The organism is Polaromonas sp. CG_23.6, from assembly GCF_029892315.1.
Lineage (GTDB): Bacteria > Pseudomonadota > Gammaproteobacteria > Burkholderiales > Burkholderiaceae_C > Polaromonas.
The window spans coordinates 12,501-126,252 of the sequence record NZ_JARXUY010000001.1 but is presented as its reverse complement, the minus strand read 5'-3'; the positions used below and the strand labels follow the sequence as shown (position 1 = coordinate 126,252).

Sequence of the window (113,752 nt, the reverse complement as noted above, 5' to 3'; positions counted from 1 at the left end):
GGCAGATCTTTGGCCGTACAGACATTGGACTCATGGGCGCCGCCCTGCAAGGCCTGGGGATTGACTACAGCTACACAGGCAACGCCACACACGCCTGGCTTACGGTGCTGTTAATGGATGTCTGGCATTGGACGCCACTGGTGGCCTTGTTGGGCTATGCGGGCTTGCGGTCAATCCCGGATGCTTATTACCAGGCTGCCAGCATCGACGGTGCGAGCAAGCTTGATGTTTTTCGCTATGTGCAATTGCCAAAAATGCGCGGTGTGCTGATGATTGCTGTACTGCTGCGCTTCATGGACAGTTTCATGATCTACACCGAACCGTTTGTGCTCACGGGCGGGGGGCCTGGCAACTCGACGACCTTCCTGTCGCAATTTTTGACGCAAAAAGCAGTGGGTCAGTTCGACCTTGGACCTGCTGCCGCTTTCTCATTGATCTACTTCCTGATCATCTTGCTGATGTGTTTTATTTTGTACAACTGGATGCAGCGCGTGGGCACCCAGGAAAAGGAGGGTGGTCATGAATAAGCCTAAGTTTCAAAAGAGGACGCTGTTCCTTATTGCCTACATCGTGTTTGCCTTGCTGCCCATCTACTGGATGGTCAACATGTCGTTCAAGACCAACAATGAAATCGTCGCAGGGTTCTCGCTGTTCCCAGACCAGTTCACCTGGAACAACTACAAAACCATTCTGACGGACCCGGCCTGGTACTCCGGGTACATCAACAGCATGATCTATGTGGCGATCAACACGGTGATTTCGTTGACTGTGGCGCTGCCGGCGGCCTATGCGTTTTCCCGGTACAGCTTCCTGGGCGACAAGCATGTTTTCTTCTGGCTGCTGACCAATCGCATGACCCCGCCTGCCGTATTTTTGCTGCCGTTTTTTCAACTCTACAGCTCAGTCGGTCTGATGGACACCCATTTGGCTGTCGCCTTGGCGCACCTGTTGTTCAACGTGCCTCTGGCGGTCTGGATTCTTGAAGGTTTTATGAGTGGCATCCCAAGGGAAATCGATGAAACGGCCTACATCGACGGCTACTCTTTCCCCCGGTTTTTCATCCGGATCTTTCTGCCCTTGATCAAAGCCGGCGTGGGCGTTGCTGCGTTCTTTTGCTTCATGTTCAGCTGGGTGGAATTGCTGCTGGCGCGCACCCTGACCAGTGTCAATGCGAAACCGATTGCCGCCACGATGACGCGAACCATTTCGGCGTCGGGCATGGACTGGGCTACCTTGGCTGCTGCCGGAGTTCTCACCATCGTGCCGGGCGCGATTGTGATTTGGTTTGTTCGAAATTACATCGCGAAAGGTTTCGCGATGGGCCGCGTCTAACAGGAGGTCGCAATGTACCAATGGATGGCATGGACCACACCCGTGGCCGTATTTTTTATCTGTATCGGGCTGATGCTGGCAGGCATGACGGTTTGGGAAATCAAATCCCCAACAATGTTGCGCAAGGGCTTTTTGCCCATGCAGACCACGCGTGGTGACCGCTTGTTCATCGGCTTGTTGGCGGCTGCTTATACCAACCTGGCTTTTGTCGGCCTGAGCGGCTGGATGGCGGAGTTTTTGCGTTTGGAGACAGACCCCTCCATCTGGATCAGCTTTATTATTTCAATGGGCCTGCTCGCACTCATCATGCGCAAGGGGTAGCCTTTGGCCCCCGCAGCAAGCACTCAAAAGTAAAGCAACGGTTTGTTTAGCCCCTGGAGCCGTTGTTGCCTTCTAAACAGGGGTTCTTTGATTTGAGGAGACTGGCAATGAAATTGAAATATTCCGTGTTGGCTGTGGCCATGGCATGCGCCGCAGCGGGTCCAGGTTGGGCCGACGAAGCGGCGGCTAAAAAATGGATTGACAGTGAATTCCAGCCGTCAACCCTGTCCAAGACACAGCAAGCGACCGAAATGAAGTGGTTCATTGATGCGGCCAAAAAGCTGCAGGCCAAGGGAGTCAAGGAGATTTCTGTTGTTTCCGAAACGCTTACTACGCATGAATACGAGTCCAAAACACTGGCAAAAGCATTTGAAGAAATTACCGGCATCAAAGTCATCCATGACCTGATCGGAGAGGGCGATGTGGTTGAAAAACTGCAAACGTCTATGCAGTCAGGCAAGTCGATTTACGACGGCTGGATCACGGACTCTGACTTGATCGGTACACATTACCGCTACGGCAAGATCATGAATTTGACCGATTACATGGCGGGCAGCGGCAAAGAGTGGACCAATCCTGGACTGGATTTGAAGGATTTTATCGGCACCAGTTTTACAACCGCCCCCGATGGCAAGCTGTACCAGTTGCCTGATCAGCAGTTCGCCAACTTGTACTGGTTTCGCGCCGATTTGTTCGAAAAGCCCGAGTTAAAAGCAAAGTTCAAAGCGAAATATGGCTATGACCTGGGTGTGCCACTGAACTGGAGCGCCTACGAGGACATCGCCGCGTTCTTTACCAACGATGTGAAAAAGATCGATGGCAAAGCCATTTATGGCCATATGGATTACGGCAAGAAGGACCCGTCACTGGGTTGGCGCTTCACCGATGCCTGGCTGTCCATGGCGGGAGCTGCCGATATTGGCATTCCAAACGGCAAACCTGTCGATGAATGGGGCATCCGCGCGTCGGCAGACGGCTGTACGCCGCAGGGCGCCTCCGTCTCGCGTGGTGGTGCAACCAACTCGCCAGCGGCGGTGTTTGCGCTAACCAAGTACGTCGACTGGATGAAGCAATATGCGCCCAAAGAAGCCATGGGCATGACCTTTGGTGAATCAGGTCCGGTACCGGCGCAGGGCGAAATCGCACAGCAAATTTTCTGGTACACCGCCTTCACGGCAGACATGATCAAACCTGGATTGCCGGTGGTGAATGCAGACGGCACGCCAAAGTGGCGCATGGCACCTGGCCCGAATGGGCCTTACTGGAAACAGGGCATGCAAAACGGGTACCAGGACGTCGGCTCCTGGACGTTTTTCAAGAACCATGACGCCAACAAAGTCGCTGCAGCCTGGTTATATGCACAGTTCGTGACCGCAAAGACAACCTCCTTGAAAAAGACGGTGGTCGGCTTGACACCAATTCGCGAGTCGGACATCCGGTCGCAGGCGATGACCGACATGGCGCCGAAATTGGGCGGCCTGGTTGAGTTCTACCGCAGCCCGGCCCGCGTGGCGTGGACACCTACCGGCACGAACGTTCCTGACTATCCAAAACTGGCTCAGCTGTGGTGGAAAAACGTGGCTGTTGCCGTAACAGGTGAAAAAACTCCACAAGCGGCAATGGACAACCTTGCGGAAGAAATGGATTCCATCATGGCGCGCCTGGAGCGGGCAGGCATGGCAAACTGCCCACCCAAGCTAAATCCCAAGAGCAATGCCAATAAATGGCTGAGCGACAAAAACGCACCTTGGAAAAAGCTTGCCAACGAGAAGCCAAAGGGTGAAACCATTGCCTACGACACCCTGCTAACAGCCTGGAAAAACGGCAAAGTCCGCTAGCACGCCGTTTGGCGAAAAACTGAGCGAAAAGGCCGTGCAAGTGTGACTTCCACGGCCTTTTCCACCAGCGACTGAGGGTAGCTCTCGCCTCTGGCTGGCAGCTCTTTGAACTTCAAATCGAATGTCTTTAACTATGTCAACTGATACATCACCCTTACCAACCGTACGGAGGGAGCTTCTTTCCCGGCTCGCCAAGCCGCATCACTACGACATCGCCATCGTGGGAGGCGGCGCCACCGGGTTGGGTGTGGCGCTGGATGCAGCGGCAAGGGGCTTCAGCGTGGTGCTCGTCGAGTCCAATGATTTTGCCAAAGGCACGTCCTCGCGATCTACCAAGCTGGTGCACGGCGGCGTGCGCTATCTGGCGCAGGGCAACGTCACACTGGTGCGTGAAGCTTTGCGGGAACGCACCACGCTGCTGGCGAATGCGCCACATCTGGCGCAGCCGTTGCCGTTTGTGATGCCTTCCTACAAATTCTGGGAAGCGCCCTTCTACGGTATCGGGTTGAAGATCTATGACGCACTGGCTGGCAAGGCGGGGCTGGGTCCGACGGCCTTTCTAAACCGGCGCGAAACCCTGGAGAGCTTGCCCACACTTGAATCCCGAGGACTGAAGGGGGGAGTGCAGTACTGGGACGGCCAGTTTGACGACGCGCGACTGGCGCTGGCATTGGCCCGCACAGCGGCACGTCAGGGCGCTCTGCTGGTCAACTATTGCGCTGTCACCCAATTGATCCACGAAGACGGCAAGGTCACCGGCTTGTGGGTGAAGGACCGTGAAACAGGCCACGTCCATGAACTGCACGCAGGCTGCGTGGTCAATGCCACCGGTGTGTGGGTGGACCGCTTGCGCTTGCAAGATGGTCAGGCGACAGGCCGGGATGCCAAGCCAATGGTCGCACCGAGCCAGGGCGTGCACATCGTGGTGGACCGAGAGTTTCTTCCGACCGACCACGCTTTGTTGATTCCCAAGACCGCTGATGGCCGTGTGCTGTTTGCCGTGCCATGGCTGGGCAAGACCATTCTGGGCACCACCGACACACCGCGCCGCGACTTGGCGCGCGAACCGCTGCCGTTTCGAGAAGAAATCGATTTTATTTTGCGCGAGTCAGCCCGTTACCTGAGCCGCGCGCCAAGCCTGTCTGACATCAAGAGCATCTGGGTCGGCCTGCGACCGCTGGTCAAGCCGGCCGATGACGATGCCGAGCGCACCAAGTCACTGTCGCGTGAGCACACTGTATTGGTCAGCAAAAGTGGTCTGGTCACCGTCACTGGCGGCAAATGGACGACCTACCGCGCCATGGCCGGCGATGTGCTGGAAAAATGCTTTGCTGCGGGATTGCTGCCTACCCGCGCCGGACTGTCGACCGACCATCTGAGGCTGGTCGGGGCGCAAGCCTCCAGCGTGCCGATCAGCAGCGCCCCTGGGTTGCATCTTTACGGCAGTGAGGCCGGCGCACTCCAGGCCATGCGCGGCGCTGACAATGATCTGGGTGGCGGTCTGAGCGAAGCCATGGTGCGCTTTGCGGCGCGCTACGAGTACGCCCGGACGGTGGAAGATGTGCTGGCACGGCGATCCCGCCTGCTGTTTCTGGATGCGGCACTGGCGCGTACCCTGGCGCCGGAAGTGGCCGGGTTGCTCCAGCAGGAGAATGGAATCGACGCACAATTGCCCTCTTTTTTAACGCTGTGCGATCAGTATTTGACAGTGCCTGCTGTTTAAATATTCTTGAAGTTGGTTAAATGCGACAGTAAACCCTGAACCCTGAACCCTGAACCCTGAACCCTGAACCTTGAATGGCGTTGTGGTGTCTGATTGCTATATTTTAAATAGCTGCTTTTCCTTGCTGACATTGCGCGAATAGCTAATTTACTTAATATTATTCATATTGCTCCCGATGCTGGCATGGTTGTTTTGTCACCCGGAGTTCAACGGCATAGATTGGTTAGGCGTCACACACAATTGCCAGGAATATTTTTACAACCACGGTTGACACTGGCTTTTACTTTGGTCATAATCGTGGGCTTCGCTCTAATAGGCGAGGAACTTCTGCCCAGCGGAAGCATTGCAAGTGGTTTGCGATGTGGACGACGGGCCCAAGACTGATTGGCAGGTGGTTTGCATTAAGCAAGCCACCAATGCTGGTGCAAGTTGGGAACCAATTTAAATGATTCAAACGCAATCCAAACTCGATGTTGCTGACAACACGGGTGCCAAGTCCGTGATGTGCATCAAGGTGCTCGGCGGATCCAAGCGCCGGTACGCCAGCGTTGGTGATGTTATCAAGGTCAGTATCAAAGAAGCCGCTCCGCGTGGCCGCGTCAAAAAAGGCGAGGTTTACAGTGCGGTGGTCGTTCGTACTGCCAAGGGCATTCGCCGCGGCGACGGCTCGCTTGTCAAATTCGACGGCAATGCAGCAGTGCTGCTCAATGCCAAGCTCGAGCCTATCGGCACCCGTATCTTTGGACCAGTGACGCGAGAGTTGCGCACTGAAAAGTTCATGAAGATCGTGTCGCTGGCTCCTGAAGTTCTGTAAGGACCCTAGGCAATGAACAAAATTCGTAAAGGCGACGAGATCATCGTGATCACGGGTCGCGACAAGGGCAAGCGCGGCACGATCACGCAGCGCGTCGATGACAGCTATGTGCTGGTGAACGGGATCAACCTGGTGAAAAAACACACCAAGCCCAATCCGCTCAAGGGCACCACAGGTGGCATTGTTGAAAAAAGCATGCCGATTCACCAGTCCAATGTCGCTATTTTCAATGCGGCTTCGGGCAAGGCGGATCGTGTTGGTATCAAGTTGTTGGCTGACGGCAAGAAAACTCGCGTCTTCAAGTCCAGCGGCGAAGAAATTAAGGCTGCATAAACATGGCACGCTTGCAAGATCAATTCCGCGAAAAAATCGCACCAGCCCTGATTGAAAAATTCGGCTACAAGACACCCATGCAGGTGCCGCGCATCACCAAGATCACGCTCAACATGGGTGTGAGCGAGGCGGTTGCCGACAAGAAAGTCATGGACAATGCTGTGGCTGACATGGCCAAGATTGCAGGCCAAAAGCCTGTGGTCACCAAGGCCAAGAAGGCCATCGCGGGTTTCAAGATCCGCGAAGACCTGCCGATTGGCTGCATGGTCACGCTGCGTGGCGTGCAGATGTATGAATTCCTCGACCGTTTCGTGACCGTGGCATTGCCGCGTGTACGTGACTTCCGTGGTATTTCTGGTCGTGCCTTCGATGGCCGCGGCAACTACAACATCGGCGTCAAAGAGCAGATTATTTTCCCTGAAATCGAGTACGACAAGGTCGATGCCTTGCGCGGACTCAATATCAGCATCACCACAACGGCCAAGACCGATGAAGAGTGCAAAGCCCTCCTCACCGCCTTCCGTTTTCCGTTCAAGAACTGAAGGCGCAAGATGGCAAAACAAGCCCTACTGCAACGTGAACTGAAGCGCGACAAGCTCGTCGCCAAGTTTGCCAAGAAGCACGCTGAACTCAAGGCAATCGCCAATGATTTCAAGCGTACCGACGATGAGCGCCATCTGGCCCGTCAGGAATTGCAAAAGTTGCCGCGCAACGCAAATCCGACGCGTCAACGCAACCGCTGTGCCATCACCGGTCGTCCCCGTGGTACGTTCCGTCAATTCGGCCTGGCTCGCGCCAAGATCCGCGAGTTGGCTTTCGCTGGTGATATCCCTGGTATCACCAAGGCTAGCTGGTAAGCAATAGGAGAACCCCAGATGAGTATGAGTGATCCTATCGCCGACATGCTGACACGCATCCGCAATGCACAAATGGTTGAAAAAGCTGTTGTGCTGGTGCCTTCGTCAAAAGTCAAAGTCGCCATTGCACAAGTTTTGAAGGATGAGGGCTACATTGATGGCTTCTCCGTCAAGGCCAACGAAGGCAAGCCCCAGTTGGAAATCGCCCTGAAGTACTACGCAGGCAAGCCCGTGATTGAGCGCATTGAGCGCGTCAGCCGCCCTGGCCTGCGTGTGTACAAAGGCCATGGCGCCATTCCCCAGGTCATGAACGGCTTGGGCGTGGCAATTGTCACAACGCCTCAGGGTGTCATGACTGATCGCAAAGCACGCGCTACCGGCATCGGTGGTGAAGTGTTGTGCTACGTGGCCTAACGGCGGCATTGAGGAGTAACTGAAATGTCTCGTGTAGCAAAAATGCCGGTTTCCATCCCCCAGGGTGTGGACGTCGCAATCAAAGAAAACCAGATCAATGTCAAGGGTGCCTTGGGCTCCCTTGCGCTGACACAAAACGCCCATGTCGTCGTCAAGAGCGAAGACGGCAAGCTGACTTTTGTGCCGGCCAATGATTCTCGTGAAGCCAATGCCATGAGCGGTACGATCCGCCAGCTGGTGAACAACATGGTCGTGGGAGTTACGACCGGTTTTCAGAAAAAGCTGAACCTGGTCGGCGTGGGTTTCAAGGCCCAGGCGCAAGGTGACAAGCTGAACCTCACCGTGGGCTATTCCCACCCTGTGGTCATGGCAATGCCTGCGGGCATCACGGTCACCACCCCGACGCCAACCGAAGTGGTCATCAAGGGTTCTGATCGCCAACGTGTAGGCCAGATTGCAGCCGAAGTGCGTGCAGTCCGTCCTCCCGAGCCCTACAAAGGCAAGGGCATCCGTTATTCGGATGAAAAAATCACAATCAAAGAAACCAAGAAGAAATAAGGAGCTGCATCATGTTGACCAAAAAAGCGCAGCGCCTTCGCCGTTCACGCCAGACGCGTATCCGCATTGCCAATCAAGGCGTTGCCCGTCTGTCCGTAAACCGTACCAATCTGCATATTTACGCCAGTGTTATTTCTGGCGACGGCACCAAAGTTCTGGCGTCCGCTTCCACGGCTGAAGTGGAAGTGCGCAATGAAATTGGCGGCTCAGGCAAGGGTGGAAATGTTGCTGCTGCGCAAGCCATTGGCAAGCGCATTGCTGAAAAAGCAAAAGCAGCGGGTGTAGAAAAAGTGGCGTTCGATCGCGCCGGTTTTGCGTACCATGGCCGCGTCAAAGCGCTGGCTGATGCGGCTCGCGAAGCTGGTTTGCAGTTCTAAGCAGACTGGAATCAAGTATGGCTAAGTTTCAAGCTAAATCGCAAAACGACGCTCCAGACGATGGTCTGAAGGAAAAAATGATCGCGATCAACCGCGTGACCAAAGTAGTGAAGGGTGGCCGTATTCTCGGTTTTGCCGCACTGACCGTGGTCGGTGACGGTGATGGTCGCGTTGGCATGGGTAAAGGCAAGTCGAAAGAAGTGCCGGCAGCCGTGCAAAAAGCCATGGAAGAAGCGCGCCGCAACATGACGAAGGTGTCATTGAAAAACGGTACCTTGCACCACAATGTATTCGGTCACCACGGTGCCGCCAACGTCATGATGGCGCCGGCTCCCAAGGGTACCGGTATCATTGCTGGCGGTCCGATGCGCGCAGTGTTCGAAGTCATGGGTATTACCGATATCGTGGCCAAAAGCCATGGCTCGAGCAACCCGTACAACATGGTGCGCGCCACCATGGACGCACTGAAAAATTCCACCACGGCCTCCGATATCGCGGCCAAGCGTGGCAAATCAGTCGAAGAAATCTTCGGCTAAGGCGGACAGTTAAATGACCCAAGAAACCAAAGTTAAAGTCAAACTGGTTCGCAGCCCGATTGGCACCCAGGAGTCCCATCGCGCCACCGTGCGCGGACTGGGCCTGCGCGGTGTCAACAGCGTCAGCGAATTACAGGACACGCCCGCAGTGCGCGGCATGATCAACAAGATCAGCTATCTGGTCAAAATTATTTGAGGCTTTGAGAGACAGGACTGGCTGCATAGTGGCCAGGTTCTTTCTCCAACGGCTTAAGGACTCATCATGGAATTGAACACAATCAAGCCCAGCGAAGGCGCTAAACATGCTAAACGGCGTGTTGGTCGCGGTATTGGCTCTGGCTTGGGCAAGACAGCTGGTCGTGGCCACAAGGGACAAAAATCCCGTTCTGGCGGTTACCACAAGGTCGGCTTTGAAGGCGGTCAAATGCCTATGCAGCGTCGCTTGCCAAAGCGCGGTTTCAAATCGCATTTGCTGAAATTCAATGCCGAGGTCACTCTCACGGCGCTGGAGCAGCTCGGCTTGGCGGAAGTTGATTTGTTGACGTTGAAGCAGTCGGGTCTTGTCGGCCAGATCGCCAAGAACGTTAAGGTGATCAACACAGGTTCGCTGTCACTTGCTGTCAAGCTCACCGGTATTTCTGCCTCGGCAAGCGCCAAAACCCTGATCGAAGCCGCTGGCGGCTCAATCGCTTAATACTTGACGGAACCAACCAGTGGCAACCAACTCAGCGCAAATTGCAAAAACCGGCAAGTTCGGCGACTTGCGCAACAGGCTTGTGTTTTTGCTGCTGGCGCTGGTCGTGTACCGTGTCGGTGCGCACATTCCGGTTCCAGGAATTGACCCCGGTCAATTGAAAGAACTATTCAAGGGCCAACAGGGTGGAATATTGAACTTGTTCAATATGTTCTCTGGTGGCGCCCTGTCAAGATTTACCGTGTTTGCCTTAGGCATCATGCCGTACATCTCGGCTTCCATCATCATGCAATTGCTCACCTATGTGGTTCCCACATTCGAGCAGATGAAAAAGGAAGGCGAAGCTGGAAGGCGAAAGATCACGCAATACACACGTTATGGAACGCTCGGGCTTGCTCTGTTCCAGTCGATGGGTATAGCCGTGGCGCTTGAAAGCTCTCCTGGTTTGGTATTGGATCCTGGTTTCGGCTTTCGCATGACAGCGGTGTTTAGCCTGACAGCTGGAACTATGTTCCTGATGTGGTTGGGAGAACAAATCACAGAGCGCGGTTTGGGCAATGGCATTTCGATTCTGATTTTTGCAGGCATTGCTGCTGGCTTGCCCAGTGCGTTGGGTGGTTTGCTTGAATTGGTTCGCACCGGTGCAATGAGCATTTTGATCGCGATTGTTATCGTGGCAGTTGTGGTGGCAGTCACCTACTTTGTGGTGTTTGTCGAGCGGGGGCAGCGCAAGATTCTTGTAAACTACGCGCGCCGGCAGGTTGGCAATAAGGTGTATGGTGGGCAGTCGTCGCATCTGCCGCTGAAGCTGAATATGGCGGGCGTGATCCCTCCAATTTTTGCCTCTTCGATTATTCTGTTACCGGCAACGGTGGTGGGCTGGTTCAGCACTGGCGAAAGCATGCGCTGGTTGAGAGACATAGCCAGTACGTTGACGCCAGGGCAACCAATTTATGTGTTGCTATATGCCAGTGCAATTATCTTTTTCTGCTTTTTTTACACGGCCTTGGTGTTTAACAGCCGAGAAACCGCGGATAACCTGAAAAAGAGTGGTGCCTTTATCCCTGGGATTCGTCCCGGCGACCAGACTGCTCGATACATAGACAAAATCTTGGTCCGACTCACACTGGCCGGTGCGGTTTACATCACATTTGTTTGTTTGCTGCCAGAGTTTTTAATTTTGAAGTACAACGTACCGTTTTATTTCGGTGGAACATCGTTGATGATTATTGTTGTAGTCACCATGGATTTCATGGCCCAGGTTCAGAACTACATGATGTCGCAGCAGTACGAGTCGTTGTTGAAAAAGGCGAATTTCAAGACGTGATGTTTTGAATCGTCCTGACGATTCACCGCGAGCACATGATGTGTTTCGTTCCAAGTAAGCACAGAGTAAAAGTTTAGGAGAAGAAAATGAGAGTTTCAGCTTCGGTCAAGAAAATTTGCCGCAACTGCAAGGTCATCCGTCGCAAGGGCGTTGTCCGTGTGATCTGTACAGATCCACGTCACAAACAGCGCCAAGGCTGATTTTTAAGAGATTTAGAGGACGCACATGGCACGTATCGCTGGTATCAACATTCCGCCGCAGAAGCACGCCGAAATCGGCTTGACTGCAATCTTTGGCATCGGCCGCACCCGCGCTCGCAAAATTTGCGAAGCGTGCGAGATCGACTACGCCAAGAAAATCAAAGACTTGACTGATGGCGACCTGGAAAAAATCCGGGACCACATTGCTCAGTTCACCATCGAAGGTGATTTGCGTCGTGAAACCACGATGAATATCAAACGCCTGATGGACATCGGCTGCTACCGAGGTTTCCGTCATCGTCGTGGGTTGCCCATGCGCGGTCAGCGTACCCGGACAAATGCCCGCACTCGCAAGGGTCCGCGCAAGGCCGCCCAGTCTTTGAAGAAATAATTGAGAGATCGTTATGGCAAAATCACCCAATAACAGCGCATCACAGCGCGTACGCAAGAAAGTTCGCAAGAACGTTGCCGATGGCATCGCTCATGTTCACGCATCTTTCAACAATACCATCATCACGATCACTGATCGCCAAGGCAACGCCTTGTCGTGGGCATCGTCAGGTGGACAGGGCTTCAAAGGTTCGCGTAAATCGACACCTTTCGCTGCTCAGGTAGCTTCTGAAGTCGCTGGCCGGGCTGCTATCGAACAAGGTATCAAGAACCTTGATGTTGAAATCAAGGGGCCTGGCCCCGGTCGTGAATCTTCTGTTCGTGCTCTGGGCGCACTTGGTATTCGAATCAATTCGATTGCCGATGTCACCCCAGTTCCACATAACGGCTGCCGTCCTCAAAAACGCCGTCGTATCTAATTTGTGCTGTTTCGCCCGGTCGCTTGCTCAGCAAACGGCCGGGCGTCAGCATTTTCACCAAGCCCACCGCCATCAGAGTTATTAACTGTGGCTCCTGCAGAAATTGCAGCAGATGACAAAAGGATATTCAAGTGGCACGTTACCTCGGCCCCAAGGCCAAACTTTCCCGCCGTGAAGGCACCGACCTTTTCCTGAAGAGTGCCCGTCGCTCTATCAGCGACAAGGCGAAATTCGATTCCAAGCCTGGTCAGCACGGTCGTACCTCCGGTACCCGTACTTCCGACTACGGCCTGCAATTGCGTGAAAAGCAGAAAGTCAAGCGCATGTACGGCGTGCTGGAAAAGCAGTTCCGCCGCTATTTTGAAGAAGCTGACCGTCGCCGTGGCAACACTGGCGCCAACTTGCTGTCGGTATTGGAATCGCGTCTGGACAATGTGGTTTATCGCATGGGCTTTGGCTCGACACGCGCCGAAGCGCGCCAATTGGTTTCCCATAAAGCCATGACGGTCAATGGTCAATCGGTGAACATTCCGTCCTATATGGTTAAGGCCGGCGACGTCATAGCTGTGCGTGACAAGTCCAAAAAACAGACCCGTATTGCCGAGGCGCTCGAACTGGCTAAGCAAGTTGGTCTGCCAGCCTGGGTTGATGTTAATGCTGACAAGGGTGAAGGCACCTTCAAGAAAGTGCCTGACCGTGACGAATTTGCTGCCGATGTCAACGAATCGTTGATCGTCGAGCTGTATTCACGTTAATTTCCGTTCCTGGCGACACGCTTGCCGTGCTGCCAGGTGTGCTTCGCCAGCCTTATCGGTGTAACGAGCCGAGGGTATTGAGAGGAAGACTGCATGCAGACAAATTTGTTAAAACCCAAAACTATTAATGTTGAGCAACTTGGTGCCAACCGTGCCAAGGTGACACTGGAGCCTTTTGAGCGCGGGTATGGCCACACTCTCGGCAACGCCCTGCGTCGTGTGCTGTTGTCTTCCATGGTAGGCCATGCCGCAACCGAGGTGACCATCGCTGGCGTCCTGCATGAGTACTCTTCAATTGACGGTGTCCAAGAAGACGTCGTCAACATTTTGTTGAATCTCAAGGGTGTGGTGTTCAAGCTTCACAACCGCGATGAAGTGACTTTAAGCCTCCGTAAGGACGGCGAAGGTCCAATCACTGCTGCCGATATCCAGACGCCGCATGACGTGGAAATTGTCAACCCTGACCATGTAATCATGAATCTGTCGCATGGCGGCAAGATTGATATGCAAATCAAGGTCGAGAATGGACGCGGTTATGTTCCTGGAAATGTTCGTCGTTATGGTGATGAGTCGCCTAAGTCGATCGGCCGAATTGTGCTTGATGCTTCCTTTTCTCCGGTGAAGCGAGTCAGCTACACCGTTGAAAGTGCTCGCGTTGAGCAGCGTACCGACTTGGACAAGCTGGTTCTGGAAATCGAAACCAACGGTGCTGTTTCTGCAGAAGATGCGGTGCGTGCATCGGCTAAGATTTTGGTCGAACAGCTGGCGGTATTTGCGCAACTTGAAGGCAACGAACTTGGCGCTATCATCAATGATCCTGCACCTCGAAATTCGCAACAGTTTGACCCGATTCTGCTGCGTCCAGTCGATGAGCTGGAGCTCACGGTGCGTTCGGCCAACTGCCTGAAGGCCGAAAATATCTACTATATTGGCGATCTGATCCAGCGCACCGAAAATGAGCTGTTGAAGACGCCTAATCTGGGCCGGAAATCTTTGAACGAGATTAAGGAAGTGCTGGCCTCTCGCGGCCTGACATTAGGAATGCGTCTGGAAAGCTGGCCACCTGCCGGGCTTGACAAACGTTAATTTATTTAAATCTCATCTATTGATGAGAAAGTGCACGGGCAGTACCTGATACGGCTGCTTCGATATTACATAAAGGAAGCACTATGCGACACGGACATGGACTACGTAAACTAAACCGCACCAGCGAGCACCGCCTCGCCATGTTGCGCAACATGATGAACTCGCTGCTCCAGCACGAAGCCATCAAAACGACATTGCCAAAAGCCAAAGAGCTTCGCCGCGTTGTCGAACCCATGATCACTTTGGCAAAAACTCCAACCTTGGCAAACAAGCGCTTGGCATTCGACCGTCTTCGTGATCGTGATATGGTGGTCAAGCTGTTTGCTGAACTGGGCCCACGTTACCAGACCCGTCCAGGCGGTTACACCCGTATTTTGAAGATGGGTTTTCGCGTCGGTGACAATGCCCCTATGGCTTTGGTTGAACTCGTTGATCGCCCTGATGTTTCGGAAGAAATAAAAGCTGAAGCAGCGGCAAAGTAAGCTATAATAACTACATACCGCGCGGTGGAGCAGCCTGGTAGCTCGTTGGGCTCATAACCCAAAGGTCGTAAGTTCAAATCTTGCCCGCGCAACCAAAATATGGTTCTTTTAACCATTTCAAAAAGCCTACCTTGAGTAGGCTTTTTGTTGTCCAGCTTTTATTCCCTTTACTTTTTGCGTTGTTGCCTTTTGATGGTTTTTCGTGATTCATAGTGCTGCATTAACGGCGTTACTGAAATGCCATGAATGATGATGGACGCGACAACCACCGCCAAGGTGATCGACAGGAGGCGTTCGGCAAGCGCCGGCTGAATGTTATGGTTGATGGCATAGAGCAGGTAATACAGCGAACCAATGCCGCGTATGCCAAACCAGCTCATCAAATTGCGTTGTGAGCCACTGACCTGTGTCCCGATCAATCCGCCGTAAACCGCCAGCGGCCGTACCATCAGGAAAAGTACAGGTACAAACCACAGAACGTCACTTTCAAATTCAACGGATGCCAGCAATACACCAACGGCAAGAACAATGGCGACTTCAACAAAGCTTTCCAGCTGGCTGTTAAAGCGCTGAACGGCATTCATCATATTGGTGGGCGCTTCGGCACCTGCCGCGGCTTGCTCTTCAGGACTCAGTTCAAATCCAGCCTTTTGTGTTTCTGCCTGCAACGCGGAGGTGGCAGAAGCCCCTTCGTCGATGCGACGCAATGCCAGTCCGGCCGCAAATACCGCCAGAAAACCGTAGGTGTGGCAAAGCAGTGCGGCGCCGTAAGTGAGTGCAATCAGGCCGAGCGCAATAAATTCATCAGACCGCAAGGCTTCACGATGGCGCATGCGCAAGTAAATAATGGCACGGCCAACCAGTGTTCCAAGCAGATAGCCCAATCCCAGTCCACCCGATATCGCCCAAACCACATCCACCGTCCACCAGCGCCAGGCGGCTTCGCCCAGCTCGTGTACCCCCAGGAGGCCCAGGCCCAGCATGACAAAAGGAAAGGCCGTGCCGTCGTTCAGCCCGCCTTCTCCGGTCAGGCCAAAGCGCAAACGGTCGCGGTCACCACGATTGGACACTTGTACATCCGAAGCCAGTACCGGATCAGTGGGCGCAAGGATGGCGCCCAGCAGTATCGCGGCACCTGGCGAAAGGCCAAGACCATATACGCCGATTGCTGCCACCACCACCACGGTCACGATCATGGACACCGTGGCGAGTTGCAATGGAATTCTCCAGCGCCGGTCACGCAAGGGCAGTTCGAGCTTCATGCCTGCGGTGAACAGCGAGATAAGCACGGCGATTTCTGTTAATCGCTCCAGCATCACCGTATTTTCCAGTGCATCAAGCCGAAGCAAATCCAGCCCCATGGGGCCGACCGCCACACCGACGCCCAGGTAAAGCATGGCTGCATTCAAAGGCAAGCGGGACAGGAAGGAGCTGCCCATGGTCATGACAACCAGCAGCAGGCCAATGATGAGGGCACCCAGCGCAAAGGGGTCCAATTCAAGCATGGTGCGACCACGGTGAGCCAGTTGGCCACCTTGAAGAGAGAGTAATCATCTCTCAAGCTTAAGGTACTCAGCGCTTGCCTACGCTGCAGTGGCTTGCCGGGCTTTAGCGAGTTTTGAGATCCGAGCCCAAGCGAATTTTTATGAAAAAAAGGTCAATTACGCAATACGGTAAATACTTATTTGCTATAAAAAATATAGCTTACAAGGAATTTTCAGGCGCGTTTTTACCAATCAACCAGGCTCAAGCCCACGCTCAGAACATTGCGCCGTTTGTTGTAGTCCAGGAGGCTGTCCCCGTAACCGCTGAACAGTTGTACGTGGTATCGCAGGCCGGTGTAATTCGGCGATGAAGTCGGGGCCATCAACCAGTCCACACGGGTGGACCCGCGCGCTTTACTGCGCAGCGAGTGGCGCAGCGTGACGCCCACGGTGTTTGCCTTGTTGATCTGCCAGCTGCCCGTGAGTTCGGCACGGCCAACGAAATCTTCTATTCCTGGGTTGTTGTCATCGACCGCCGCTTCGTTTATGCGCTTCCAGATGCGGCCTTGCAGACGCAGGCTAGAGTCAGGCCCCAGCTCTTTTTCTGCAGCGCCCATCAAGTAAGTGCGGTTCCAGCTGCGTGACAGCGGATCGGACTGGCCGTTGGACTGGTGCACCAGCCCCAGACCCGAGAGCCGGTAATTCCAGCCGCCGGGCAGCGCAATCTGGTGCGGGTAAACATAAACCAGCTCGGGTTCATGGTCGGTGGTGCGGAACGGCCGCGAAATATTGCCGCTGAACAGCTGCCAATAACTTTGCTGGGTGTAGCCAAACCAGAGCGAATCCTGGTCGTCTCCATCGGCTTCGCCGCTTTTTAGCAAGCCTTTGGCTACTTTGGTGCGCACCGACAGCTGAATCTTGGTTTCGGCATGCTTGTAGTCAGGTGGCGTTCCTGCGCCTATCAGCGGTGGTGAACTGACGCCGCCAGACATGACAACGGCGACCGAAATTGGCCGGTAGCCACGAATCGCAAAGGTGTCGCAATCGGTGCCGCGTTGCAGTTCCCAGAACCTGGACAGCTCGGAATACTGGGTGTTGCGGCAGCCGATAGGCTTGCCGTCTGGCGCTTCGGTATTGAGCGACGGCAGCAGCAGGATTTCAGTTGCCGGCTTGCCGGTGGCCAGGTTGGCCGGTACGGTGGTGAGGGCTGCCGGCGGCGTGTTGGGCGGCAACTGCGAATCAGCCCATTGCTGGTAACAGCTCAGCTGTGCATCGGTGTCGTTCTTGATGGCCTGGCAGACCTGCCAACCGAGGCTGGTGGGTCGGTTGGCCGGCATGTTGACAACCCGTGGTTCCGTCTGCGCTTGCGCCATGCTGCCTGCCAGCAGCCCGGAGGCAAGAAAAATTCGGCTTAAAGAAGAAAGTTGAAGGGACATGGGATGGTTCAGTGAACAGGCTTTAAATCAAACCTGGGGGTGGGGCCAAATTCAGGGTGAGGGCAGTAGTCGGGTCAGCGTGAAAGGAACGTCGGCGCCATCGGGTGCGGCGCTGGCGCTGGTGTCTTTCCAGTGGCCCTGGTAAACCTGGCCGCAGGAACCCGGCTGCATTTCACCGTTCCAGGTGCCGGTGATACTGATCTTGTCAGAGGATTCGTCCAGCAGCAGCATGCCTTCGTCCAAGTCGCCGGCCAGTGCGGCTTCGGAGGTATGCCCTGCAATGGCGGGTGTGCCGGCCGCCTGTCCCAAGTCACGACTGACCGTGCCGGCCAGGCTTTCCGAGAATTCGGCGTGACGTTGGAGCAGCATGGTGGCCCGATCGGGAAGTCCGGCGGGTGGATGGTCGAAACGAACGGCCCAGCGCCCATACAGCTGCTCAGCCTTCATGTTAAGCGCTGCTGAGCATGCCGTTTCAGGCTTGTTATTGGCATTTGCGCATGCTGCTATTGCATTAATTGCTATTAAAAAAATAGCAATTCGAAAAATTCTGGAGTGCATGGGTCGGTGATTGCCTGGTCGGTTTCGTGATGACGGTCAGTTGAAAAAAACGTCGTTTGGTGGCGGCTGCTGTAAATCACGGGCGGGCCATGTTAGCTGAAACCGTATTTTGGAGTTGACACCCTGGCTGAACGCATGCACTCGTGACGCTCGCCAACCCACTGATGCTGGATGGCCCGTCAATTTCAATAATCGCCTGCATTCCGGTGCGCCCGCCTGCCAAGCCTGCTTACCGGGCATCGTAGGCCGCCTTGGAAGCGGCTGCCGCCGCCACACCATCGGCCGCTTTCCTGGCGAATTCGGCGCGCAGGGCCTTGAGTTTTTCGCGCGGGTCTTCCTTGATGGTGGCCTTGTCCAGCGCCATTTCGGCAATGAAGCGGCTCGGCACGCCCGCAATCGTGTCACGGTTTTTCTTGCGTCGGCGCAGCCAGTTCACCGCCAGCGTGCGCTGGGCGCGGGTGATGCCAACGTACATCAGGCGGCGTTCTTCCTGCAGACGCAAGGCGATGCTGTCGGTGTTGATGCCGTCGTCGTCATCGAGCTTGAAGGGCAGCAAGCCTTCGTTGACGCCGGCCAGCACCACATGCGGCCATTCCAGCCCCTTGGAGGCATGCAGCGTGGACAGCGTGACGACGTTCTGGTCGCCCTCGCGTTCGCTGATGGTCGACAGCAGCGCAATCGTCTGCACCACCTCAAGCATGGTCTTGGTGGGTTTTTCGACCGTGGCGCCGGAGGCGTCGTCAATCTGCCCGCCGCAGCGCTGCGCCATCCAGTCGCAAAAATCCATCACATTGCTCCAGCGCGCAGCCGCCACTTTTTCGCTGTCCTCGCCGTCGTAGAGATGCTTTTCGTAATCGATTTCCTTCAACCAGTCGGCCAGGAAAACCCGTGCGTCCTCGGCGCCCACAGTGCGTTTGGCGCGGTATTCGAGGTCGTTCAGGTAACGGCCGAACTCCTGCAGCGAGCCGACCGCCTTGGCTGGCAACACCGAGTCCAGCGAATGGCTGAACAGCGACTCGAACAGGCTGAGCTTGTAGGTGTCGCCAAAGGTGGCCAGCGCGCCCAGCGTGGTGTGGCCGATGCCGCGCTTGGGCGTCTTGATGGCGCGGATGAAGGCCGCGTTATTGTCGTTGTTGACCATCAACACCATCCAGCTGCACAGGTCCTTGATTTCCGCGCGGTCAAAAAAGCTTTGTCCGCCCGACACCTTGTACGGAATGCTCGCCTTGCGAAAGGCCTTTTCAAATGGCTTGGCCATGTGGTTGGCCCGGTACAGCACGCAAAAGTCTTTCCATTCGCGGTACTGCTGGCCTTCGGTTTGCAGGCTGCCTTCGGCGCGCAGGCTCTGGATTCGCGCCACCACGCGCTCGGCTTCGTGTTCTTCGCTGTCGCAATCAACCACCCGCACCGGCTCGCCTTCGCCGAGTTCGCTGAACAGCGTCTTGGGAAACAGCTTGGGGTTCGGGCCGATGACGTTGTTGGCGGCGCGCAATATCGCGCTGGTCGAGCGGTAGTTCTGCTCCAGCTTGACGACTTTCAGCGTCGGGAAATCCTGCGGCAGTTTTTTCAGGTTGTCCAGCGTCGCGCCGCGCCAGCCGTAGATCGACTGGTCGTCGTCACCCACCGCCGTGAAGCGGCCGCGCGCGCCGACCAGCAGTTTGAGCACCTCGTATTGCGTGGCGTTGGTGTCCTGGTATTCATCGACCAGCACATGGCCAAGCGCCGCCTGCCACTTGCTGCGCACTTCTTCGTGCTGCTGCAGCAGTTTCAGCGGCAGGCCGATCAGGTCGTCGAAATCGACACTCTGGTAGGCAGCCAGCCTTTCTTCGTAGTTGGCCATGACGCGCGCCACCAGCCGTTCCTCGTCGCTGCTGGCCTGCGCTTCGGCCTGCGCGGCGTTCAGTCCGGCGCTTTTCCAGGCGCTGATGGTCCACTGCCACTGGCGCGCCGTGGCCACATCGGTGCTGCCTCCGGCGTCTTTCAAAATGCTGGTCACGTCATCGCTGTCAAGGATGGAAAACTGCGGCTTCAGGCCCAGCGCCGCGCCGTCTTGCCGCAGCATGCGCACGCCCAGCGCGTGAAAGGTGCAGATCAGCACGCCCTTGGCCGGCTTGCCGATCAGGCTCTTGGCGCGCTCGCGCATTTCAGCGGCGGCCTTGTTGGTGAAGGTGATGGCGGCAATCTGCTCGGGCCGCATGCCGGTCTGGATCAACCGGCCGATCTTGTGCGTGATGACGCGCGTCTTGCCCGAACCGGCACCGGCCAGCACCAGGCAGGGGCCGTGCATATAGTTGACGGCTTCCTGCTGGGCAAGGTTCAGGCCGTGGGCGATGGCGGGGGTGGGCGGGAGTAAGGACATGCGGGCAGATACCGAAGAGGGGCGCAAAAAGCGCGCTGAATTCAAGGTGCCAAAGGCAGCGGCCATCATAGCCACTCGCGGCGAATGACCCTCGCAGGCGTGCTGATCGCCGTGCTTGATGGGCTCTGGCACAGGTGCGGAGCGTCGGCCTGATGGCGGTCAGTGCAGGCCGGCGGCGTACAGACTGGACGGTTTCAACTTCAGCGCGGCGCGGTGCTTTTCAATCGCCGCGTGCGCCCAGCCACAGCAGGCGCGGCGAGCAGGGTGGGCGGCGACACGTACAGCGCAGGCGCAGTCACTGCCGCACCACCCGCGCCGCCACCGGGCCTTTGCGCTTGGTGGCCCGGACGGCCGCAAAGTCGGCCATGACTTGCCGATTCACCTGATCGACGCTCACCCGCGCCGCCGGCAAGGCCGGTGCGCTTGGCGTCTTACTGTTCTCTTTTAAACTCAATACAGTTATGGGTGCAGATTCTGCGGGGGGCAGCGTCGAAAGTTTCGGGGGTAGCCCATCGAAATCTGCGGAGGGCGGTGCAAATCCTGCGCAGGTTGGGGCTACGGCGATGGCATCAAGCGCAGCGTGGTTTGCAGGCGCACAAGGAAAAATCTGCCACGCCGGGGCCGCGCAGGGCAGGTGGCCGCAGCCCGTCCACGCAATCGCATAGCGCATAGCGCGGCCCGTTCGACGCAGCCGGGCAACGATAATGCCCGCGCGCTCCAGCGCCCTGATGTGTTTTTGCACCATGCGTACGCCCATGCCGCACAGCCGCGTCACGCGGGCCAACGTTCTGTATCGGTCCAGGCTTGCCAGGCTGTCTTTGGAAGGTGCCTCCGGCGGCCTGGCAGGGGTCTGATTGAAAAATCCCACAACCACAAACCCTCAAACAGTTTCAGTTTCAATGCTCGGGGAAATTACAGAACGAATGTTGCACTACCTGAATCTGCCTCGCAACCCGTGCGCCCTGACGCGCTCGGCACACACACCGCGAGGCGAGGCTCGCCGCATCATTTCCATGAGCTACGCCAATGAAGGCGAAATTGCCAGACACGCCCAAATCCTGGGTGGACTCCGACGATGCCCCCAAACTGGACGAGGCGTTTTTTTGCCACGCCACACCTTTGATTGACGACAAGCCGGCGTCTCGCGCGCAGTACGCCAAAGCGGTGCGCCATGGACGTCCCGTGGGCAGCATCGGGTTCAGGCCCTTCTGAACGGCCTGAACAATTGATTTCTTAAGCCTTTCAGGCCTCTGGCGCACGCTGCACCTGCGCAAGCAGCTATAAATTCAGTAGCAATTCATCCGGCAGTCAAAAAACCGCACGCTCAGGCGTTCGCAGCCCGCTGGCGGGGAATGGCGTAGGTGCCGACGACATGGGCCACGGGGTCGTCGCTGCCTTCGGAGTACAGGCTGACTTCGCCGACCGCCAGCAATTTGCCCACGCGCATGAGTTTGCACACGCCGATGATGGCGCGGTCGGCTGACGGTTTGCGCAGAAAGTTGATGCTCAGGCTGCTGGTGACGGCCAGCGGAACGATGCCGATTTCGCCCAGGATGGCGACATACAGCGCCACATCGGCGACCGCCATCAGCACCGGCCCGGCCACGGTGCCGCCGGGACGCAGTTCATGAATGCCAATCGGGTGCCGGATGGTGGCGGATTGGTTGCCTACCGCCTCCACGGAGCATTTGGTCTGGGGGAATTCTTGCGCCAGGAATTGAGCGATTTCTGAGTGGGTGACCATGGTTTCCTTGGATTTCTGGGGGTTTTTGTTTTTCGGCAAAGAGTGAAGCGTAGCGCCGCGCCGGTATGCCGTGACCGGAAAACCCCGGGCGGGCACAACATGGCAGCGCAAGGCAAGTTGAAAATGCTACGAAAAATATAGCTGTCGGCGTATGCAGGATGTGCGCAAAAGGCACTTTTGGCCTGAAAACAGCAACTACTCAGCTTGCCAGTGAACCATGACACCGAGTCCGTATGACCCCGTCGCGCCATGGGGAACGGTGGGGACGGAGGGCCAGCGGGCGGGCGTGCTGCCAAAAATCGCCATCTGGGAGCCCTCACCGTTTCCATCTCCCAGAGGGAGAGGGCGCAAGAAGGTCACGTTCGATACGCTCAGCAGTTACTGAAAACCGGCGGCTTGTTCGGCTTGCCAGCGCATCTGGCCTGCAACAATACGCCCGTGCTCAATATTCTTGCCGTCACCTTTCCCTTCTTTGCGCTGGTGTTGTGCGGCTATGTCGCCACGCGGCGGGCGCTGCTGCCGCAAGCCGCCATTCCGGGGCTCAACACCTTCGTGCTGTATTTCGCGCTGCCGTGCATGCTGTACCGCTTTGGCGCCAGCACGCCGATTGCGCAGTTGCTCGATTTCAGCCTGGGCGCGGTTTATTTGTTGTGCGCGCTGCTAATGGTGGGGCTGACCATCGCCCTGACGCGCAAAGGACCGATCGGCTGGAACGATGCTTCATTCGGCGCGCTGGTCGCCGCTTTTCCCAACACCGGCTTCATGGGCGTGCCGCTGCTGGTGGCGCTGCTCGGCGCGCAGGCGGCCGGTCCGGCGATTATTACCATCGCCATCGACATGCTGGTCACCTCGTCACTGTGCATTGCGCTGTCGCGGCTGGATGGCGCGGACGAGCATGGTGCGGCACGGGCCGCCAGGCTGGCGCTGCGGGGCGTGGTGGTCAACCCCCTGCCGTGGTCAATTGCGCTGGGCGCGCTGGCATCATCCGCCGGTTTTGCACTGCCCAAACCGATCATGGGAACCGTCAGCCTGCTGGCCGATGCGGCTTCGCCGGTCGCGTTGTTCACCATTGGCGCGGTTCTGGCGCGCTCCCAAATGAATAGCACGTTACGCATGCCCGCCGTGCGCTATGTGCCTGTAGCGCTTATAAAGCTGGTGGTTCACCCCTTGCTGGTCGGCGGCGTGGGCTTGGGCGCCATGGCGTTGGGTATGCCGCTGGAGCGCTCTAGCCTGACCGTGCTGGTGCTGGTGGCGGCCCTGCCCAGCGCCAGCAACGTGGCCATGCTGGCCGAACGCTTTGGCGCTGACAACGGGCGCATTGCGCGCATCATTTTGCTGTCAACGGTGCTGGCGTTTTTTACCTTTTCAGCGGCCGTGGCCCTGCTGGTGTGAGCCGGCTTACTGCAGCATTTCAAGCAGGGCACGCGCCACGACCTTGGTGGCGCGGCGCAGGTCTTCGAGCACCAGATGCTCGTCTGAACGCTTGGCGTTGCTTTCAAACACGGTGCGCGGACCGGCGCCATAGATGGCTGATGGCACACCGGCCGCGCCGAACAAGCGCACATCGGTGTACAGCGGCGTGCCGCATGTCGGAACCGGCTCGCCCATCACCTGCTCGCCGTGCTTTTGCAGCGCTTGCACCAGTTCGGCATTGCGTGTGTCAGGCTTCCATGCCTCGGCCATCAGCAGGCGCTTGATGTCGACCGTGATGCCGGGCAGGGTGGCGGCGGCCTCGGCAATCACGCGGCGCACGGTGGCTTCGACTTCAGCCGGGCTCTCCTCGGGAATCATGCGGCGGTCCAGCTTGATGACGACCTTGCCGGGCACCACGTTGGTGTTCGTGCCGCCTTCGATGCGGCCGACATTAAGGTAAGGGTGCTCGATGCCCTCGAAGCCTGAGGTGACCGACTGGTACAGCTGGTTTTGCCGGTACAGCGCGTTGAGGATGGCCGTGGCGCCCTGCAGCGCGTCAATGCCGGTGTGCGGAATGGCGGCATGCGCCATCTTGCCGTGCACCGTGACCTCCATTTGCAGGCAGCCGTTGTGGGCCGTGATGACTTCGTAGGCAAAGCCGGCGGCAATCAGGAAGTCGGGTTGCGTCAGCTTGTTGCGCAGCAACCAGCCCGGGCCGAGTTCGCCGCCAAATTCCTCGTCGTAGGTGAACAGCAGCTCGACGCCGCCCTTGAGCGGCAGGCCCAGCGCCTCGAGGGCGCGAACCGCAAAGGTGTAGGTGGCAAAGTCGCTTTTGCTGACCGCCGCGGCGCGGCCGTAGAGCTTGCCATCGACGATTTCAGCGCCATACGGGTCGTGCGTCCAGCCGTCGCCAGGCGGCACCACGTCGCCATGCGCGTTCAGCGCGATGGTTCGGCCTTCGCCATATTGGCGCCGAACGACCAGGTTGGTGATCGACTCCATGCCGTAGTCCCTGACCTCCTGGGCCGGGACCGGATGCTTTTCAACTACAAAGCCGAAACTCTGGAGCAGCTCGGCGGTGCGCTCGGCGTGCGGTGCATTGTTGCCGGGCGGCGTGTCGGTGGGCACGCGCACCAGTTGCTGCAGGAACTGCACTTCTTCGTCAAAGTGCGCGTCGATCCAGGCGTCAAGCGCGGTGTCGTGGTGGGTGTGGTTCATGGTCATTCGGTGGCAAGTTGTTCAAGCAGGTTCTGGAAGGCGCGCACGCACAGTTCGGTGTCGTCGTTGGTGATGGATTCCAGCGGGTTGTGGCTGATGCCGGCGTTCAGGCCGCGCACAAACAGCATCGCCTGCGGCATGATTTCGTGCAACTTCATGGCGTCGTGGCCGGCGCCGCTGGGCATGCGGAACACCGGCAGGCCCAGCGTCTCGACGGCGCGTTCCCAGCGCTCCTGCCATTCGGGCGCGCTGGGGGCCGCAGCGGCGCGCATGGTCTCTTCCAGCGTGTAGTGCACGCCGCGCCGCTCGCAGATGTCTTTGAGCGCGTGGCAAATGTCGGCGGCGCAGGCGTCGCGCACCTCATTGGTGGTTGCGCGGATGTCCAGGCTGAATTTGCAGCGGCCCGGCACGACGTTGATCGAGCCGCTGGGCACTTCCAGCATGCCGACGGTCGCCACCAGGTGCGGCACGCTGGCGCCGCGCTTTTCGACATACAGCGCCAGTTCGGCAGCGGCGGTGGCCGCATCCCGGCGCCGGTCCATGGGTGTGGTGCCGGCATGGCTGGCCATGCCGATGATTTCGCCCACATAGCGCACACTGCCGTTGATCGAGGTCACGATGCCCAGCGGCAAATCGATTTCATTCAGAACCGGGCCTTGCTCGATGTGCACCTCGACAAAGCCGAGGTAATGGGCCGGGTCGCGCTGCAGCTTGGCAATGTCGTCAATGCACAGGCCGGCATGCGCCATCGCTTCGCGCATGGTGATGCCGTCGGCGTCCTTTTGTTCCAGCCAGGCCATGTTGAAGTGGCCGGTCAGTGCGCCCGAGCCAAGAAATGTCGCTTTGTAGCGCTGGCCTTCCTCTTCTGCAAAACCGACGACTTCGAAACCGAACGGCAGGCGGCGCCCTTGGCGGTGCAGCTCGCGCACGCAGGCCATGGGTGCCAGGATGCCCAGGCGGCCGTCGTACTTGCCGCCATTGCGCACCGTGTCGTAGTGCGAGCCGGTCAGCAGCCGTTTGGACTTGGGGTCGCTGCCGTGGTAAATGCCCACCACGTTGCCGACCGCGTCAATCGACACGTCGTCAAAGCCGCAGTCTTCGCGCATCCAGTGGGCCAGGCGCTGGGCACAGGCCCGGTGCGCATCGGTCAGGTAGGTCACCGTCAGCTCGCCGCGCTCGGCATAGCCGGGGTCGCTGTGGATGCTCAGGCGCTCGTGCCAGTCCCAGACGCTATTGCCAATCTCCGGCGAATGGCCAAATTTGTCGTTCAAGCGGATTTCGGCAATGCGGTGGATGTTGCGCAGGCACTCTGCCAGTTCAAAGTCGGGGTGGTTTTCCAGCCGGCGGGCAAAGGTCGCGATGATCTCGGCTTTGGGCAGGCCCAGGCCGCGTGGACCGCGCACCGCCAGGGTGAACGGGAAGCCGAATCGGGCGTTGTAGTCGGTATTGAGCTGCTGGATTTGCGCGAATTCTTCGGGCGTGCAGTCGGTCAGGCCGGCCTTGCCCTGCTCGTTGGTTGACTCGGCTGTCAGCGTTTGGCTGACCATGGCCTTGCCGGCCAGTTCGGGGTGTGCGCGAACCAGTGCAAGCTGGGGCGCGCGTCCGGCGTGGCGCACCACCTGGACCAGCGCCAGCTTGAGCTGGTCCAGGTTGAGGAAAGGACGCTCGGCCCAGGCTTGCTCTGCGATCCAGGGGGAGTGTTCGTAAGTGCCTTCGAGCAGCTGGACGAATTCGGCTTGCGAGGCGGCGTTGAGTTGATTCAAGGTGATCATTGGGCGGGCCAGACGAAGGCCGTGTCAGGGTTAAAGGGATGCGCCGCTTTCCAGTGGCGCGCGATGTCGATGCGCCGCGCCACCCAGACGCGGTCGTGCTGCCCGATGTGGTCGAGAAAGCGTTGCAATGCCCGCATCCGGCCCGGGCGGCCCAGGATGCGGCAGTGCATGCCAATGCTCAGCATGGCGGGCCGCTCGTCGCCTTCGGCATAGAGCACGTCAAAGCTGTCGCGCAGGTAGGTGAAGAAATCATCGCCCTGCGAAAACCCCTGCGGCAGCGCAAAGCGCATGTCGTTGGTGTCCAGCGTGTAGGGCACCACCAGCTGCGGCGCCAGCGTGCCGTCGGTTTTTTCCACCTGCAGCCAGAACGGCAGGTCGTCGCCGTAGTAGTCGCTGTCGTATTCAAAGCCGCCGAAGTCGGCCACCAGGCGGCGTGTGCGCGGGCTGTCGCGGCCGGTGTACCAGCCCCGTGGCCGCGTGCCGGTCAGGCGCTCGATGGCGGCCATGCCTTGCGCCATGTGTTCGCGCTCGACGCTTTCGTCAATGCCTTGGTAGTTGATCCAGCGCCAGCCGTGGCAGGCGATTTCATGGCCGAGTTCGCAAAAAGCCGCTGTCACCTCGGGGCAGCGCTCCAGCGCCATGCCAATGCCAAACACGGTCAGCGGCAAGCCGCGCTTTTCAAACTCGCGCAGCAAGCGCCACACGCCGGCGCGCGCGCCGTATTCGTAGATGCCTTCTATGCTCAAGTGGCGCTCGGGGTAGGCCGGCGGGCTGGCCATTTCGGACAGGAACTGCTCGCTGCCGGCGTCGCCGTGCAGCACCGAGTTTTCGCCGCCTTCCTCGAAGTTCAGCACGAACTGCAGCGCAATGCGGGCACGGCCGGGCCAGTTGGCATGCGGCGGGTTGCGGCCGTAGCCTTTCAGATCACGCGGGTAGCCGCGAAGGAGGGGGGTGTCAACATTCATGCGAGAGTCCGTCAAAAGGGCCGAAGTGCGTCGGCAAGGTCGGTGGAATTGGGGTTGAGCCGAAGGTTGCGTTCGACATTGGCAATGTGGTGCTCCATCAGCCGGATCGCCGTACGGGCATCGCGCTTTTCGAGCGCATCCACGATATGCACGTGCTCGTCCTGGGAATGCACGGCCGAATGGGCTGACTGGTACATCAGCGAGATCAGGGACGAGCGGCTGAGCAGATCGGCCAGCAACTGGGCCAGCACCTCGTTGCCCAGCAGGCGCGCGAGCAGCACGTGAAAGTCTGCCAGCAACCGCGTGCGGCCCGGAACATCAGTGCGCCTGACGGCTTCTTGCTCGTCACGCAGGTGCGCCCGGAGTTGCACGATGTGCGCATCGGTGATTTGCGCGCAGAGCTGGCGCACCATCGCGGATTCGACCATGGCGCGCACTTCAAACACCTGGCGGGCCTCTTCGATGCTGGGCATGGCGACGGATGCGCCGCGCGCCGGCTCCAGCACGACCAAATGCTCGCGGCTGAGCTGGTTCAAGGCCTGACGCACGATGGTGCGTGAGACATCAAAAATGTCAGCGATCTTTTGCTCGGTGAGCTTGGTGCCCGGCATCAGCCGGCGCTCAACGATGGCGGCGGTGATCGACTCCACAATGCGTTGTGTCGAGCCCGGTGGCGCCGCCTGTTCCCTGGCCCCGACAACCTGAAGATGGTTAAGTTGTTTCATGAATGTTTGTGATCAGGTGTTCATTTTGATTTTCAAAGTGTATACAATTTATTTCAGTAAAACAAGTTTCCATCATGTTCAGACTCTGAGGTTTGGGATGCATGTCAGTTTCATTGTGTTTTAAAAAGGAGAATTTTTATGGGTCATCTCAGTACCCACGTGCTCGATACCATGAACGGTTGCCCCGCTGCCGGCATGAAGGTGACATTGCAGCGCGTCAAAGGCGAAAGCTTCGAAACCCTCAAAACCCTCACCCTGAATGCCGATGGCCGCAACGAGGGCGGGCCGCTGCTGGACGCCGGCAGCATGGCTGTCGGGCGTTATCGGCTGCTGTTCGAGGTCGCTGCTTACTTCCGTGCCCGTGGCGCCGTGCTGCCCGAGCCGGCATTTGTCGATGTGGTGCCGATTGACTTTGGCATCGCCGATGCGCAAGGCCATTACCACGTGCCCTTGCTGGTCACACCCTGGACCTATTCGACTTACCGGGGCTCTTGAGCGTTGGCTGGTTGGCCGGGTTCTTGCATGATGTTCAGCAATGTAAAATTTTTACACGATAACGGGAAAACCCTGTGAATCCGTGCTGTGAAAACTGTATACATTAATTCCACGTCGCCGCGGAGCCCGAGTCCGCCAGCCCATTTAAGGCTGGTTTGCCCGGTTGCGATGTCCACTCCTTAGAGAGCCCGCAGTGGTAAGGGGAAAGCGCAGCGCATGGCGGCTGTGCATTCCTTGAATTGCGAGCGTGCAAATGGATACCGCATACCTTCTCGACTGGGCCAACCTGCTGCTGCGCTGGGCCCACGTCATCACGGCGATTGCATGGATCGGCTCGTCGTTTTACTTCGTCTTTCTCGACAGCAGCCTGACCCAACCCGAAGACCCTGAACTGGTCAAAAAAGGCGTGGACGGCGAACTCTGGGCCGTGCACGGCGGGGGTTTTTACCACCCGCAAAAATACCTGGTCGCGCCCCGGCAGATGCCGCAAAACCTGCACTGGTTCTACTGGGAGAGTTACTCCACCTGGCTGACCGGCTTTGCGCTGTTCACGGTGCTCTACCTGTTCAACGCGGCCACCTTCCTGGTCGATAAAAGCGTTTACGACTGGTCTGCCGGCGCGGCCATTGGTGCCTCGCTGGGCTTTCTGGTGGTCTTCTGGTTTGTCTATGACACCATCTGCCGCACGCTGGGGCGCAAGAAAAACGGTGATCTGATCGTGGGCGTCTGCATTCTTGCCTTTGTCATGTTCGCTGCCTGGCTGGCCTGTCAGCTGTTCGCCGGGCGGGCGGCCTTTTTGCTGGTCGGCGCCATGCTGGCCACCGCCATGAGCGCCAATGTGTTTGTCTGGATCATTCCCGGCCAGCGCAAGGTGGTGGCCCAGCTCAAGGCCGGCCTGCCGGTTGACCCGGTGTATGGCTGGCGTGCCAAGCAGCGCAGCGTGCACAACACCTATTTCACGCTGCCGGTGCTGATTGCCATGCTGTCCAACCATTACGGCTGGCTGTATTCGGCCAAGGGCAACTGGCTGGTGCTGGTGGCCCTGATGCTGGCCGGTGCCCTGATCCGCCACAGCTTCGTGGCCCGCCACAAGGCCGGTGTGCAGGGCAAGCGTGCGCCTTGGGAGTATGCGGGCCTGGGCGTGGCCCTGCTGGTCGGGCTGGTGGTGTGGATGGCGCCACCGCCGCCATCGGCCGCTGCCATCGCGGCGGCGGGCAAGCCGGTCAATTTTGCTGAAGTCAAGATGGTTATCGACCAGCGCTGCGTGCTGTGCCACAACGCGCAGCTGCAAAGCAAGGGCGTGGCCCTGCACACCCCCGAACTCATCAAGCAGCATGCCCAGGCGCTGTACCAGCAGGCGGTCGTGCTCAAGATCATGCCGATGAACAACGCCACGCAGATCACCGATGACGAACGCGCCGTGCTCAAGCGCTGGTTTGAAGCGGGCGCGCCGGTCAACTAGACCGGCCGGCGCACCGCATCCGGCACTGCGCACCAGGCAGGCATCGCCCCGGCCCGTGGCGTGAACGGGCTTTTTTCCCCGCACCCAAAACGACCCCCAAGGAGACAAGCATGACCCCTGCGACCGTGCATCCGGTAGATGAAAAGCTGCCCATCGGAAAACTCACCGCGCTGGGCCTGCAGCACGTGATGGTGATGTACGCCGGCGCCATCGCCGTGCCGCTGATCGTCGGCCGCGCGCTGAAGCTCTCGCCCGATCAGGTGGCCCTCTTGATCTCGGCCGACCTGTTCGCCTGCGGCATCGTGACGCTAATCCAGTCGCTCGGCTTTGGCCGCTACTTCGGCATCCGACTGCCGGTGATGATGGGCGTGACGTTTGCGGCCGTCGGGCCGATGGTGGCCTTCGCCAATGCCATGCCCGGTGTCGAGGGGGCGCGCGCCATCTTTGGCGCCATCATCGGCGCGGGCGTGCTGTCGATGCTCATCGCGCCCCTGATCAGCCGGCTGCTGCGCTTTTTTCCGCCGGTGGTCACCGGCACCATCATTGCCATCATCGGCATCAGCCTGATGCGGGTCGGCGTGGGCTGGGCCGTGGGCGGGCCGGCGCAACTGGCGCAAACGGTCGATGTGCCCAAGCTGGTGGCCATGGTCGACAGCGCCAAGGCCGCGGCAAGCGCAGCTGCAGCGGCTGCTCCGGCAGGCGCGGCGCTGCCGGCCATGAAGCTGCCCGGGCCGATCCCGATGCTCGACAACCTGGCCTACGGCGCGCTGGACAACCTGGCAATTGCCGCCTTTGTGCTGGTGGTCATCTTGCTGCTGGTCAAGTTCATGCGCGGCTTTGTGGCCAACATTTCGGTACTGCTGGGCATGGCTGCCGGCTGCGTGCTGGCCATCTCGCTGGGCAAGATGAACTTCGACAAGGTCGGCAAGGCGCACTGGTTTGACGTGGTCACGCCGTTTGCCTTTGGCCCGCCAACCTTTGACATCGTGATGATCCTGACCATGACGCTGGTCATGGTCGTGGTGATGATCGAGTCGGTCGGCATGTTCCTGGCGCTGTCGGACCTGACGGGCAAGAAGATCAGCCAGGCCGAGATGGCCGCCGGCCTGCGCACCGACGGACTGGGCACGCTGATCGGCGGCATTTTCAACACCTTTCCGTACACCAGCTTTTCGCAAAACGTCGGCCTGGTCGGCGTCACCGGTGTGAAGAGCCGCTGGGTCTGCGTGGCCGGCGGCGTCATCATGATCATCCTGGGCATGCTGCCCAAGATGGCGGCTTTCGTCGAGTCGATTCCGATCTTCGTGCTGGGCGGCGCCGGGCTGGTGATGTTCGGCATGGTCGCGGCCACCGGCATCCGCATCCTGTCCACGGTGGATTACAAGGGCAACCGCAACAACCTCTACATCGTCGCGCTGGCCATCGGGTTCGGTTTGATTCCGCTGGTCGCGCCGCGCTGGATGCAGCAGATGGCGCACAGCCTGCACCCGCTGCTTGAATCGGGCATCTTGCTGACCGCCGTGTCGGCGGTGCTGCTGAACCTGTTCTTCAACGGCGCCAAGGCCGACGTGGGCAGTTCCATCGAGGCGGCCAAACTGGCCGAGGCGCATTGAGGCACCCGCTGCCCTTTTTCCGTTGCTTTCCCTTTTTTCGTCCTTCCTTCCTGCTCATTGCTTCAAGCCACACCATAATGAAACCACTCCTGCGATCGCTCTCCCTGGCCTGCCTGGCCGCCACGGCATTTGGCGCCCAGGCGCAAAGCTCGGTCACCCTGTTCGGCCTGGTTGACATGAGCATTGGCTCAAGCAAGGCACCGGGTGGGCTGCGCCAGACCGGCGTGGACAGCGGCAAGCTGACCACCAGTTACTTCGGCATGCGGGGCGCCGAGGATCTGGGCGGCGGCCTGTCCGCCGTGTTCAGGCTTGAGAGTTTTTTGCAAGCCGACACGGGCGCTTCGGGCCGCTTTCCTGGCGACACGCTGTTTTCGCGCAGCGCATCGGTGGGCTTGTCGAGTAAAAGCCTGGGCACCTTCACGCTGGGGCGCAACACCACGCCTCTGTTTATTTCCACCATATCGTTTAATCCCTTTGGCGACTCTTACGGCTATGCGCCCAGCGTCCGCCACTACTTCACCAGCGGCACGGTCACCGGCGACTCGGCCTGGAACAACTCGGCGCTTTACACCAGCCCTGAGTTTGGCGGCTTCAGGTTCGGTTTGATCGGCGCAGTGGCTGCGCCCAAGACGAGTGGTGCGGGTTCGAGCAATGGCACGAACTGGGGCGCCAACGTCGGCTATGCCGGCGGCCCGTTGTCTGCCGCGCTGGTCTACCAGTCGGCCAGAAAAGACGAAACCAGGCCCGTGCCGGCGGCAGTGCAGGCCGACACGCGGACCTGGCAGCTCAATGGCGCTTACGACTTCACGGTCGCCAAGGCCTTCGCGCAGTACGGCGAAGTCAAGAACACGACGATCGCCAATACATACCGCATCGCCGAACTCGGCGCCCGGGTGCCGGTCGGTGCGGGCGCCGTGCTGGCGGCATGGGGACGCGTGGCACCCAAGACAGGACCTGACCGCAACACGGTTTCCCTTGGTTACGACTACAGCCTGTCCAGGCGCACCGATATCTACGCCGTTGCGATGCGCGACAAGGTCGAGAACCTGTCGAATGGCAGCAGCTACTCGGTGGGTGTGCGCCACCGGTTCTGACGGGCCGTCGAAGCCGTTTGGAGGGACTGTATGCTATTAATTAAATAGCATTAAGTGCATGCTAGATAAGCGGAAAAGACCTGAAAAGCATAAAAATTAAGCTGCTCAGCTACTTCAAAGTGCGTCACATCGCCTGACGCCACCAGTCGCCCGCCAGCGCTTGCTGCAAAAATCCGCTGAAGCTCGTCACCTTCAGCGGCACCAGCTTGGGCGAGGGAAACACGGCATGCACTTCCTGCTCGGGCAGCCCGTGGTCGGCCAGCACCGGCAAGACCGCACCATCGGCCAACGACTCGCGTGCGACGTACCAGGGCAGCACGGCCAGCCCCATGCCGGCGCGCGTGGCCGCCAGCACTGCCGACAGGTTGTTCGAGCGCAGCAGGCCTTTTACCGGTACCGACAGTTTCTGGCCCGCCGGGCTGACCAGGCTCCAGCGGTCGTCGCCCTGCACGCTGCTGTACACCACGCAGTCGTGCGCGGCCAGGTCGGCCGCGCTGCCCGGCGAGCCGCGCGCCAGCAAATAGGACGGCGCCGCCACCATCAGCCACGGATTGGTGCCCAGGTAGCGCGCGCCCAGTGTCGAGTCGGCCATCGGCCCCATCCGGATGGCCAGGTCAACGCCTTGCTCGACCAGGTTCACGTAGCGGTCGTCAAAGCTCAAGTCCAGCGTGATGTCGGGGTGCTGCTGCCTGTAGCGCAGCACCAGCGGGGTCAGCACGCGCCGGCCAAATGCCACCGAGGTGCTGATGCGCAGGTGGCCGCCGACCTTGCTTTGCAGCAGCGTGGCCAGGTTGTCGGCTTCCTCGATCTCGCGGGCAATCAATTTGCATTTTTCGTAGTAGAGCGTGCCCACCTCGGTCAGCGTCACGCCGCGTGTCGAGCGGTGCAGCAGCCGCGCGCCCAGGCGCTGCTCCATCGCGGCCACCGCCTTGGTGGCCGTGGGCTGGGTGATGCCGGTCTCTGCGGCAGCCTTGCTGAAGCTGCCGGTCTCGACGACGCGGATAAAAAGTGCAATGCCGGTGACGCGATCCATGGCGTTGACTGTAAACCCGCTTTGCCTATTTATTCCACATTGGAATAGGTCTTATCGATGCAATGGGATTCACAGCCGAACACGTCAAAGGAATGATGGAGCCATCTCAACAAGGAGCAAGCAATGGCAAAAATGAAGGCCGCAATGGCCGCCGTTCTGGTGATGGAAAAAGAAGGCGTGACGCAGGCCTTCGGCGTGCCGGGCGCGGCCATCAACCCGCTGTATGCGGCCATGCGCGAGCGCCAGTCGATCGCCCATATCCTGGCGCGGCATGTCGAAGGCGCCTCGCACATGGCCGAGGGCTACACCCGCGCCAAGGCCGGCAACATCGGCGTGTGCATCGGCACCTCCGGCCCCGGCGGCACCGACATGGTCACTGGCCTGTACTCGGCCAGCGCCGACAGCAGCCCGATCCTGTGCATCACCGGGCAGGCGCCGCGCGCCCGGCTGTACAAGGAAGACTTCCAGGCGGTCGACATCGAAAGCATTTCCAAGCCGCTGACCAAATGGTCCTACATCGTGCGCGAACCCGGCCAGCTGCCCCGCGCCTTCCAGCAGGCCTTTCACCTGATGCGCTCGGGCCGGCCCGGCCCGGTGCTGCTCGACTTGCCGTTCGACGTGCAAATGGCCGAGATCGAGTTCGACATCGACACCTACGAGCCGCTGCCGGTGTACAAGCCGTTTGCCACGCGCAAGCAGATCGACAAGGCGCTGGACATGCTGGCTGCTGCCGAGCTGCCCTTGATCGTCGCCGGCGGCGGCATCATCAATGCCGATGCGTCTGACTTGCTGGTCGAGTTTGCCGAGCTGACCGGCGTGCCGGTGATTCCGACGCTGATGGGCTGGGGCACGATACCCGACGACCATCCGCTGATGGCCGGCATGGTCGGCCTGCAGACCAGCCACCGCTACGGCAATGCGACGATGCTGGCCAGCGACTTTGTGCTGGGCATCGGCAACCGCTGGGCCAACCGCCACACCGGCTCGACCGAGGTGTACTGCAAGGGCCGCACCTTCGTGCATGTGGACATCGAGCCGACGCAGATCGGCCGCGTCTTCACGCCCGAGCTGGGCATCGTCTCGGACGCCAAGGCGGCCCTGCAGCTGTTCGTCGAGGTCGCCCGGGAACGCAAAGCAGCGGGCCAGATGGCCAGCCGCGCCGACTGGGCCGCCCGCTGCGCCGAACGCAAGCGGCTGATGCACCGCAAGACCCATTACGACAACATTCCGATCAAGCCGCAGCGCGTGTACGAGGAAATGAACAAGGTCTTCCCGCGCGACACGGTGTATGTCAGCAACATCGGCCTGAGCCAGATTGCGGCCGGCCAGTTCCTGAACATCTTCGGCCCGCGCCAGTGGATCAACTGCGGCCAGGCCGGCCCGCTGGGCTGGTCGATGCCGGCAGCGCTTGGCGTGGTGGCGGCCGACCCGACGCGCACGGTGGTGGCCATCACCGGCGACTACGACTTCCAGTTCCTGCTCGAAGAGCTCGCCGTCGGCGCGCAGTTCAAGCTGCCCTATGTGCATGTGCTGGTCAACAACTCCTACCTGGGCTTGATCCGCCAGAGCCAGCGCGGCTTTGACATGGACTTTTGCGTGCAGCTGGCGTTTGACAACATCAATGTGCCCGACTCGGACGACAAGCTGCGCAGCTACGGCGTGGACCATGTGGCCGTGGTCGAAGGCCTGGGCTGCAAGGCGCTGCGCGTCAAGGACCCGGCCCACATCGAGGCAGCGCTGCGGCAGGCGCGGGTGATGGCCGCCGAGCACCGGGTGCCGGTGGTGGTCGAGATCATCCTGGAGAAAGTCACCAACATCGCCATGGGCACCGAGATCAACAACGTCAACGAGTTCGAGGACATCGACTGCCGCCATCCCGAAGGGCTCAAGGGCCTGGAATTGGCCGGCTTGCTTGAATAGTCGCGGTGCCACCCCGCACACCCATAACTTCAAGGAAACAGACATGCCGCGTTTTGCTGCCAACCTCACCATGCTCTTCACGGAAGTGCCGTTTCTGGAACGCTTTGACAAAGCTGCCCAAGCAGGCTTCAAAGCCGTGGAATTTTTGTTTCCGTATGCCTGGCCGGCCGAAGAAATCCGCCAGCGCCTGGAGGCCCATCACTTGACACTGGTGTTGCACAACCTGCCCGCCGGTGACTGGGAAGCCGGCGAGCGCGGCATCGCCTGCCTGCCTGAGCGGGTGGCGGAATTCCGCGAAGGCGTGGCCAAGGCCATCCTCTACGCCCAGGCGCTGGGCGTGAAGCAGCTCAATTGCCTGGTCGGCAAGGCCCCGGCCGGCGTTGCCGACGACGTGCTGCGCCAGACGGTGGTCGAGAACCTGCGCTTTGCCGCCGCAGAATTGAAGAAGGCCGGCCTGCGCCTGTTGATCGAGCCGGTCAACACCTTCGACATCCCGGGCTTCTACCTGTGCCGCACGGCGCAGGCGGTGGCGATCCTGGAAGAGGTCGGCGCCGACAACGCCTTTGTTCAGTACGACATTTACCACGCCCAGCGCATGGAGGGCGAGCTGGCCGCGACGATGCACACGCATTTGCCGCGCATCGGCCACATCCAGCTGGCCGACAACCCGGGGCGCCACGAGCCGGGCACGGGCGAGATCAACTACGCCTTCCTGTTCGCGCACCTGGACCGCATCGGCTACGACGGCTGGATCGGCTGCGAATACAAGCCCGCCACCACCACCGAGGCGGGTCTGGACTGGCGCCAGCGGCTGGCGCTGTAAGCCCCTGAATAGTTTAAAAAACCAGGAAAACTCCTCATGACTTCACACCCCCTGAAAATCGGTTTCGTCGGCCTGGGCATCATGGGCGCGCCCATGGCCAGCCAACTGATCCAGGCCGGCCACCAGCTGTTTGTCTACACACGCGGCAAAACGCCGGGATCGATCGCCAGCAGCAGCGCCACCCAGTGCCTGAGCGCGCGCGGCGTGGCCGAGAGGGCTGACGTCATCATCCTGATGGTGCCCGACACGCCCGATGTGGAGGCTGCGCTGTTCTCCGAAAAAGGCATCGCCGCCGGGCTGACAGCCGGCAAGGTGGTGGTGGACATGAGCTCCATCTCGCCCATTGCCACCAAGACGTTTGCCCAAAAAATCAACGTGCTGGGCTGCGACTACCTCGACGCCCCGGTGTCGGGCGGCGAAGTCGGCGCCAGGAACGCCACGCTGTCGATCATGGTCGGCGGCCCGGAAGCGACGTTCGAGCGCATCAAGCCGCTGTTCGAGCTGATGGGCAAGAACATCACGCTCGTCGGCGGCAACGGCGACGGCCAGACCGCCAAGGTGGCCAACCAGATCATCGTCGCGCTGAACATCGAGGCGGTGGCCGAGGCGCTGCTGTTTGCGGCCAAGGCGGGTGCCGACCCGGCGCGGGTGCGCCAGGCGCTGATGGGCGGATTTGCTTCCTCGAAAATTCTGGAAGTGCATGGCGAGCGCATGGTCAAGCGCACCTTCGATCCGGGCTTTCGCATCGAGCTGCACCATAAGGATTTGAACCTGGCGCTGTCCAGTGCCCGCGCGCTGGGGGTGGCCCTGCCCAACACCGCGATGGCGCAAGAGCTGTTCAATTCCTGCGTCGCCCATGGCGGCAAGGCCTGGGACCATTCGGCCATGGTCAGGGCGCTGGAGATGATGGCCAATTTCGAGATCGGCCAGAAAGCGGCTTGAGCTTTGCGGGAAGGGTGACGACGCAGGTTGATGTTTTACTCATGAATTGATAGCTGAAAACGCAATGCATTCGTGCGCAATCGGTATTTTTCATTAAAAAAATTATCGTGAGCCGGTTGGCGCCGCAGGCGAGGCAAAGCCACAGCCCCTGGTCAGCCTTTTCCCGGCGCCTGCGGCATCGGCCCGGCGCGCTTATGCTGGCAGGCCTGCACCGGGCCGGGCGCCCGGCCATCCACCGTACCGGAGTTTTATCGACATGCGTTACAACCCCCTGGGCCGCACCGGCCTTTTCGTTTCCGAACTGTGCCTGGGCACCATGACCTTTGGTGGCTCAGAAGGCATGTGGCGCCAGATCGGCGCGCTGCAACAAAACGACGCTGAAGCGCTGATTGGCCAGGCGGTCGATGCCGGAATCAATTTCATCGACACCGCTGATGTGTATTCGGAAGGTGTCTCCGAAGAGATCACCGGCCAGGCGCTGAAAAACCTCAAGATTCCGCGTGACAACGTGGTGGTGGCGACCAAGGTGTTTGGCCAGACCGGCGAAGGGCCGAATGGCCGGGGTCTCACCCGCAGCCACATCCTCGACGGCGTCAAGGCCAGCCTCAAGCGTCTGCAGCTCGACCACATCGACCTCTACCAGGTTCACGGCTTCGACCCTGCGACGCCGATGGATGAAACCCTGCGCGCCCTGGACCAGCTGGTGCGCCACGGCCATGTGCGCTACATCGGCGTGTCCAACTGGGCCGCCTGGCAGATCATGAAGGCGCTGGGCATATCGGAGCGCCTGGGGCTGGCACGCTTTGAATCGCTGCAGGCGTATTACAGCGTGGCCGGACGCGACCTGGAGCGCGAACTCGTCCCGATGCTCAAAAGCGAAGGCGTCGGGCTGATGGTCTGGAGCCCGCTGGCGGGCGGTTTTTTAAGCGGCAAGTACAGCCGCGATTCGCCGGGCCAGCAAGGCCAGGCCGAGGAAGGCAGCCGCCGCATCGCCTTTGACTTTCCGCCGGTCAACAAGGCCAAGGCCTGGGACTGCATCGACGCCATGCGTCCGATCGCCGAAGCCAAAGGCGTGTCGGTGGCCCGCGTGGCGCTGGCCTGGCTGCTGCACCAGCCGCAGGTCACCAGCGTCATCGTCGGCGCCAAGCGGCCCGAGCAGCTGGCCGACAACCTTGCTGCCACCGATGTGATGCTTGGCCCGGACGAGTTGCGCCTGATAGGCGATGCCAGCGCGCTGGCGGCCGAGTACCCCGGGTGGATGCTGGAGCGCCAGGGCGAATACCGGCGCAAGCAGATGATGTCAGCGCTGCAAGAAAATACCTGAGCGCTGCGCGGAGCCGAAGGCGGTTCTTTTGGACCGACTGTCAATTCCGTTTGTGGCGGGTGGTCAGGGCGGCGGCAATGCCTTGCCCCACATGCGCTGCCACAGCCAGGGCAGCGCCGTGGCCAGGTCGGGTCGCTGGCTTTCCAGCGTCGGTGCGGTGCCGCCCGCTGCCAGGTCAGCGGGCTTGCCCAGGTTGAAATTGAAGGTGTAGGCCGGTTCCTGGCCCATGCGCAGGTCCGTCACAAACAGGTTGCCGCCGGACTCCGAAAGGCGGTAAAACCCGTGGCTGAAGTCTGCCATGCGGGCGACCGATGGTTCCTGGCCATAGCGCTCCATGAGCGCTGCGCCCCGGTCATGCGCGCTCCAGCGGATGCGCGGTGAATCGTCCAGCAGCGAATAATGGCCTTCGAAATACTGCGTGGGCGTGGTCGCCACCAGCCGCCAGAGCAGCGTGTTGAACGGCGCGGGCGTGACCAGCAGCCCGCTGGCGGCAATGCCTTCGGCCTGAAGCGAAGTGCGCGCGACCTGCGTGGCCTGCTGCTGCGCCCCGATGCTCCAGCCCAGATACAGCGTGCTCACCACCAGGCCGGCCATGTTCCCGCGCAGGCCGCGCCGGCTTTTCAGGCGCAAGGCCGCCACCACGCCGACGATCAGCGGCACGGTGTAAAGCGGGTCGATGATGAAAATGCTGCCTACTGCAAACGGATAGTCGCTGAAGGGCTGGAGCAACTGCGTGCCATACACCGTCAGGGTGTCGAGCAGCGGATGCGTGAACAGCGCCAGCCACAGCGCCAGACACCAGCGCCTGAACAATGCCGTCTCGCCGTGCAGCCGGCTGACACCCCAGGCCAGCAGCGGCGCTGCCAGCGTCAAAAACAGCAGCGAGTGGCTTTCGGCGCGGTGGCGCGTCATGTTCAAAACAGCATTGCCCTGGTCGATAAAGGCGTCCAGGTCGGGCAAGGTGCCGGCCACGGCACCCCAGAGCGCAGCCTTCCAGACGGCAGTGCGCCGCCCCATGACGGCGACACTCAAGGCCGAACCGAGTGCTATTTGAGTCAGTGAATCCATGGCGCGCAGCTTAGCGCACGCGTGCCAAGCCCGCCCGGCAGCCCGCCGCATGGGCGGTGTCGGGGCGGGACTTCAGGCCTGCACGATGATCGGAAAGTGCGCCCTCAAGCCATCGGCCCCGGGCACAAAGGGCACGGTCAGCGCGGCACGATCTTGCGCATTCAGCCGCCGCCAGAGAAAGTCCCGTTCATTGCCCGCGTCGTCTGCCACATAGAGTTGTGTGGTCAGCAGTTCGCGCCGCTCCAGCCGCACCTTGACATGGATATGCGGCGTGCGCCCGCTGTACGCTGCCGGACGCAGCGTTCGAAAGCGGTAACGCCCGTCGCTGTCTACCGTCACGCGGCCAAAGCCCTGGAACGCCGGGTCGGCCCGGCCGCCGTCGCCGGGGTGGTGGTAGTGGCCTGCCTGGTCGCACTGCCAGATTTCCACCATTGCGCCGGATACCGGCCTGCCCGCCGTGTCCAGCACTGTGCCTTCCACCCAGGCCGCCTGGCCGCGCGAGTAGCTGGCTTTTCCGTTGCGCAGCAGGTCAAAGTCGGTGTCAGCGGGCAGTGCCACCGGGTAGAACGGTCCTTCGGTCTGGCCCGGCGTCGGCTGCAACTGGCGACTCTGCGCCAAGCCAAAGCCGGTGGGCGCCATCGCCGCCGCCAGAGCGGCGGCACCCGTGACGATCAAGGTTCGGCGATTTCCCGACGGATGGGCATCGCGCGCGGTAAGGGGGCGGGGCATGACGGTTTCCCTTCGGTGGTCAGAGCTGTCATTCAACTGCCGGCACTTGGTCTGCTCAGCCAGGCAACTTGTTGAAATTCGGAGTTTTTCCAGATGTGTGCACGCTTGTGACCCAGAGTTTCACACGAAGCGCAATGCCCCACAATACTTTATGTCAGGTCCGATACAAGCCCGCAAGCCGTTTGAGCCCTGCCTGTGCATCCGTAGGTTGCGCAACACAGCAACCAAGGAAACCGCGTGAGTATTGCAGGCAGCGAACTGATTCAACTGACAGGCGAGGTACATGCACCCGCCGGCGGCCAGCTTGCATCGAGCGCTTCAGCCCAGGGCGACTCAGCGTTTCGACTGCTGGCAGATGCCTTGCCCCAGATAGTCTGGATGATGCAGCCTGACGGCCAGCACACCTATTTCAACCAGCGCTGGCTCGACTATTCCGGCGTGTCCCTGCAAGACAGTCTGGTCCACGGGTGGAGCCGGTCCATCCATCCTGATGATTGCGCGCCGGTCGCTGCTCAATGGACCCAGGCGCTTGTCAGCCACGAAGCCTTCGAGGCGGAGTGCCGGCTGCGCCGGGTTGACGGCATCTACCGCTGGATGCTCGGCCGCGCGGTCCCGCAGCGCGACGCGGCCGGCCGTCCCGTCGGCTGGGTGGGCACACTGACCGATATTGACGACCTCAGGCAGCACGCCGAGTTGCTGGACAAAAATCTCTACATGGGCCGGGTTGCCGGCAGGGTGGCGCGCCTGGGCGGATGGACCATTGACCTGCCGGAGCGCACGCTGACCTGGTCGGACGAGAACTGCCTGATCCACGATGTCGCACCGGGCTACACGCCCACGCTGGACGAGGGCATCGGTTACTTTTTCCCCGAGCATCAGCTGCTGGTGACACGCCATGTGAAAAACTGTGCTGAAAACGGCATTCCCTATGAATTTGTATTGCCCAAGCGCACGGCCACGGGTCGGCGCATCTGGGTGCGTTCGATGGGCGAAGCGGTACGCGATGCCAGCGGAACAATCGTTCGCCTTCAGGGCGCGTTCCAGGACATTTCGCAGCAAAAGGAGGCCGAGGCGCGCGCGCTTTCCCTGGAGGCGCAGCTCACCGCCACACTGGAAAGCATCACCGATGGCTTTTGCCTGCTCGACAAGGACTGGAAGGTCACCTTTTTCAATGGCCAGGCCGAGCGCATGCTTCAACGCCGGCGCGAAGATATCTTGGGAAAAATCCTATGGCAGGAGTTTCCCGAATCCCTGGGCACATGCACGGAGCGCGAATGCCGCCTGGCCCTGCAGAATCAGCGTACAACGCGCTTCGAAGCCTTTTACGCGCCGCTGAACCTGTTCATCCGGTTTCACGTCTACCCCACCCAGGACGGGCTGGCGATTTATTTTCAGGACATCACCCAGCAGCGCGCAGAACAGTCGCAACTGCGGCTGCTGCAGACGGCGGTGTCGCGCCTGAACGACATCGTCATCATCACCGAAGCCGTCCCTTTGGAAAAAGGCGGCCGGCGCATCGTGTTTGTCAACGACGCCTTCGAGCGCCAGACTGGCTACAGCAACGCTGAAATGCACGGCCATGCCTCCGGGCTGCTGTGGGGGACCGACACCCAGCGGCCCGAGATGGACCGCATTCGCGCCGCCATGGCCCGGTGGGAGCCGGTCCGCGCCGAAATCATCATCTGCACCAAGGACGGCAGCGAGCGCTGGCTGGAAACCGACATCACGCCCATTGCCGACAAGTCCGGCAAGTTCACCCATTGGGTGGCGGTCGGGCGCGACATCACCGAGCGCCGGCAGCAGCAGCAAGAAATCCTCAGCCTGAACACCGGGCTCGAAGCGCGGGTGCTGCTGCGCACCTTCGAGCTGGAGCGGGCAAACCACGAACTCGAATCCTTTGCTTATTCGGTCTCGCATGACCTGCGCACGCCCCTGAGCAGCATCCATGCCTTCAGCCAGCTGGTGGTGAAAATCGATGGCGACCAGGTAAGCGCCAAAGGCCGGCATTACCTGGAGCGTATCGGGGTGGGCGTCAAGCACATGGGCGATCTGATTGAAGGCTTGCTGACCCTGGCCCAGCTATCGCGCAAACCGATCGAGTCAGCGCATGTCGATCTTTCGGAAATTGCCCGGCGCATCGGACGCGACCACCACGAGCGGGAGCCAGGGCGCCAGGCAGCGCTGCAAATTCAGGACGGCCTGAGCGCGCAGGGCGACGCAAGATTGCTGTCGGTTGTTTTTGAAAACCTGCTGGGCAACGCCTGGAAGTTCACATCCCGGGAACCACTGGCACGCATCGAAGTCGGCGGCGTGCCGGATTTCGACGGCAACCTCGTCTTTTTTGTCAAAGACAACGGCGCGGGATTCGACATGGCTTTCGCCCCCAAGCTGTTCGGTACCTTCGAGCGCTTGCATTCGCCGGAGGAATTCCCGGGAACGGGCATTGGTCTGGCCACCGTCAAACGCATCATTGAGCGCCACGAAGGCCGTGTGTGGGCCGAAAGCACGTTGAACGAAGGGGCGGCGTTCTTTTTTACGCTGGGACCAGGGCGAGTGCCGAACGCATGAAGGTTGCCCTGTGCGGCTACCCCCGCCATGAGCAGTGGTGTCGGCCATCAGATCAGGGGGATGTTCTCGTGCTGGGCGACCATTTCCAGTGCGCGCTCGAAAAGCGCGCGGGCAGAGCCTGAAATGGCATGCAGATGGGCATGCAGATGTGCGTCTTCCTCGTTCTTGTTCAGGCACTCCTGGCTGTACTGCTCAAAGCTTGCCAGTTGGGCGATCAGCTCGGCGACGTGCCTGGGGCACTCGCACAGCATATTGCTTGAAATGCCTGCCACCCGCGACAGCGTGTCGTCGGAGTATTTGCGGGGCGGAATCAGCGGGTCGCTGTGAATGACGCCCAGGCTTTTGGCCGTGTCGACCAGCAGCACCGAACTGATCAGGTCCGACAACTCAAAGTCCGAGACTGGCCCGCGCCGTACCAGCGTGCCGGCTGCCCGCATCGATTGCACCACCGCTTCCTGCGCAAAGCCATAGATCACCAGCGTATGCGCCACGCCTTGGTTCAGGGCCAGTTCCTGGATTTGGCTGCGAACACTGTCGTGCAGGGTGTTGACCCTGACCAGCAGGATCTGGGGTGGTTCCCGAAAACCGGCAGTGTCTGCCTGCGCCAAGTCGGTAAAACTGTCGCTCACCCGCAGGCGGCTGCCCAAAAAGGGCCGCATGAACTTTCCGGACGTCACGCGGTTGGCAAGCCCGGCGCCAATCACTGCCAGTGACACCGTGCCGGCCGCCTGCCCTGGGGCTTCAGGCGGGGCAATCGGCGCTTCTTGCGACTGCTGCAGCTTTTCCAGTGCCGTCACCTGCAACGGTGCAATCGTGCTGATGGCATGTCCCTGACGGCTGAGTTGTTTCAGCAGGCTTGCCTTGTGCACATCCATCTGGCTGTAGAGCCGGTGCTTGCCCGTGGTTTTCGACGGTGAAAAGGCATGGTGCCTGACTTCCCAGATGCGAAGGGTGGAAACGGGAATGCCCGTCGCTTTTGCAACTGCACCAATGCGAAAAAGCGTGTTGATCAGTTCTATATCGTTTTGAGTAGGTTTTTGCATAGGTATTGCGTAGATTTAACTGTTTATAACTTAAAAATTCGATTTGTTTCTGTTGTTTTCTAATAATTTTGTTTTATTTGTATAGATTTGGCGTTAAGCTAGTCGCTAATATCTACTCAAAACCGAAAGATTCATCATGCTGATTCCCAAAAGAACGCGGGTTGCCGTCGAATCACTGGTCTATATTGCTGCCAAAGGGGCGCGCCAGCCGATTCCTGCCCGGGAAGTGGCGCAGGCCCTGAGCGTGTCGCTGGCTGGACTGGAAAGCATTTTGCGGGTACTGCGCGAACACCGCTTAGTCAGCTCGTTTAAAGGCCCAGGAGGCGGTTACCAAGTGGAGGGCGATCTGAAAAAATTCACGGTTTTGGACGTGGTGAAGTTTTTCGAAACTTCCCCGCCCAAGGCCAGCAGCGCGTCTGCCTGCGACGATTTTGCCGTTGACTTCCATGAAGCCTGCAAAAAAGCCTTTAATTCAGAAAATCTGCACGACCTGGTGAGTGCCGCAACCTCCAGTGACCTCGCGCTTCCCGTAGCCAAGCCGCGCTTTGCCTTCAGGCCGTTGCCGTTGCCAGTCTGCCCGCGTGGCCCGAACTCGGTATTCCAGCTGCATTCGTGCGACTTTGCCATGCGCAAAAGCGCCGCCTGAGGGGTATATCCCGGTGGGCCTTTGCGGAGCAAAGCGCGGCCATGCCATACCCAGCCCCTCGCTCCGCTGACTTGTTTTTTACCAAAGGACGCGGCCCATGCTGACGCACCTCAGCGACCTGATCGTCGCAGCCAATGTAGGCATCATGCTGTTTTTCACCGTGGCGGTGGCGCCCACCATTTTTGTCGTGCTGCCCCAGGAATGGGCGAGCGCTTACGTGCGATCGTTTTTCCCCAAGTACTATTTGTTTCTGGGTCTGAGCACAGCCGGCGCTGCGGCACTGGCCGGCGTGGCACTGGTGCAGGGCAGCCTGGTTGCGGTGGCGCTTGTCTTTTTCCTGAGCCGTTTCTGGCTGACGCCGCTGGTGAACCGGGCTCGCGACAACCACCAAGGCCGGCTTTTCAAACAGCTGCACACCCTGAGCGTGGTGCTCAACATGCTGCAACTGGCGGTGCTGGTCTGGATTCTGGTCAAAAGTATGGGTGCGGCATGACCCTGCCCACCCCGCCCGAGGGCAATCAGCCCTTGCCTTGCGAGTCGCTCACGGTGTTGTTCGACGGCGCTTGCCCCCTGTGCCGGCGTGAAGTCGGCGTTTATCAATCGCTCAAACCCGCGCGACCGGTGGCCTGGACGGACGTCAGCAAGGCATCGGTCCCGCTCGCGCCTGATGACCGTGCCCGTTACCTGGCGCGCTTTCATGTGCGCCGGGAAGACGGGTCCTTGCTGAGCGGAGCGGCCGCGTTTGTGGCGCTTTGGCAGGTCATGCCGGGCTGGCGCTGGCTGGCGCGTCTGGCCGCACTGCCCGGTGTGACCCCGATTCTTGAGCAGCTGTACCGTGGATTTTTGCGCATCCGGCCCGGTATCCAGTGGCTGGCGCGGGCCTGCGACACATCGCATCTGCCGGCGGGTTTGGTGGCCGACCTGCGTTCCAACCATGCTGGCGAAACCGGCGCTGTCTGGATTTACCGGGGCATGCTGTGCGTGACGCGCGACAAAACCGTGCGGACGTTTGCCAAAAACCACCTGCACACCGAGTTGCAGCACCTCCAGAAAATGTCAGCCCTGCTGCCGCCGCTGCGCCGCAGCTGGTTGCTGGTGGCCTGGCGCATGGCCGGCTTCGTCACGGGCGCCCTGCCGGCTGTCTTTGGGCGCCGGGCGGTATTTGCCACGGTGGCCTCCGTCGAGACGTTTGTCGTGCAGCACTACGCGCATCAAATTGAGGCCCTCACGGCGCAAGCCGGGCACGCCGCCCTGCGGCAGACCCTGGTCGACTGTCAGCGCGATGAAGCCGCCCACCGCATCGAAGCCGAGGCGCATCTCACACATCCCCCCGGTGCACTGCTGGCTGGCTGGTGCAGGGCCGTTGGCCGGGGTTCTGCGCTGGCCGTGACGCTGGCGCGCAGGGTTTGACCTTGGCACGCGCATCGGCATGACCCGAAGAAACTCGCCCAATGACTTCAAGGTGGCCGACGACCTGAGCCGGCTGTCGGAAATCGTGGTCGACAAGCGCAATAGCAAGCGCGCACAAGCCAAGGCCGGGCGCCGCAACCGCCACTATCAAAAGCAGTTTCTGGACAGTGCTGTCAAAACCGGCCTGTATCGCCAAACCAGCGACTAGCGCCGTGCCGGGAGCCTGCGTTAAATCGCCAGCGGGTCCACATCAATCGCCCAGCGCACCAGGCTTTTGAATTCAGCCTGCCGGCGCGTTTCGAACAGCACCGGCTGCCACGCGGCCAGAAACCCCTGCAGCGCCTTGCGCGACGGGCTTTCGACCAGCATCTGGGCGCGTTCGACATTGGCGACGCGCTGGATGGTCATCGGCACGGCCGGGTAGGGCGTGACGTGTTCGTGGCCGGGCAACTGCTGCGCCTGGGCCGCCTGCGCAGCGGCATTCAGGAAGCCCTGGGCGACATCCTGCGTCTTCGCGTCCGCCCGTATGAGCGCTGAAAAACCGAAGGGCGCCAGTCCGGCAGCCTGCCGCTCTTCCAGTTCGCGGGTGGCAAAGGCCGGGTAGTCGTGCCGCTTCAGCGCTTCAAACAGCGGGTGGTCAGGGTGAAAGGTCTGCACCCACATCTCGCTGGCGGCGCTGTGCCGGGCATCGCGGCCGGCGCGGCCCGCTGCCTGCATCATCAAACTGAACAAGCGCTCGGGCGCGCGAAAGTCGCTGGAAAACAGCGCGCTGTCGGTGTTGACGGCGGCCACCAGCGTGATGTGCCTGAAGTCGTGGCCCTTGGCAATCATCTGCGTGCCGACCAGCACATCGACCTCGCCGGCATGCACGCGGGCCAGCTGCGATTCGAGCGAGCCCTTGAGCCGCGTGCTGTCGGCGTCGATGCGGGCAATGCGCACCGGCTCGCCGTCGGGCCGGGTCACGCTGGCCAGCAATTCGGCCAGGTGTTCTTCCAGCCGTTCGGTGCCGCGCCCGACCGGCGCAATGTCGATGTTGCCGCAGCTCGGGCAGGCGTGCGGCACGCGCTCGGTGAAGCCGCAGTGGTGGCAGCGCAGCGTGCGGTCGATCTTGTGGAACACGCGGTAGGCGCTGCAGTGCGGGCAGTCGCTTTTCCAGTCGCAGTCGAGGCAGGCCAGCACTGGTGCATAGCCGCGCCGGTTCAGGAAAATCATCGACTGTTCGCCGCGTGCCACCCGCTGGCAGATAGCCGCCAGCAGCGGCGGGGCGATGACACAGTGCCGGGGCTGGTGGTTCATGTCCACCCGCCGGACGGTGGGCAAGCCATTGTTTGCCAGGTTGACCGCTTCGCCCGATGGCTGGCCAGCGCCAATTCGTTCTTCCATATCGAGGCGCTGGTAACGGCCCGCAATCGTCGCCTGCCAGCTTTCCAGCGACGGCGTGGCTGAACCGAGCAACACCCTGCATGTCCTGGTCCCCACGCTTGCCACTTCGTGTGCTGCGCTGCCCTCCGAGGAGGGCGCTGCGCCGGTGGCCGGGCAAAGCCGGTTCTCCGGCCCCTGCTGGTGCAGATCGCCTGTGGCCGTTTCTACCACCGGTCCAGCGCTGACCACTTCTTGTCTGGCGATGGTTTCCAGCCGGGCGCGGTACACCGCCAAATCGCGGGCCGAATAGCGTGCGCCTTCCTGCTGCTTGTAGCTCGGGTCGTGTTCTTCATCGACAACGATCAGGCGCAGGTTCGGCATCGAGGCAAACACCGCCATGCGCGTGCCCAGCACCAGCCGCGCCTGGCCCGAATGCGCGGCCAGCCAGCCCTTGAGCCGCTGGGCCGGCGTGAGCCCGCTGTGCATCGGCACGACGCGTTCGCGGCCCAGATGGGCAAAACGCGCTTCAAACCGGGCTTGCAGCTGCGGCGTGAGGTTGATCTCGGGCACCATCACCAGCACCTGCGCGGTGGGGTCTTGCGCCAGCACTTGGGCAGCAGCGCGCAGGTAAACCTCGGTCTTGCCGCTGCCTGTGGCGCCAAACAGCAATGTGGGCCGCTGCTTTGCGCTGGTTTCAGCATCAAATTGGGCTATGGCGCATGCCTGCTGTGCGCTAAGTGCTATTAATTCGGTAGTATCAGGCCGGCTTTCGACTTGACTTTCCGGCCGCTTGAGCCGGCGCGCCAGTTGCACGCTGGTCAGGTCGCGCAACTGCGGCGGCAGCGCTGCCAGCGCCACTTCGCCCAGCGAGCGCTGGTAATAGCCGGCGGTGAAGGCCACCAGCTTGCGCCAGGTGACCGGCAGCGGGTCCAGCCCGTCGAGCGCGCCGGCAATGTCGCGGATGGTTTCTTCTGCCATGTCGCCGCAGTCCGGCAGCACGTCCCACACCACGCCCAGCACCTCGCGCCGGCCAAAGGGAACGCGCACCAGCGTGCCGGCAACCAGCGGCACGGCGCTGCGGTAGGTCAGTGGTCCGGCGATGGCGCTGTGCGCCGGCGTGGCCACGACGATCTCCAGCCAGTGGCTCATAGCCAGTGCCCTGAAGTGCGGGCGTTGGCAGCAACTCGACCATGGAAATCGCTAAGTCGTTGATTTTTCACTGTTTTGAAGTTGTCCAGATTTTCTGTGGATAACTTTGTTGATAGCTTGTTGCAAGCCGCCGCAGAGCCTTGTAAATCAAGGCTTTCCTTAAATTGCCCGGCAAAAAGGCAATTTAAATTTTCTATATAAATCAACAACTTATGAATGCTATGAGTTTGATAGTACAGTGCCCTGCCAAAGCTGGACCTTGAAAAGCTGTACCACAGGATTTGTGCATAAGTCTTGGGATACATGCTATTTTTTTGTGGTAAAGGGCGCGGGCAGTCCCTTTTTCAGCCCGTTCGCCAGGCTTTCAGCCCTGGCTGGCGCGCAGTCTTCGCGATTGCGAATGCACCGCACGAACCAGCACGTCGACGTTTTCTGGTGGTGTGAACTGGCTGATGCCGTGGCCGAGGTTGAAAATCTGCGCCGGTCCGGTTTGCGTCAAATCGGTGTGCGGCGCGCCGAAGCTGCCCAGCACGGCGGCCACTTCGGCTTCGATCTGTGCCGGGTTGGCAAACAGCACGTTCGGGTCGAGGTTGCCCTGCAGCGCTTTGGCGTTCGGTCCGTTTTCACCGACCAGCGCCCGCGCCCGCGCCAGGTTCACGGTCCAGTCCAGGCCCAGCACTTCGCAGTCGAGTTGCTTCATGGCTTCAAGCCACTGGCCGCCGCCCTTGGTGAACACCAGGCGCGGAATGACAACGCCGTTGTGCTCGCGCTTGAGCTGCGCCAGCACGCGCGCGGTGTACGCCAGGCTGAAGGTGTGAAAAGCCGCATCGGCCAGCACCCCGCCCCAGCTGTCAAAAATCATCACCGCCTGCGCGCCTGCCTCGATTTGCGCATTCAGGTACTGTGCGACCGAATCGGCGTTGATCGCCAGCATCTTGTGCATCAGGTCGGGGCGCTGGTACAGCATGGTCTTGACCAGCCGGTAGTCGCTGGAGCCGGCGCCCTCGACCATGTAGCAGGCCAGGGTCCAGGGGCTGCCCGAAAAGCCGATCAGCGGCACCCGGCCGTTCAGCGCCTTGCGGATCGACGTGACGGCGTCGAACACATAGCGCAGCTTGTTCATGTCGGGCACTTCAAGCTTGTTGACCGCCGCTTCGTCGCGGACCGGCGTGGCGAACTTCGGGCCTTCGCCGAGCTGGAACGACAGGCCCAGGCCCATCGCGTCGGGCACCGTCAGGATGTCGCTGAACAAAATGGCGGCATCCAGCGGGAAGCGCTCCAGCGGCTGCAGCGTGACTTCGGTGGCGTAGTCGGTGTTGGTCGCCAGCCCCATGAAGCTGCCGGCTTTTGCGCGGGTTGCCTTGTATTCCGGCAGGTAGCGGCCCGCCTGGCGCATCAGCCAGACCGGGGTGTGGGGAGTCGCCTGACGCAGGCAGGCACGCAGAAAAGTGTCGTTTTGAAGGGGTGCAAACATCGGGGGATTGTCTCAGGTGTCGGGTTGATGGGGCTGGCTGAGTGGCTGGTTCAGATTTACGGTGGCGTGAAGAATTGGTTTTTTCCCGCAAAGCAAGCGCATCATGCAAATAAGTGACCAAGAATATTTTCGCAGCTGCATCGCCCGCGAGCGCCACCTGGGGCGGCTGCTCGGCCATCAGCACATCGAGGAATGCCATGAAAGCGCCGGAACGCTCTGGGCGGGCAACCAGGCGCTACCAAAGTGGACGCGCGACTGGCGCGCCTGCGGCCCCTTGATGTCCGAGCATGGCCTGGGCATCCGCTACGCCCACGGGCCGGGGCCGGACGGCGTGGCGCGCATCGGCAGCACCACGGTGCATTTCGCCGACCCCCGACGCGTGACCGGGCGGTGATGTACGGCATCGTCAAGGAACTGATCTTCCTGCTGGGGCATGGCAACAAGCTCGCCCGGCCGCTCCCAGGCTTCGTAGACGTAGCAACGTAGCCACGGCGGAACCGATGCGAAGGCCGGCATTTCGATGAAATGGCTGGCTACCACCATGCTGTCGATGCAGAGGTTTCCAGTTCTGCCTTGCATGAGGCAAAAGCCGGACACTTCCAGGTTTTAACGCACAACGCTGTGGTCAATTGATTTTTATTCCTGCATAGACCCCCTGTGTAACCGGAAATTCAGCCGGATTTGACGATAACAGTCAGTTTCTGGGATCCCCCTAGCTGTAAACGCGACTTCGTCGCACCGCGCGCGCGCTTCACCGGCTCAAAAATTCACAGGAGATTTCTTAGCTGAATCAACTGCTGCAATCACCGCAGAAAGGCCCTCTGTGACTACAAACTTTCCCCTGCGAAAACCTGGCTGGCGCGCCGCGTTGGCAAGCGTGCTGGCAGCCTTTTGGCTGACCGCGTGTGGTGGGGGCGACTCTGCGCCCGTAGCCACCGCGCTGGCAACTTCCTCATCCTCGGGGCAGGCTGCCGCGCAACTGCCGGTCGCAGGACAGGCACCGACGGCTGTTCCTGCACAGATGATTGCTCCAGCGCAGGGACAAGTTCAAGAGCCGGCGACAGCGCCCGGCGGCGCGGAATTCAGGGTCAACACGACAATGCTGGGGATAGATCAAAATTCCAGCATCGCCCGGCTAAAGAGTGGCGGCCATGTGGTTGCATGGATTTCCAATACAGAACTGTTCCCCGGCGTAGTCGTGCCACCAAGCGCGCGGGGTGTGTGCACGCAGCGCTACGGCGTCGATGGACAAGCGCTTGGCCAGGAGACCTGCATTGCGCCGGATGCGGTGTTCGTGAACAAACCGGCGCTTGCCGCACTGGAGGACGGGGGCTATTTGCTGGTGTGGCCGGTACGCCAAGCCAATGGCGGCGGCGAGGACCACAACCTCCTTGCGCAGCGCTTCGATGCCAATGGCATTGCGGTTCGCGCCGTGCAGCAAATCAACAGCATCACCTTGAGCAGCAAGCTTTTCTCCAGCGTTGCCGCGGCAGGTTTGGCTGACGGGGGCTATGTAGTGACCTGGAGAGCGCCGCGCACCGCCGATACAAGCCTGGACATCTATGCGCGGCGCTTTGACGCTCAGGGCGTGGCCTGCCCGTGCGGTGCTGAAAAGCGGGTGAACACCTTTACCGACTTGCTCGACCTGGCCTTTCGCACCACAGCGGTTGCAGCGCTGGCCGATGGAGGATATTTGGTCACCTGGGACAGCTCCGGGCCAAGCGGCTTGGCGGGCTCCGCCATTTATACACAGCGTTATGGCGCCAATAATTCACCCATTGGTTCGCCTACCCTGATCACGCCAGACGCATTTGGCGATCAGCTCGGTGCCAGCTTTCCCGCCGTTTCTGGCTTGGCGGGCGGCGGGTATGCCGTGACTTATGTCCTGGCCCTGCGCGAGACGGATCCCGTGATCGCGGTTCAGTCTTTCCACGCCGATGGCTCTGCACTGGCCGCTCCCAGCTTGGTAAATCCCGTGCTCGGGCCACGGCCCACCTGTACGAGACAAGGAAGATTTTTTCCATGCCCACGTCCCGTGGCCTCTCCAGCGGTGGCCGCACTTGACGACGGCGGATTTGTGGTTGCCTGGTCTGAAGGATCAAGCCCTGGTCCTACTCCTGCCATTTTCGTCTCCGAGTCCCAGGCCCGACGCTACGGCGCTGACGGTGCGCCCGCTGGCGCCCCGGGCAGGGTCGCAGCAAGTGGTGTCCGGCCCGCCGTGAGTGCGACATCGCTGGGCGGATTCGTAGTTGTGTTTTCCCAAGTGCGTTTTGGGGGTAGCAGCAACGACGGAATTTTTGCGCGCTATTTCGACGCCCAGGCCTTTCGCGGCAGTGCGGCGCCTTGATCCAGGCGCTTTGCCTGGCCCAGGCGTTGATAGCGCTTGGCGGCCCGGCCGCCATTGCTTCATTATTAATAGCTTGAAACGACCGCTGCTATTGCGCAAGAGCGCTTAAACGCTTGCAGTCGCGTCAGGATGCCTGAGCAGCAGGCGCTCCAGCGCATTGAGCGTGTCGTAGGACTCGGCAAAGTCGGCAAACAGCGCGGCATTGTCGGGTGCGGCCGCCTGGCCCTGCCAGCCCGCGCGAAACTGGTCAAAAATCTCGCCAAAGCTTTTTTCCCCGTCGATCAGGCGCAGGATGTTCGCGCCGTACTTGCCCGGGTTGACGGTGACCGAAACGCCCGAATGCTGGTGCGTGAGCCGGAAGGGCTGACCCTTGTTGCTGCCAAACACCTGCGCCGCGATGTCGCCGGTCAGCGGCTCATGGTAGAAAAATGGAATGTAGGCGGCGTCGCCGTAGGGCGCGGTGCAGGCCGCGTCCGGCGTCAGGTAAAGCGAATGGGTGATGAGGTTGCCGATCATCAACTCGGCCATCTCGTACTGCTGGCGCCGGGGCAGGCGGCGCAATTCGGCGGCCATGGCGGGCGGCTTGCTGCCCAGCACCATGTGCGGCAGATAAGGCGAGCGGCCGCGCTGCACGTCGCTGAAGTTCAGGTGCTTGCCATGCTGCCCTTCCAGCCAGTCGAACAACTCGCCCACGCTGTAGGCGCGGTCCTGTGAATGCAGCAGCAAATCGTAGATGCCGGCGTCGCCAGCCTTGTGGTCATTGAACAGCGATTCGCTGGCCTTGAACCAGTTGCTGGCCGGCAGGCTGCCCAGCAGGTCACGGGTATTGGCAATCTTGTGCGGGTCATCGGCTTCCTGGCCGGTGCCATCCCGGTTGACCATGCGCATCAGCGCCTGCATCTGGTAGACCCCCGTGCGGCCGGTGGTGCCGTAGACCATCAAGCCGATGGCCCCGCCGGGCTTGAGCGCGCTCAGCAGCACCCGCAGGCCCAGGTCGGGATCGGCCAGGTGGTGCAGCACGCCGCTGCAGTTGATGTAGTCGAACTTGCCCAGGCCCAGCGCCGGCAGGCTCAGCAGCGAGTAATGCACCCAGGTGATATTGGTGAGGCCGCGAATTTTCGCCCGCTCCTGCGCCAGCACGATGCTGGCGTGGCTCATGTCGAGGTGCACGATCTCGGCATCCGTGCCGCGCAGCTGCTCGGCCAGGAAGATCGTCGCGTCGCCCGTGCCGCCGCCGGCCACCAGCGCCCGGAAACCGTTGCTGAACGACTGTTTGCCGGCAAAGCAGTAGTGGTTGATCATCGGCAGGTCTTCCAGCCAGGTCATCACCAGGCGCGTTTTGTCGTCCTGCGGATTGCAGGGCGGATAAGGCATGGCTTCGTACTGGCTTTTGACCTTGGGCAGGTGGTTCTGGGGCATGGGTGTGTTGAAGGAGTTGGGGGCTGGAAATATGCTTATTGTCGGCGCGCCGGCTGGCTGGTGGCGGCAAGGCGGTTGGCGGCCATTGCGCTTGCTTTTTGCAAGCTGGCAAAGCTGCCACCTGTGGCTGAATTCACGACATGCAGGGATTTTTCCTTTGCGGGGTTGGCGGGGCAACGTGATTCAGCCCTACCATCGGGAACAGTGAATCCACCGCGTTTGTCCGGGAATCAGCCTGAACCTGTGGTCAAGCAGTTGCTGCAAATTGCGGGGTTTTCTGCTATTTTTAATGTAGCTAACTATTGAGCAGCGAAAAAGGTAAATGGCAGTTTTTGTAGTTAAAGCTGCCACGTTATGCCGCAGTACCCTGCGGTATACATCACGTTAAAGGGCACATGCGCAAGAAGCCAACCACGATCGCGGATGAATTCTGGTACCGGGGTGCATTGGGCTTACTTGGCGCACTTCTCGGTGGCTTCGCCGGAGTGCTGTTTGCCCTTCCGCTGATGTACTTCGCTGTGGTGTCCACCTCCCTCGCTAAGGCAGTCCTTGCGGGATCACTGGCCGGAGCAATCGTTGGAGCACTTGCGCCAAGTACGCTGATATATGGAGTGCAGGCGTTCATGTACTTCGTGCTTGGTTTCTTTGGTGCTATGGCGGGTGGGATCGGCTTCGATCCGCCTACACCTAGTCCCAAATGGTTGTGGGCGGCATTCGCCTTTGGCTTCGCCTATTTCGCCGCCTTGGTAATCCTGTGAGAATGCCCTTTAGCATGTCGGCCAACACGGAACCACAACTGCAGGAGGCGGCTTCGCCGCAAGGGTTGTGGTCCGGTTGCCTCCAACGTTAGGCGTCAAATTTAGGTCGGATCTCCAACCCGAAGCATTTAGGAACTCCAATGCACTCGACCCCAGAAGACAATCGTCGCAACGCGATGGCGTTCTACGACATGATGTTCAATGAATGTAAGCCACGTGAGGCGGTCGAGCAGTACGTTGGCGCGACCTACACGCAGCACAATCCGCACGTCGCTGACGGCAAGAACTTCTTCATCGAGTACTTCGAGAAAATGGCGCGCGAATATCCTGGCAAGAACGTCAGCTTCAAACGTTCAATAGCCGAAGGTAACTTCGTCGTACTCCACTGCCATCAGGTTTGGCCGACCGATACGAACAAGGACTGGGCAGGCATCGACATCTTCCGCTTCGATGAATTAGGGAAGATCGTTGAGCATTGGGACGTTCTGCAGGTCGTACCAGCCGAGGCCCAACACAGCAATGGCATGTTTTAGCCAAGCGTCAAAAACTCCTCGAACTTGTGTGTCCGTTGACGCCTAACCCTTCCATCGAGGGGGTGCCCAAAAGGCTGCGCCTTTTGGGCACCCCTCATGTCAAACGTTAGGCGTCGCAGAACCAGACTAATCGTCCTCCAGCATCCATGAAACTCCGCACAGCCCTGCTTCTTATTGCCTCTCACGTCACCGTTGCGGCTATCGGTTTTGCGGGTGGGATTTTCACCTTGCCCATACTGACCGCCCCCGCAGCGCCCACAACTGCCGAGTTGAAAGCGGCCACGGCGCAAGCTCAATTCAGTGGTCATTTCAAACGAGACTTGAAGGACAGCGATGCGCTGCACTGGGGTGAGGGAATCGTGTCCGTATCGGCAAATGCCGTCTCACTGGCGGGAAAGCTGTCCCCGGGCCCGGACTATAAGCTCTACCTGTCGCCAGAGTTTGTCGAGACCGAAGCGGATTTCAAACGACTTAAGGCGCGTATGGTCCGAGTCGGAGATGTCAAGACCTTCGAAAATTTCGTGGTGCCTATTCCGGCAGGTATTGAGCCCGCCAATTACTCGACCGTCATCGTGTGGTGCGAGACTTTCAGTCAGTTCATCTCGGCTGCAAAGTACAGGTAGTGGCCTGGCATCCTGCTGTTGGCGCCCGCTTAGCTCGAACATTAAAAAACTGACATCCCCCTCACCGCACCGGCAAGAACTGCAAAAACGTCCCGCCGACAAAGTTCTGCACATAGCTGATCACCGCGCGGCGGTATTTTTCGGTTGCCACCTCGGCCAGCAGGTCGAGCCGGCCGATGATCTTACCGAATTCGCGCTCGAAGCTCAGGTTGCGCTCCAGGCCGGAGATGTCGTCGGCCAGCAGCAGCGGCTGGCCTGCGGCGTTGCGCCGGCTTGACAGCAGCCAGACGGCAATCTCGACGTTGCGCGCGGCGTTGTAAACATGCTGGTTGTCCAGGCTGTCCACCAGGTACAGGCGTGTCCGGCCGCCATGCGCGGTCACCAGCATGTCGGCGCTGGCCGCCACAAAGGCCGCCACCCGGTCACCGGCAAAGTCAGGGTGCAGCGCCAGCGACAGCGCGGCAATGTCGCGCTTGCCCTGCAGTTCGGGCCACGGCTCCGGGCTTTCCAGCGACAGGCGAAGCTGCGCCATGGCGGCCTCGCGGCTGGGCACGCCGGTTTTTTTCCATTCGGACGGATTGCGCCGGTACAGCTTGTCGGCAATGCGCAGCATGCTGTCCAGGTTGTCGCGCATGGCCAGTGTGGCCATGCGGTTCACGTCCGACTGGGCCAGTTCCGTCGGCCGCATGGGCGCCACAAGGGTTTCGCCGCGCTCAATGGGCGCCGGGCCGGCGCAGCCCGCCAGCGCCAGCATCAGCGTGGCGGGCAGCACGGCCAGAAAATGCGCAGCGCGGCACGGCGCCACCCTGCGCGCCCGGTCAGCCGGGCTCAGGGAGACGGCCTTTCAGGCGGCGCCTGGGGGTCCAGCAGGCCGCTGGACAGCAGCACCCGGTGGTCAATCTTGATGCAATGGTCTTGCACCACCATCAGGCCGGCAGCCTCGGCCGTGGCGGCGGCTTGGGCATTTGCCACACCAAGCTGCATCCATACCGCGCGCGCGCCGATGGCGATGGCATCGGCGACCACGGGCGGAATGTCTTCACTGTTCCTGAAGCAGTTCACCAGATCGATTTTTTCGTGCAGTGCTGCTTCCCGCAGCGTGGCATAGGCCTTTTCGCCGAGCACTTCGGTGGCGTTCGGGTTGATCGGAATGATGCGGTAGCCGGCGGCCTGCATGTAGCGCGACACGTCAAAACTGGCCCGGTGCGGCTTGGGTGACAGGCCGACGACGGCAATGGTGCGGCAGTCATTGAGGAGGTGCGCAATGCGTTCGGGGGCACGGGACTTCATGGATGGGCTCCTGGTTGCTGGGGCGTGCCGGGCTTTTAAGGGGGGCTGGACAGGCAGGAATTGATCAAAGTCTGGCCAACTCCGCCCGAACATCGCTCACGGACAAGATTTCAGACAATACCACCGGCGCGCGGCCGGGCTTGTAAAGAACGTAAACCGGCACGCCGCTGCGGCCAAGTTCTGCCAGTGCAGCGGTCACGGCCGGGTCGCGGCGCGTCCAGTCGGCACGCAGAAGGGCGACATTTTTGGCGTCCATATCGGCCATCACGTCGGCGTTGGCCAGCGTGGTCTTCTTGTTGTACTGGCAGGTCACGCACCAGGCGGCGGTGAAATCGACAAACACGCTTTGGCCCTGCGCCGTCAGCTGCTCGACGCGGCCGGGTTGCCAGTCTTGCCAGCGCGCGGATGCAGCCGCCAAAGGCGTGCCGACCGGCTTGACGATGTTCGGGCCGATGGCCCACAGGCCGGCCGCGACCAGCGCGACTGAAAACGCGGCGATGGCGTGGCGCGCCGTGCCGCGCAGGGTGAACGACCAGACGGCCAGCGCCATCAGCACCAGCAGCGCCAGCAGCGCGCCTGCGCCGTCGATGCCGCTTTGCTGGCCCAGCACCCACACCAGCCAGGCCACGGTGGCAAACATCGGAAAGGCCATCAGTTGCTTGAACGTCACCATCCACGCGCCGGGGCGGGGCAGCACGCGGGCCACGGCCGGCACCGCGCTGGCCGCCAGGTAGGGCAGCGCCATGCCGATGCCAATGGCGCCAAACACCGCCAGCGCCTGCACCGCCGGCAGGCCGACGGCATACCCCAGCGACGCGCCCATGAACGGCGCGGTGCAGGGCGAGGCAATCGCCGTGGCCATCACGCCCGACAAAAATGAATTCACGCCGGGATTTTTGGCCTGCAAATTAACGACACGGCTGGGCAGGATGCTGCCAAAGTCAAACACACCCGCCAGGTTCAGCCCCAGCAGCGTGAACAGCGCCGCCAAGCCGGCCACCACCGCCGGGCTTTGCAGCTGAAAGCCCCAGCCCAGTTGCTCGCCTGCCGCCCGCAGGCCCAGCAGCAGCGCGCCCAGCGCCAGGAACGACAGCACCACGCCGGCGGTGTAGGCCAGGCCGCCGCTCAGGCGCCGCGCCTGGTTTTTTTCGTTCACAAAGCCGACCATCTTGATGGCCAGCACCGGAAATACGCAGGGCATCAGGTTCAGGATCAGCCCGCCCAGCAGTGCTCCCAGCAAGGCCAACAGCAGGCCCGGCGAAGCCTTGCCTGCGCCCGGCGCCGCAGCCGGGGCCGCCGCATTGGCCCTGAGCGCCGCCTGCAAGGCTGGCGACAACCCGACCGGCGCCGCCACCGCAGGCCATTCGCCGGTCACCGGTGCCTCAATGCGGTAAGCCGCGTCGTTGTACGCCACCACCAGCGGCATGTTCAGCGGGCTTGCCGTGCGCTGGCCCGAGATGGGCAGTTGCGCTGTCCAGAGCGCGCCTTGCCACGCCTGTTCCCAGGCGCCGGCCGGCTCGATCACGCTGCCGGTTTCCGGAAACAGCGCCAGCGTCTGGCCCTGCAGCGCGGCGGGCAGGCCGGCGAGCGACACTTTAAGCACCTTGCCGCTGACTTCCAGTTGGCTGCCGCCGGTGGGCAGATCCCGGGGCGCGGCGTCGAAAGCCGCCTGAAAGGCCATGCTGCTCGCCGCCGTCGAGCCCCTGGCGGGCAGGCTCAGGCTGAATTCGCCCTCTTGCGGAATGCATTCCTTGCGGCAGATCAGCCAGCTGGCCTTCAGCTTCACGTCAAGCTGCGACGCATTGAAACCGGGCGCGATGGTCAGCGGCACCGGCAGCAGCACGGTGTTTTCGTAGCCATAGTTCGCCAATGTGCCAATGAGAATTTTTTTAGGGGTTGGCCAGGCGATGTCGCCTGCCGTGATGCCCGCTGGCAGTTGCCATTCCAGCAGGGTCGGCAGGCCCGAGTCGCCGGAATTTTTCCAGTAGGTGTGCCACTCGGGCTGGTGCGCCAGTTGCAGGCCCAGCCACACCGGTTTGCCCGCCTCAACGCCCTCGGGCGCCCAGGCCAGCAGTTCGGCGCGTACCTGTTCGGTGGTGACCACCGGGCTGCCCAGCGCCGGCTTTATCAAGCCATATTGGGCATTTGCGCTTACTGGTAATGCGCAAGCAGCTATCAAAAAAATAGCAGATAGGAGGCGGTTCAAATTCATGGTGAGGGTCTGACAGGCGGCGTAGTCGTTAGTTCCGGGGGCAGGCCCGGCAAGCCCGATTGTGCGTCAGCCGCCGCGTTGCCTTATGCCGAGCCCGGCTGTACCAGGGGCGGGACAAACACCGCTGGCAGCTTTTTCGGCGCCCGGATGCGCAACTGCTTGTTGACGTTCTCGCGCCCGAACACCACCTCGATGTCCGCCACCGCCACGCCAAACAGCGGCGCCAGAAAGCGCACCATGTGGTCTGTCGCCTTGCCGCCCCTGGGCTTGGCCGTCACGCTGACCTTGAGCTGCGTGCCCTTGGGTTTGCCAATGGCGTCTTGGCTGGCGCTGGGCTTGCCCAGGATGTTGACCACCAGCACATCGCCGTCCCAGGCAAAGAAGGCGTCGCCGGTGGCATTGCGGATTGGGCCCCGGCTCATGCGGATGAATTTCCTGGCCGCACCCTCATCGTTGCACCCAGCCCCCGCACACCGGAAAGACCTGCCCGACAAAACAATTGGCGTGTTCACCGCAAAGGTAAGCCGCAAACTCGGCATCTTCCGTTGCGCCCACCAGTCGACCCAGCGGGACTTCTCGCTTCAACCGTTCCTGGAATCGAGGGTTGGCCTGCACTTCCGAGGGAAAGTAGGTGGGGTTGTCGACGAAGTTCTGCGCAATGGCATTGACCTGAACATTGTGGCTGGCCACTTCAACACCGACCGCCTGAACGTAAGCCAGTTGCGCGCCGCGCGCCGCGCTGTAGGTGGACGTTCGCTTCATGCCACGCAGTGCCGAGGCGCTGCCCATGACAAGAATCTTGCCGGCGCGCCGTTTGATCATTGCGGGCAACACGGCCCTGAACAAGCGAGGCAGCGGATTCACGAGTGCTGCAAATGTGTCGAGCCACTCTTCATCCAGCACATCCGTCACAGCGGTTGTCGGGGCGGGAACGGCAAGATTGACGACCAGCACATCGATGTGGCCGGCGGCGGCGACCACGCGGGCAGGCGAGTCCGGGCTCAGCAGGGTGTCCGTGCTTTCAATGACTGTTGCACCGTGCTCGGCAAACACCCTGCACAGCACCGGACCCATGAATACATCCGCGTTGGTGACGAGCACCCGTTTGCCCATCAGGCTCATGTCCGGCATAGTTTCTCCTTGGGAAGGGGCAGAAATTTCGTATCGTACTGTGATGCCAAAGACGGATCGGCTGCCCGATGCCCTGTTGGGCACTTTTTTTTCAATGCCCGCTCCCCAACCGCTGCGTGAATTCGCCTGGCTAAATTGTGTTTTGGCTATCGGTGCATGGCAGCCGTGCAGCCCCACTTCACATGATTTTCCTGCAGCCTTTCGCAGACAAAAAACCAGTGCCCTCGACGGTGTTCCTGGCTTCGATAGCCTCAAGTCGGCGCTGCATGGGAAATCATTAGATGCTATTAATTTGATAGTTGATTATGCTTGCGCAGCATGCGCTAAAGCTGGTTTTGCTCAAACAATTAGAGCCATGCCGATTCTACTCTTTGGTCGCCAGCATCGCGTTTCAAGCCTTTTCAGTCAAAGCACCCAGCATAGACCAGCGGGCGCCTTGACCGCCAACGCGAAAGAACCGCCACATCACCTCCAAGGTGGGAATGCTTGTCACTGCAGCGGTTAGCGAAAGGGTTGCGACTAGATGTAAAAAAGTAGAGGTCGGCACAGAAATTTAGGCATGCTGAGGCCGCGTCATCAACTGATGCTCGGGAACAACTCTCGTCAGCCTTTCCTTGATTTGACAACCTTATTGGCTTGCTTAGGAGCATGTGATGAACAAAACAGTTTTAGCGGCTTCGCTCGCTTTGGCCCTTATGGTTAATGTGGTCGGCAAGACAGCCCATGCCCAGCAATCAGTGACTTCTGCAACGGGCCAAGGCATGTCCAGCGTGAATGTTTCGACTGAGCGCGCGACGCTCGTACCGCAGCCACCTACGCGGGTCAATACCACGACTGCTGATTACCAGGATTTGAAGACTTCCAGTGCGCTCGCTGATGGCGGCTACTTGTTGGTGTGGGACACCACCACCATGAATCCGGCACAGGATGGATCGCGCTTTTTCCTCCAGCGATTCGACAGCGAAGGCAACAGGGTAGGCGGTGAAACCCGACTGCAGCTCACTGTTCAAGATGGCTCCATTGCCGTGCTAAATAACGGCGACATCGTCGTCGCGTACAAGGGTGCACGGGATGCGCAGGGCAAAGCAATCACCTCGCCTAACGCCGCGTCTGGTGCGTTTATTCAGAAGTTCAATGCCAGCGGCGCTCAAATCATGCCGGAAACCGCTGTAGTGGCAACCTTCGGAACTTCTACCACCTATGGCTTTGTAACGATCGTGCCATTGGCAAACGGGGGCTTCGTCGTCAGCTGGACATCGCGAGACGAGTCCTCAGGCACCGTAAGGAACAGTTTTTCCGCTCAGAGTTATGACAGTTCGGGCCAACGCAGCGGCAGCCCTGTCGTGCTGTCAGCCGACAGCTTTCCCCCTTCGAGGCCCATCGATTACGAGATTCAGGCGTCTCCGGATGGCGGCTACCTGGTTTACAAACGCATGATTGACACGGCGAACTCCTCAGGATGCTTCGGTGCTATGAGTGAGCCAACGATTACGTCAGTCTCTTATTACGACAAGAACCTGGTTCCCAAGCAAATACTCGCGCCGACGCACTGCGGTATTTTGATACCGCTGCAAGGCGATCAGTACATGATGTTCGGCGCCAATGCCACGGGGCCCTACAGTCAATTGATTGATGGCAATGGCAGTTTGGTCGGTCCGCAAAAACCGATAGCAGCCAGAAGTGATTTCAGAAGCCCGGAGCTTACGATCTTCACCGCAAGGACCGTGCTGGTCGATGGGAGCTATTTGTTGTTCTGGTACTCAGGTGCGAGCGGCAACAAGGGTCAAAGGTACACCAGCAAGGGCGACCCGATTGGGGATGTCTTTACCATTGCCGCGTCGCCCAAGAACATCTTGCCACTGACTGGCGGCAGCGTCATATTGGCTTGGTCTGCATCCAATGAGATCGCCAATAATCTGCTCGATGTCTATATGCAGCGCTTAAACAAGCCCGAGGCGGCTGGCTGCGCAGCGTCGGCTGCCTGGGTCAGGGGCCAGCAGTATGCCGCCGGCGCCCGCGTTACCTATAGCGATGGCCTCACCTACGTCGCCAAGTTCGCCAATCCGGGTTACAACCCCACCATAAGCACCTTCTTCTGGGCCCCGGTTGCTTGCTGCACCAAGCCGGCTGCCTGGGTCATGGGCCAGCAGTACGCGGCCGGCGCCCTCGTCTCCTACGCCGATGGCCTGTCCTATGTCGCCAAGCTCGCCAACCCGGGCTACGACCCCACCATCAGCACCTTCTTCTGGGCTCCTGTTGCCTGCACCAAGCCGGCTGCCTGGGTCTCTGGCCAGCAGTACGCCGCCGGCGCCCTCGCCACCTACTCCAATGGCCTGACCTATGTCGCCAAGTTCGACAACCCGGGCTACGACCCCACCATCAGCACCTTCTTCTGGACCCTTGTGGGCTACTGATCCGCTTGCTTGCTGAAGTTTCATAGCCGCGCGCCTTGTGCGTGGGGCAGCGCGGTGCATGCTGGAGCGGGCGCGCCATGAAAATCATGCCAGATGAAAGCAACCGCGCCCAGCCGGTCGGCATTTCTTGCAGCGGTGCCGGATGTGTGGTGACCGAGCGCTTTAGCCACCGCCCCTTCCAGACGCGCTGTCTGTTCCTGCACTGATCATTCGGGCCGGACGACACTGGCTCCGACCATGGCCCCGACTGGGCCATGCTTCAGCTTGACGCCGGCGCGCGGTTAATCATCAAACGCTTGAAGCAGACGAAGACCATTGGCCCCGGACAGGGACCCGGCGCACCCTCGACGAGGCAAACGCCGGCGAAGGGGCTGTGCCGTCAAACACCGACCTCTTTGAAAAGACGGCGAATCGACGGATTTTGAATGCCAATGACAGCACAACAGGTATTTTTGACTGCCTGGGAGGTCGGCATAAATCCAGAAGTCGATATGCGAATCAGATTTCCTTGTGGATCTGACCGTAGGCAAGCATCGCAAACAAACCGGTTCCACCCAATATGTTGCCGATCAGAATCGGAAGAATATGACTTGCAAACGCAGTGAGGATATTCATCTCGCCGATCAGCACCAGATTGAAAATTTCGTTTGATCCTGCGACGACGTGGGTAAAGCCACCCGCTGCAATAAGCCAGGTAAACAGCATGATGACGACAACTTCGGAGCCTTTTGCCGAAGGCAGCATCCACACCAATGCGGCAATGAAAAACCCCGCCGGAATGCCCCTGGACAGCGAAGTAGCCGGCGACAGTTCTGCGACGTGACGCGATATTTCGAGAATCGAGGAAAGGATTTCGTCTGGCAGGATATTGCCATGAACAGCAAGTGCCGCCGTGAAAAACGTGCCAAAGATGTTTGCCGCAAACACGATCGCCCACAGCCGCGCAGTGCTGTAAAACCGATTCCGGTTTGGACTGGCCAGGACTGGAAGCACGACAGTGATGGTGTTTTCAGTGAACAGCTGGAGCCTGCACATGATCACCAGCACAAACCCCAATGTGTAGCCCAAACTTTCGATGACCGAAAGATAGGGGGATTCCGCCGCCACTGCGGTGCGGATGATGCCTTCGGCCAGAACAGAGGTCGAAATTCCGATCCCCGCTGCCACACCTGACCACCAAAGCGACGTTTTGGGACGGCGCAATTCTTCTTCGCCTTCACGCAGAATGATGGAATAAACGGTCAGCGCCGACAGCTTGCCGTTGTCGGCGACGACTTCACGTTCTTCCTGGGTCAGCGATTTTTCTATCTCTGTTGGCGACTTTTCACTCGCTTCCCGCTCCGCCACTTTCTTGCGGGTGTCATCGGTTCGCTCCTTGGCATCCGAAGACGCATCAGACAGTGAATGGCGATCTTCACTTTCGTCGACCATGCTGCGTCCTTTTTGTGCAAGACTTTGACCAACTTATTGGTGGTCATTGTCGATTCTGTATTCGCGAATTCGCCATTGCCCATGCTGCATGAAAAAAAACAGGGACGCCAGGTCTGATTCGAACGTCTTCGTTCTTGCTGGCATCCAAAAACTGGCATGTCAACATCGACAATTCGCGCACAAACACCGAACAGCTTGGCAATGCCCTGAGCCTTGGCCAATAAGCTGGATCTAACAAACAAACGGGCCAGGTTCGGCTCAGGCACCACATCCATGATTTGTTGCCACGGTGTTCCGATGTGCAAAACCAACTGCAACAGCAAAGTCTCGTCCGTTCGCTGGGGATCATCGCAAAGTCGTTTGCCTGCAATGTTGCAACTTTGTTATCCACTCTCGTTTGGTTAGCCCCTTGAAATGAGCTGGGCTGACAGTCGCCTGGCCTCGGAATTGCTGGAATTTTCAGCCATGGCGTTGACAGGTTTGATGAACTGGAGCATCAGGTTTGACGCTGCAACAAGCAACCAGTGCAGCTGGATATCGCAACGCTTGAGCAGACTTTTGCCAAAAGTTACCTCTGCCTCGAGCGCCCTCACAGCAGTTGTGATTCGTCATTGAAAAAAGCGTGTGCAACATGCGACCATGCGCCTCGTGAGAGCCGATCCCGCAGATCGGACGCCGGCATGGCCAGAAGGCTGTATGGTCATGCCGACCAGTGCGGGCGAGAGCGTGCGACCGGCGCCACCGATTCAACGCTCAGGGCGCGACGACACCAGGCTTTGCCTGCACTTCGGTGGCGCCAGTGTCCGCGATCGCCAGTTGTTTGCCGTGGATGGTCATATCGCTGATGAAGTGAAACCGATCGCCATCACCAGCAGCACCGGCAAGTGCGAGGTCGGTGCCCGCGCCCTGGACGATGAAGCGCCAGGCCCAGCTTTTGCAACCGACCAGACAGCGGCGATATGTGCAGGCCAGCTGTGACAGCAGTCACCGCACCACGTGCATTCCGTTGCGCTGACGCAGTAGCCTTGGGTTACCCGGTTGATCAGGCCGGCGCGTTCCGTTTCGCTCAACAACGCGTGGCCACGCGTTTGCGCCCAGATCGAAAGTGTTCCGGTGGTGTCGCACGGCGGGTCGACGATGGTGCGCAGCGCTGGAATGCGCGCCGGTGTCACGCGACCACTCGCCGAACTGTTCATCGAGCGGCTGCAGCAGCGAGCCGCAATCCGGAGGGTCAACCAGGTCATCGATCACTCACAGCGATGCCTAGCCCAGGCCCGAATGCTGCAGAAGTGGGTCTTCGGGGCCGTGCATCCGGTGCTTCAGCCGGCCCCAGGTCGCTCGGAAGACGTGTTCCGTCGGCATTGCCGGCGCGGTGTAGCCGCTAAGCGCCATCAGTTCGGGAAGGTTCACGGCATTCTTTGCATCGTTGATTTAGGCGGGTCCGGCACAGGGCTATTTCGCCTGCTGTTGAACCGTTCCGGCAAAGCCCTTCCTGCTGCAGAGCTCGATAATGCCGCCATGCCTTCCCTTCCAGTCACCGACTCCTCCGCCATTGTCCTGGCCACCCTGAACGCCAAGTACATCCACGCCTCGCTCGGCCTGCGTTGCCTGCTTGCCAATATGGACCTGCATGGCGGTGCCGGCCTGCGCGAGCGCACGCAACTTCGCGAATTCACCATTGGGCAGCGGCCGGTGCAGATCGTCGAAAGCCTGCTGGCGCTCAATCCGCAAATCATCGGTCTGGGCATCTATATCTGGAACGTGGTCGAAACCACGCAGGTCGTGCGCCTGCTGAAAACCCTGCGGCCCGACATCAAGATCGTGCTGGGCGGGCCGGAGGTCAGCTTTGAAACCGGCGAACAGGAAATTTGCCGGCTGGCCGACCATGTCATCACCGGCTGGGGCGACGTGAGTTTCCCCAAGCTGTGCCGCGCGTTGCTGGATGGCCCGAAGCCGTTGATGAAAGTCGTCATCGGCGAACAGCCGGCGCTGGAAGCACTGGCCTTGCCCTACAACGAGTACACGGCAGAAGACCTGGCCAAGCGCCTGCTCTACGTCGAAGCGTCACGCGGCTGCCCGTTCAAGTGCGAGTTTTGCCTGAGTTCGCTCGACAAGACGGCCTGGGCGTTTGAGCTGGACCGCTTCATGGCCGAGATGGACACGCTGTTTCAGCGCGGCGCGCGCAACTTCAAGTTCGTGGACCGCACCTTCAATTTGAAGGTCGATTTTTCGGTGCTCATCTTGCAGTTCTTTTTGGACCGTATGGCGCCTGACTTGTTCGTGCATTTTGAAGTCGTGCCTGACAGCCTGCCGGACCGGCTGAAAGCGCTGATCGTGCAGTTTCCGGCGGGGTCGCTGCAGTTTGAAGTCGATCAGCCTATTACCTGTAGTCAACCATACAAACAAGTGAGTGAGTGCATTTCTAAGAGTGAAAAGTACGAGTTTTCATAACTATGAAACTATGGATGCTAGGCTTCGCTGATTTTTAGGAGACCAACTTGGCATGTTAAAGAGTTCCGTCCAAAAGGCACGAATGCGGAGGCAGTGAAGTCTGAAATTCGCTGCGCCAAAGTTAGATCTGAATCTGATAAGAAGCCACAATTGATCCTACTTTTCGTAACAATACATAGACTTTTATGCAGGACCGTATGAGCTTTCGCCACCCGGCTTGTCCGAGCGGTCAGCAACCCAGACCCCAGCAATAAACGCTATGCCTAAGGGGCCGATTCACCTCTATGAGCAGTTATCATGGAGGGTTAAGCTCGAGCCAGGAATGCACCCAATCTTAGGAGTCACTCACCCTGCTGTGTTGACCCAGGCACGAATCACATAGGGATACGATGGACTACGAACAACTGCCGCGTTCGGCATTGATCCGCATGCTGCAAGAGCAGGAGGCTGCGATGCGCGACGCAGGCAAGGATGGCATTGTGATGAACTACACCGGGCGCACGGCCCCGTGGCAGATCATTCGCATGGTCAAACCCAAACTCAACAAGATCGTCAAGAAGCTGTCCGCAGGCGACGAAGTTTGCCAAGCGGAAAACGAAGTGTGGGATGGCGAAAACCTTTCGACCATGGTCACACTTTACAAATTTCGCGGCCAGGTCGATCTGATTGTTACAGACCCACCCTACAACACGGGCGAAGACTTTCGCTACAACGACAAGTGGGATAAGGACCCCAACGACCCGGACCTCGGCGATCTTGTCCCCAAGGACGATGGATCACGCCACAGCAAGTGGCTGAAATTCATGACACCGCGCATCTGGATGATGCGAGAAATGCTTAAACCGGGCGGAGTGATCGCGATCTGCATTGACCACAGGGAGCTGTATCGGCTCGGTATGCTGATGGATGAGATATTCAAGGAAGAAAATCGCATCGGCATCATTAATTGGCAAAAGGCCTACTCCCCAAAGAATGATACGGGCGGAAAACGCGGCGGGTTGTCATCTGCGACTGAATACGTCTTGGTATATGCCAAGGATGGCGATAAAGCGAAAACCGGTTTGCTCGCTCGCACTGAAGCAATGAACGCCAGATACGTCAATGGCGATGAAGACCCGGATGGCGATTGGGCCTCCTCAGACGCTGCGGCTCCGGAATACCGCAAAACCGGCACGTTCGCCATCCAATCGCCTTTTACTGGAAAACTTTTTTATCCAAGCAACAATCCAGCTACAAACCACTGGCGCATCGAAGCTAAAGAGGTGAAAAAACTTCTCGAAGGCTGGGGCAGCACTTACGTTTACAGGCAATTGCATGACGACTGTGACGCAAAGGCGATCGTACTAAAAGGATGTAAATTTATCGGAAATGAGCCAGACGTTAAGTCCCCGGCTGTCACTGCAGCTCGCAAAAAGGCGCAATCGAGGATGTCGGAAAAGAACTGGCCCCAGTTAATTTTCACCGACTCTGGTGAAGGTGGCCCGCGTCTAAAAAAGCATTTGAACAAGATTAAAAATGGCAAGATGCCTTTGACTTATTGGGCCAATGAGGACTACGAAACTCCCCTTGACATTGAAAGCCAGTCATGGGATCACGAGGATTCCGGCCACAGCCAAGCTGGCATCAATGAGCTCGACGCCGTTGTCGGTAAGGGGCATGATTTCAAAACGGTCAAGCCGCTGCGACTTATCAAAAAGGTCATCCAGATTTGGTGCAAGCCGGATGGCATTGTGATGGACCCTTTCGCAGGGTCAGGAACCACGGGCCATGCTGTGTTGGCGCTCAATGCTGAAACTTCGGCTAAACGTCGTTTTATTCTCATTGAACAGGGCAACACCGAAAAAGGCGACCATTACGCAAAGACCCTCACAGCTGATCGACTCAAGCGCGTGATTACGGGCGATTGGGCGAGCGGAAAGCGAGAACCCTTGGTCAGTGGCTTTAGATTCATCGAATTGAAGCGTGAAAAGATTGATGCTGAGGGAGTCAACACCCTCGCTCGCGAGGAGATGATCGACCTGCTCTTGACCAGCTATTGGGACAAAAACGAAAAGGCGAAATCCTACCTGCGGCGCCTGCCAGCGGGTACGCATCGGCACTTGTTTGCAGTAAACCCCAAGAATGAAGGTTTTTTCCTCATTTGGGATGCACCGGACCAGCCTTCCAGTCTCAACCGCGAAGCGTTCAAGCGGATCGTTCAGGAGGCGAAAACAGCGATGCTAGGCCCGCGCTATCACGTCTATGCCGCGCTGGCGCCCTACACGGGCACTGACATCGAGTTTTACAAGATTCCCGATTCGGTCTTGGAGCACATTGGCTTCAATCCCCGGTCCGACGCCTACAACAACGAAAATGAGGAAGAGGCATTGGATGCTTGAGCTTAAAGTCTTTCAGTCTGAGGCCGCTAAGTCGATTGCCGAACGTTACTCCTTTTTTGCCAATCATCCCGATAGACCAAGCAAGGGCAAAAACAAACCTTGCGCGTTTTTTCAAGCTCTCTCAGCATTGACTGGGGCAGGAAAAACACCAATTCTCGCGCAGTCTGTGGCACTCATGCGAGCTCACTTTTCGTCAGAGCCTATCGTGTTTTGGATGTCGAAGGCCAAATCGGTTGTCGCTCAGACTTATACGAACTTTTCAGGCGGTGGCAAATACAGTGAGATCGTCGATGGCTTCCGTGTCATCAATGTCGCGCAACTGAGCCCAGCCTTGATCTCAGATGCATCCACCCCCTTGATGATCATGGCAACCACGGGCTTGTTCAATAACAAAGACCAGTCTGCTGGCGCCCTCAATATCTACAAACGCGACGAGGATCAATTCGGCAAGCAGTCACCCTGGGAGCGGCTCATTGAGCGGTCCGATAATGGCCTGCGCCGCCCGCTGTTGATTGTTTACGACGAAGGCCATAACCTATCAGAGCAGCAAACGGAGCTTTTGGCCGAGCTCCAGCCCGATGGGTATCTGCTGGCATCGGCTACCTTAAAACTACCGGAGAGTTTCAATAAATCGGTTATTCAGTACATCAAACTATGGGTAGATGACGCCAAAGCCGAATCAGACGCCTTCAACTCTCTGGATGCCGTTGACGAGCAGGGTAAGCCCGACGTGAAGAAATTCATCACAACTGCAGTCAAAAGCGACAAGGTCGTTGATGCGCAATTGGTCAAGAGGGCCATTCAATTTGATGGCACGACAGCGCCGATGGAGCGCTGCCTCGACGATCTCACAACCCGGCTTCAAACATTGCAAAGCGAGATTGACATGCGAGGCCTGGGTTTCAAGCCCAAGGCCATCTATGTCTGCAAGACCAACATGGCCGACGATGGGGAGAAGGACGACCACACCAAACCCTTTGCCCACCGCAAGGCGCCGCCCATTCGTATTTGGCGTTACCTGGTGGAAGAGAAAGGTGTCGATCCGAAATCCATTGCCATCTACGCCAATTTGTCTTTTATTGAAGGCAACAAGCCTGAGGAGGTCAGACTCTTCTCAAAAGGCGAGAACGATTTCGACGATTTTACGGCGGGCGACTACCAACATATCATCTTCAACCTCTCACTCCAAGAGGGGTGGGACGACCCTGCCTGCTACCTTGCCTACATCGACAAGAGCATGGGCTCATCGATCCAAGTGGAGCAGATTATTGGCCGCGCATTGCGCCAATACAAAGCAACTCACTACGATAACCCGCTGCTCAACTCTGCCCATTTCTTTTTAAGGGTGGACAGCCAAAGCGTTTTTGTCGATGCCATTGCTGCTGTTAAAGCCAAGCTGCAAGCCGAAGGTGCCCCCATCGAGATTGTGGGAAATTTTGGAGGTTCCGGTTCCGGGTCAGATGAGTTAAAACCCAAGGAGGATGTGGCGGCCCCACTTTGCCACATCAACGTGGATGCCGAAACAGCGTGCGAGCGCATCGCCGAGATTGTGGCCGAGTTCCCCACGTTCGCCGATGGCAGTGTTGATACGATTAGCCAAGCCCATGCGGCATCTCAAGTGGTGGATCTGAAAAACTTGAGTGCCGACGGAGGCGTACCCAATTGGACTGCCGAGGGGCATACCAATCCTGTGCGACTGCGGTGGCTGGTCAACACGGCCCTTCGGTCACGCTCTAATCGAGCACTGGCTGTCACGGATTTCAAGGATGTAAAGTTCGACGTGCGCGTGCAGGTGCAAAGCAACGCGAACAAGGCAGCTGAAAAAGTGGCTAAAGAGATTGTCGATGCCTACTACCAGCAAGCTGATTTGGTTTATGAGAGCTTGCGTCCGTTTTCCTTTGGAGCGATGCGGGTGCCCAAGAACGCCCCATCTTTCACCAATGGCGTGTATGAACGCTACTCGGGCTTCAACAAGTTCGAGTTGGACTTCGCTCAGGCATTGGACAAGCCGGGCCTGACCTGGCATCGCAACCCAAGTGCTGGCGGATTCTATATTCCTTTGTTGTCTGAGGGCGACACAGCCTCGTTTTACCCGGACTTCATCGTGTGGAAAGGCGGTTTAGTCTATTGTTTGGACACGAAAGGTGGGCACCTGCTGTCCGATGCAGTGGCTCGCAAGCTCTTTGACATCCAAGAGGATGGTAAAACTAAGGTCCACGTGCGATTTATCAGTGAAGGCAAGCAGTCGGAATTGCGAGGCAAGGCAATTAAAGGTGGTTTTACAGTGTGGAAGATGAAGGCTGGCAACCCGACGCCTGTCCATGTGGACACATTGGAAAAGGCGACTAAGGAGTGTTTAAGGTAGGTGGAAAGTCAGTTTGTGTTAATCACATCCAGCACACAACTGCACGTAAAGTCCAGTTGTTGACCTTGCCGGTCAGCGCGGTAGTGCCCAATAAACTGCCATTAAAATTCTATCTTTGAGTGCTCAAGTTGACTGGAAGACACTGATATTACTTAATCCTCTTTGTGGATTGCTGCACGTCATCTCCCAGTGTGAGCGGTCGTGCGGTCGGCTTGCCCAGCACTTGTTGTATGGCAGTCACGTAGCCGGGATCGTACATAAACACACCATTTTTCTTTCGCACCTCGCCATCTTCACCAATCGTCCAATCCATAAGGCGCATAATTTCAGGCGAAATGGCAGCCTCCAGCGCTTTTCGCTGCGAGTCTGTTAGTCGTGCACCAACTTCAATCACTGCAACCTGAGAGCCTTTCTCCAGCGTGGTGCCCATGGGCCTCATATCTATCTGCAGGGTTGTTACTGACTTGATCGTGTCAAGCGCTGCCTTGAGTTTGTCTCTTTCCGCCAGCGCCATGAGTGTGAGTGTTCGTGCTGCTGGGTCTTCAATCTTTTGCACCCAGTCATATTTATCACGTAGTTTGTCTTTTTTCACATTGACTGGCATTGCAACGGGTCCGCCATAAGCTGACCACGCCTTTATGAGCGCGCAGTAGTCTGCGGACTGCGCGTTGTAAAGCGACTTGGCTTTCAAAATACCGTTATTTTCCGCCGACCTGGCCATATTGGCCACACTGAGGTCTCGCGTCGCCAGACTTCTTCCGTATTCATGTTTGCACAGCTCATGCAACTGCTTCAACTTCTTGACTTTGTCACTGCGGGGATTTTTATCAAGCAGTCCTTGCAAAATCAAGTCCGGATGGATCAGACTATTGTTCATTTGTACATACCTTTTCCACTCGCAACCAAAGGCCGTCATCGGCTTGGTTATTTTTAGGGAGAAATTTGTTGAGGTGCCCACCGAGTAATCGACTAAGACCTTCACCTGTATCAATCATTTTCACCACATCACGACGCGCAAGTAAAGGGTGGCCAGGATTGACCTGACGCTCCAGCGCTTGCATGAATGCATTTCCGTAAATCAGTTGTTCTCCTTCTGTCAGCCGCGCAAAGTAGGGTGGCTGGCCCTCACGTTCAAGCGCCTTATCCAACAAGTGAGATCGCTCAAATACAGCAACCCCTGGATCCAGTTCAGGAAAGAACTGAACATCCTCGCAAATGTTGGAGAGCACCAACAATTCGGAGTCAACTTCTTCCAACGCTTGCTGCATTGTCAGAAGGTCACCATGCGCCGCCAATGCCAAAGTCCCATCCGTGTGGCTAGGCAAAGCAGCGATACGCTCGATGGTGCGGTGAAGGCGGGCGACGTCAACCGCCAAGACAGACATTCTGACCATGGCTTGCTCATGCACTTTTTCCGCGTTCTTAAGGGACCTCATTTTTTCAAAAACCTGGTGTCCCGCCTCTGCCCGAGCTTTTTCCTGCTTGAGTGATTGCAGCAGCCTGTGCCCCACAAGTGCCTTTTCTCCAGCCTTGTGGAGGTGGTAAAAGCGGTTGTTCAGGGTCGCCTGCACACCGTAACCATGTTCTTTTCCAGCACATTTCCAGCGGCACTGCGGGCAGTTTCGAGTACCCCCTGGCACAGGTCCATACTCATTCGTTGCGGCCCTTATCAATATTCCCCCGTTGTGGCAGCCGGGTACTTGTCCATTGCCATCCAGCGGCCCGGTATTGCCGCCGGCCAGGCAGATCCCGTCGTGCATGTGTAGCCAGCCGACCGGGCTGCGATCTGTGGGGTTGACTGCTACCACGGTGCGCCAGTCGTCGGCATTGAACACCACCTGGTCCCTGAGCTGCTCGCCCTGCATGTTTTTAAGGGCCGTAGTAAGGCGCGCTTCCTTTTCGGCATCGAGCTTGAGATGGGCATTGGTAAGCGCATCGCGGAGCTCGGACATACCGGGCTTGGTGTAATAAATCGTCATGATCATCCGGGCATGACCAACGATTTTCATCATCAGCTCCGGCTGCATGTCCCCGTGCATGATGAAGTGCGTAATCAGGCTCACGCGCATGCCGTGCAGCGAAGTGATAGCACGGCCGTTCTTGTCCAGCAGCTCGATCCGGGAACCGTCCGCGTGGACTTGAGCCTCTGTGGCAAGGCTTTCTTCAAACGCGGCCAGCAACTTCTGCCATGCGGCATCCATCATTCCGTTGGACAACGGAAACTGCGCCTCCTGCGGGGTTTCCGGGGTGCGAAACAAAAAGCAGGCATCGGGGTACTGCGCTTTCTGGAGGTCGTGCTTGACGCCCAGGCTTCTAGCATCCGGGATGTCCCTCCACGAGGTTCGCACGCTGATTGGGTTGTACTCTTCCTGCCAGTTGCGCAGTTTTTCCAGCCAGTAGTAAGGGTCCGCTGTGATGTCCTCGGAGTGCATCCAAGGGCAGTCCATACCCATGTCTTTCCCGCGCTTTCCCTTGTCAGCAGTTTTGTTGGAGTTGAAGTAAAGAATGGGCTGGTCAGGGGCACCCTGTTCCAGCATCTGGCGCAGCACACCCTGCCGCCAAAGTTGGCGTAGGCCTGCTTCCCACTGTTTGTCGTTCAACACCCACTTACCATTGCGCCACACTTTGGTGTCCGACTCGCCACTGTCCGCCATCCGCCATTGCCCGGTGCGCCCAGGGGTCAGCAGCTTCATGAGAATGCCCACCCATCTAACGGGACTCCACATCTCAAAAACGGCTTTTTGTCCATTGATAAAGGTTCGACGCTGCCAAACGCAGTCTGGGTCATTTTTGTTTATGTGGTCCTCTGGTACGGCGAACCATTCGGTGCTGAGAGTTGTGCCATCCAGCACCGCCTTGCCGCTCAGCGATCGAACCCAAGACCAGTCGGAAAAGTTGGCGCCGCCCACCATTTTCGAGCGCAGTTGCACAATCAAGGCGTAAGGAAGGACCGTTTTGTCGGACTGTGATCGCCTGGGTTCTCCGGAGGCTTCGCACTGCGCGATGGGGTTGCGATATGCAGGAGAGGTGTTGCGCTCACCTTCTTCTTCTTCTTCTTCTTCACTGAACTCATCGGTTTTAAGCACGTATTGAAGAAAGTCGCGTGCCCTGTTGTTAATGGCTACTCCAGAGTTGCTCTGTGGGCATGCCACTGCATAGAAGTCCGGCAGCTGCTTTGATGCTTTGCTCAACAGCGCGCTTGGCTCCGTTGGAAGCTGGTGGGCGACAAGGTACTTTTCTATGAACACGGCTATGGCACGTATAGATACTGCCAACCCAGAGGTTTCCCCCTTCAGCCATTCGCTGGCATAAACACGCCACCGCTCCATATCTGAACCAGGGTGATCCCGGTTGATCCAACTGCAGGATGTATCAACTTTCTTGCTAATTCGAATCGGGGCCGCTTGTGCGCTTCCATCCACCACTGCACCCCTGTGCCACGTTGTCACAGTGGTCTCAGATACCCTATACGTTCTGGCAACCTCGGCTGCCGTGGCACCGCCCTCGATCGCCTTGATCGCTGCTTGCCTGACGTCGTCGCTGTATGTTTTGTATTCAATGCCCAACGCCAGATTGACGGTTCGTTTCGCAATTTGTAGATCTGCTGCAATCTGGGCCACCGTCTTGTTTTGTGCTTGTGCTGCGATGATGGCTTGCAGTTGTTCTTCAGTAGCCTCCGACGCGGCGGCGATTGCTAAACGATCAACGACGCCTCGCTTGACGCCGATATCGCGCGCCAGCAAAGATGTACGCTCTCCCTTGCCTAGCCTTTGGAGTACCGTCGCTTTAAGTTCAGGCGTCCAGCTGAATGTTTCTTTCGGTAAATGCATTGTCCATTTGCCAACAGTGCTTTTGTCGCAGTTCAGCGACGCTGCAACGTCAGCTCTGGATTCGCCAGATTCAACCCTTGCAATAGCCGCTGTGTGCTCCTCTGGCGTGAAGTGGCGAAAGCCTGTGGGTACAGCCTTCGCCAAAATGGAGTAAGACACACCCATCTCTTTAGCCAAAGCCGCTCTCGTTTCGCCCGCCTCAACACGACTTATGAGGTATTCCATCTGTTCTGGCGTGAATGTTTTTTTCTTTTTCATTTTCATCCCTTTACTTAATACGCAGTATCGACAGGTCCGGCACAGCTGCGATGTGTTTATCCCTAAGGGTCTGCGCACTGACTTTGAGTGCGGCTTGCGCCTCGTGCAATTCGGGTTGGGTGTAAACCAATTGGCTGTCCGGGGAGCAGTGGTGCATCACGCGCTGGATGATCACTTGGTGAACATCCGAACGCGCTAGTCGTCGGCCATAGGCGTGCCGGTGGCCATGCGGTGTCGTGCCGCTGGCCTTGGATGGCTCAAGCCCGATCCGGCGCACGGCGGCGGCATGCGCCGCCAAATATTGGGAGATGGTGTACATGCCACCTATCTCGCCCCGGTCAAGGTTAATAAATGCAAAGGGATGATTCCGTTCAATCGAATGAATCTGTTCAAGATATTTTTGCCAGATTTCCAAAAACAAGCGCCCGTACTCGGCCTCCGGGAACCACCACGCTTGCATGTAGTTTTTAGCATCCAGAGCCGGGTGTTTCCAACCGGCCCTTTTTTTGTTAGTCATGTGCGTACGAGGTGTCAGTGCGTACTGCTCTCCCAAGTACTGCGCCCTCGTTCCGGCGCGTCCCGTTTGGTTGCGCCATTGAGCCGGGGCAACCCCCTGCGAAGGGTGGTGGATGGCAACAAACGCCATGGAAGAGTCCTCCCAGTGAGGCTGTATATCCGCCATGTAAAGGTGAAACGGCTCGGACTCCCGAAAGCCTGCGCCGTGAAGCAGCGTCGTGATCGCCATGCCGCGCCAGTCATACTGGCCATTGACCCTGAAGCCCTTGAACAACAACTCCTCGAATCGATCTTGGGGGAACTGTGGCTCGCTGCCTTTGGAAATCTTGATCGGGCGCTCCCCTCGGGTCAACCGCCCCGTATGCCCCAGTTTTTGTTCCCTGGTGTTATCCGACCAATGCTTTCCGAGATGGCCCAAAAACGCCTTGTTTTTTCTGTACATGTAAGCTTTTTCGTCTATTCGCTGATCGTAAGAGCCACCTGTCGATCTTGGATTGAACTTGCCAGCCTCAGTTTTTCTTTGCTTGTCATCCCCGCTTTGCGTTTCACCGATCCAGTTAAAGAATTCGCTGAGCAACACCAAGTAGTAGTCCACATCCGGACCCTGGAATGGCCGCCAAAACAATCCGCTTGGGTCATGGCCGGTTTCGCGATCAATGGTGCCGAGACGAAGCGCATTGGCAAAGTTGCGAAACTGTTTCCATTCCTGCTCAGGTTGATCGGAGTTAGCTTCCAGATAATCAAGGAACAGGGCGACAGCGCGCAGGAGCTTGTTGATCCACGACAAGCTACGGTTTTTGGACAAGCAGTATTCGATCAAGGGTAGCAGCGGGCCATTGGGGGTCAGCAACACAGGCATCTCCCGAGAGACCCCGGTGTTGTCAGTGAAAATCTTGGCTCGAACAATGGGAAATGACATCAGGGAGTCCATATTGGCGCAGTGGAATAGTGTTTCAGCAGCGACGTCAGTGTCACATGTCGCAGGGTGGCAAAGGCGGATGCCTTGATGGCACGAACAGCCGATGCCTTGTCCCCACGAATACGACTTGATCGACGCCCCTCGTCACAGCCGTGTAAATGAGGGCTTGATTGAGCATGCGGTTGGCGCGAGTAGGTACAATCACGCAGTCGAATTGACTGCCCTGAAATTTGTGCACGGTGATGGCAAACGCCTAACTCAGGGACCCAACGTGGTTAGATGCCAGCTTTTATTCAGTGCCCTCAAAGTCGGTCAGGCAGCAAACGGCCTCTTGATTGGATTTGAGCCTGTAACGCGCCCTTGATATTTTCGTCATTTCCGTTTTCTTTGTCTGAATTGAACAACCCAGCAAGGGATGCCTGAGCCGAAGTGGAGTCATTGCAACCAGCCATGAACTTGAAGACCTGACGTTCGTGGATTCGACCAGACAAGCCAGAGCGGTCATTCAATTTGAGAAATCAGATTTCCCATTCGGCGGTCAGCACTGCAGCGGGAACCGACGGCCATCAATACGTAAGCGTCCGACGAATACCATTCTTGCGCGAGGTTGATGGGCCGGGCAGTATCCGGGGAGTTGCACGCCATCATGGTGTGCACTCAACCCGGACAAGTGCACACCGTCATGGAACCTCCCAAAGATCCCCTCAAGGCCACCAAGCGCAGACACAGCGCAGCCTTCAAACGCAAGCTCGTCAAGCTGACCGAGCAGGCCGGCGCCTCGGTCGCGGCCATCGCGCTGGCGCACGGCATCAATGCCAATTTGCTGTTCAAGTGGCGGCGCGCACAATCTGGCCGCCCGGCGCGGCTCAAGCCCGTCACGCAGGCCGTACTGCTGCCGGTCACGATGGATCCCTTGCCACCGGCAAGCGCGGTCATCGATTTGCCAGCGCCAACGGTGCGGGCACCGGCGGCCGGCGTCATCGAGATTGAAGTGGGCGGCGCGCGCGTGCGACTGCGCGGCAGCGTCGATCCGGCCAGTGTGCGCTGCGTGCTCCAGGCCCTGCGGGACGCGCCGTGATCGGCCTGCCGGCGGGCACGCGCGTGTGGCTGGCCGCTGGCCTGACGGACATGCGCCGAGGCTTTGACGGCCTGGCCGCCTTGGCGCAAGGCGCGCTGGCGCAAGATCCCTTCTCGGGCCATGTGTTTGTCTTTCGGGGCCGGCGCGGTGACATCGTCAAACTGCTGTGGTGGGACGGCCAGGGCATGTGCCTGTTTGCCAAGCGCCTGGAGAGGGGCCGCTTCGTCTGGCCGCAGGCCGACGCCGGGGCGGTCTCGCTGAGCCCGGCGCAGTTGTCCATGCTGCTCGAAGGCATCGACTGGCGCATGCCGGTGCGCACCTGGCAGCCCACGCTCGCTGCCTGAGTTCATGAACGGATGACCTGCTCTGCCGAAGGGGCGCGCACGGGGAGCCGGGTGGAGGTAACACCACATGCGGGGGCTACCCGCAACCGTGAAACCCCTTCTTTTGGCGTGCCGGTTTTGCTGGCAAAGTGGCGCCCATGAGTTCACACGCGCTGCTGCAACAAATCGATGCCTTGAAGCAAGGCGTCGCGCAGCGTGACGAGCAGATCGGCGCGCTGCGCCTGGCCATCGACAAACTCACGCTGGAGCTGTTCCATCTCAGGCGCATGCGCTACGGGCGCTCGAGCGAGAAGGTGGACAGCGCCCAGTCACAAGTGCAGGCGCCTGGCGTGGCACTCGTGCCAGCGGGTGACGCGGGGGAGGCCTTGCAAGGCGCCCCCGTCGCCGACCTTGAGGACGCCCGCAAAAAGCGCCAGGCCGCTTCCCGCCGCACCGCCCCCCGCCAACTGCCCGGGCATCTGCCGCGCCAGGAGATGATTCACCTCGCATCAAGCGACTGCACTTGCCCGGGGTGCGGCACCGAACTGCGCCAAATTGGCCAGGACACCTCCGAAGTGCTGGAGTACCAGCCTGGCAGCTTCCGGGTCGTGCGCCACGTGCGCCCCAGACTCGCCTGTGTCCGCTGTCACACGATCGTGCAGGCTTCCGCGCCGAGCCGTCCCATTGATCGTGGCCTGGCAGGCGCCGGACTCATCACGCAGGTGTTGGTGGGCAAGTTCTGCGACCACCTGCCGCTGTACCGCCAGAGCCAGATCTACGCCCGCCAGGGCGTGGTGCTTGAGCGCTCCACGCTGGCGGACTGGGTGGCCGGCGCGGCGCGGCTGCTCCAGCCTTTGGCCGATGCCGTGCGCCGCTACGTCCTGCGGGCGGGCAAGATCCACACCGATGACACGCCCGTGCCGGTGCTCAGCCCGGGCCGTGGCACGACCCGCACGGCCCGGCTGTGGGTGTACGCGCGCGATGACAGGCCAAGCGGCGATGCGTCGCCGCCAGCGGTGTGGTTTCAGTATTCCCCGGACCGCAAAGGCGAGCATCCCAGGGGCCACCTCGCGGGCTTTGCCGGCACCTTGCAGGCCGACGCGTTCGCGGGCTACGACGCCCTGTTTGCCGATGGCCAGGTCGTCGAAGCGGCTTGCTGGGCTCATGCCCGGAGAAAGTACTATGAAATCCACAAGGGACAGGACGAGATGCCCGGCACGCTGGCCCATCAGGCGCTGCTGCGCATCGGGGTGCTGTACGCCATCGAGAAAGACATTCGGGGCAAGCCCGCAGAGGAACGCCGGCGCCAGCGGCAAAGCCGCGCCAAACCCCTGGTCGAGGCGATGCACGGCTGGCTCCATGACGCCCTTGGCCAGCTCTCGGCCAAGTCGTCCATGGCGCAGGCCATTGGTTACTCGCTGAACCATTGGCAGGCGCTCACGCGTTTCGTGGACGACGGGCACATCGAGATGGACAACAACGCGGCCGAGCGGGCGCTGCGCGCAGTCGTCCTCGGGCGTAAGAATTACCTGCACTTTGGCTCAGACGCCGGCGGCGAGCGCGCCGCCGTGATTTACACCCTGATCGGCTCGTGCAAGCTCAATGGCATTGATCCCCAGGCCTACCTGCACCATGTGCTGGAGCGCATTGCCGACCATCCGATCAACCGGATTGACGAGTTGCTGCCCTGGCGGGTGGCCGAGCGGCTCCGGCCTGCGTGGCCAGCAGCCCAGCAAACGCAGGACATGGCGCGCGCAGCCTGATGCGGGCCACGGCCTGTCCACCGATTTCGCTACAGTAGCCAAACATGACTGCCAAGCTGCACCGACTGCCAGGAGGCGCGAAGAAACCCGGGGCCAAAACCGCAGCCAATGCAAATGGCGAACTGCGGGCGTACCAACTCCATGTCGAGCTTGAATGGGTGTACCCCAAGGTCTGGCGCCGCCTCTTGGTGCCCACCACGATCGACCTCTCGCGCCTGCATGTCGCGCTCCTGTGGGGCACGGGCTGGCAAGGCGGGCATCTGCATGAGTTCGTCTTTGCCGATGCTAATTACGGCCCGTTGGAGCCGGATTGGGACTTGCCTGAAGGCGTGATCGATGAGGCCAGCGTCACGCTTGAAGAGGCGCTGTGCGCGCGCAGGACGTTCCTCTACGTCTACGACTTCGGGGACAACTGGCGCCACAAGGTCAAGGTGGAAAAAACCGTCACGCTTGACGCGCCGCTGTCGCTGGCGTTGTGCCTGGCCGGAGAAAACGCCTGTCCGCCTGAGGATGTAGGCGGCGCGCCGGGCTACGAGGACTTCGTGCAGGCATTGGCCGATCCAGCCCACCCGGAGCACGACGAACTTAAAAAATGGATCGGCCGCCCGTTTGACCCTGCCGCATTCGACGTGGCCCAAATCAACCAGTGGCTCAACCACACAGAGTCTTGAGTTTCAATACGGGTACTGGGCGGACGCTTACATCAATACCTGCTTTCGGGCAGTTTCATGATTTAGGAGACCGATCAACCGCCGTTCATGGGTTCATGGTGCAACTGATCTCTGGGGCAATTTAAATACAGGGTTCTGGCTGCAGCCTGTACCGTTTCCGCGCCTGACATCCGGTTCGCCATCAATGATTGTGAATAGTTCTTCCAAACCGAAGCGGCGACATCAATAGTGACGTTTTGCCCAAGTTCACGTAATGCGAGTTGGACATTGCGCGCGTCTGATACCTCATCCTCCTCCAATTGCAGAGCTGCATTTGAGGCGCTGCTTTGTTGGATCCATCGGGCTAAATCTGACGCAAATTTCTTCGCGTCTTCGTCCATCAGTCTGTCGAAATCAGGGCTTCCAAATTCTCGGCCCACGGGTGCCATTGAGTCCCATGCCAAATCCTTGTCAAAGGGTTTATATCGGCCCCCCAGGCATTGGACTTGCCGAAATTCGATCCCTGGGGCCAATCCAGAACTCGTGATATCCGCAATGCTCTGTAAACACTGCGACTCGATGAATGGCCCCATCTGCGGGTGTCTCGCCCACGTAAAACGCACGACGAAACGTCAGATCGGTGCCATCATCAAATTGGAAGTGAACACTGTCATTTGAAAAATCCGTCGCCAACAGGTTACCTTCAACAATGTCTTCGGCAGAGCGGCCCAGTTTCTTTGAAAGTGCCTTCTGCCAGTTCTCCAGCATACCGATCCATGGCATGACTGCTTTTTTCTTGAGATGATCAAGCTCTTCCTGTGCTGCAGCCCGGATATCGTCCTGAGATGGAATGTTGTCCTCATTAAAGACTCGCTCCAGGTGTGCTCCGCGCGCGTCCATGGTTGCGATGGCGTAGTCAAGCCAGGACTGGAAATCAGTCGGCGGGGTGGGCGTACTCATATCAAACCTCCATCTTTCATTGCGGACTTCAATGACTTCCATTGGAAATCCGGAAGTGTTTGGGACGCTTCTAGCGGGCTCACGATAGCAGTCTAGGGTCCAAAGGCCAATTTCGGTTCAAGCGGCCTCTTCGCGGGCCATTCGCTCAGCGAGGGAACTCCACAAAAGCGGCCAGCCAGATTGACCGTTTTTGGGTTCGTCGTGCAACCGCGTCAATGCTGGCGCGGAAACAATCTCTCCAGAGGAAGTTCAAAACTTGGTTTGAATCGCCCCGGGTTTTGAGGATGCTCCATTCTTCATCGCGCCCAGCCATCTCCTCCTCTGAACAATTTGACGATGTGAAAATGTGTAATCATGGCGGATAGTCCTTTTCTCGAGTTCGATAGTTCCATTGGAAATTCATGCGCATCCACCACGTCGAAATCAAGAACTTCCGCCTTCTGGCAAACGTTGAGCTTGCCTTGGAAGACCAAACGACGGTGGTGGTCGGGCGAAATAACAGTGGAAAGACCTCGCTTTCTGAGGTAATGCGCCGACTCCTGGCAGACGGTAACGCAACATTTCAGCTCGAAGATTTTTCCAGCGCATGTTACGACGGCTTCTGCACGGCTCTCTTAGCGCATAGGAACGGAATAGCAGACGATGCCGTTCGCGCCCACATTCCTGCGATCGAACTTAGATTGAAGTTTCAGTACGATCCTACCCAGCCGCTACTGGGACCATTGAGTCCGTTCGTAATCGATCTAGAACCCACATGCACCGAAGCTCTTGTGGTGGTACGGTATGAGCTGAAGCAGGGCCAACTTGCACATTTTTTCGAAGGTCAGCCAGGAGAGCCACTGGACGATGACGGGCGGGTCGCGTTTTTTCGCGCCCTGCGGGAACGCATTCCAACCGATTGCGATACCAAGATTTGGGCCGAAGATCCTAATGATCCAGACAACCGTCGCCTACTCCAAGCGAGCGCTTTGCGAGGCTTGGTCAAAACCGGGTTTATCAATGCACAGCGTGGCTTAGACGATGTGACATCGCGAGAATCGGACGTGCTTGCCAAAACAGTGGAAAGTCTTTTCGCTACGGCATCTTCGCCGGCAGCCGATGCCGCAGATAAGCTGATTGCCGAGGCCCTAAAGGGCGCTGTCCAAGACATTCAGAAGCAGATCGACACAAATTTCAGCGGCCAGTTGAAAAGCTTGATCCCTGCCTTGCAGAGTTTCGGCTACCCTGGCCTAGGCGGCCAGGAACTGCACACAGAGACACTCTTGGATGTACGCAAACTGCTATCAAACTTCACCAAGGTCCGCTATGCCGGGTACAGCGGGGTCACCTTGCCAGAGTCATATAACGGCCTGGGAGCCCGTAACCTAATTTTCATCCTCTTGCAGCTTGCCGGGTTCTACAAAGCCTTTCGTGCAGAGTCAACAGAACCGGGCGTGCATTTGATCTTCATTGAGGAGCCTGAGGCGCACCTGCACCCCCAGATGCAGGAGGTTTTCATTCGGCAGTTGGCCAAAATTGCACACCAATTGGTGGCCAGTACCGTTGACAAGACGCCGTGGCCGGTGCAGTTCGTAGTTTCCACTCATTCGGCGCACGTGGCTAATGAAGCGGGGTTCGAATGCATCCGTTATTTTCTTGGAACTAGTGTGCCGGGAGCACCGTCCGGCGTCCGGCACACTAAAATTAAGGACTTGCGCAAGGGCCTAAAGGGCACGTCAGAGCCGGACAAGAAATTTCTCCACCAGTACATGACACTCACGCGCTGCGATCTGTTCTTCGCGGACAAGGCAGTGTTGGTGGAGGGGTTGAGCGAGAGGCTGTTGTTACCTGTCATCATAAAGAAACTAGAGGCGGCTGAACCTGACAGCCCAAAACTGTCCAGCCAATACATGACGGTTATGGAAGTCGGTGGAGCCTATGCACACCTGTTTTTCGACCTACTCCAGTTCCTCGAGCTTCGCAGTCTAATCATCACGGACCTAGATGCAGTCGAAAAGCTCGCAGGAAAGGCCTGTGCGGTCCATTTGGGCACGTACTCAAGTAACGCGTGCTTGAAAGCTTGGTTCGCTACAGACGTCCCATTCACGCTGGCAGGGCTACTTGCCAAAGGCGATGCAGAGAAGGTGGACGGAAGAAATCGGATTGCCTACCAGTGTCCCGAGGCAAAGGACGGCCCATGCGGGAGGACGTTCGAGGATGCTTTCATTCTTTCGAATCCTGCAATGTTCGACCTGACAGGAAAGACGCCGCAGGAATTGGAATTGCAAGCGCGAAGCAAGGCCGACGAGTTGAAGAAATCAGCGTTCGCGTTGAAGCATGCCATCGCGGAGACAGGATGGAATGCGCCGAAGTACATACTCAGCGGGGTCCGCTGGCTGGCTGGTGGCGATACTCCTATATCCGACCCAGTTCTCGCATTAGTTGTGGAAGCAGCAGAAGCGCAGGTCGAAGGAACGACAGATGCCTAAGGCCGAATCCCCCGCAGAAGCCGCGAGCAGAAGCGCCCTTGAAGCCATGTATGCCTGTCTTGAGGCAGGTCAGAGCTTTCGTCTGGAGGCCGGGGCAGGTGCAGGCAAGACTTACTCGCTGATCAAGGCCTTGCAATTCTTAATTGAACGTAATCACCAAACGATGCCCAAGCGAAGCCAGCAGATCGCTTGCATCACGTTTACCAACGTGGCCAGGAATGAGATCGCCGCACGTACGGATCGAAGCCCTCTGGTTTTTTGCGAGACGAATCACGCATTCTGCTGGTCGCTGATCAACGGTTTTCAGAAGCCGCTAAGAGGTTTGGTCGAAGCCTTGCCAGCTTGGAAGGATAGGATCGAGGAAGCGGGCGGCAGCCTTGGGACACGCGTCATTGAGTACAGCCTCGGCCATCGGTCCATCCGGGAGGACCGTGCCTCTCTCCACCATGAGGACGTGCTTCCGCTCACGATCTCGCTGATGGAACATGCCAAGTTCCGTCGCATGATCGCCGATCGCTTCCCGATCATTCTGGTGGATGAGTACCAGGACACCGACAACGATTGGGTCGAAGCGATCAAGTTTCATTTTCTGGGGCAAGATGCGTCTCCGCTTTTCGGATTCTTTGGGGACCATTGGCAAAAGATCTACGGGGGTGGTTGCGGCAAGCTGGAACATGATGCGCTGACAGAAATCGGGAAGAAGACCAATTTTCGGTCTGTTAAGACTGTGGTAGATTGCCTCAATCGGATGAGGCCTGAACTGCGTCAGTTTGTTCAAGACCCTGAAGCGGTCGGACAGGTACGCGTGTTTCACACAAACGACTGGCAAGGTCAGCGCCAGACGGGTTCACACTGGGCGGGTGATCTGCCTTCGGAGGCCGGTCATGAAGCCCTTGTGCGCGTCAAAGCGACGCTAGAGCAAGATGGCTGGGATCTATCTCGTGACCACACAAAAATTCTCATGCTCACGCATCGTTTACTGGCGAGCGAACAGGGCTACTCGAGTCTACCGACCACGTTTCGCTACAACGAAGCTTTCACGAAGAAGGAGCATCCACACATCGCTTTCTTTGTGGATGAACTGGAACCAGCCTGCGATGCTTTTGCGGCTCGCAAATTCGGCTTGATGTTCGAGGCACTTGGCGACGCAACGCCCTTGCTACGAAGCCACAATGACAAGGCATCTTGGAACAGAGCCATGTCGCACTTGATCGCGATTTGTGAAACCGGCACAGTAGGTCAAATCATTGACCACCTGGATGCTCAGGGACGGCCAAGACTTCCGGAGGCCGTTGAAAAACGCGAAAGCGAGTTGCGCGCCTTTGACAAGGCAGCGGGAGAACAAATGCCCCCTGCGTTGGCAGAATTGGAGAGATTTCGGGAGGTCCCCTATGCGGAAATTAAGGCGCTTCGTCGGTACCTTGATGGGCATTCGCCTTTCGAAACGAAGCATGGTGTCAAGGGAGCTGAGTTCGAGAATGTTCTTGTTGTGATCGGTCGCGGTTGGAATCAGTACAACTTTAACGAGATGTTGGAACTTGCAGGCGCCCAAGCAGTCCCAAAGGCAAAAGAAGCAGCGTACGAGCGGAATCGCAATCTGTTCTACGTCGCGTGCTCCAGGCCCAAACAGCGGCTTTCCCTTTTGTTCACCCAGCGCCTATCCCCACAAGCGCTGACCACCCTTGAAGGCTGGTTTGGCTCCGATTCCATCGCAGCTGCTCCAGTCGCCTAAGCCTTGAAATGAATGCACCGAGATTGCGCAATATGGTCGCGTTGGAGTTAGGGTGTCAATGCTAAGCTCAAATGTCGCAGTTCTTCCTCGTAGGCACGCACGGCGTCCGCGAGTACCGGCGCTCCACTCCCGCCATGCCCGCCAAAGGGCAGACTGTTCGGATCTCGCATCGCCGCGCGCATATCTTTTATCAGGCCCTCGCCACGCATGATCCTCAACTCGCGCGTGATGTCATCGATCTCCTTTGCGAAGGCAGGAGCGGATTGCATGTAGCCCAACGTCGTGGTGACATCCTCGTGGAGAAGTACAGCCCGGCGCGCTACCAGCATTACGACAGCTACGACGCCATCGAGGTGTCAAAGGTCGCAGACATACCCGAGGACTGGACTGGACGGGTGGGATGGGCGTCCTTCGCTTGTTCAAGAGGTACATCGTCCTGCTGAAGCCTTTCCTCCAGTGATGCAATTTACCGTCCGCTGAGCTTTGGCTGCAATGCATCCATACTTATCCTTGCATAGTATGGTTGATATAAGGTAATATGAAAATATTGTTAATGGATTTTTTCCTTTTTAATTCACTATGTTATGTTTTTAAGTGCAAAAACTAACTTTTTGCCATAACTATGGATTGTGAAGATGGGGTAATAAGCATCCAGAGCTTCAACCCCGAGGTGCAGCAGCGCATTTCACGCAAGCAGGACAACGCCAAGACCGCCGACAACCTGCGCTGGCTGGTGGGCGAAAGCCAGGCGCATGTGCATGCTGACCTGATTTTTGGCTTGCCGGGCGAAACGCTGCAGAGCTTTGCCGACGGCTTTGACAGGCTCTATGAACTCGCCCCGCATGAAATCCAGTTCGGCATCCTGAAGCGCTTGCGTGGCACGCCCATCACGCGGCACACGGCAGGCTTTGCGATGGCCTATGACCCGCAAACGCCGTACACGATTTTGCAAACCTCGACGATTGACTTTGCGACGATGCAGCGCATCCAGCGGTTTGCGCGCTACTGGGAAATGGTTGCGAATTCGGGCCGGTTTTCTGCGGCGCTGCGTTTGTTGCTGCGCAATGACGCGGATTCCGCGGGCTCGGCATTCGGTCATTTCCTGGCTTTCAGCGACTGGCTCTGGCGCACCACCGCCAAGACGCATGAGTTTGCGCTGGAAAAACTGGTGGACGTGCTGTTTGACCACCTGACCGTGGTTCGCGGACTGGCCGTTGATGACGTGCAGGCGGCGCTGCTGCTGGACTATCGCGCCAGCGGTGCGCGCGGCCGGCCGCAATGCCTGGCCGATTCGCTGGCTGCCGAACGCAGCACCTTGCCGGCGGGCGCTGCCAAGCCCCGGTCCGAGCGGCAGGGCCGGCATGTCAGCCAGCAAACCCACCGCGACGCGATTCAAAAAGCGGCTGCGGCGGCGTGAACTGGATTTTTCATCGCTGACCATCGCATGTCGAAAAAACATGCGTTTGGCGATGCATGCACACCCGAGTTGCCGGTGTCGCTGAAAATGCAGCCATGAACACTGCAATGCCCCCCTTTGCTGATCTGCCGCGCTATTGGGCAGACCTGAAAACGACTGACTTTTTGCGTCTCGACCTGGACCGCTGCATCGCCGTGCTGCCGGTGGCTGCCATTGAGCAGCACGGTCCACACCTGCCGATCAATGTCGATACCACGCTGGTCGAAGGCGTTGTCGCCAGCGCGCTGCCGCACTTGCCTGCCAGCCTGCCGGTGCTGTTTTTACCGACGCAGTCGATTGGCTTCAGCCCCGAGCACACGCGCTTTGCCGGCACGCTCACGTTGAAGGCGGAAACCGTGATCCGGCTTTGGACCGAGGTGGCCGAGTCTGTGGCCGCCACCGGTGTCAGGAAAATCGTGCTGCTCAATTCGCATGGCGGCAATGTCGGGCTGCTCGATGTGGTGGCGCGCGACCTGCGCACGCGCTTGGGAATGCTGGTGTACAGCGTCAATTCATTCAACCTGCCGCTGGTCGATGAACGGGGCGACTCGGTGGCCGCGCAGTTCAGCGCGCACGAGCACCGCTTTGGCATTCATGCCGGCGAGATCGAAACCTCAATGATGCTGGCACTCCAGCCGGGGCAGGTCGACATGGCAAAAGCACAGGATTTCCATTCCACCTCGCAGGACCGCGCAGAGCGCTTCAGCATTCTGGGCGATGGCCGCAGCGCCAAGCTGGGCTGGCAGATGCAAGACTACAACCCGCACGGCGCGGTCGGCAATGCGGCTGCCGCCACAGCCGAAAAAGGTCAGGCGCTGCTGTCCGCCATGGGCCGCAGCCTGGCGCAACTGCTGATTGAAATCGACCAATTACCGCCCGACACGCTGCGCAACACGACGGCGAGCTGACAAAGATGGCCGCAAAAGGCAAACCCCCAGGCAACGGGTAAGTCACATGGGGGTTTGTACCGCAGGCCTGGCCGGTAAGCTGGCTGGGGTGTGAAACAAGTATCCGCCAACAGCCGCCGAAGGATTTGCCTGATTTGCTGCTGAATTTTTGAAATACAGAAAAATATTCTGCAAGATGGAAAATTTAAGCTAGATTGACTGTATGGATACTTTAGACCGAAAAATTCTTCAGGTTTTGCAAGCCGACTCGCGCACCAGCCTGCAAGACATCGGCCAGGCGGTGGGGCTGAGTTCCTCGCCATGCTGGGGCCGCATCAAGAAAATGGAGGACGCCGGCGTCATCGAGGGCTACACCGTGCGGCTCAACGCGCAGGCGCTGGGGCTGGGCGAAACAGTGCTGGTGCAGGTCACGCTCGACAGCCATTCCGACAACACGCTGGAAAAGTTTGGCGAAACCCTGGCGGCCATTCCCGAAGTGATCGAAGCCTGGCTGGTGTCCGGCGAATACGACTACCTGCTGCGCATCGCCGTGAAAGATACCAAGGATTACGAACGCCTGTTGCGTGAGCGGCTCTACAAGATCAAGGGCATACGCCACAGCCAGTCAAGCTTCGTGCTGCGCACGCTGAAAAAAGCCGACCTGCCTTTGCTGCCGGGCTGATGCATTTGAAATGCGGACAGGCAGTTGACTGACAGGGTCGCGTGTGCGCTGCTGACTTGAATTGTCGCAATCTGCGTACACACTTAACGGGAATTCGCGCTGTATTCGTGCAGTACCAGAACAACGTTTTTCAGGAGTTTTTTTTATGACATCAACCACCTTTCGCGGCTTTGCCTTCAGGCCTTGCGTCGCCGCCGTTGCAGGCTTTGCCTTGCTGGGTGGCCTGACCGCCTGCGGAGACATGGCTTCGCTGGACCCTACTGACGGCATGGGGGCCTCGCCGGTTCTGCCCTTGCCCAAAAGCAGCCTGATTCCGACAGTCAACATTGCACCCGCCACCGGCTGGCCCGCTGGCACCATGCCCACGGCCATGGCCGGCCTGAGCGTCACGCCGCTGGCCGTTGGGCTGGACCACCCGCGCTGGGTTTATGTGCTGCCCAATGGCGATGTGCTGGTCGCCGAAAGCAATGCGCCTCCCAAGCCTGAAGACGGCAAGGGCATCAGGGGCTGGGTGATGGGGAAAGTGATGGCCAAGGCCGGCGCCGGCGTGCCGTCGGCCAACCGCATCACGCTGCTGCGCGACATTGACGGTGATGGCAAGGCCGAAACCCGAACGGTTTTCATGCAGAACCTGAACTCACCCTTCGGCATGGCGCTGGTAGGCAGCGACCTGTACATCGCCAATGCCGATGCGGTGGTGAAAGTCCCGTACCAGGCGGGCCAGACCAGCATCAGCGAAGCGCCGGTGAAGGTTGTCGATTTGCCGGGCGGCCCCATCAACCACCACTGGACGAAAAACGTCATTGCCAGCCCGGACGGCAGCAAGCTGTACGTCACGGTCGGGTCGAACAGCAATGTCGGGGAACGCGGCATGGCGGTCGAAGAAGGCCGCGCCGCCATCTGGGAAGTGGATCCGAAAACCGGCAACCACCGGATATTTGCCTCTGGCCTGCGCAACCCGAACGGCATGGGCTGGGCGCCCGAGGGCGGCGCACTCTGGACGGTGGTGAACGAGCGCGATGAAATCGGCAGCGACCTGGTGCCGGACTACCTCACCTCGGTGAAAGACGGTGCATTTTATGGCTGGCCTTACAGCTATTACGGCCAGAACGTCGATGTGCGCGTCGAGCCGCCCCGGCCCGACATGGTGGCCAAGGCCATTGCGCCCGACTATGCGCTGGGCTCGCACGTTGCGCCGCTGGGCATGGCGTTTTCCGAAGGCAGCGCCTTGCCGGCATCGCTGGCCAGCGGCGTGTTTGTTGGCGAGCATGGGTCGTGGAACCGCAAGCCGCTGAGCGGCTACAAGGTGGTGTTCGTGCCCTTCTCCAGCGGCAAGCCGTCTGGCCTGCCGGTAGATGTGCTGACCGGTTTTTTGAGTCCTGAAGGCGATGCCTACGGCAGGCCGGTGGGCGTGGCAATGGACAAACGCGGTGCGCTGCTGGTAGCCGATGATGTCGGCAATGCGGTCTGGCGCGTCAGCGGCACAGCCGCCAAGTGAACTTGAAGCGCAAGCATGTGCCCGCGTGACTGGTTTTAGATAAAATAAGCCGTTTGCGCTTGTGGGAACTGCACAGGCAGCTATCTAATTGATAGTATTTTTCTGCCCGTTTGGTAGCCCCGGCGCAGTGTCCGGTCAATCAGGCGAAAGTCACCCAACTGGCATGTTCTGGCGCATCGAAATGCGCAAGCGTGTTGAAGGTGACCAGCCGGTGGCGCTTGGCACTAAAGGCAAACTCCGTCACCGAGCAGTTGCGGATGCCCAGGTTCAGCTCGATCGTCGTTTCCGGGCTGGTTCCCAGCACATGGCCGACGGCCGTGGCAATGGGTCCGCCGCTGGAAACCAGCAGCACATTGCCCTGGTGGTGGGCGCGAACATGATCCAGAGCCTTGGTAATGCCGGCGACAAACTCGGGGTAACTGGGCATGCCCCGGGGGCTGACCACGCCGGCCATCCATTGCGCCAAGCCGTCTTTCAACAAGCGAAAGTGATGCTTGTACAGCTCCGGTGTGTCAGGCTTTGCGAGCGGATAGGGGTGAATCGTGGCAATCACGGCGGCACTGTCGAATTCATTCAGACCGGGCCATAAGAGATGCGCCAGTGGCGGGGACGCTATCGCCGGCGCTGCTGCGCTGTGCGCTCCCACTGTTGATGCGTGGCTGCTTTCAAACACCAGACCCATGCCTTCACAGATGCCTGCAAAGGTCTGGCGTTGGCGGTTCAGTGTGCCACTTAAAGCGGCCTCAAACTCCACGCCTTTGTATTTGAAATACTCGCCCAGGCGCCGGCTTTGTTGATGGCCCATCGGGCTAAGCACGTCGTAATCGTCAGCGCCAAATGAAGCCTGGCCATGGCGTACCAAATAAAGTGTTCCCATGACAGGAATTTTCACCAGGTGCTCGTGTTGCCGTTGTCTCCCGGGGGACGGCGATGTCAGGCGATGTCAGGCGGTGCACCGGGGCAGTCTGGCAGACAGCGACTTGCAGAACGCGACCAGGCTGTCGAGTTGGGTAGCCTTGTGGAAGACCGCATCGACGCCAAGCCGTTTGCAGTGATGCAGCAGATGGTCGTCTTGCGCATGGTTGGTCATCACGAGAATGTTTTGCTCGGTACGCCGGTTATGGCAATGTCCGATCACCCCGACCCCGGTTCCTTCTCTCAGAAAAAGATCAATCAGGGCAACGTCCCACTGGTTGGGATGGCGGTCAAGCCAGTCAACTGCCTGCTGCTCGGTGGCTGCCACGCCGACAATCACGGCCTTCGCTTCCATCGTCAGGATTTGCGTCAGATAGGCGCACTGGGCAGCGCTGTCTTCAACCAGAAACACGCGTAAAGCCATGAATTTCCCTTATGCGAAGGCCGACATGGTTTTTGGAAAAGCACATTTTTTGCCTGTGCAAACAGGCATTTAAAAACAACTTCTTATGAAAGACACATCTTGTGTTGTTAATTTGCAAAATTTCAAATGTCAGCGTTTCTGCCAGATTACTACTACTGATTTAAATAATCAAATTTATCAATTTTGAAATTTAAGATACTGCTCAATTGTTGTGTCAAAAAGTCAGCCAAACGGTTTGCCAGCAGAACTGGCTCAGCAAGCGTCAGGCAGATCGGCGGCCAATTCCGGGTTTATGGAAGGCAGTTTGAACGCCAGTTGTACACCACTGTCGTTGCGCACAATCCCTACGGATTCGGCCGATGCCAGCAGTTCCAGGTGCCGCCAGTTGATCAGCCGGCAACCATTTGCATGCGGAATTCCTGGTGATTGCGATTCATGGATGCGCAGGTCAATCGACAGATCGATGCGGTTGGAAAGCACTTGGGCGCGCAGCGTCAGCGTGCCTGGCGCCGTTGACTGATCGCTCAGGCAGACAAGTGCTGCGCTGACGACGCTGCGAATCGACTGGCTGGAAAATTCTGCAGCAACTTGCAACACCTCGTTGGCAATGACAAATCCCTTGAGCTTGAACTCGTTGCGCAGCAGCGTGGCGCATTCCTCTACACCGGCATCAAAACGCTGGGTAACGGCCGGTTTTGGACGCACCCAGGTCAGCAGGTCGATGACGGACTTGATGGCTGACTCCGACACGCTGCCCAACAGTGCGCAGTCCTGGCGCATGCTCTCCAGGTCGGGACTGGCTGACTCAAGGCGCCGGTCCATCATCACGGCAATCATGTCCATTGACTGGAAGTTGCCCATGAGCTGGTGCTGGAGTACCGGTGTCAGGCGTTGCAGCAAGGCATACCGGGCGCCATCCTCAAGCAGTGACAACTCAGTGGCCGGTGGATTTTCGCGAAGAAGGGGACTGGTCAAGGGTTGCGGGGTCATCCTGGGAATCCATTGTTGACCGGAAAAGGTCTTGTTGAAAGGTCCTGCCCGTGATGGTGGCAAAGGTTAAATGGGGTGCGTGTGGCTTCTCGGGATTCTAGGCTGACAGCCCGGCCATGGCGCCGTCACCTTGAAGCGAACAGGGGCAAGCGACATCCCGGCGCCCATTCTGGCCACCCGAGACGATCGCTGGCTTGGCAGGGGCGTTGTCAGCGCAGGCCGGTGCCCAGCATGGCCTGGCCTTCGATGCAGGTCACCGATTCACCGCCGACCCAGACCTGGCCCTGCGCATCGCGCTCGACATGAACCTGGCCGGCATGGCCCAGGCAAACCCCTTGAGACGCCAGATAACGCCCGGGCATGCGGCCTTCGGCGATCAGCCATTGCGCCAGGCTGGCATTCAGGCTGCCGGTCACCGGATCTTCGGCAATGCCCATGGCGGAGGCGAAAGCGCGCACTTCCAAATCAGGTGCGGCCGAAATGCCGGATTTTTCCCTGGCCTGAAGATCGAACGCACGCGCTTCCCGGTTGGCCCGGCCAATCAGCAAAGGCATTTCCTCAGGCGGATAAATGCCTGCAACACCGACATTCACCCCGAGTTCTTCAAGCGCCAGGTGGCTGGGCGCCAACTGCAGCACGGACTCCACGCTGTCGAGCAGCAGGCCCAGCCACACCGGTCCGTTGTCCAGCAGTTGCGCCGCAATGACCTGTCGGGGTTCAAGCCCGAGTGCCTGGAGCGTCTGCGCCAGCAATAAGGCGTCGGGCGCGGTGCGCTGCAGCCTAGGTGCTGCAAAGGCCAGCCGCCGGGTCCCTGTTTCGCGCCGGATGTTGACCAGGCCGAGCGGGCATTGCTGCACGACCATGCCGCTGTCTTTCGGCTGTCCGCCGGCTTCAAGCCAGGCGTGGCAGCTGCCCAGCGTCGGATGGCCGGCAAAGGGCAACTCGCCACCGGGCGTGAAAATACGCACCCGGTAATCGGCCGATGCCACGGTCGGCGGCAGCAAAAACGTGGTTTCTGACAAATGCGTCCAGCAGGCAAAGCGCTGCATCGCGGCGTCATCAAGCCCGCTGCCATCCAGCACGACCGCCAGCGGATTTCCCAGGTAAGGCACAGCTGTAAAAACGTCAACTTGCCGGAATGGACGAGGCGTCATGGTTTCTTTCCTGCCGTGTGCACGGCCAGTATTCGGGATTTCAAGCCAGGGGCAGGGCTTCAAGCATCGCGCTGCTGCGGGTCGCTTGAGCATTGGAGTCAGCGCGCATGTCCCGAATGGCAGCAGCCAGCGCAGCAATGCCGATGGCGATCTGCGCCACGCTGGACGTCACGAATGACAGGCGCAATGAGCGGACATCAGCCTGGCCGGCATAAAACGCCCGGCCGGGCACAAAAGCCACGTTGCGCTCGACCGCCCTGGGCAGCAGTTCAACCGCATTCATGCCTTCAGGCAGGCGCACCCACAGGAACATGCCGCCGGCTGGCGTGTTCCACTCGACGCCTTCGGGCATCTCGCGTGCCATGGCCGCCAGCATGGCGTCGCGCTGCGATTTGTACAGCGCGCGGATGGTGGGAACGTGGCGGTCAAGGAAGCCGTCCTTCATGACCTCGGCCACCAGGCGCTGGTTGAAGCCGGGGCTGTGCAGGTCGGCCGCCTGCTTGGCCTGCAGCAGCTTGGGGAAGATGGAGGCGGGTGCGACCATGAAACCCAGCCGAAGTCCTGGCGCCAGCACCTTGGAAAACGATCCCAGGTAGATGCAGCCTTCCGGGTTGCGCGCAGTCAACGGCAGCGGCGGCGGCGTGTCAAACCACAGGTCGCCGTAGGGGTTGTCTTCAACCAGCGGCAGGCCCAGGCGTGCGGCCTCGGCGCTCAGCGCGGCGCGGCGTGATTCGGGCATGGTGCGGCCGGTCGGATTCTGGAAATTGGGCAGCACATAGAAAAAGCGTGCGCCTTTGGCCTTGGTCATCAGATCGCCCATGTCCACGCCGCCGGAGTCGCTGGCAATGCTGACGATCTCGGGCTCCATTGGCGCGAAGGCCTGCAGCGCGCCCAGGTAGGTCGGCGTTTCGACCAGCACGCGGCTGCCTTCGTCAATCAGCACCTTGGCGATCAAGTCAAGCCCCTGCTGCGAGCCGGTGGTGATCAGGACCAGCGCCGGATCGACGTTCCATGGCAGCATTGCGGCCACCATCTCGCGCAGCGGCGCATAGCCTTCGCTGGCCGCGTACTGCAGCGCCGCATGGCCGTCTTCGCGCAGCACCTTTTCGCAGGCGGCACTGAATTCGCTGACCGGAAAGGTCTTGGGGGAGGGCAGGCCGCCGGCAAAACTGATGATTCCAGGCTTTTCAGTGACCTTCAGGATCTCGCGGATCACCGAAGGGTTCATTTTTTCGGCGCGTCGCGCCTGGGTCCAATTCATCTCGATCTCCTGTTGATGGCCTGATTGTGAGACAGATAAGCGGCGGCAGTCCGGATCAGCCTTTGGTGGCCAGCGGTTTGGGTGGCGCCCCGTTCACCGGCATTTTCTTGCCGATGAACACCGTCGTCATCACGCCCAGGCCAAAGCCCAGCGTTGCCGCATCCAGCTGTTCGCCCAGCAGCGGCACGGCAAACAGCATCGATAAAAAGGGCTGCACCAGCTGCACCTGGCTGACCCGCACCACGCCGCCCAGCGCCAGGCCGCGGTACCAGGCAAAAAAACCGATCCACATCGAAAAAACCGCCAAATAGGCAAAAGCAGCCCAGCTCGCCCAGCCAATCGTCTGGCTGGCGGCTGGCGCGTGGATGAATGCCAGTGGCAGCGAAACCGGCAGCGAGATCACCAGCACCCAGCAAATCACCCGCTCGGCGCCCAGCGAAGGCGTCAGCCGCGCGCCGCCGATGTAGCCCAGCGCCGCGCTCAGCATGGCCAGCAGCAAGAACACATCGGCCAGCTGAATCGCAACGTGGCCGCTGCCATCGCCCGAATGCAGCGCCATGAACAGCAGCACCAGCAGCGTTCCGGTCACGGCGCAGGCCCAGAAGGCCAGGCTTGGCCGTTGCCGGAACCACAGTGCCGCGATGCCTGCCGTGGCCAGCGGCAGCAGTCCGGTGACCACCGCGCCGTGCGTGCTGGGAACGTGTTGCAGCGCCATCGACAAAAACAGCGGAAACCCGACCACCACGCAGACCGCCGTGAAGCCCAGCAGTCGCCATTGCCGGCCCTGGGGCTTTTGCCGGTGGCCGCGCCAAAAGCCAAAGCCCAGATAAAACAGCGACAGCACGCCAGCCACGGCCGCCCGGCCAAAGGTGGTGAACCAGGGTGACAGCTGTGGCGCATTGATCGACCCCACTGCCAGTTTGGTCATGGGCAGCGTGACTGAAAAAATCACGATGCCCAGCAAGCCAAGCCACAGCCCTTTGTTGATCTGCGCGTCATCCTGCGGCGGCTTCATAAAAAGAGCATCCAGATTGCGGTGACCACCAGCACGGCGGCCATGGCGCGGTTGAACACCACCAGCCGGCGTCCTGACCCCTCGGGGCCGGCCAGCCACTCGCGCAGCAGCGAGCCTGCCAGCGCATAGGTCAGGTTGCTGGCAAAGGCAAAGGCCAGCATCACCGGCACCACCACGGCCATGCGCTGGCCGGGGTCGGCGCGCCCGGCCACCCAGCCGCTGACAATCGCCAGCGCCAGCATCCAGGCCTTGATGTTGACAAACTGCAGCGCCGTGCCCTGCCAGAAGGTCACGTTGAGCCGTGCCGCATCGGCCGGGCTCAACTGGCGCGAGCGCGCTATTTTTGACGCCAGCCACAGCAGGTAGGCCACGCCGGCGAGCTTGATGGCCCAGCCCAGCAGCGGCACCGCCAGCACCAGTGCCCCCAGCCCCAGCGCGCAAATTCCCAGCAGCACGCCCCAGCCGACCGGCACGGCGCACACAAAAGGCATGGCGCGACGCAAGCCATGGTTGGCCGCAAGCGCGGTGGACAGCGTGGTGTTGGGGCCGGGCGTGAAACTCATGGCCGTGGCCAGGACGAGCAGCGCGGTAAATTCTTGCCAGTTCATGGGGATGACTTTATAGTTTGAAGCAGCACACTGGCGCTACAGATCAAGCGACAAATAAAAAAACTGTATTGCTGGTTTTAACAGTACACGGCAGGGCGCCTGCCAGGAGCACCTTGCCATGTTGATGAAAATCGCCTCCCAGTCCCTTGCCGAGCAGCTTTGCGCGCGCTTTGCCGAACGCATCCGTAACCGCTTGCTGGCGCCGGGTGCGCGCCTGCCGTCAGTGCGGCTGTGCGCCGGGCAGCAAGGCGTGAGCGTGTCTACCGTGGTGGCGGCCTATGACCAGCTGCAGGCGCAGGGGCTGGTCGTCGCGCACAAGAACCGTGGATTTTTTGTTCGGGATTCAACATCAAATATGCCATTTGCGCAATCTGGTATTGCACAAATAGCTATTAAAAACATAGCAAATTCATTGCATGCGCCGGTGGATGCCGCAGCCCTGATTCGCGGCATGTTCCATTCTGTCAGCAACAAGCCGCAACCCGGCATGGGCGTGTTTCCGGCGGAATGGCTAGACGCCAGTTTTTTGCCGGCAGCGGTCCGAAAGGTCACCAGCGCCAGCGCGCTGCGCGACCTGTCGCTTCACTACGGCGAGCCGATGGGCGACAGCGGCCTGCGCCGCTCGCTGTCGCAGCGGCTGGGCGCGCTCAGCATTCCGGCCGAGCCTGGACAGATCATCACCACCGTCGGCGCTACGCATGCGCTGGACATCATCAGCCGCACGTTGCTGCGCGCCGGCGACTGCGTGATGGTCGAGGAGCCCGGCTGGGCGGTGGAGTTTGCCCGGCTCGATGCCCTGGGCATGCGGATTTTGCCGGTGCCGCGCCGGGCCGACGGTCCCGACCTGGCCGTGATGGCGCAGTATTGCCAACTGCATGCCCCCAAGCTGTTTGTCAGCGTCAGCGTGTTCCACAACCCGACCGGCCATTGCCTGTCGCCGGGCAGTGCCCACCGGTTGCTGCAGTTGGCCAGCCAGCACGACTTCCACATCGCCGAGGATGACACTTACAGCCACCTGGCGCCTGACCATGCCACGCGGCTGTGCGCGCTCGACGGCCTGCAGCGCACGATTTATGTCAGCGGCTTTTCCAAGATACTGGCGCCCGGCTGGCGCGTGGGCTTCATGGCCGCGCCGCCCGAGCTGGTCGAGCGCCTGCTCAACACCAAGCTGCTCGCCACCCTGACGACGCCCGCGCTGCTGGAAAAAGCCCTGGCCTGGTGCATCGACCAGGGCCAGCTGCGCCGCCACGCCGAACGCATTCGCAGCCGGCTCGACCAGGCGCGCGGGCGCAGCGTCAAGCTGGCGCTGGCCCATGGTTGCAGCTTTGCCGCAGAGCCCGCAGGCCTGTTCGGATGGGTTGAAACGGGGGTGGACACGGACCTGCTGGCGCAACGCATGCTCGACGAGGATTACCTGATTGCCCCCGGCGCGCTGTTCCATGCCGTGCGCAAGCCCGGCACCCTGATGCGGATCAACTTCGCAACCACGCAGGACGCGGCGTTCTGGAAAGTGTTTGCGCGATTGCGGGACAGCATGCGCTGAACGGGGACGGGCTGGCGCCAGCCGCCAAGCCTTTTTCCCTGTTTCCACCACGCCGGAGTGCCAGCCGTGCATTGCCCGCCTGAACCGAAAACGCAACCTGTTTGTGCATGCAAAGGTTGGTGCTGGTTTCCAGTCATGTGCACAGCCCCTTTCTGAACAGGTGCATTCCCAATCGCTGGTGCTGGGTGCCGTGGCCCTCAGCGTTATTGCAGCCATTGCATTCAGCGACCCACACCACCAGAGCCGTGGAAATTGGATATATTTTGTTACAAAATATATCCAATTAAACGCAATTCAAATTTTTGACGGCTTCAAACAAAAAAATGGCTTTGCGAGGCGATTGATCAGCAAAACGCTTAGATATTTTTCGCAGAAAGTGTTGTTTTTTTGAGTTTTTAGAAGGATTTAGAAGGGCTGAATAAACTTTTAATACGTTTAAAACATAAAGTTACGTTCTTTCAAATATGTATCAAAGTCCGTGAGTCCTCTTCTGTGTGGTGCCAACAGCCGTTTTTCTTCAGCTTCTCACAAAGAGTCGCTGGATTGAACACCATGAAATCTTTTCGCCGCATTTCGTTGCGGTTGGCCGCAGGGATGGTGCAGGGGGGCTCTTTTTTCAAGCGGCTTCTGAGGGGTTGGCCGGGACGGACTGGCTTGATGGTGGCCGTGTGCTTTGTTTTTGCGTCTGCGAGCCTCGCCGCCAGTGCTCCGGCAGGCACTCTGATCACCAACTCCGCCACGCTGACCTATTCCTCGTCAGGCGGCCTGGCCCAAACGTTGATGGCAGTCGCGGCGGTGGTAATGGTGGCCAAGGTTATCGATCTGACGCTGACATGGCAGGATGCCAGTTCCGTGCCGGTCAATTCGCCTGATCCCGGCAAGGCGCTGAACTTTTTGCTCACCAACACCGGCAATGGCACGGAAACCTTTCAGCTGGCACGCAACAATCAGCTGGCGGGTGACCAGTTTGACCCTGCAAATGCAGCCGCTGGTGCGATCTATCTTGAAAGCGGAGCCCAGGCGGGTTTGCAGGCCACCGGGCCCAATGCCGACATCTTGTACCAGCCGGGCATGAACGAGCCGGTGCTGGCAGCCAGTGCCAGCCGTAATGTTTATGTTTACAGCAGCATAGGGACTTCACTTCCTGTTGGCGCGTTGGGCAAGGTCAGTCTTTCCGCGAGTTCCGCCACGCCCGGCGCCCCAGGCGCCTTGCCTGGCACCAGACTGACAGGGTTGGGCCAGGGCGGTGTGCAAACGGTGGTTGGCGGTAGCCGGGGGCAGGCAAGCGCCCTTGGCAGCTACATTGTCTCGGGCATATCCCTCAATCTCATCAAAACCGTGACGGCCGTGCATGAAAGGCTCGGTGGCAGCCTGGTCATGCCCGGTTCGGTGCTGACTTACCGCATCGTGCTGACTTTGACAGGCTCCGGCATTGCCGAGAACTTTTCCTTTGCCGACCCCCTGCCGGCCAGCATCACCTACCTGCCCGGCAGCATGACCGTCGATGGCATCGTGCGCGGCGACACCGCCGACACCGGCAGCACCAACAAGGCCGGTTTTGCAGCTGGCACGGTCAGTGTGCTGTTCGGCAACACCCCGGTGCCCGCCACTCACGTCATCGAATTCAAAGTCACCATCAACTGATTTCCTCACTCCTGGAGCTTCACCATGCACAAAACCCTGATTAACCTGCTCTTTCTAGGCTTGTTTGCCGCTGCCGCACCACTGGCCTGCGCACAGGCACGCCCGGCAGCGGGCAGCATCGAATTCAAGAACACCGCCGAGATCGAAACCGAAGTCAAGGACGCTGACGGCAAGGTCGAGAAAAAGCGTGGCCCGGTGCAAAAAGCCATTCCCGGCACGGTGGTGTTTTATACATCTTCCTTCACTAACGTCAGCAGCAAGCCGGCGGGCAACATCAGCATCAACAACCCGATTCCGGCCAACACCACGCTGGTGGCCAATAGTGCTTATGGTGAAAACATGGACATCAGCTATTCGGCTGACGGCGGCAAAACCTGGGCGACTGCTGACAAGGTCAGGGTGAAGGGAGCCGACGGCAAGGAGCGGACAGCTGTCTTGGCAGAACTCACCCATGCCCGCTGGCGCCTGCGCGGCGATCTTGCGCCAGGCAAACAGGGCGAAGCCGGTTTTCGTGTGGTGGTGAACTGATGCGGATAAACACGAGCTGCATGAGCTGGCATGCGCCTGCTTTGTTCCAGCCAGAAGCGCCATCACCAGCTTCATCACCAACACCCGTTACGCCTCCATGAAGGCTGTTTTCCCCACTCCAAGATTGCCGCGTGGCTGTGGGCGATCCTCACCACGCAAACCATTCCCAGGAGAGGGCTGACTCCTACCAACACACCGCATCCCATTCTTATTTTCAAGCTTTTATTTTTATAAAGAAAACACATGAACTCACTTTTCAGCAACCCCTGGGCTAAATCCGGAACAGCCTTGGCCCTTGCCATGGCAGGCATTTTGTGCGGTGGCGCAGCCCATGCGGCAGGCACGGTATCCGGCACCGACATTGGCAATCTGGCCACGCTCAATTACACGGTTGGCTCGACAGCCCAGCCCCCCATTGGTTCATCGGCAGGCGGCAATACCGTGGGCGCAGGCACCCCCACCTCGTTCACGGTGGACAACAAGGTCAACCTCAGCCTGATCGAGTCGGGCAGTCTGGTTGCCAGCGTCGTGCCCGGTGCCACTAACCAGGTGACCGCGTTTGCCCTCACCAATCTGGGCAACACGGCGCAAGGCTATACCCTCGCAGGCGCCAACACGAGCGGTGCCAACATTGCCGGAAGCGCTGACAACATTGATGTGAGCAATATCCGCGTTTTTGTTGAAAGCGGCACAACACCCGGCTATCAGCCGTTGGAAGACACGGCGACGGCAATATTGACACTGGCGCCAGACACGACCAGAACGGTTTATATCGTCGCAGACATACCGGCCACTGTGACCAATGGCCAACAAGCCAATGTGAGCCTGACCGCCACGACCACGACAACAGGCACGGCCACGACAGTGGTGCAAACCACCGGCGCCAATACGGTCGGCGTGGACATTGTGTTTGCCGATGCGGCAACCACCGAATTGGAATTTGTCGGCGCCAGCCCGGCGCGCGATGCCAAGGCCACTGCGCGTAATGCGTACAGGGTTGTGACAGCCGCTCTGACCGTTGCCAAGACAGCGACGCCGCTGTGCGATCCGCTCAACGGCAGCGCAAATCAAAAGAATATTCCAGGCACACTGGTTCGCTACACCATCACCATTACCAATTCGGGTGCGTCTTCGGCTACTTTGAACACCATCACCGACACGTTGGTTTCTTCGGTCACCTTCGACCCCAATCTGGTCCAGGGCACGGGCACCGCCGCACCCGCAATCACCTGTTCTTCGACAACCGGCACCCCTACATCGGCAGCGGGATCAGGCTTTCAAATCACCAAGACGGGCGGTACACGTACGGGCTTTCCCAAGAATTTCACCTCGACAAGTTCCGCCGACGGCGTGGACCTTGCCGCGAACGTGATCACCGCCACTTTGGGAACGGTGCTGCCTGTCGATATCGGCTATGCCGCTGGTGAGTTGAAAACGGGCGAATCCATCTCGCTGATTTTCAACGTACAGATCAACTGACCTTCGCGCCTTCCTGGATGCTTTTGGACGGGGTGTTGCAGCCCTGCAGCGCGGTTCGCCGCGCTGCAGCAGTTGCCATTTTCTCGCCTGGGTCCGCTTCGGCGGGCCTTTGCATGGGTACGTCTGGTGTTCATGCAAAGGCCGGTTCTGCCTTGATTTCCAGCGCGCGTACTTCACTGGCGTGCCGAATTCTGACCCGCTGTTTGGCCGCTCTTGCCAGTTTGGCCACCAGCATTACCCTGGGTGCCACGCCGCCCAACACGCCGATCACCAACACGGCCAGCGCCAGCTACGGCATTTCTGGAGCGCAGGTCACGGTAAGCGGCTCGGTGACCGTGAAGACCCTGTCCAGCACCCCCGCAACCATCACGTTCATGCAATATGTGTCCAGCGCGGCGGGCCTGCCGGTCGGCGGTGCAATTACCCAGAATGTGCCAGTGACGCAGTGCAACGCGGGCGCCGGATTCAAACCCTTGCCAGCGCCCAAGCCGCCGGACGGTCCGGCGCTGACGGTGCCCGGACCGCTGTTGTTGGCACCGGCCAGCCTGTATGCCAGCGGCGACCTGGTGTTCGTGCGCGTGATCGACTATGACCACAATCTGGACCCACTGGTGGCAGAAACCGTGGTGGTCACCGTGTCCAGCAACGGTGTTGACACCGAATCGCTTCGGCTGACCGAAACCGGCCCGTCCACCGGTGTGTTCATCGGGGCCATTCCAACTTCGTCGAGCACAGCACAGTCCGGCAACTGCGTGCTCAACATTGGTGGTAATTACAAATTGCAGGCCACCTACGTGGACCGGTCGACCAACAACGTCGCCATTACCGCAGCAGCCCTTGTAGACCCGCTTGGTCTGGTGTTTGACGCTTCTACCGGCCTGCCGGTCAGTGGCGCTCAGGTCACGCTGATCAGCCTGGCAACCGGCCAGCCTGCAGCGGTGCTGGGCAACGACGGAACCAGTGTCTATCCGTCCACCGTCATCACCGGCACCAGCGTAACCGACAGTGGCGGCACCGTGTACGCTGCCGCCCCAGGGCGCTACCAGTTTCCGCGCATTGCACCTGGCAACTACCGCCTGGCGATCACGCCACCGGCCAGCTACGTCTTTGCCTCACTGGTGGCCAGCCCGGTCCTGCAGGCACTGCCCGGTGCGCCTTTTTTCATCGCTGCCGGGTCGCGCGGCGAAACCTTCCAGGTGCTTCCCGGCGCGCCGATCGAAATCGACGTGCCGCTCGACCCGGTTTCCCTGGCGGGTGTGCAGATTTCCAAAAGTGCCGGCAAGGCCGTCGTTGCCATTGGCGAATTCGTGCCCTACACCGTCACCGTCAGCAATAGCGACAAACATCCGGTGGCCGCATTGCGCATTTCCGACCGGCTTCCCCTGGGGTTTCGCTATCAGGCCGGTTCGGCCCGGCTGGACAAAGCCGTCCTGGCAGACCCCGTGATCAGCGCCGACGGACGCGGCCTGGAGTTTCGCCTCGGCACACTGCCCGGCAATGGCAGCCTGAGCCTGCGCTATGTGGCGGCCGTCAGCTCAGGCGCCCGGGCCGGCCAGGCAGAAAACACCGCGCAGGCCATCGGCGGCGCCAGCTCCAACATCGCCCGCGCCAGTGTGCTGGTGAGCGAAGACCTCAACCGCAGCCGCGCCATCCTGGTGGGCCGCGTGACGCAAGTTGAGTCATGCGACAACAAACAGGACGCGCCAGGCGAAGAAAAAGGCGATGCCGCCAGTGCGCCTTTGGGCCTGAAAGGCGTGCGCGTCATGTTGCAGGATGGCACCTATATCGTGACCGACCAGGAAGGCCGCTGGCATGCCGACAACATTCGTTCCGGCACCCACGTCGTGCAACTTGACGAAACCAGCCTGCCCCAGGGGTTTGCGCTGCAAGCCTGCGAGGACAACAGCCGCACCGGCGGCCGCAAATTCTCGCAGTTCGTCAATCTGCGCGGCGGCACCCTGTGGCGTGCTGATTTCCGGCTCAAGCGGATAGCCAGTTGCCTGAACGAGCAATTGCACGTGCAAGGCAAGATGGTGCGTCTGCGGCTTGCAGCTCCCGTCGGCAACCTGGCGGTCAGCGCGACAGTGCTGCTGCCACCTGGCGCCAAGGTGGTGCAAGGCAGTGTCATGCTCGACGCCAAACCTTTTGCGCACGCCGAACTGCCGGATGGATTCTTGGTGGCGCGGCTGGGCGCGCAGACCGGGAATTGGCAACGGCTGCTGACTTTCGAGCTGGACTCTGTGCCTTTGGGGAATCTGGATTTGCTGGTGCAGGTCCAGCCTATCGACCAGCCAGCGCAAGGTCTGCTGCCCTTGCACCTCAAAGCGCCAGAGACAGAGGCTGCCCAGTGCGCGTCGATGGTTTTGCCTGCGCTTCTTGCCATGCGCCCAGCGCCCAAAGCGGCTGTCTTGATGTCCAAAGCGAGTGGTGTTGTTTCTGGACTGCAACTGGTCGAGAAGTTGCCTTATGACGACCACTGGTTTGCCACTGCCAAGCCCGGAACCGAGTGGCTGCATCCGCAGAGTGGCTTCGCCCCGGCACTGCCGGTCATCAAAGTGGCAGTCAAACACGAGCCTCAGCATCAGTTGGAGTTAAAGGTCAACGGCGCGCTGGTCAATCCCCTGCGTTACGAAGGTAACGTGACGAACCCGGCCGGCACATTGGTGCTGTCCAGTTGGAGCGCCGTGGACCTGCGCGATGGCGCCAACCTGATGGAGTTGACTGTGCGCGACCCACAAGGCCAAGTCGTTCTGCACGAAAGCCGTTCCATTCACTACGCTTTAGGTCCGGCCTCTGCAGTGTTTGACCTCAAGCGCTCGCAACTGATCGCCGATGGCCGCACACCCCCGGTCATTGCCGTACGCATGCTTGACAAGGACGGCCAGCCGGTACGTCGCGGCACGGGCGGTTTGTTCCAGCTCGCAGCGCCCTATCTGTCGCAAGACCAGGCTGACGCGATTCAGCGTGAGCCCCTGACTGGCAACCTCGGCGCCAAGGCGCGCTATGAAATTGGCGATGACGGCATCGCGCTGATTGCGCTGCAACCCAGCACGCAGGCCGGCGAGGTGGTGCTCGACTTCGACTTCGGCAACAACCGCAAGCAAGAAATCAGGACCTGGCTCACGCCCGACCTGCGTGAATGGGTGCTGGTCGGCTTTGCCGAGGGAACGACGGGTTTCAAGAAGCTGAGCGGCAACATGGACGGCCTGCAGGCGGCCGGTGCCAGCGAGCAGTTGTTCGACCAGAACCGCGTGGCCTTTTATGCCAAGGGCCAGATCAAGGGCGAATACCTGATGACCCTGGCCTACGACAGCGCCAAGGAAAAGAATGCCGCCGGCAGCATGGCACTGAATCAGCCGTTCAGCCAGGCCTTGAATCAGGCGGTTGATCCGAACCGGTTCTACACGCTGTATGCCGATGCGACCCAGCCGCAGTTTGACGCCGCCAGCGCGCGCAAGCTCTACCTGAAGATTGAAAAAACGCAGTTTTATGCAATGTTCGGCGACTTCGACACCGGCCTGACGGTGTCCGAACTGGGCCGCTACAGCCGTACGCTGAATGGCTTTAAATCAGAATTCAAGAGCGAGCGCACAGGCTATAACGCCTTTGCCAGCATGACCGCGCAAAGCTTTCGCAAAGACGAAATCCAGGGCGATGGCACGTCTGGCCTGTATCGCCTGGCCAGCCGCGATATCGTAGTCAATTCGGACAAGTTGCGCATCGAGGTGCGCGACCGTTTCCGCCCCGAAATCATCATCAGCACCCGAACGTTCACCCGCTACCTCGACTACCAGATTGACTATGCGCTGGGCACCGTGTTTTTCCGCGAGCCGATTGCCTCGCGTGATGCTGATTTCAACCCGGTGTTCATCGTGGCTGAATATGAGTCCGGCGGCCAAGCCGACGCCAAGCTGACATACGGCGGCCGCGTTGCCATGAAAGTCGGCGACAACCTGGGCCAGAAAAGCGAGGTGGGATTCAGCCGCCTCCATGAAGGCAATGTGGGCCGGGAGGCTAGGCTCACGGCCGCAGACAGCACGGTTCGTTTCGGCGACACCTCCAAGCTGCGTACCGAAATTGCCACCAGCCAGCGCACTTCGGTGCTTGGCAAGGAAAACGGCAGTGCCTATCTGGTCGAGCTGAGCCATGTCGAGGGCAACACCGCTGCACGCGCCTACGCACGCCAGCAAGACGCTGGTTTCGGCCTGGGCCAGCAGGCCGGCTCCGAAGCCGGAACGCGCAAGATGGGCGCCGACGCACGGCTCCAGCTGTCTGAGTCGGTGCAGCTCCAGGCCGAAACCTACCGCCAGACTAACCTGGTCACCACCGCCCAGCGCGAGGTGCTGGAGACCCGTGGCCAATGGAAAAATGAAGGACTTACCGCCAGCGCCGGCGTGCGCGCAGCCAGTGAAACCGACGGCAATGGCAAATACGCCAGCGTGCGCCAGCTCATCACCGGTTTAGGCTATGAATTGCTGGACAAGCAGCTGCTCCTGCGCGCCAGCAACGAGCAGGACTTGGGCAGCCATGTCGATGGCGGGAGCGTCAGCTTCCCTAACCGGCTGATCCTGGGCTTCGATTACAAGCTGAACCTGCAAACGACTGTGTTTGCCCAGCATGAACTGGCGCGCAGCGGTGAACTCAAGGCCGACACCACGCGCGTCGGCCTGCGCACCCAGCCTTGGACCGGCGCTGAAGTGGCCTCGTCACTGGGCAACCAGACCGGACTCGACGGTGGCCGCGTATATGCCAACCTCGGGCTGGTGCAAAAGCTGCAAATCAGTGAGCAATGGGCTGCCGATTTTGGCGTTGACCGGTCGCAGACGCTGCGCGGCTCAGCGCTCAACCCATTCAACACGGCGCAGCCGCTGGCGTCCGGCACGCTTGGCGCCAGCGGGTTTTCCAGCGCCTCGTCAAACACCACGCCTGGCGTCACGAACAGCCTGGTGACGGGTGACTACACCGCCCTGTTTATCGGCGGCGCCTACAAAGCAAGCGACTGGAGCAGCAATGCCCGGCTCGAATGGCGCGGGAGCGACACGGACACCAAAGTCAACCTGCTGCTGGGTGCGCAGCGCAACCTTGACGAGAGCCGCACCATGGCCGTCGGCCTGATCTATAACCGGGTCAAAGGCACCGTGGACACCACCCGGGCGGACACCCGTTTGAGTTATGCCCACCGGCCCCTGAACAGTGAGTGGATCTGGCTTGACCGGCTGCAATACATCCACGAGTCCAGCCAGGATCTGGCGGGACGTTTGCTGACCCGAAAGCTCATCAATAATCTGAATGTCAACTGGATGCCGAAGCGCCAAACGCAGATTGCCCTGCAATACGGCCTCAAGTATGTGCATGACAGCATCGACAGCACCGCCTACAAGGGATTCACCGACCTGATCGGCATTGAGGCGCGGCAAGATCTGGGCAAGCGCTGGGACATTGGGCTGCATGGCGGCATGCTGCACTCCTGGCAGGCGGGCACACGCAACTACCAACTGGGCGTTTCGCTGGGCTTCAAGCTGGTTGACAATGCCTGGCTGAGCGTGGGCTACAACCAGCGCGGTTTTCTCGATGCCGATTTTGCTGGCGCCGAATACCGCGCCCGTGGCATTTACCTGAACCTGCGCGTCAAGTTTGACCAGGATTCCTTCATCCTCACTGACCGGAACGAGGGTCAATTGGCCCGCTAGGCTTTACTGTTGATTCCATGCGACCCGTCACTTCCACTATGAAAATAATCCATGCTGGCGTCAGCGGCTGCAGCGCAATGCAGTTGCTGGCAGTGCTTGAGATGCATAACAGAGAAACAACTGCAGGCCTGGCAGATGACTAAGGGAGCAAGAGCATGGCTGCGGTTGTTGACCGGCTTGATGGTGGCCATGCTGTCTTTTTCGGCGGCAGCGCTCAATTGCGCCACGCCTGGGAAAGACGGTCCCGGCGGCACGCTCAACGGCGTGATCAATCGCTATTGGCCAGGAACAGCCAGTGCCAGTGCTGGTGCCGCCAGCATTGTTTTGGGCGCCTCGTCTGGTTCAGGCGCGGCCATAGCCATTGGGGACTTGCTGATGGTGATTCAGATGCAGGATGCTGCGATCGATCGCAGCAATGACAACACTTATGGCGGCGGCAACGGTCTTAACCCGGCCTCCGGCTCGACTGCATTGAACAGTGCCGGGCTGTATGAGTATGTGCGCGCCACCAGCGCCGCAGCCATCGGCGGTGGAGCAGTGACTGTTGTGGGCGGCAGTGGCGCTGGCTTGCTCAACAGCTATACCAATGCGGATGCCAGCAATACGCAGGGACAGCGCCGTTTTCAGATCGTGCGTGTCCCGCAGTACACCACCGCGACCCTGAGTTCAGGGCTGACCGCAATTGCCTGGAATGGCAGCACGGGCGGCGTTCTGGTGTTCGATGTGGCAGGGCAGCTGACGCTTGGCGGCGCGACGGTAAGCGTCAATGGCCTTGGATTTCGCGGCGGCGCCGCCCGGGAGTTGACGGGGGGGCCCGGCGCCAATACCGATTACCGCACCAACGCTGCCAATAACAACAATGGCTCCAAAGGCGAAGGTATTGCCGGAACACCTCGCTATGTCAATAACCTGGGCGTGCTTTTGAACACCGGTAGTGAAGGCTACCCCAATGGCAGCCACGCGCGGGGCGCGCCTGGCAATGCAGGAGGCGGCGGCACTGACGGAAATCCTGTAGACAACAAAGAGAACACAGGAGGCGGTGGTGGCTCGAATGCAGGTGGCGGCGGCAAGGGCGGCAATGGTTGGCGCAGCGCCTCTCCCACCGGCGGCTTTGGAGGCTTTGATTACTCCCCTTTTTTAAACCCGGGACGTATGTTTCTGGGCGGCGGCGGAGGCTCGGGAACCAACAACAACGGCACCGGCGACCGCGGAGCGGGTTTTGCTTCCAGTGGTGCAGCGGGCGGCGGCATGGTGATGATTCGCGCGAGCCTCATTAACGGCAGCGGCACGATCAGCGCCAATGGCGCCAATGCCAACAACAGTGCATTAAACGACGGCTCTGGCGGCGGCGGCGCGGGTGGCTCAGTGCTCGTGTACGTAAAGGCCGTCAGTTCCGGGTTGCTCAGTGTTCAGGCAAATGGCGGCAATGGTGGCACCAACGCAGGCGGCTCTACGGCACCCGAACACGGGCCCGGCGGTGGCGGCAGTGGCGGTTATGTTGCATCTTCATCGGTAATGTCCACATCGGTCAATTTCGCCGGTGGTGCGCCTGGCACGACCGCAGGCGGCTCCAACTTTGGCGCAACAGCCGGAGAGAGCGGTTCAAGAGCCTCGCTCAGCAGCACGGCGATTCCGGGTGTCAGGTCCGGCGCCGAATGCGCTGTCGTTATTGTCAAAAATTTCAACCCGGATACGGTTACGCCCGGCAGCACTTCCACGCTCAGCGTGACCTTGACCAGCCCCAACAGTGTGCCAATCACTGGAATCGGACTGAATGACGTGTTTCCCACCCTTCCCGGAGCGATGACAGTGGCGGCTCCGCTAACCATCACCAATAGCTGCAGCCCAGGAGTGCTGCTGGACTCCGGTGGGAATACGCTTGCTGCCGCAGACAAAGGCATTCGCCTCAACAACGGGAGCCTGGCTGCCAACGGCAGTTGTACCTTCAGCATCAAAGTCACCGCTTCGGAACTCGGTACCTACACCAACGTCATCCCTGTAGGCGCGCTTGTTTCTGCCAATGGCGGCACCAACAGCGCTCTCGTTACAGACATCTTGACCATCGTCAGCCCGCCCAGCCTGGTATTTGTGAAAACCGTGTCGGTCATCAGCGACCCGTTCAACCTTGCCACCAATCCAAAAAACATTCCCGGCGCCGAAGTGTTGTACACGCTGCGCGTCACCAATACCGGCCTGGTCAGTGCGGGCGTTGACAGTATTGTCATCATCGACCCCATGCCTGCCAACACCGAATTGTTTGTGGGCGATCTGGGGGTTACCGGCTCCGGGCCGATTGCCTTCGTTCAGGGAACGCCCGGTAGCGGGCTGACTTGGAAAGCCGATGACGCGACTTTTTCAAACAGCGACTGCAGCACGTTCGGCTATGCGCCGGTTCCTGCCGCCCAATACGATTTGGCCGTCAAATGTATTCGACTCAACCCCAAAGGCACGCTTGCCGCTGCCAGCGGCGGGGCAAATCCTTTTTTTGAACTGCGTTTTCGGGTGCGTCTCAAATAATTAGACAGGAGGTAAAATTTCTGTCTTTGATAGCCTTTTGCGCAATATACAAAAGGATTCTATGCTATTAAATATGTAGCATATTGATTTGGATTAGTTCGGGTGATCGCAAGTCATTGGGGACCTGCGCTTTAACTTGCAAGGCTGGCGATTGATGCGAGCTTCAGGCAGTGTTCATAGCCCAAGTGTTTCAATGCCTGGACACTTTCCATCCAGAAATGCCGCATCCCGCGCGAGTCATCAAAGCATCTCGTCCGGTGCCAACGGCCCGAACAGTTTGAGCAGCAGTTTCAGGGTCAGACTGGCATCAGGCTCATTCGTCGAATCGTCGAGACCTGAACCTTGCGGCGCACGCCATACCAGTTTCTCGTTTACAAGCTCGACATGGTAAGCGCCGTTGGCCATGGCAGGCTCAATCATTTGCGTGGCTTCCTGTGACAGTGCGCGGTTGCGGATGATGACGGCAACTTCGCTGTTTTGCAGTTTCGAGCGCAGGTCCAGGTTCATCGACCCCACTACCAGCAAACGGCCATCCATCACGAACACCTTGGCATGCAAGCTGGCGCGCGAACCGCTTTTTGAACCCCCTGTGGAGCCAATGCCGGAGCCGAAATTCCTGACCGTCCCTTCTTGTTCGGCGTGCATTTCATAAAGTTCGACGCCCATCGCCAGCAATGCTTTACGGTAGCGCGCATAGCCCACATGGGCTGCGGGCGCGTCGTTGGAGGCCAGCGAATTGGTCAGCACGCGCACCCTGACGCCACGTCGGCGCAACTCGGCAAACTGACCCATCATCATGTCGCCCGGAACGAAGTATGGCGAGACAATCAGCAGATCGGCCTTGGCCTGTGACATGAGCTGCAGCAGGCCATCGACAGCCGTTTCCTGTGTCCCTGCCACGTCGTCGGCATCCCTGGCAATTTTTGAGGGCTTGTCCACCAGTAAAACGGACGGCGCCCAGGTCCAAGTCAACAAACTCAGGTCGGTTGAATCGGGCAGGGCGTTTGGGGCATCAGCGGCTACGGCCTTGACGGGCGGTGCTCCGGCCGCGTTTGCCACTGGCTGCATGGCGCTGTAAGGCGCACCCCGATCGGCTGCCACGGGTTGGGGTTTGAGCGCCTTGATTTCTTCCTCGGTCATCAGCGACTGCACCGGATAGGCCAGTGGATTGTTCCAGTACTGGTCAAAACTTCGTGACAGGTCGCGTGCAATACGGCCCGCCGCCAGCACATCGATGTCGATGAAATTGGTGCCTTCGCTCTGGCCAAAATAGGTTTCACCCAGGTTGCGCCCGCCGGTGATGGCGACGGCGTTGTCGGCGACAAAAATCTTGTTGTGCATGCGTCGCTGCATGCGCGCCACATCCTTGAGGTTGCTCAAAATCCGCAGCATCATCGATGCGCGTCCACCGGGCAGCGGGTTAAACAGGCGCAGCTCGAAATTTTTTTCAAATGCCAGCTTCAGCACCTGCGCATTTTTGCCCGTGGTGTTGAAGTCATCAAGCAGGATACGAATACGAACGCCGCGTCCGGCTGCTTCGCGCAGGGCCTCGAACATGCGTTCGGTGGTGTCGTCGGCAAAGATGGCGTAGTACTGGATGTCCAGCGTTTTTTGCGCCGCCTTGATCAGTGTCATCCGGCTGGTGAAGGCCAGTTCGGCATTGCCGACAAGTGCGAATCCGGAGTCATTGCGCGTGCCCGCCCGTGCGGCGCGCGCCTGCACCAGCTGGCCCAGCCGGGTTTCCATCGGATTTGCCAGCGCCGTTGACACCGGGCGGTCCACCTGGCTTGGCAGCGAGGCGCATCCGGTCATCCAGACACTGAAAAATGCAAGGGCCAGCCAGTGTTGGACACCACCATGCCGACTGGCCTGAAAGACGGAAAAAGGGCTGGGGCCGAGCGCGACAGTGGTTTGCATGATGCTGGCCACTTTAGCGCAAGGCCGCGCTTTTTACATACTCACAAGGACGCGCTGGAGCCGCTACTTTTTGTAGGTGGCAAGCTTGAGGTCAGGGTCAGCTATTGCGGTATGGCTGCCCGCTTGCGCTGGAGCGCAGCATGCTATGCGGGCCGCCATATTGAAAAGGCTCAGGTTGACAGCGTTTCCCAGCGTTGCAGCGCATCCATGAGTTCTTCCTCGATCTTGCTGTTGCGCGCCGTGAGTTCGGCCGCCCGCTTGGCATTGCTGGTGTACAGCGTGCCGTCGTAAAGCTCCTGCCCGATCGCCTTTTGCTGCGATTCGAGTTGCTGGATCAGTGCCGGCAAGCCGTCGAGTTCACGCTGCTCCTTGTAACTCAGTTTCTTTTTTGATAGCTGCTCACGCTCGTCTTTATTGGGCTCCGCATTGTTTTTGTCCTTGTTTTTGGAGCTGGAGGCGGTAGCCGCCGTTTTATTGCCGCCAGTGATTTGCGCCGCCCGTTTCGACTGCGTGATCCAGTCGGTCACGCCGCCTTCATACTCACGCCAGAAGCCAGGGTTTTCGGGCGTGCCTTCGTAGGCAATGGTGCTGGTCACCACGTTGTCCAGGAAGCGGCGGTCATGGCTGACCAGAAACACCGTGCCTTCGTAGTTTTGCAGCAGGTCTTCCAGCAGTTCCAGCGTGTCGATGTCCAGGTCGTTGGTGGGCTCGTCAAGCACCAGCACATTGGCAGGCCGCGCAAACAGACGCGCCAGCAGCAAACGGTTGCGCTCGCCACCGCTCAAACTGCGCACCGGGGAGCGGGCGCGCTCGGGGCTGAATAAAAAGTCGCTCAGGTAGCTCTTGACGTGTTTCTTCTGCCCATTGATCTCGACCCACTCGCTGCCCGGGCTGATGAAGTCTTCCAGTGTCGAGTCCAGGTCCAATGCGTCACGCATCTGGTCAAAGTAAGCCACCTGCAGATTTGCGCCCTGACGGATCTTGCCGGGCGGAATGGTCACATCAGGCTGCAGTTCCCCAAGAATGAGCTTGAGCAGCGTGGTCTTGCCCGCGCCGTTCGGGCCGAGCAGTCCGATCTTGTCGCCGCGCAGCAGCGTGCCGCTGAATTTGTTGACGATGATCTTCTCAGAGCCCGGATGGCCAAAGCTTTTCGACACGTCGGTAAGCTCGGCCACGATCTTGCCGCTTTTATCGCCGCTGGAAACATCCAGATTGACGCGGCCGACCGCATCGCGCCGGGCTGAGCGATTTTCCCGCAGCGCGTCAAGCCGTACGATGCGGGCGGTACTGCGCGTGCGGCGTGCCTCGACCCCTTTGCGAATCCAGACTTCTTCTTGCGCCAGCAGCTTGTCCGCCTTGGCAAAGATCACGGCTTCCTGTGCCATCTGGTCTTCCTTCTGGATCAGGTAC

The 113,752-nt window shown here is 59.4% G+C and carries 106 protein-coding genes, 1 tRNA gene and 1 pseudogene (2 of these 108 only partly in view); 67 read left to right on the top strand and 41 right to left on the bottom strand.

Annotation, left to right across the window (positions count from 1 at the left end; all coding sequences use genetic code 11):
* From H4V98_RS00590 to H4V98_RS00480, 23 genes are all read left to right on the top strand, one after another.
* Positions 1 to 527, top strand: partial view of a sugar ABC transporter permease gene (locus H4V98_RS00590; RefSeq protein WP_196863365.1) — the 3' portion only. Its footprint begins 367 nt before the window's first position; the window shows 527 of its 894 coding nt (coding positions 368-894); its start codon lies off the left edge, out of view; the stop codon is at positions 525 to 527.
* On the top strand, positions 520 to 1,332 hold the full coding sequence (locus H4V98_RS00585) for a carbohydrate ABC transporter permease (RefSeq protein WP_196863364.1): 813 nt from the start codon (positions 520 to 522) through the stop codon (positions 1,330 to 1,332). The genes H4V98_RS00590 and H4V98_RS00585 overlap by 8 nt, the downstream gene beginning before the upstream one ends.
* 12 nt (positions 1,333 to 1,344) lie before the next feature.
* Positions 1,345 to 1,653: a DUF2160 domain-containing protein gene (locus tag H4V98_RS00580; protein ID WP_196863363.1), complete on the top strand. Its 309-nt coding sequence runs from the start codon at positions 1,345 to 1,347 to the stop codon at positions 1,651 to 1,653.
* A gap of 107 nt (positions 1,654 to 1,760) precedes the next feature.
* Positions 1,761 to 3,491, top strand: coding sequence for an ABC transporter substrate-binding protein (locus tag H4V98_RS00575; RefSeq protein ID WP_196863362.1), 1,731 nt, complete (start codon positions 1,761 to 1,763; stop codon positions 3,489 to 3,491).
* 133 nt (positions 3,492 to 3,624) lie between these two features.
* Positions 3,625 to 5,214, top strand: coding sequence for a glycerol-3-phosphate dehydrogenase/oxidase (locus tag H4V98_RS00570; RefSeq protein ID WP_196863361.1), 1,590 nt, complete (start codon positions 3,625 to 3,627; stop codon positions 5,212 to 5,214).
* A 445-nt stretch (positions 5,215 to 5,659) separates the two neighbouring features.
* Entirely contained in the window at positions 5,660 to 6,028 is a 369-nt protein-coding gene (gene rplN / locus H4V98_RS00565) for a 50S ribosomal protein L14 (protein ID WP_007869247.1), read from the top strand.
* A 12-nt stretch (positions 6,029 to 6,040) separates the two neighbouring features.
* The gene (rplX, locus tag H4V98_RS00560) at positions 6,041 to 6,361 is read left to right on the top strand and encodes a 50S ribosomal protein L24 (protein ID WP_196863360.1); all 321 of its coding nucleotides are present in this window, start codon (positions 6,041 to 6,043) and stop codon (positions 6,359 to 6,361) included.
* A gap of 2 nt (positions 6,362 to 6,363) precedes the next feature.
* Positions 6,364 to 6,903: a 50S ribosomal protein L5 gene (rplE, locus tag H4V98_RS00555; protein ID WP_196863359.1), complete on the top strand. Its 540-nt coding sequence runs from the start codon at positions 6,364 to 6,366 to the stop codon at positions 6,901 to 6,903.
* 9 nt (positions 6,904 to 6,912) lie between these two features.
* Positions 6,913 to 7,218, top strand: a complete 306-nt coding sequence (gene rpsN / locus H4V98_RS00550) for a 30S ribosomal protein S14 (protein WP_036806703.1) — start codon at positions 6,913 to 6,915, stop codon at positions 7,216 to 7,218.
* Between the two features lie 18 nt (positions 7,219 to 7,236).
* Entirely contained in the window at positions 7,237 to 7,632 is a 396-nt protein-coding gene (rpsH, locus tag H4V98_RS00545; RefSeq protein ID WP_196863358.1) for a 30S ribosomal protein S8, read from the top strand.
* Between the two features lie 24 nt (positions 7,633 to 7,656).
* Complete coding sequence (rplF, locus tag H4V98_RS00540; protein WP_196863357.1) at positions 7,657 to 8,190, top strand: 50S ribosomal protein L6; 534 nt, start codon at positions 7,657 to 7,659, stop codon at positions 8,188 to 8,190.
* Between the two features lie 11 nt (positions 8,191 to 8,201).
* A complete protein-coding gene (gene rplR, locus H4V98_RS00535) occupies positions 8,202 to 8,567 on the top strand; it encodes a 50S ribosomal protein L18 (protein ID WP_196863356.1) in 366 nt (121 codons plus the stop codon).
* A 17-nt stretch (positions 8,568 to 8,584) separates the two neighbouring features.
* Positions 8,585 to 9,103, top strand: a complete 519-nt coding sequence (rpsE, locus tag H4V98_RS00530; RefSeq protein ID WP_011799766.1) for a 30S ribosomal protein S5 — start codon at positions 8,585 to 8,587, stop codon at positions 9,101 to 9,103.
* Between the two features lie 13 nt (positions 9,104 to 9,116).
* Positions 9,117 to 9,299: a 50S ribosomal protein L30 gene (gene rpmD / locus H4V98_RS00525; RefSeq protein WP_029526393.1), complete on the top strand. Its 183-nt coding sequence runs from the start codon at positions 9,117 to 9,119 to the stop codon at positions 9,297 to 9,299.
* A gap of 66 nt (positions 9,300 to 9,365) precedes the next feature.
* Positions 9,366 to 9,797 carry a 50S ribosomal protein L15 gene (rplO, locus tag H4V98_RS00520; RefSeq protein ID WP_029526392.1) on the top strand — a complete coding sequence of 144 codons (432 nt, stop codon included), beginning with the start codon at positions 9,366 to 9,368 and terminating at the stop codon, positions 9,795 to 9,797.
* Between the two features lie 19 nt (positions 9,798 to 9,816).
* The gene (gene secY, locus H4V98_RS00515; protein ID WP_196863355.1) at positions 9,817 to 11,124 is read left to right on the top strand and encodes a preprotein translocase subunit SecY; all 1,308 of its coding nucleotides are present in this window, start codon (positions 9,817 to 9,819) and stop codon (positions 11,122 to 11,124) included.
* Between the two features lie 86 nt (positions 11,125 to 11,210).
* Positions 11,211 to 11,324, top strand: a complete 114-nt coding sequence (gene rpmJ / locus H4V98_RS00510; RefSeq protein ID WP_028820150.1) for a 50S ribosomal protein L36 — start codon at positions 11,211 to 11,213, stop codon at positions 11,322 to 11,324.
* 25 nt (positions 11,325 to 11,349) lie between these two features.
* Entirely contained in the window at positions 11,350 to 11,715 is a 366-nt protein-coding gene (gene rpsM / locus H4V98_RS00505) for a 30S ribosomal protein S13 (RefSeq protein ID WP_029526390.1), read from the top strand.
* 13 nt (positions 11,716 to 11,728) lie between these two features.
* A complete protein-coding gene (rpsK, locus tag H4V98_RS00500) occupies positions 11,729 to 12,133 on the top strand; it encodes a 30S ribosomal protein S11 (protein ID WP_036806693.1) in 405 nt (134 codons plus the stop codon).
* A gap of 131 nt (positions 12,134 to 12,264) precedes the next feature.
* On the top strand, positions 12,265 to 12,888 hold the full coding sequence (gene rpsD, locus H4V98_RS00495; RefSeq protein ID WP_036806691.1) for a 30S ribosomal protein S4: 624 nt from the start codon (positions 12,265 to 12,267) through the stop codon (positions 12,886 to 12,888).
* A 93-nt stretch (positions 12,889 to 12,981) separates the two neighbouring features.
* Positions 12,982 to 13,974, top strand: coding sequence for a DNA-directed RNA polymerase subunit alpha (gene rpoA / locus H4V98_RS00490; RefSeq protein ID WP_196863354.1), 993 nt, complete (start codon positions 12,982 to 12,984; stop codon positions 13,972 to 13,974).
* An 83-nt stretch (positions 13,975 to 14,057) separates the two neighbouring features.
* The gene (rplQ, locus tag H4V98_RS00485) at positions 14,058 to 14,456 is read left to right on the top strand and encodes a 50S ribosomal protein L17 (protein ID WP_196863353.1); all 399 of its coding nucleotides are present in this window, start codon (positions 14,058 to 14,060) and stop codon (positions 14,454 to 14,456) included.
* A gap of 18 nt (positions 14,457 to 14,474) precedes the next feature.
* Positions 14,475 to 14,551: transfer RNA gene (locus H4V98_RS00480), tRNA-Met, on the top strand.
* 72 nt (positions 14,552 to 14,623) lie between these two features.
* On the opposite strand, the gene H4V98_RS00475 is transcribed toward H4V98_RS00480, so the two are convergent.
* The 5 genes from H4V98_RS00475 to H4V98_RS00455 all read right to left on the bottom strand — a co-directional run bounded on the left by H4V98_RS00475 (position 14,624) and on the right by H4V98_RS00455 (position 21,077).
* On the bottom strand, positions 14,624 to 15,961 hold the full coding sequence (locus tag H4V98_RS00475) for a cation:proton antiporter (protein WP_196863352.1): 1,338 nt from the start codon (positions 15,959 to 15,961) through the stop codon (positions 14,624 to 14,626).
* 224 nt (positions 15,962 to 16,185) lie between these two features.
* Complete coding sequence (locus tag H4V98_RS00470; RefSeq protein ID WP_196863351.1) at positions 16,186 to 17,376, bottom strand: phospholipase A; 1,191 nt, start codon at positions 17,374 to 17,376, stop codon at positions 16,186 to 16,188.
* A gap of 51 nt (positions 17,377 to 17,427) precedes the next feature.
* Positions 17,428 to 17,823 (bottom strand): hypothetical protein, encoded by a 396-nt coding sequence (locus tag H4V98_RS00465; protein WP_196863350.1) that lies wholly within the window; start codon positions 17,821 to 17,823, stop codon positions 17,428 to 17,430.
* A gap of 340 nt (positions 17,824 to 18,163) precedes the next feature.
* Positions 18,164 to 20,293, bottom strand: coding sequence for a UvrD-helicase domain-containing protein (locus tag H4V98_RS00460; RefSeq protein WP_231374718.1), 2,130 nt, complete (start codon positions 20,291 to 20,293; stop codon positions 18,164 to 18,166).
* A gap of 295 nt (positions 20,294 to 20,588) precedes the next feature.
* On the bottom strand, positions 20,589 to 21,077 hold the full coding sequence (locus H4V98_RS00455) for a hypothetical protein (RefSeq protein WP_231374719.1): 489 nt from the start codon (positions 21,075 to 21,077) through the stop codon (positions 20,589 to 20,591).
* Positions 21,078 to 21,319: 242 nt separating this feature from the next.
* On the opposite strand from H4V98_RS00455, the gene H4V98_RS00450 reads away from it, so the two are divergent.
* Positions 21,320 to 21,505 carry a hypothetical protein gene (locus tag H4V98_RS00450; RefSeq protein ID WP_196863348.1) on the top strand — a complete coding sequence of 62 codons (186 nt, stop codon included), beginning with the start codon at positions 21,320 to 21,322 and terminating at the stop codon, positions 21,503 to 21,505.
* Positions 21,506 to 21,617: 112 nt separating this feature from the next.
* Here the strand turns inward: H4V98_RS00450 and H4V98_RS00445 are convergent, their stop codons facing one another.
* Positions 21,618 to 22,037, bottom strand: a complete 420-nt coding sequence (locus H4V98_RS00445) for a PaaI family thioesterase (RefSeq protein ID WP_196863347.1) — start codon at positions 22,035 to 22,037, stop codon at positions 21,618 to 21,620.
* A gap of 438 nt (positions 22,038 to 22,475) precedes the next feature.
* On the opposite strand from H4V98_RS00445, the gene H4V98_RS00440 reads away from it, so the two are divergent.
* A complete protein-coding gene (locus H4V98_RS00440; RefSeq protein ID WP_196863346.1) occupies positions 22,476 to 23,429 on the top strand; it encodes an AEC family transporter in 954 nt (317 codons plus the stop codon).
* Positions 23,430 to 23,435: 6 nt separating this feature from the next.
* Here H4V98_RS00440 and H4V98_RS00435 read toward each other — a convergent pair whose 3' ends face one another.
* From H4V98_RS00435 to H4V98_RS00420, 4 genes are read right to left on the bottom strand one after another with little or no spacing between them, the layout of a single operon-like run.
* The gene (locus H4V98_RS00435) at positions 23,436 to 24,668 is read right to left on the bottom strand and encodes an ArgE/DapE family deacylase (protein ID WP_196863345.1); all 1,233 of its coding nucleotides are present in this window, start codon (positions 24,666 to 24,668) and stop codon (positions 23,436 to 23,438) included.
* Positions 24,669 to 24,670: 2 nt separating this feature from the next.
* The gene (uraD, locus tag H4V98_RS00430; RefSeq protein ID WP_196863344.1) at positions 24,671 to 26,440 is read right to left on the bottom strand and encodes a 2-oxo-4-hydroxy-4-carboxy-5-ureidoimidazoline decarboxylase; all 1,770 of its coding nucleotides are present in this window, start codon (positions 26,438 to 26,440) and stop codon (positions 24,671 to 24,673) included.
* Entirely contained in the window at positions 26,437 to 27,405 is a 969-nt protein-coding gene (gene puuE, locus H4V98_RS00425) for an allantoinase PuuE (RefSeq protein WP_196863343.1), read from the bottom strand. The genes uraD and puuE overlap by 4 nt, the downstream gene beginning before the upstream one ends.
* Positions 27,406 to 27,416: 11 nt before the next feature.
* Entirely contained in the window at positions 27,417 to 28,130 is a 714-nt protein-coding gene (locus H4V98_RS00420) for a GntR family transcriptional regulator (protein WP_196863342.1), read from the bottom strand.
* Positions 28,131 to 28,268: 138 nt separating this feature from the next.
* Between H4V98_RS00420 and uraH the strand changes: the two genes are divergently transcribed.
* The 4 genes from uraH to H4V98_RS00400 all read left to right on the top strand — a co-directional run bounded on the left by uraH (position 28,269) and on the right by H4V98_RS00400 (position 32,794).
* Positions 28,269 to 28,625 (top strand): hydroxyisourate hydrolase, encoded by a 357-nt coding sequence (uraH, locus tag H4V98_RS00415; protein WP_196863341.1) that lies wholly within the window; start codon positions 28,269 to 28,271, stop codon positions 28,623 to 28,625.
* Between the two features lie 253 nt (positions 28,626 to 28,878).
* Positions 28,879 to 30,087 (top strand): urate hydroxylase PuuD, encoded by a 1,209-nt coding sequence (locus H4V98_RS00410; RefSeq protein WP_280757197.1) that lies wholly within the window; start codon positions 28,879 to 28,881, stop codon positions 30,085 to 30,087.
* Between the two features lie 110 nt (positions 30,088 to 30,197).
* Positions 30,198 to 31,700 (top strand): nucleobase:cation symporter-2 family protein, encoded by a 1,503-nt coding sequence (locus tag H4V98_RS00405; protein WP_196863339.1) that lies wholly within the window; start codon positions 30,198 to 30,200, stop codon positions 31,698 to 31,700.
* 77 nt (positions 31,701 to 31,777) lie between these two features.
* Entirely contained in the window at positions 31,778 to 32,794 is a 1,017-nt protein-coding gene (locus H4V98_RS00400) for a porin (RefSeq protein ID WP_196863338.1), read from the top strand.
* A 124-nt stretch (positions 32,795 to 32,918) separates the two neighbouring features.
* On the opposite strand, the gene H4V98_RS00395 is transcribed toward H4V98_RS00400, so the two are convergent.
* Positions 32,919 to 33,827, bottom strand: coding sequence for a LysR family transcriptional regulator (locus H4V98_RS00395; protein ID WP_196863337.1), 909 nt, complete (start codon positions 33,825 to 33,827; stop codon positions 32,919 to 32,921).
* Positions 33,828 to 33,950: 123 nt separating this feature from the next.
* Between H4V98_RS00395 and gcl the strand changes: the two genes are divergently transcribed.
* The 4 genes from gcl (at position 33,951) to H4V98_RS00375 (ending at position 38,836) form a co-directional block, all read left to right on the top strand.
* Positions 33,951 to 35,747 (top strand): glyoxylate carboligase, encoded by a 1,797-nt coding sequence (gene gcl / locus H4V98_RS00390; RefSeq protein WP_280757196.1) that lies wholly within the window; start codon positions 33,951 to 33,953, stop codon positions 35,745 to 35,747.
* 43 nt (positions 35,748 to 35,790) lie between these two features.
* Positions 35,791 to 36,570, top strand: coding sequence for a hydroxypyruvate isomerase (gene hyi, locus H4V98_RS00385; RefSeq protein ID WP_196863335.1), 780 nt, complete (start codon positions 35,791 to 35,793; stop codon positions 36,568 to 36,570).
* A gap of 36 nt (positions 36,571 to 36,606) precedes the next feature.
* Positions 36,607 to 37,512 carry a 2-hydroxy-3-oxopropionate reductase gene (glxR, locus tag H4V98_RS00380; RefSeq protein WP_196863334.1) on the top strand — a complete coding sequence of 302 codons (906 nt, stop codon included), beginning with the start codon at positions 36,607 to 36,609 and terminating at the stop codon, positions 37,510 to 37,512.
* Between the two features lie 256 nt (positions 37,513 to 37,768).
* Positions 37,769 to 38,836 carry an aldo/keto reductase gene (locus H4V98_RS00375; RefSeq protein ID WP_196863333.1) on the top strand — a complete coding sequence of 356 codons (1,068 nt, stop codon included), beginning with the start codon at positions 37,769 to 37,771 and terminating at the stop codon, positions 38,834 to 38,836.
* 63 nt (positions 38,837 to 38,899) lie between these two features.
* Here H4V98_RS00375 and H4V98_RS00370 read toward each other — a convergent pair whose 3' ends face one another.
* Both H4V98_RS00370 and H4V98_RS00365 read right to left on the bottom strand, forming a co-directional pair.
* The gene (locus H4V98_RS00370; RefSeq protein WP_196863332.1) at positions 38,900 to 39,904 is read right to left on the bottom strand and encodes a metal-dependent hydrolase; all 1,005 of its coding nucleotides are present in this window, start codon (positions 39,902 to 39,904) and stop codon (positions 38,900 to 38,902) included.
* Positions 39,905 to 39,976: 72 nt separating this feature from the next.
* Positions 39,977 to 40,543 (bottom strand): protocatechuate 3,4-dioxygenase, encoded by a 567-nt coding sequence (locus H4V98_RS00365; protein ID WP_196863480.1) that lies wholly within the window; start codon positions 40,541 to 40,543, stop codon positions 39,977 to 39,979.
* Between the two features lie 327 nt (positions 40,544 to 40,870).
* Here H4V98_RS00365 and H4V98_RS00360 point away from each other — a divergent pair, with 327 nt between their 5' ends.
* Positions 40,871 to 43,201: a PAS domain S-box protein gene (locus H4V98_RS00360; protein WP_280757195.1), complete on the top strand. Its 2,331-nt coding sequence runs from the start codon at positions 40,871 to 40,873 to the stop codon at positions 43,199 to 43,201.
* A gap of 47 nt (positions 43,202 to 43,248) precedes the next feature.
* Here H4V98_RS00360 and H4V98_RS00355 read toward each other — a convergent pair whose 3' ends face one another.
* Positions 43,249 to 44,244 carry a MerR family transcriptional regulator gene (locus tag H4V98_RS00355; RefSeq protein ID WP_196863331.1) on the bottom strand — a complete coding sequence of 332 codons (996 nt, stop codon included), beginning with the start codon at positions 44,242 to 44,244 and terminating at the stop codon, positions 43,249 to 43,251.
* Positions 44,245 to 44,380: 136 nt separating this feature from the next.
* On the opposite strand from H4V98_RS00355, the gene H4V98_RS00350 reads away from it, so the two are divergent.
* From H4V98_RS00350 to H4V98_RS00335, 4 genes are all read left to right on the top strand, one after another.
* Positions 44,381 to 44,890 carry an Rrf2 family transcriptional regulator gene (locus H4V98_RS00350; protein ID WP_196863330.1) on the top strand — a complete coding sequence of 170 codons (510 nt, stop codon included), beginning with the start codon at positions 44,381 to 44,383 and terminating at the stop codon, positions 44,888 to 44,890.
* Positions 44,891 to 44,987: 97 nt separating this feature from the next.
* Positions 44,988 to 45,383 (top strand): DUF4149 domain-containing protein, encoded by a 396-nt coding sequence (locus H4V98_RS00345; protein ID WP_196863329.1) that lies wholly within the window; start codon positions 44,988 to 44,990, stop codon positions 45,381 to 45,383.
* Positions 45,380 to 46,300, top strand: a complete 921-nt coding sequence (locus H4V98_RS00340; RefSeq protein WP_231374720.1) for a demethoxyubiquinone hydroxylase family protein — start codon at positions 45,380 to 45,382, stop codon at positions 46,298 to 46,300. Before H4V98_RS00345 ends, H4V98_RS00340 begins: the two co-directional genes overlap by 4 nt.
* Positions 46,301 to 46,319: 19 nt before the next feature.
* Positions 46,320 to 46,508, top strand: coding sequence for a hypothetical protein (locus H4V98_RS00335; protein WP_196863328.1), 189 nt, complete (start codon positions 46,320 to 46,322; stop codon positions 46,506 to 46,508).
* Between the two features lie 20 nt (positions 46,509 to 46,528).
* Here the strand turns inward: H4V98_RS00335 and priA are convergent, their stop codons facing one another.
* From priA to hemE, 3 genes are read right to left on the bottom strand one after another with little or no spacing between them, the layout of a single operon-like run.
* Entirely contained in the window at positions 46,529 to 48,811 is a 2,283-nt protein-coding gene (gene priA / locus H4V98_RS00330) for a primosomal protein N' (RefSeq protein ID WP_196863327.1), read from the bottom strand.
* Positions 48,808 to 49,116, bottom strand: coding sequence for a hypothetical protein (locus H4V98_RS00325; RefSeq protein WP_196863326.1), 309 nt, complete (start codon positions 49,114 to 49,116; stop codon positions 48,808 to 48,810). The genes priA and H4V98_RS00325 overlap by 4 nt, the downstream gene beginning before the upstream one ends.
* 59 nt (positions 49,117 to 49,175) lie before the next feature.
* Complete coding sequence (gene hemE, locus H4V98_RS00320) at positions 49,176 to 50,285, bottom strand: uroporphyrinogen decarboxylase (protein WP_196863325.1); 1,110 nt, start codon at positions 50,283 to 50,285, stop codon at positions 49,176 to 49,178.
* 103 nt (positions 50,286 to 50,388) lie between these two features.
* Here hemE and H4V98_RS00315 point away from each other — a divergent pair, with 103 nt between their 5' ends.
* Positions 50,389 to 50,679, top strand: coding sequence for an aminoacyl-tRNA synthetase (locus H4V98_RS00315; protein ID WP_231374721.1), 291 nt, complete (start codon positions 50,389 to 50,391; stop codon positions 50,677 to 50,679).
* 429 nt (positions 50,680 to 51,108) lie between these two features.
* Positions 51,109 to 52,632, top strand: a complete 1,524-nt coding sequence (locus H4V98_RS00310; RefSeq protein WP_196863324.1) for a hypothetical protein — start codon at positions 51,109 to 51,111, stop codon at positions 52,630 to 52,632.
* 105 nt (positions 52,633 to 52,737) lie between these two features.
* On the opposite strand, the gene H4V98_RS00305 is transcribed toward H4V98_RS00310, so the two are convergent.
* Entirely contained in the window at positions 52,738 to 54,051 is a 1,314-nt protein-coding gene (locus tag H4V98_RS00305; RefSeq protein WP_196863323.1) for a class I SAM-dependent methyltransferase, read from the bottom strand.
* 395 nt (positions 54,052 to 54,446) lie between these two features.
* On the opposite strand from H4V98_RS00305, the gene H4V98_RS00300 reads away from it, so the two are divergent.
* The 3 genes from H4V98_RS00300 to H4V98_RS00290 all read left to right on the top strand — a co-directional run bounded on the left by H4V98_RS00300 (position 54,447) and on the right by H4V98_RS00290 (position 55,965).
* Positions 54,447 to 54,809, top strand: coding sequence for a hypothetical protein (locus H4V98_RS00300; RefSeq protein ID WP_196863322.1), 363 nt, complete (start codon positions 54,447 to 54,449; stop codon positions 54,807 to 54,809).
* Positions 54,810 to 54,949: 140 nt separating this feature from the next.
* Positions 54,950 to 55,342, top strand: coding sequence for an ester cyclase (locus tag H4V98_RS00295; protein ID WP_196863321.1), 393 nt, complete (start codon positions 54,950 to 54,952; stop codon positions 55,340 to 55,342).
* 146 nt (positions 55,343 to 55,488) lie between these two features.
* Positions 55,489 to 55,965, top strand: a complete 477-nt coding sequence (locus tag H4V98_RS00290; protein ID WP_196863320.1) for a DM13 domain-containing protein — start codon at positions 55,489 to 55,491, stop codon at positions 55,963 to 55,965.
* Positions 55,966 to 56,026: 61 nt separating this feature from the next.
* Here H4V98_RS00290 and H4V98_RS00285 read toward each other — a convergent pair whose 3' ends face one another.
* The 5 genes from H4V98_RS00285 to H4V98_RS00265 form a co-directional block, all read right to left on the bottom strand.
* Positions 56,027 to 56,719 carry a hypothetical protein gene (locus H4V98_RS00285; protein WP_196863477.1) on the bottom strand — a complete coding sequence of 231 codons (693 nt, stop codon included), beginning with the start codon at positions 56,717 to 56,719 and terminating at the stop codon, positions 56,027 to 56,029.
* Positions 56,720 to 56,793: 74 nt separating this feature from the next.
* Positions 56,794 to 57,255, bottom strand: a complete 462-nt coding sequence (locus H4V98_RS00280; RefSeq protein ID WP_196863319.1) for a CoA-binding protein — start codon at positions 57,253 to 57,255, stop codon at positions 56,794 to 56,796.
* Positions 57,256 to 57,319: 64 nt separating this feature from the next.
* On the bottom strand, positions 57,320 to 59,467 hold the full coding sequence (locus H4V98_RS00275) for a thioredoxin family protein (protein WP_196863318.1): 2,148 nt from the start codon (positions 59,465 to 59,467) through the stop codon (positions 57,320 to 57,322).
* Between the two features lie 83 nt (positions 59,468 to 59,550).
* Positions 59,551 to 59,889, bottom strand: coding sequence for a DUF167 family protein (locus H4V98_RS00270; RefSeq protein WP_196863317.1), 339 nt, complete (start codon positions 59,887 to 59,889; stop codon positions 59,551 to 59,553).
* 25 nt (positions 59,890 to 59,914) lie between these two features.
* A complete protein-coding gene (locus H4V98_RS00265) occupies positions 59,915 to 60,598 on the bottom strand; it encodes an SDR family oxidoreductase (RefSeq protein ID WP_196863316.1) in 684 nt (227 codons plus the stop codon).
* Between H4V98_RS00265 and H4V98_RS00260 the strand changes: the two genes are divergently transcribed.
* The 3 genes from H4V98_RS00260 to H4V98_RS00250 all read left to right on the top strand — a co-directional run bounded on the left by H4V98_RS00260 (position 60,588) and on the right by H4V98_RS00250 (position 63,218).
* The gene (locus H4V98_RS00260; RefSeq protein WP_196863315.1) at positions 60,588 to 61,103 is read left to right on the top strand and encodes a hypothetical protein; all 516 of its coding nucleotides are present in this window, start codon (positions 60,588 to 60,590) and stop codon (positions 61,101 to 61,103) included. The genes H4V98_RS00265 and H4V98_RS00260 overlap by 11 nt on opposite strands.
* 148 nt (positions 61,104 to 61,251) lie before the next feature.
* Entirely contained in the window at positions 61,252 to 63,012 is a 1,761-nt protein-coding gene (locus H4V98_RS00255; RefSeq protein ID WP_196863314.1) for a hypothetical protein, read from the top strand.
* 77 nt (positions 63,013 to 63,089) lie between these two features.
* Positions 63,090 to 63,218 (top strand): hypothetical protein, encoded by a 129-nt coding sequence (locus tag H4V98_RS00250; RefSeq protein WP_255532170.1) that lies wholly within the window; start codon positions 63,090 to 63,092, stop codon positions 63,216 to 63,218.
* Between the two features lie 292 nt (positions 63,219 to 63,510).
* Here the strand turns inward: H4V98_RS00250 and H4V98_RS00245 are convergent, their stop codons facing one another.
* The 3 genes from H4V98_RS00245 to H4V98_RS00235 all read right to left on the bottom strand — a co-directional run bounded on the left by H4V98_RS00245 (position 63,511) and on the right by H4V98_RS00235 (position 65,853).
* Positions 63,511 to 64,443: a formate/nitrite transporter family protein gene (locus H4V98_RS00245; RefSeq protein ID WP_196863313.1), complete on the bottom strand. Its 933-nt coding sequence runs from the start codon at positions 64,441 to 64,443 to the stop codon at positions 63,511 to 63,513.
* A gap of 833 nt (positions 64,444 to 65,276) precedes the next feature.
* Positions 65,277 to 65,687 carry a hypothetical protein gene (locus tag H4V98_RS00240; protein WP_196863312.1) on the bottom strand — a complete coding sequence of 137 codons (411 nt, stop codon included), beginning with the start codon at positions 65,685 to 65,687 and terminating at the stop codon, positions 65,277 to 65,279.
* A 19-nt stretch (positions 65,688 to 65,706) separates the two neighbouring features.
* Complete coding sequence (locus tag H4V98_RS00235; RefSeq protein WP_280757194.1) at positions 65,707 to 65,853, bottom strand: hypothetical protein; 147 nt, start codon at positions 65,851 to 65,853, stop codon at positions 65,707 to 65,709.
* A gap of 108 nt (positions 65,854 to 65,961) precedes the next feature.
* On the opposite strand from H4V98_RS00235, the pseudogene H4V98_RS00230 reads away from it, so the two are divergent.
* The 3 genes and pseudogenes from H4V98_RS00230 to H4V98_RS00220 form a co-directional block, all read left to right on the top strand.
* A pseudogene (locus tag H4V98_RS00230) lies at positions 65,962 to 66,813 on the top strand (cobalamin-dependent protein); the annotation flags it as partial.
* Between the two features lie 470 nt (positions 66,814 to 67,283).
* Positions 67,284 to 69,272, top strand: coding sequence for a site-specific DNA-methyltransferase (locus H4V98_RS00225; protein ID WP_280757193.1), 1,989 nt, complete (start codon positions 67,284 to 67,286; stop codon positions 69,270 to 69,272).
* Positions 69,265 to 71,637 carry a DEAD/DEAH box helicase family protein gene (locus H4V98_RS00220; protein WP_280757192.1) on the top strand — a complete coding sequence of 791 codons (2,373 nt, stop codon included), beginning with the start codon at positions 69,265 to 69,267 and terminating at the stop codon, positions 71,635 to 71,637. The genes H4V98_RS00225 and H4V98_RS00220 overlap by 8 nt, the downstream gene beginning before the upstream one ends.
* A gap of 148 nt (positions 71,638 to 71,785) precedes the next feature.
* Here H4V98_RS00220 and gmtX read toward each other — a convergent pair whose 3' ends face one another.
* Genes gmtX through gmtY form a run of 3 tightly spaced genes read right to left on the bottom strand, consistent with a single transcriptional unit; the run spans position 71,786 to position 77,160 of the window.
* Positions 71,786 to 72,514, bottom strand: a complete 729-nt coding sequence (gene gmtX, locus H4V98_RS00215) for a gamma-mobile-trio protein GmtX (protein ID WP_280757191.1) — start codon at positions 72,512 to 72,514, stop codon at positions 71,786 to 71,788.
* A complete protein-coding gene (locus H4V98_RS00210) occupies positions 72,504 to 75,725 on the bottom strand; it encodes a VPA1269 family protein (RefSeq protein ID WP_280757190.1) in 3,222 nt (1,073 codons plus the stop codon). Before H4V98_RS00210 ends, gmtX begins: the two co-directional genes overlap by 11 nt.
* A gap of 10 nt (positions 75,726 to 75,735) precedes the next feature.
* Complete coding sequence (gmtY, locus tag H4V98_RS00205) at positions 75,736 to 77,160, bottom strand: gamma-mobile-trio recombinase GmtY (protein WP_280757189.1); 1,425 nt, start codon at positions 77,158 to 77,160, stop codon at positions 75,736 to 75,738.
* 682 nt (positions 77,161 to 77,842) lie between these two features.
* On the opposite strand from gmtY, the gene H4V98_RS00200 reads away from it, so the two are divergent.
* The 4 genes from H4V98_RS00200 to H4V98_RS00185 all read left to right on the top strand — a co-directional run bounded on the left by H4V98_RS00200 (position 77,843) and on the right by H4V98_RS00185 (position 80,995).
* Positions 77,843 to 78,238, top strand: a complete 396-nt coding sequence (locus H4V98_RS00200) for a transposase (protein ID WP_280757188.1) — start codon at positions 77,843 to 77,845, stop codon at positions 78,236 to 78,238.
* Positions 78,235 to 78,582 carry an IS66 family insertion sequence element accessory protein TnpB gene (gene tnpB / locus H4V98_RS00195; RefSeq protein WP_280757187.1) on the top strand — a complete coding sequence of 116 codons (348 nt, stop codon included), beginning with the start codon at positions 78,235 to 78,237 and terminating at the stop codon, positions 78,580 to 78,582. Before H4V98_RS00200 ends, tnpB begins: the two co-directional genes overlap by 4 nt.
* A 137-nt stretch (positions 78,583 to 78,719) precedes the next feature.
* Positions 78,720 to 80,324 (top strand): IS66 family transposase, encoded by a 1,605-nt coding sequence (locus tag H4V98_RS00190; RefSeq protein WP_280757186.1) that lies wholly within the window; start codon positions 78,720 to 78,722, stop codon positions 80,322 to 80,324.
* 44 nt (positions 80,325 to 80,368) lie between these two features.
* Positions 80,369 to 80,995, top strand: a complete 627-nt coding sequence (locus tag H4V98_RS00185) for a plasmid pRiA4b ORF-3 family protein (protein WP_280757185.1) — start codon at positions 80,369 to 80,371, stop codon at positions 80,993 to 80,995.
* 74 nt (positions 80,996 to 81,069) lie between these two features.
* Here the strand turns inward: H4V98_RS00185 and H4V98_RS00180 are convergent, their stop codons facing one another.
* Both H4V98_RS00180 and H4V98_RS00175 read right to left on the bottom strand, forming a co-directional pair.
* Positions 81,070 to 81,375 (bottom strand): hypothetical protein, encoded by a 306-nt coding sequence (locus H4V98_RS00180; RefSeq protein WP_280757184.1) that lies wholly within the window; start codon positions 81,373 to 81,375, stop codon positions 81,070 to 81,072.
* Between the two features lie 79 nt (positions 81,376 to 81,454).
* A complete protein-coding gene (locus H4V98_RS00175; protein WP_280757183.1) occupies positions 81,455 to 81,934 on the bottom strand; it encodes a hypothetical protein in 480 nt (159 codons plus the stop codon).
* Between the two features lie 401 nt (positions 81,935 to 82,335).
* On the opposite strand from H4V98_RS00175, the gene H4V98_RS00170 reads away from it, so the two are divergent.
* Together H4V98_RS00170 and H4V98_RS00165 are read left to right on the top strand one after the other, a co-directional pair.
* The gene (locus H4V98_RS00170) at positions 82,336 to 84,402 is read left to right on the top strand and encodes an ATP-dependent endonuclease (protein WP_280757182.1); all 2,067 of its coding nucleotides are present in this window, start codon (positions 82,336 to 82,338) and stop codon (positions 84,400 to 84,402) included.
* A complete protein-coding gene (locus H4V98_RS00165) occupies positions 84,395 to 86,134 on the top strand; it encodes a UvrD-helicase domain-containing protein (protein ID WP_280757181.1) in 1,740 nt (579 codons plus the stop codon). The genes H4V98_RS00170 and H4V98_RS00165 overlap by 8 nt, the downstream gene beginning before the upstream one ends.
* Positions 86,135 to 86,181: 47 nt before the next feature.
* Here H4V98_RS00165 and H4V98_RS00160 read toward each other — a convergent pair whose 3' ends face one another.
* Positions 86,182 to 86,403 (bottom strand): hypothetical protein, encoded by a 222-nt coding sequence (locus H4V98_RS00160; RefSeq protein WP_280757180.1) that lies wholly within the window; start codon positions 86,401 to 86,403, stop codon positions 86,182 to 86,184.
* Here H4V98_RS00160 and H4V98_RS00155 point away from each other — a divergent pair.
* The 5 genes from H4V98_RS00155 to H4V98_RS00135 all read left to right on the top strand — a co-directional run bounded on the left by H4V98_RS00155 (position 86,398) and on the right by H4V98_RS00135 (position 90,657).
* The gene (locus tag H4V98_RS00155) at positions 86,398 to 86,577 is read left to right on the top strand and encodes an adenine-specific methyltransferase EcoRI family protein (protein ID WP_280757179.1); all 180 of its coding nucleotides are present in this window, start codon (positions 86,398 to 86,400) and stop codon (positions 86,575 to 86,577) included. The two genes, H4V98_RS00160 and H4V98_RS00155, sit on opposite strands and share 6 nt — an antisense overlap.
* 179 nt (positions 86,578 to 86,756) lie before the next feature.
* On the top strand, positions 86,757 to 87,551 hold the full coding sequence (locus tag H4V98_RS00150) for a DUF4080 domain-containing protein (protein WP_280757178.1): 795 nt from the start codon (positions 86,757 to 86,759) through the stop codon (positions 87,549 to 87,551).
* Between the two features lie 95 nt (positions 87,552 to 87,646).
* Positions 87,647 to 88,498: a creatininase family protein gene (locus tag H4V98_RS00145; protein WP_231374722.1), complete on the top strand. Its 852-nt coding sequence runs from the start codon at positions 87,647 to 87,649 to the stop codon at positions 88,496 to 88,498.
* Between the two features lie 202 nt (positions 88,499 to 88,700).
* Positions 88,701 to 89,159, top strand: a complete 459-nt coding sequence (locus H4V98_RS00140; RefSeq protein WP_196865036.1) for an Lrp/AsnC family transcriptional regulator — start codon at positions 88,701 to 88,703, stop codon at positions 89,157 to 89,159.
* 145 nt (positions 89,160 to 89,304) lie between these two features.
* Entirely contained in the window at positions 89,305 to 90,657 is a 1,353-nt protein-coding gene (locus H4V98_RS00135; RefSeq protein WP_196865035.1) for a sorbosone dehydrogenase family protein, read from the top strand.
* Positions 90,658 to 90,796: 139 nt separating this feature from the next.
* Here the strand turns inward: H4V98_RS00135 and H4V98_RS00130 are convergent, their stop codons facing one another.
* From H4V98_RS00130 to H4V98_RS00100, 7 genes are all read right to left on the bottom strand, one after another.
* Entirely contained in the window at positions 90,797 to 91,534 is a 738-nt protein-coding gene (locus H4V98_RS00130) for a histidine phosphatase family protein (RefSeq protein WP_196865037.1), read from the bottom strand.
* A 66-nt stretch (positions 91,535 to 91,600) separates the two neighbouring features.
* On the bottom strand, positions 91,601 to 91,996 hold the full coding sequence (locus H4V98_RS00125; RefSeq protein WP_196865034.1) for a response regulator: 396 nt from the start codon (positions 91,994 to 91,996) through the stop codon (positions 91,601 to 91,603).
* Positions 91,997 to 92,248: 252 nt separating this feature from the next.
* The gene (locus tag H4V98_RS00120) at positions 92,249 to 92,986 is read right to left on the bottom strand and encodes a hypothetical protein (protein WP_196865033.1); all 738 of its coding nucleotides are present in this window, start codon (positions 92,984 to 92,986) and stop codon (positions 92,249 to 92,251) included.
* 209 nt (positions 92,987 to 93,195) lie between these two features.
* On the bottom strand, positions 93,196 to 94,140 hold the full coding sequence (locus H4V98_RS00115; protein ID WP_196865032.1) for a PhzF family phenazine biosynthesis protein: 945 nt from the start codon (positions 94,138 to 94,140) through the stop codon (positions 93,196 to 93,198).
* A gap of 40 nt (positions 94,141 to 94,180) precedes the next feature.
* Positions 94,181 to 95,401, bottom strand: a complete 1,221-nt coding sequence (locus tag H4V98_RS00110) for a PLP-dependent aminotransferase family protein (RefSeq protein WP_196865031.1) — start codon at positions 95,399 to 95,401, stop codon at positions 94,181 to 94,183.
* Between the two features lie 55 nt (positions 95,402 to 95,456).
* Entirely contained in the window at positions 95,457 to 96,416 is a 960-nt protein-coding gene (locus H4V98_RS00105; RefSeq protein WP_196865030.1) for a DMT family transporter, read from the bottom strand.
* Positions 96,413 to 97,024: a LysE family translocator gene (locus tag H4V98_RS00100; protein WP_196865029.1), complete on the bottom strand. Its 612-nt coding sequence runs from the start codon at positions 97,022 to 97,024 to the stop codon at positions 96,413 to 96,415. Before H4V98_RS00100 ends, H4V98_RS00105 begins: the two co-directional genes overlap by 4 nt.
* A gap of 118 nt (positions 97,025 to 97,142) precedes the next feature.
* On the opposite strand from H4V98_RS00100, the gene H4V98_RS00095 reads away from it, so the two are divergent.
* The 7 genes from H4V98_RS00095 (at position 97,143) to H4V98_RS00065 (ending at position 110,425) form a co-directional block, all read left to right on the top strand.
* Entirely contained in the window at positions 97,143 to 98,567 is a 1,425-nt protein-coding gene (locus tag H4V98_RS00095) for a PLP-dependent aminotransferase family protein (protein WP_196865028.1), read from the top strand.
* On the top strand, positions 98,539 to 98,958 hold the full coding sequence (locus H4V98_RS00090; RefSeq protein ID WP_196865027.1) for a hypothetical protein: 420 nt from the start codon (positions 98,539 to 98,541) through the stop codon (positions 98,956 to 98,958). Before H4V98_RS00095 ends, H4V98_RS00090 begins: the two co-directional genes overlap by 29 nt.
* Positions 98,959 to 99,119: 161 nt before the next feature.
* Positions 99,120 to 100,211, top strand: a complete 1,092-nt coding sequence (locus H4V98_RS00085) for a DUF11 domain-containing protein (protein ID WP_196865026.1) — start codon at positions 99,120 to 99,122, stop codon at positions 100,209 to 100,211.
* A gap of 24 nt (positions 100,212 to 100,235) precedes the next feature.
* Positions 100,236 to 100,739 (top strand): hypothetical protein, encoded by a 504-nt coding sequence (locus H4V98_RS00080; RefSeq protein ID WP_196865025.1) that lies wholly within the window; start codon positions 100,236 to 100,238, stop codon positions 100,737 to 100,739.
* A 243-nt stretch (positions 100,740 to 100,982) separates the two neighbouring features.
* A complete protein-coding gene (locus tag H4V98_RS00075) occupies positions 100,983 to 102,218 on the top strand; it encodes a hypothetical protein (RefSeq protein ID WP_196865024.1) in 1,236 nt (411 codons plus the stop codon).
* Between the two features lie 221 nt (positions 102,219 to 102,439).
* Positions 102,440 to 107,908, top strand: coding sequence for a hypothetical protein (locus tag H4V98_RS00070; RefSeq protein WP_280757177.1), 5,469 nt, complete (start codon positions 102,440 to 102,442; stop codon positions 107,906 to 107,908).
* A gap of 135 nt (positions 107,909 to 108,043) precedes the next feature.
* Positions 108,044 to 110,425, top strand: coding sequence for a hypothetical protein (locus tag H4V98_RS00065; protein ID WP_196865022.1), 2,382 nt, complete (start codon positions 108,044 to 108,046; stop codon positions 110,423 to 110,425).
* A gap of 240 nt (positions 110,426 to 110,665) precedes the next feature.
* Here H4V98_RS00065 and H4V98_RS00060 read toward each other — a convergent pair whose 3' ends face one another.
* Positions 110,666 to 112,342, bottom strand: coding sequence for a phospholipase D family protein (locus H4V98_RS00060; protein ID WP_196865021.1), 1,677 nt, complete (start codon positions 112,340 to 112,342; stop codon positions 110,666 to 110,668).
* Positions 112,343 to 112,512: 170 nt separating this feature from the next.
* Positions 112,513 to 113,752, bottom strand: partial view of an ATP-binding cassette domain-containing protein gene (locus tag H4V98_RS00055; protein WP_196865020.1) — the 3' portion only. It continues 689 nt past the right edge of the window; 1,240 of the gene's 1,929 nt are visible here — the last part of the coding sequence; the start codon falls outside the window, past its right edge; its stop codon occupies positions 112,513 to 112,515.

Coding starts and splice junctions, on each gene's coding strand:
- H4V98_RS00585 (WP_196863364.1), top strand. CDS start 520: ATGAATAAGCCTAAGTTTCAAAAGAGGACGCTGTTCCTTATTGCCTAC.
- H4V98_RS00580 (WP_196863363.1), top strand. CDS start 1,345: ATGTACCAATGGATGGCATGGACCACACCCGTGGCCGTATTTTTTATC.
- H4V98_RS00575 (WP_196863362.1), top strand. CDS start 1,761: ATGAAATTGAAATATTCCGTGTTGGCTGTGGCCATGGCATGCGCCGCA.
- H4V98_RS00570 (WP_196863361.1), top strand. CDS start 3,625: ATGTCAACTGATACATCACCCTTACCAACCGTACGGAGGGAGCTTCTT.
- rplN (WP_007869247.1), top strand. CDS start 5,660: ATGATTCAAACGCAATCCAAACTCGATGTTGCTGACAACACGGGTGCC.
- rplX (WP_196863360.1), top strand. CDS start 6,041: ATGAACAAAATTCGTAAAGGCGACGAGATCATCGTGATCACGGGTCGC.
- rplE (WP_196863359.1), top strand. CDS start 6,364: ATGGCACGCTTGCAAGATCAATTCCGCGAAAAAATCGCACCAGCCCTG.
- rpsN (WP_036806703.1), top strand. CDS start 6,913: ATGGCAAAACAAGCCCTACTGCAACGTGAACTGAAGCGCGACAAGCTC.
- rpsH (WP_196863358.1), top strand. CDS start 7,237: ATGAGTATGAGTGATCCTATCGCCGACATGCTGACACGCATCCGCAAT.
- rplF (WP_196863357.1), top strand. CDS start 7,657: ATGTCTCGTGTAGCAAAAATGCCGGTTTCCATCCCCCAGGGTGTGGAC.
- rplR (WP_196863356.1), top strand. CDS start 8,202: ATGTTGACCAAAAAAGCGCAGCGCCTTCGCCGTTCACGCCAGACGCGT.
- rpsE (WP_011799766.1), top strand. CDS start 8,585: ATGGCTAAGTTTCAAGCTAAATCGCAAAACGACGCTCCAGACGATGGT.
- rpmD (WP_029526393.1), top strand. CDS start 9,117: ATGACCCAAGAAACCAAAGTTAAAGTCAAACTGGTTCGCAGCCCGATT.
- rplO (WP_029526392.1), top strand. CDS start 9,366: ATGGAATTGAACACAATCAAGCCCAGCGAAGGCGCTAAACATGCTAAA.
- rpmJ (WP_028820150.1), top strand. CDS start 11,211: ATGAGAGTTTCAGCTTCGGTCAAGAAAATTTGCCGCAACTGCAAGGTC.
- rpsM (WP_029526390.1), top strand. CDS start 11,350: ATGGCACGTATCGCTGGTATCAACATTCCGCCGCAGAAGCACGCCGAA.
- rpsK (WP_036806693.1), top strand. CDS start 11,729: ATGGCAAAATCACCCAATAACAGCGCATCACAGCGCGTACGCAAGAAA.
- rpoA (WP_196863354.1), top strand. CDS start 12,982: ATGCAGACAAATTTGTTAAAACCCAAAACTATTAATGTTGAGCAACTT.
- rplQ (WP_196863353.1), top strand. CDS start 14,058: ATGCGACACGGACATGGACTACGTAAACTAAACCGCACCAGCGAGCAC.
- H4V98_RS00475 (WP_196863352.1), bottom strand. CDS start 15,961: ATGCTTGAATTGGACCCCTTTGCGCTGGGTGCCCTCATCATTGGCCTG.
- H4V98_RS00470 (WP_196863351.1), bottom strand. CDS start 17,376: ATGTCCCTTCAACTTTCTTCTTTAAGCCGAATTTTTCTTGCCTCCGGG.
- H4V98_RS00465 (WP_196863350.1), bottom strand. CDS start 17,823: ATGAAGGCTGAGCAGCTGTATGGGCGCTGGGCCGTTCGTTTCGACCAT.
- H4V98_RS00460 (WP_231374718.1), bottom strand. CDS start 20,293: ATGTCCTTACTCCCGCCCACCCCCGCCATCGCCCACGGCCTGAACCTT.
- H4V98_RS00450 (WP_196863348.1), top strand. CDS start 21,320: ATGAAGGCGAAATTGCCAGACACGCCCAAATCCTGGGTGGACTCCGAC.
- H4V98_RS00445 (WP_196863347.1), bottom strand. CDS start 22,037: ATGGTCACCCACTCAGAAATCGCTCAATTCCTGGCGCAAGAATTCCCC.
- H4V98_RS00435 (WP_196863345.1), bottom strand. CDS start 24,668: ATGAACCACACCCACCACGACACCGCGCTTGACGCCTGGATCGACGCG.
- uraD (WP_196863344.1), bottom strand. CDS start 26,440: ATGATCACCTTGAATCAACTCAACGCCGCCTCGCAAGCCGAATTCGTC.
- puuE (WP_196863343.1), bottom strand. CDS start 27,405: ATGAATGTTGACACCCCCCTCCTTCGCGGCTACCCGCGTGATCTGAAA.
- H4V98_RS00420 (WP_196863342.1), bottom strand. CDS start 28,130: ATGAAACAACTTAACCATCTTCAGGTTGTCGGGGCCAGGGAACAGGCG.
- uraH (WP_196863341.1), top strand. CDS start 28,269: ATGGGTCATCTCAGTACCCACGTGCTCGATACCATGAACGGTTGCCCC.
- H4V98_RS00410 (WP_280757197.1), top strand. CDS start 28,879: ATGGATACCGCATACCTTCTCGACTGGGCCAACCTGCTGCTGCGCTGG.
- H4V98_RS00405 (WP_196863339.1), top strand. CDS start 30,198: ATGACCCCTGCGACCGTGCATCCGGTAGATGAAAAGCTGCCCATCGGA.
- H4V98_RS00400 (WP_196863338.1), top strand. CDS start 31,778: ATGAAACCACTCCTGCGATCGCTCTCCCTGGCCTGCCTGGCCGCCACG.
- H4V98_RS00395 (WP_196863337.1), bottom strand. CDS start 33,827: ATGGATCGCGTCACCGGCATTGCACTTTTTATCCGCGTCGTCGAGACC.
- gcl (WP_280757196.1), top strand. CDS start 33,951: ATGGCAAAAATGAAGGCCGCAATGGCCGCCGTTCTGGTGATGGAAAAA.
- hyi (WP_196863335.1), top strand. CDS start 35,791: ATGCCGCGTTTTGCTGCCAACCTCACCATGCTCTTCACGGAAGTGCCG.
- glxR (WP_196863334.1), top strand. CDS start 36,607: ATGACTTCACACCCCCTGAAAATCGGTTTCGTCGGCCTGGGCATCATG.
- H4V98_RS00375 (WP_196863333.1), top strand. CDS start 37,769: ATGCGTTACAACCCCCTGGGCCGCACCGGCCTTTTCGTTTCCGAACTG.
- H4V98_RS00370 (WP_196863332.1), bottom strand. CDS start 39,904: ATGGATTCACTGACTCAAATAGCACTCGGTTCGGCCTTGAGTGTCGCC.
- H4V98_RS00365 (WP_196863480.1), bottom strand. CDS start 40,543: ATGGCGCCCACCGGCTTTGGCTTGGCGCAGAGTCGCCAGTTGCAGCCG.
- H4V98_RS00355 (WP_196863331.1), bottom strand. CDS start 44,244: ATGCAAAAACCTACTCAAAACGATATAGAACTGATCAACACGCTTTTT.
- H4V98_RS00350 (WP_196863330.1), top strand. CDS start 44,381: ATGCTGATTCCCAAAAGAACGCGGGTTGCCGTCGAATCACTGGTCTAT.
- H4V98_RS00345 (WP_196863329.1), top strand. CDS start 44,988: ATGCTGACGCACCTCAGCGACCTGATCGTCGCAGCCAATGTAGGCATC.
- H4V98_RS00340 (WP_231374720.1), top strand. CDS start 45,380: ATGACCCTGCCCACCCCGCCCGAGGGCAATCAGCCCTTGCCTTGCGAG.
- H4V98_RS00335 (WP_196863328.1), top strand. CDS start 46,320: ATGACCCGAAGAAACTCGCCCAATGACTTCAAGGTGGCCGACGACCTG.
- priA (WP_196863327.1), bottom strand. CDS start 48,811: ATGAGCCACTGGCTGGAGATCGTCGTGGCCACGCCGGCGCACAGCGCC.
- H4V98_RS00325 (WP_196863326.1), bottom strand. CDS start 49,116: ATGTATCCCAAGACTTATGCACAAATCCTGTGGTACAGCTTTTCAAGG.
- hemE (WP_196863325.1), bottom strand. CDS start 50,285: ATGTTTGCACCCCTTCAAAACGACACTTTTCTGCGTGCCTGCCTGCGT.
- H4V98_RS00315 (WP_231374721.1), top strand. CDS start 50,389: ATGCAAATAAGTGACCAAGAATATTTTCGCAGCTGCATCGCCCGCGAG.
- H4V98_RS00305 (WP_196863323.1), bottom strand. CDS start 54,051: ATGCCCCAGAACCACCTGCCCAAGGTCAAAAGCCAGTACGAAGCCATG.
- H4V98_RS00300 (WP_196863322.1), top strand. CDS start 54,447: ATGCGCAAGAAGCCAACCACGATCGCGGATGAATTCTGGTACCGGGGT.
- H4V98_RS00295 (WP_196863321.1), top strand. CDS start 54,950: ATGCACTCGACCCCAGAAGACAATCGTCGCAACGCGATGGCGTTCTAC.
- H4V98_RS00290 (WP_196863320.1), top strand. CDS start 55,489: ATGAAACTCCGCACAGCCCTGCTTCTTATTGCCTCTCACGTCACCGTT.
- H4V98_RS00285 (WP_196863477.1), bottom strand. CDS start 56,719: ATGCTGGCGCTGGCGGGCTGCGCCGGCCCGGCGCCCATTGAGCGCGGC.
- H4V98_RS00280 (WP_196863319.1), bottom strand. CDS start 57,255: ATGAAGTCCCGTGCCCCCGAACGCATTGCGCACCTCCTCAATGACTGC.
- H4V98_RS00275 (WP_196863318.1), bottom strand. CDS start 59,467: ATGAATTTGAACCGCCTCCTATCTGCTATTTTTTTGATAGCTGCTTGC.
- H4V98_RS00270 (WP_196863317.1), bottom strand. CDS start 59,889: ATGAGCCGGGGCCCAATCCGCAATGCCACCGGCGACGCCTTCTTTGCC.
- H4V98_RS00260 (WP_196863315.1), top strand. CDS start 60,588: ATGTCCGGCATAGTTTCTCCTTGGGAAGGGGCAGAAATTTCGTATCGT.
- H4V98_RS00265 (WP_196863316.1), bottom strand. CDS start 60,598: ATGCCGGACATGAGCCTGATGGGCAAACGGGTGCTCGTCACCAACGCG.
- H4V98_RS00255 (WP_196863314.1), top strand. CDS start 61,252: ATGAACAAAACAGTTTTAGCGGCTTCGCTCGCTTTGGCCCTTATGGTT.
- H4V98_RS00250 (WP_255532170.1), top strand. CDS start 63,090: ATGAAAATCATGCCAGATGAAAGCAACCGCGCCCAGCCGGTCGGCATT.
- H4V98_RS00245 (WP_196863313.1), bottom strand. CDS start 64,443: ATGGTCGACGAAAGTGAAGATCGCCATTCACTGTCTGATGCGTCTTCG.
- H4V98_RS00240 (WP_196863312.1), bottom strand. CDS start 65,687: ATGACCTGGTTGACCCTCCGGATTGCGGCTCGCTGCTGCAGCCGCTCG.
- H4V98_RS00225 (WP_280757193.1), top strand. CDS start 67,284: ATGGACTACGAACAACTGCCGCGTTCGGCATTGATCCGCATGCTGCAA.
- H4V98_RS00220 (WP_280757192.1), top strand. CDS start 69,265: ATGCTTGAGCTTAAAGTCTTTCAGTCTGAGGCCGCTAAGTCGATTGCC.
- gmtX (WP_280757191.1), bottom strand. CDS start 72,514: ATGAACAATAGTCTGATCCATCCGGACTTGATTTTGCAAGGACTGCTT.
- H4V98_RS00210 (WP_280757190.1), bottom strand. CDS start 75,725: ATGAAAAAGAAAAAAACATTCACGCCAGAACAGATGGAATACCTCATA.
- gmtY (WP_280757189.1), bottom strand. CDS start 77,160: ATGTCATTTCCCATTGTTCGAGCCAAGATTTTCACTGACAACACCGGG.
- H4V98_RS00200 (WP_280757188.1), top strand. CDS start 77,843: ATGGAACCTCCCAAAGATCCCCTCAAGGCCACCAAGCGCAGACACAGC.
- H4V98_RS00190 (WP_280757186.1), top strand. CDS start 78,720: ATGAGTTCACACGCGCTGCTGCAACAAATCGATGCCTTGAAGCAAGGC.
- H4V98_RS00185 (WP_280757185.1), top strand. CDS start 80,369: ATGACTGCCAAGCTGCACCGACTGCCAGGAGGCGCGAAGAAACCCGGG.
- H4V98_RS00180 (WP_280757184.1), bottom strand. CDS start 81,375: ATGGACGAAGACGCGAAGAAATTTGCGTCAGATTTAGCCCGATGGATC.
- H4V98_RS00175 (WP_280757183.1), bottom strand. CDS start 81,934: ATGAGTACGCCCACCCCGCCGACTGATTTCCAGTCCTGGCTTGACTAC.
- H4V98_RS00170 (WP_280757182.1), top strand. CDS start 82,336: ATGCGCATCCACCACGTCGAAATCAAGAACTTCCGCCTTCTGGCAAAC.
- H4V98_RS00165 (WP_280757181.1), top strand. CDS start 84,395: ATGCCTAAGGCCGAATCCCCCGCAGAAGCCGCGAGCAGAAGCGCCCTT.
- H4V98_RS00160 (WP_280757180.1), bottom strand. CDS start 86,403: ATGCAATCCGCTCCTGCCTTCGCAAAGGAGATCGATGACATCACGCGC.
- H4V98_RS00150 (WP_280757178.1), top strand. CDS start 86,757: ATGGATTGTGAAGATGGGGTAATAAGCATCCAGAGCTTCAACCCCGAG.
- H4V98_RS00145 (WP_231374722.1), top strand. CDS start 87,647: ATGAACACTGCAATGCCCCCCTTTGCTGATCTGCCGCGCTATTGGGCA.
- H4V98_RS00140 (WP_196865036.1), top strand. CDS start 88,701: ATGGATACTTTAGACCGAAAAATTCTTCAGGTTTTGCAAGCCGACTCG.
- H4V98_RS00135 (WP_196865035.1), top strand. CDS start 89,305: ATGACATCAACCACCTTTCGCGGCTTTGCCTTCAGGCCTTGCGTCGCC.
- H4V98_RS00130 (WP_196865037.1), bottom strand. CDS start 91,534: ATGGGAACACTTTATTTGGTACGCCATGGCCAGGCTTCATTTGGCGCT.
- H4V98_RS00125 (WP_196865034.1), bottom strand. CDS start 91,996: ATGGCTTTACGCGTGTTTCTGGTTGAAGACAGCGCTGCCCAGTGCGCC.
- H4V98_RS00120 (WP_196865033.1), bottom strand. CDS start 92,986: ATGACCCCGCAACCCTTGACCAGTCCCCTTCTTCGCGAAAATCCACCG.
- H4V98_RS00115 (WP_196865032.1), bottom strand. CDS start 94,140: ATGACGCCTCGTCCATTCCGGCAAGTTGACGTTTTTACAGCTGTGCCT.
- H4V98_RS00110 (WP_196865031.1), bottom strand. CDS start 95,401: ATGAATTGGACCCAGGCGCGACGCGCCGAAAAAATGAACCCTTCGGTG.
- H4V98_RS00105 (WP_196865030.1), bottom strand. CDS start 96,416: ATGAAGCCGCCGCAGGATGACGCGCAGATCAACAAAGGGCTGTGGCTT.
- H4V98_RS00100 (WP_196865029.1), bottom strand. CDS start 97,024: ATGAACTGGCAAGAATTTACCGCGCTGCTCGTCCTGGCCACGGCCATG.
- H4V98_RS00095 (WP_196865028.1), top strand. CDS start 97,143: ATGTTGATGAAAATCGCCTCCCAGTCCCTTGCCGAGCAGCTTTGCGCG.
- H4V98_RS00085 (WP_196865026.1), top strand. CDS start 99,120: ATGAAATCTTTTCGCCGCATTTCGTTGCGGTTGGCCGCAGGGATGGTG.
- H4V98_RS00080 (WP_196865025.1), top strand. CDS start 100,236: ATGCACAAAACCCTGATTAACCTGCTCTTTCTAGGCTTGTTTGCCGCT.
- H4V98_RS00075 (WP_196865024.1), top strand. CDS start 100,983: ATGAACTCACTTTTCAGCAACCCCTGGGCTAAATCCGGAACAGCCTTG.
- H4V98_RS00065 (WP_196865022.1), top strand. CDS start 108,044: ATGACTAAGGGAGCAAGAGCATGGCTGCGGTTGTTGACCGGCTTGATG.
- H4V98_RS00060 (WP_196865021.1), bottom strand. CDS start 112,342: ATGCAAACCACTGTCGCGCTCGGCCCCAGCCCTTTTTCCGTCTTTCAG.